Here is a 110,997-nt window from a genome sequence, read left to right on the forward strand (position 1 = left end):
GAGACGATCATGCCACCAACGATCGGTGCCTCCGCGCCGTGGCCGGTCGCCTGGACGCGCACCGGGACTCCGGCTTCCCGGGCGAAGCGCACAGCCTCCGCGACGTCGTCCTCGGAATCGACAGCGACCACGATGTCCGGATCGTGGCGGATCGCCGGGTTGAAACAGGCGACCTCCGCCGCGAGGCCCTCGTCGCCTCGGACGTAGACGGTGCCGGTGATGGCGTCGCGCAGGCGCGCGACAGCGTTCGTGTCGAGTTCGATTCCCATGGGGGAAATGTAGGGGAGGCCACCGACATGAGGGAACCCCATCTTTGTGACGGGTCGGTGTCAGGTGCGTGACGTAGCATTCGAGCATGTCCGCCGTCCTGCCCTCCGCTCCCGCGTCAGCGGCGGGTGCGACGGCGCGCGCCGCGGCTTCGGCGCCGGACGCCGAGACGGTGTACCGACCGACCGGGACGCTCGACCTCTCGGGGACGCTCGCGCCGCTGGGCCGTGGTCCGTACGACCCCACCACGACGTGGGACCTGCGGGGGATGTGGCGCACCTGGCGTACGCCGATGGGCGCGGCGACTCTGCGCATCCATCGGGCGTCCGGCGGCGGCGTCTCGGCCTCCGCGTGGGGGCCGGGAGCGGAATGGGCGATCGATGCCGTCCCGAGCCTGCTCGGCCGCGACGACGACTGGTCGGGGCTCGACGTCGCGCGTCATCCCCTGCTCCGCGACAGCCTGCACCGCAATCCAGGCCTGCGACTGGCGCGGACCGGCCGGATGCTGGAGGCGCTCATCCCCGCCATCATCGAGCAGCGCGTGACGAGCATCGAGGCCTACCGTTCGTGGTCGCGCCTGCTCCGCTGGTACGGCGAGCCTGCGCCCGGCCCTGCTCCGGAGGGGATGCGCGTAACGCCGACACTCGAGCAGTGGCGCGGCATCCCGTCGTGGGAGTGGCACCGCGCAGGTGTCGATCCTCGCCGGGCACGAGCGGTGCAGGCGGTGCTCGCAGTGGCGCCGTCCCTCGAACGTGCGACCGACAGGGCGTCGACCCTCGCCGAGGCGGAGACGGTACTGCAGACCATCCCCGGCGTCGGCCTGTGGACGGCGGCGGAGACGCTTCAGCGCTCTCACGGCCACCCCGATCTGGTCAGCGTCGGCGATTACCATCTCGCGCACCAGGTCGGTGAAGCGCTCATCGGCCGCCGGGTCGACGACGACGGGATGCTCGAACTGCTGGAGCCCTGGGCGGGTCATCGGCAGCGCGTCGTGCGCCTGATCTTCGCGAGCGGCTTCCGCTTCCAGCGGCGCGGCCCGCGCGTGACGCTGCAGGAGCACCGCTGGCACTGAACAGCTGAGGTCACTGAGCAGCTGAGGTCAGCCGGTCGTTCCCGCGCGCGCGGCGGTGTGCTCCGACCGCAGGTCGCGGTCGAGTTCGCGGCACAGCGTCCGGTAGTGATCGGTCATCGCGGGGCTGTAGCTGCTCCACTCGGGAAGCGGCTTGTGATCGTGCGCGGCCACCAGACGGTCGAGGTAGTAGTCCCAGCGGGGTCCGGAGTCCGCCTCCTCCACGAGCGACCGCAACCGTCGGCCGAGGGTGACCGTGGTGTGACCGCTCGCCTCGCGAAGATGCACGAACATCCGGTGGGATGCGCCCGCTCCTCCGACGTCCGCGTGGAGCCGGTGCGGCGCCGAGCACTCCATCACGGAGACGTCCTGCCACTCGGCGTCGTCGCCGTCGGCGGTCAGACGGAACTTGACCGCCCCGGTCGACCCGGTGCCTTTGTATTCGCCCAGCCATTCCGCGAGCCGCGGGGAGCGGCTGAAGAAGGTCCACACCTCCTCGATGGGCGCTTTGAACATCCGGTCGAGGACGAGGTAGACCCCGTCGTCCTTGCGGACCAGTCTTCCTGTCGGCTGCGGCATCATGATGACCTCCGTCGGCTCAGCCTCTGGTGATCCACACACTAGTCACGCTCGCCCGGAATCGGCAGAGGGCGGCTTGCGAGTGCTCTCAGCCTTCGAGCACCGCCATCGCCGCGTTGTGTCCGCCGAGTCCGCTCACCGCGCCACCACGCCGCGCGCCGGACCCGCACATCAGGATGCGCGCATGCCGCGTCGCGACGCCCCAGCGCTCGGCCGGGGTGTCGAGGGCGTCGTCGTCCTCGGCGAACGGCCAGGAGAGGGGGCCGTGGAAGATGTTGCCGCCCGGCATGTTGAGCGCCTGCTCGAGGTCGCGCGTGGTCTTCGTCTCGATGCACAGGTTGCCGTCCGCGTCGGTCAGCAGGAGGTCTTCGACCGGCTCGGCCAGGACCGAGTTGAGGGAGGCGAGCACCGCATCCTGAAGCCGCTGACGGGTGGCGTCGTTGTTCTCGTCCGTGAGCCAGCGGTCGGGCGTGTGCAGCCCGAACACGGTGATGGTCTGGGCGCCGGTCTCGGCGAGCACCGGGTCGAGGATGCTCGGGTCGGCCAGGGTGTGGCAGTAGATCTCGCAGGGGAGGAGGTCGGGCATCACTCCGCGGGTCATGCCCGAGTAGGCCTCCTCGAGCTGTGTGTAGGTCTCGTTGATGTGGAAGGTCCCGCCGAACGCCGCCTTCGGGTCGATCGCCTCATCGCGCAGTCGCGGGAGGCGCTTCAGGAGCAGGTTGACCTTCACCTGGGCGCCCTCGGCCTTCGGAGCGGCCGGCTCTGCGGTCTCGCCCAGCAGCCGGTCGAGGACGCCGGGGGCGACGTTGGCGAGCACGTGGCGCCCGACCACCCGTCGCTCGTGGCCGTTGCGCTGGTACTCGACGGTCCCGTCCGGGTCGATCCTCGTCACCTCCGCGCCGGTCACGATGCGGGCGCCGGCCTCACGCGCGACACGGGCGAGCTCGCCGGTGACGGCGCCCATCCCGCCGACCGGGACATCCCACTCGCCCGTCCCCTGGCCTATGACGTGATAGAGGAAGCACCGGTTCTGCGCGAGTTCCGGATCGCCGAGGCTGGCGAAGGTGCCGATGAGGGCGTCCGTCGCGACGACCCCGCGGACCAGATCGCTCTGGAGGCGCGACTCGATGAACTCGCCGATCGGACGCTCGATCATGGCCTGCCACAGCTCGTCGTCGCCGACCAGCGCCCGCGCCTCCGTTCGCGTCAGGAGGGGCTCTGTCACGGTCGGCCAGAGTGCGCGGGCCAGCTCGCCGGTGCTCTTGTAGACGCCGTCGAAGGCGTCCGCGTCGTCGGCCGCGCCGATCCGGGCGAAGGATGCCGCGGTCGCCGTCGCGTCGGTGTTGTCGATCAGCAGTCCCGCGCCGTCGGGGTCGCCGGGAACCGGCGTGTACGACGAGTAGCGGCGGCGGGCCAGGCGGATGTCGAGGCCGAGGTCGTCGATGATGCGCTGCGGCAGCAGGCTGACCAGATAGGAGTAGCGCGAGAGGCGCGCTTCGACGCCCGCGAACGCCTGCGCGCTGACCGCGGCGCCGCCCACCTCGTCCAGTCGTTCGAGCAGGATGACGGACTTGCCGGCGCGCGCGAGGTACGCCGCCGCGGTGAGGCCGTTGTGCCCGCCTCCGACGATCACGATGTCGTGCGTCGCGGCGGTGGACGAGGGGGAGCGGTCGGTCATGGAATCGACTCTAGCCGCGGTGGATAACCGTCAGTTCTCCACATCTTCAGGTCGCTTCCGGGGCCGCCCAGCGCCGGGTAATAGTGTCGTCATCATGGTCGACACAACGGATGGCGCCGAGGCGCGCCCGGCGACGATCGCTCACGAGGCGGTCGAGCTGGTGCAGCGCTGGCTCGCCGAGAGCGCGCGCGGGGACGACGGCTCCGCGCCCCGCCAGGATCCCGCCGCCGAGAGACTCGCGGGGGTGCTCAGCGACCCGCACGGTCTCGACTTCGCCGTGGGCTTCGTCGACGGCGTGGCTCGACCGCAAGACCTGTTCGTCGCCGGGTACAACCTGCAGCGGGTGGCCAAGCGCATCCCTGCCTTCCTGCCGTGGTACATGCGGTTCGCGATCTGGCTGGGCGGCGTGTTCGGTCCGGTCCTTCCCTGGGTGGTGATCCCGATCGCCCGCCGCGTGCTGCGGCGGATGGTGGGGCACCTCGTGGTCGATGCGACACCTGAGAAGCTGGGGCCGGCGATCGCGCGGCTCCGGTCGCCCGACGACCCCGACGGTCATGGAGCACGGCTCAACCTGAACCTGCTCGGGGAGGCGGTGCTCGGCGAGAAGGAGGCGCTTCGGCGGCTTGAGGGGACCCGGACCCTCCTGGCCCGGGACGACGTGGACTACGTCTCCATCAAGGTGTCCTCGATCGCGTCTCAGCTGTCGATGTGGGCGTTCGACGAGACGGTCGAGCGCGTGGTGGAACGGCTCAGCCCTCTGTACGAGTTCGCCGCGGCGTCGCCGACCCCGAAGTTCATCAACCTCGATATGGAGGAGTACCGCGACCTCGATCTGACGATGGCGGTCTTCACCAGCATCCTCAGCAAGCCGCAGCTGCTCGGGCTCGAGGCGGGCATCGTGCTGCAGGCATACCTGCCGGACGCTCTGGACGCGCTGCAGACGCTGACCGAGTGGTCGACCCAGCGGCGCGCGCAGGGTGGAGCGCCGATCAAGATCCGGGTCGTCAAGGGAGCGAACCTCGCGATGGAGCGCGTGGATGCAACGATCCACGGCTGGCCGCTCGCCACGTACGGCACGAAGCAGTCGACCGACGCGAACTACAAGCGGGTGCTCGACTGGGCTCTGACTCCGGAACACACGGATGCCGTCAAGATCGGCATCGCGGGGCACAACCTCTTCGACATCGCGTACGCCTGGCTGCTCGCACAGAAGCGGGGAGTCACTGCCCGGATCGACTTCGAGATGCTGCTCGGAATGGCGACCGCCCAGGCGGAGGCGGTCAAGCGCACGGTGGGTGAGCTCCTGCTCTACACCCCGGTCGTCGACCCCCGAGAGTTCGACGTGGCGATCTCGTACCTGATCCGCCGTCTGGAAGAGAACGCCAGTCCCGAGAACTTCATGTCGGCCGTGTTCCAGCTCGGCTCCGACCCGGAGCTGTTCGAGCGTGAGAAGCAGCGCTTCCTCGCGTCCGTCGCCGAGTTCGAGAGCGACTCCGGGCCGCGCGGTACTGCGCCGGTCCCGAACCGGCAGCAGGATCGCGCGCGCGAGTGGGAAGAAGCCTCGGCGCCGTCCTTCACGCGTCCTCCGGCACCGCCCGCGCCCACCGCGCCCGCGACGCCCGAAGAGCAGGGGCTCACGAGCGTGGTGCTGGGACTGACCCGAGGGTCGGGCGGCATCGAGCTGACTCCGCCGGACGAGGCTGCGGCGCCCGGCAGTGCCGCCGCAGTGGTCCCGTCGGCCGAGGCCGACGACTTCCGGAATGCTCCGGACACCGACCCGTCCCGTGCGGCGAACCGCGTGTGGGGCAAGCGCATCCTCGCCCGCTCCGCTACCTCGTCCCTCGGCGCGGAGACCATCGCCGGTGCGGCCGTCCAGGACGCGGGACGTCTCGACGCCATCCTCGGAATGGTCGCCGAGGCCGGTCGGGAGTGGGGTGCGCGTTCCGGCCACGACCGCGCAGCGATCCTCGATCGCGCCGGTCATGCTCTCGAGGCCAACCGAGATCGCCTGATCGAGGTGATGGCCGCCGAGACCGGCAAGACCATCGCGGAAGCGGACCCGGAGGTGAGCGAAGCGGTCGACTTCGCCCACTACTACGCCACCCGCGCCCGAGAACTGGACGCGGTACAGGGCGCGCAGTTCGTCCCGAGTGCCCTGACCGTTGTGGCTCCGCCGTGGAACTTCCCCGTCGCCATCCCCGCCGGGTCGGTGCTGGCCGCGCTCGCCGCTGGGAGCGGTGTGATCATCAAGCCGGCTCCCCAGGCCCGACGCTCCGCGGCGGTGATGGTGGAGGCGCTCTGGGAGTCCGGTATCCCTCGGCACCTGCTCGCCTTGGTCGACGTCGCCGAGAACGAGCTCGGCCAGCAGCTGATCGCCGACCGGCGGGTCGACCGGGTCATCCTCACCGGTTCGTACGAGACGGCGAAGCTGTTCCGGTCCTGGCGTCCGGATCTGCCGCTCCTCGCTGAGACCAGCGGCAAGAACGCCGTCATCGTGACCCCGAGCGCCGACTACGACCTCGCTGTCTCCGACATCGTCAAGAGTGCCTTCGGTCATGCCGGTCAGAAGTGCTCCGCCGCGAGCCTCGTCATCCTGGTCGGCTCGGTCGCCAAGTCCGAACGCTTCCGCAACCAGCTCGTGGATGCGGTGACCAGCATGCGGGTCGGTTACCCGCAGGATCCGGCCAGCCAGATGGGCCCGCTCATCGAGCCGGCGTCGGGCAAGCTGCTCCACGCGCTCACGACTCTGGGCGCCGAAGAGGAGTGGCTCGTCGAACCGCGCCGCCTCGACGACACCGGTCGGCTGTGGACCCCCGGAGTGCGCACCGGCGTCCAGCCCGGCTCGTACTTCCACCTGACGGAGTTCTTCGGGCCGGTACTGGGCATCATGACCGCGCGTGACCTGGACGAGGCGATCCGTTATCAGAACGCCGTCGAGTACGGGCTCACCGCCGGGCTGCACTCCCTCGACCGGGACGAGCTCGTGCACTGGCTCGACACTGTCGAGGCGGGCAACCTGTACGTGAACCGCGGAATCACCGGTGCCATCGTGCGTCGGCAGCCGTTCGGCGGATGGAAGCGGTCCTCCGTCGGAGCCGGAACCAAGGCCGGAGGACCCAACTATCTGCTCGGGCTCGGGAGCTGGATCCCCGAGGCCGGGCACTCGAGCTCGAGCCTGCACCTCCGGGGTTTGGAGACCCGGGTCTCCGACCTCATCGAGTCCGGGCAGTCGTCGATGGACTATCCGTCGTTCGACCTCGTCCGGCGTTCCGCCCTGAGTGACGCCATCGCCGTCGCGACCGAATACCACCGGGTGAAGGACGTCTCGGGGCTCGGCGTCGAACGCAACCTCTTCCGGTACCGGCCGGTGCCCGTGGCCATCCGGCTCTCCGAGGGCAGCTCGCTGCCCGAACTGCTCCGCGTGATGGCGGCCGGGACCGTGGCACGCTCGCGGTTCTCGGTCAGCACTCCGGTGAAGCTGCCGCGGGGAATGCACGCGCTTCTGCGCGAGCGGGAGATCGAGGTCGTGGTCGAGTCCGACGCGCACTGGCTGTCCCGAATCCGGGCGCACCGCGTCCCGGCCCATCGCATCCGGCTCATCGGAGGGGATCCGGTCGCGCTCGCGACGGCTCTGGGCGGCAGCCCCGACGTCGCGGTCTACAGCGGACCGGTCACGCCGTCCGGGAGGGTCGAGGTGCTCACGTTCCTCCACGAGCAGGCCATCTCGATCACGAACCACCGCTTCGGCAACCCGACGCACCTGTCGGACGACATCCTCTGACCGATCCCCGACCGCACCCCGAGTGGAAGGCAGCGCGTACTGTGACCGACATGACCCCTTCGATTCCCGCTCTGCCTCTCGCCGGTGGCGGCAGCATCCCGCAACTCGGTCTGGGCACGTGGCCGCTGGACGACGCCGAGGTCGAGAAAGCGATCGTCGCCGCCGCCGAGATCGGCTATCGGCACGTCGACACGGCGGTCAAGTACGCAAATGAGGTCGGCGTCGGGCGGGGGCTCGCACGGAGCGGCCTCGCTCGCGAGGACTGGTTCGTCACGACCAAGCTGGACGGCACCTATCAGGGCGATGACCGGGCCGTGGCCGGCCTCGACGACAGCCTGGCACGTCTCGGGCTCGACTACGTCGACCTGCTGCTCATCCACTGGCCGCTGCCGCAACGTGACCAGTACGTGTCCACGTGGGAGACCTTCATCCGCCTGCGAGACGCCGGCAAGGCGCGCGCCATCGGCGTCTCGAACTTCAAGCCGGCGCACATCGACCGCCTGATCGCCGAGACGGGCGTCACGCCGGCGGTCAACCAGATCCAGCTCAGCCCCGCCATCCCGCGCCGCGAACAGCGCGCCTACGACAGCGAGCACGGCATCGTCACCGAATCGTGGAGCCCTATCGGCGGAACGGGCGACCTTCTCGCCGAGCCGGTGCTCGCCCGGCTCGCCGAGAAGCACGGCCGGACTCCCGGCCAGATCGTGCTCCGCTGGCATGTGCAGAACGGGCTCGTCGCCATCCCGAAGTCGCGCAACCCAGAGCGCATGGCCGAGAACCTGTCGGTGTTCGACTTCGAGCTCGATGCGGACGACCTGGACTCGCTCGACGCCCTCGACGAAGGCCCCGACGCGGGCGTGGACTCGGACCGGTCCGGCCACTGACGTCGGGACGCTGACGGTCGGGACGGTGACGGTCGGGCCGCCGACCGTCAGTCGCGGCGCAGGGGCAGGATCACCGTCACCGTGAGCCCGTTGGGCTCGGCGTTCGCGAGCCGGACGCGTCCGCCGGCTGCATCCGCCAACGCGCCGACGATCGCGAGCCCCAGCCCGCCACCCGACTGACCCGTACGGGACCCGTCGGCGCGTGTGAAGCGGTCCAGGGCGACGGGGATGAACTCCTCCGGCATCCCCGGGCCGGAATCCCGGACCGTCAGCACCACCGACTCGCTGCCGTCCGTGCCGTCCGCGAGCGACAGCGCGGCAACGACGGTCGCCTCAGGGCGGTCTTCGCCACAGGATCGGATGGCGATGATCGCGTTCGCCAGCAGGTTGTCGAGGATGCGCCCGAAATCGGTGGGGGACAGGGCGACGCGTGCTTCCGGGTCGGGTCGCTGTCGGGGGTCGTACTCGAAGTCGACCGAGATGCCGGCGGCTTCGTCGTCGCTGCTCACCAGCAGGCGCGCCCGGTCGATCGCGTCCGTCAGCTCGTCCACCAAGGTCCGCCAGTCGATCCGACCGCTCGACGGGCCGGCCTCGATCCGCGACAGCTCCAGCAGGTTGTTCGCGAGGGCCGCCAGGCGGATCGCCGTCGCGTGGGAGGCCCGGATGTCGGTCAGCAGGGCGTTCGGATCCCCCGCATCCAGCTCGGCCAGCTCCAGCTGCCCGCGCAGCACGGCCAGCGGCGTGCGCAGCTCATGGCTGGCGTCGGACACCATCTGACGCTCTCGTTCCGCCGACGCACGGAGGCGCAGGATCAGATCGTTGAGCGTCGTCGCGAGCTCCGACAACTCGTCCTGGGCCGGCCCGACCGTCAACAGGGCCGCCTCCTGCGGGGTCGAGCCGGCGATGCGATCCGCCTGCTCCCGCATCCGGCTCACCGGCCGCAGCGCCGCCCGCGCGAGCAGCCACGACGCCGCGCCGAACGCGAGGATCAGCACACCGGCGCCCGCGAGCAGGGCTGCCGTCAGCCGGTCGAGGATGAGCGCGGTCGTCTCGTCGTTCCGCGCGGCGACGACGTGCATCACGCCGTCCGACGTGGTGACGCTGCGCGAGAGGACGAGATAGTGGTCGTCGCCCACCTGCACCTCGCGCGGCTCACGGCCCTGATCGATGAGACGCCCGATGCGGTCCTCGAGCCCCTGCGGCATGGTCGACGCGAGGATGGTGCCGTCCTCGGCGACGATCGCGAGCTCCTGGCCGCCGCCCGGCAGGTCGAACGGGCCCGTCGGCTTCGACGGCAGCGACTCCACTGGCGCTGCGACGTCATTGCTCAGGAGAGTGACTGTCGCGTTGTGGAGGATGGACGACACCCCGACACGGATGATGAAGACGGCGACCAGACCGAACAGCGCCGCGACGATCAGACTGCCGATCGTGATGCGCGCCGTGATCGAGAGGCGCCGCAGCCGATTCACGAGGTGGATGCGGTGTCGTGGCTACTCGGGACGTGGTCGCCGCCCGGCGTCGTGCGCTTGGTGTCGACAGCATTGCGAGCATCGAGACGGTAGCCGCGGCCCCGCTCGGTGACGATGTTCAGTCCGGCGCCCGCCGCGTCCAGCTTCTTCCGGAGGTACGAGACGTACTGGTCGATGACGTTGGTACCGATGTTCTCCGTGGTGCCCCACACTGACTCGAGGATGTCGGAGCGCGACAGCGTCTTGTCCGGGTTGGTGGCGAAGAGGCGCAAGAGGGTGAACTCCCGGCGGCTCAACGGCATCTCGTGCCCGGCGACCAGTGCCTGGTGCTCGTGCGAGTCGATCGTCAGGCGCCCGACGCTCACCTGAGGCCGCATCCCCGTGGGCTCGCGGCGCAGCAGGGCGCGGACCCGGGCCGCGAGCTCGGCGAACGCGAACGGCTTCGTCAGGTAGTCGTCCGCTCCCGAGTCGAGGCCGTGGACGCGGTCCTCGATCGCGTCGCGCGCCGTCAACAGCAGGATGGGCATCGGGTTCGACGCCTCACGGATGTGACGGCACAGCTCGAAGCCGCTCATGCCGGGCAGCATCACGTCGATCGCCGCAGCGGAGAACGTATCGCTGCGCAGGGCGATGAGCGCGTCGACGCCATTGGTGACCAGGGTGACGTCGTAGCCCTCGGCCGCCAGACCGCGCTGGACGAGGCCTCCCATGTCGGGATCGTCTTCGACAACGAGCAGTTTCATGCGCCCATCGTGCCACTGTTCCCCGTGCCGGTGCTCGGATCGTGCCCTCGCGCCGGGTCGGCGCGCTGAACGTTCTCGCAGGAGACGGTCAGCCGCGCTCGACGACCGACTTCATACTGTCGAGCACCATGCGCCAGTTGCCGCTCGATCGCTCGGCCTCCGCGTCGTCGGCGCAGCCGTCCTGCGTGATCGTCACGACAGTGCCGTCGCCGTCGTCGGCGAGGAGGTACGAGACGGTCTGATAGCTCTCGGGGATGTCCGGCTTCCCGCTCAGCGGGCTGTAATAGCTGGTGACGAGGCGCTCGCCGGGGACGATCTCCAGGATGGTGCCCTTGTCCTCGTAGGGCTTGCCTTCCCACTCGCCCCGATAGACGATCGGACTGCCCGTCTTCCAATCGGTCGAGACGCGGCTGCCGAAGAGGTAGCGGGCGATTGTGTCCGGGTCGGTCAGGGCCGTCCAGAGGCGGTCACGGGACGCGTCGATGCGGATGTCTGCGCGTGCTGTCGTACTCATGCCGCCAGTCTCATCCCATCGGGCGGCGGGGTCTTGAAGTTTCGCGACGCTCAGGCGTTGCCGCGGTTGATCAGGCGCGACAGCACGATGGCGCTGCGCGTGTGATCGACGTTCGGGGCGAGCCGTACCTTCTCGAGCGCGGCCTCGAGGCTCGGGATGTCGCGCGAGCGGATGTGGACGATGGCGTCGGCGCTTCCGGTCACCGTGCCCGCGTCGACCACTTCGGGCACGGCGGAGAGGATCCGCAGCAACTCCTCCGGCGACACGGTGCCCCGGCAGAACAGTTCGACGTAGGCCTCCGTGCTCATCCCGTCGATCGCGGGATCGACCTGGATGGTGAACCCGCGGATCACGCCATCGGCCACCAGGCGGTCCACTCGGCGCTTCACGGCTGAGGCCGAGAGCCCGACGACGGAACCGATGTCGCCGTATCCCGCCCGGGCGTTCTGACGGAGCAGGTCGAGGATGCTGCGATCGAGATTGTCCACGGGCCGAGCATATGGTGAATCGTTGCGTGAAAGCCAGGGAAGTGACCGTTTTGTGCGTCCGTTTGCACAATGGTGGCGCCGCGGAAGTTATCCACCGGTCCTCGAACGGGCGTTCACCCGGGCGATCGGCGGTGGGAGCATGGTCGCCATGAGCAGAACGGACACCGCACCAGCGCGACGCGACGACGACAGCAGCCACGGCTTCTTCGGTCAGCCGCGCGCGCTCGCCAACATCTTCGGCGTCGAGATGTGGGAGCGGTTCTCCTTCTACGGCATGCAGGGCATCCTGCTCATCTACCTGTACTACTCGGCCGAACGCGGCGGCCTCGGCATCGACGAGGCGACGGCCACCGGTGTGGTCGGCGCCTATGGCGGCGCCGTCTACCTCTCCACGATTCTCGGCGCCTGGCTCGCCGACCGGCTGTTCGGGTCGGAACGGGTGCTGTTCTGGAGCGCCGTCGTCATCATGGCCGGCCACATCTCGCTCGCCGTCATTCCCGGTGTTGCCGGCGTCCTGGTGGGCCTGTTGTTCGTCGCCCTGGGAAGCGGCGGCCTGAAGGCGAACGCCACCCGGATCGTCGGGACGCTGTACTCGGAGAAAGACCCGCGGCGCGATGCCGGATTCTCGCTCTTCTATCTCGGCATCAACCTGGGCGCCTTCTTCGGACCCCTCCTCACCGGACTGCTGCAGTCGACGCTCGGCTTCCACTGGGGCTTCGCGCTCGCCGCGGTCGGCATGGCGATCGGGCTCATCCAGTACTCGCTCGGCCGGAAGCGGCTCCCCGACCAGGCGCGGCAGGTGCCGCATCCTCTCGAGCGCTCGCGGTACCCACTGATGATCGGCATCGGGCTTGCGGGTCTCGTCGTGATCGTCGTTCTGGTGCTCACCGGGCTCATCAACGCATCCAATCTCGCGCTGTGGGTGATCGCCGTGACCATCGTGGCTGCGATCGCCTACTTCGCCGTCATCCTGACGTCGAAGCTCCTGAACGCCGACGAGCGCAGCCGGCTCTTCGCCTTCATCCCGCTGTTCATCACCAATGCGGCGTTCTGGACGCTCTACCAGCAGCAGTTCACGGTGGTCACCATCTACTCCGACAAGCGCCTGGACCGGAATCTCTTCGGCTGGGAGTTCCCGGTCTCGTGGGTGCAGTCCATCAACCCGATCTTCATCATCGTGCTCTCGGGCGTCTTCGCGGCGATCTGGACGAAGGGGGGGGAGAAGCAGCCGTCGACACCGATCAAGTTCGCCGCGGGGACGGTTCTCATGGGCCTCGCCTTCTTCCTGTTCCTGTTCTGGGCTGGTGGAGGGGAGCACAGCACGCCGCTGCTGGCCATGATCGGCATCCTCTTCGTCTTCACGGTCGCGGAGCTGCTGATCTCGCCTCCCGGGCTGTCTGTGACGACCAAGCTGGCGCCACGCTCGTTCCAGGCGCAGATGGTGGCGCTGTACTTCCTGTCCGTGGCCCTCGGGACGGCGATGGCCGGCCAGCTCGGCAAGCTCTTCACGACGGTGCCGGAAGGGATCTACTTCAGCATCATCGGCGGGATCGCGATCGGGATCGGGGTGCTCCTTGCCCTGCTCAGTCCGTGGGTGCTCCGGCTGATGCGCGGGGTGCGATGAGTCGGCGCACGGCTGCTGGAATACTGGGTCGATGGCAGAGATTCTCGCGGTGTGCCGCGTCGAACAGCTCCTTCACGACAGCGGGACGATCGGTGTCACGGCCATCGACAAGCGACCGGTTGACAAGCGGCTGCGGGTGAGACCGCTCGGGCTGCACGGCGACGTCCAGGCCGACCGGAAGCACCACGGTGGAGCGTCGAAGGCGCTGTACGCCTACGCCGACGAGGATGCACAAGAGTGGGCGGGCGAGCTCGGCCGCGACATCCCGCCCGGCCTGTTCGGCGAGAACCTCCGCACGGCGGGGATCGACGTGAACGCCGCCGAGATCGGGGAGCGCTGGCGGATCGGCGACGAACTGGTGGTCGAAGTCACCTGCCCGCGGGAGCCGTGCGCTGTGTTCCAGCGGCGGATGCGGGAGCCGCAATGGGTCAAGCGCTTCACGGAGAGAGGGCGCCCCGGCGCGTACCTCTCCGTCGTGAAGTCGGGCAGCGTCGGGGCGGGCGACCGCGTCGAGGTGCTGTCCCGCCCCGGCCACGGGGTGACGATCGCCTCATGGTTCACGGCAGCCGACGGCGCCCAGGCCGACGCTCTAGAGGCAGCGGAGGCGGACGGATCGATCACCCTGGTCCAGGAGATCCGGGAGGGCATCGACAAGCTGCGCTCGAGACGTTTACTTGTTCTTGACAAGTGAACTTGCAAAGAGCAAGCTAGTGCCACACCGACGACCGGAGGACACCATGACCACGAACATCTTCGTCAACTTCCCGACGAACGACCTCGAGCGCGCGAAGACCTTCTACGAGGCTCTCGGGTACACGATCAACCCCATGTTCACCGACGACAACGCAGCCTGCGTCGTCCTCAGCGACACCATCTACTTCATGGTGCAGACGCGCGAGTTCCTCGCCACCTTCACCGACAAGCAGATCATCGACCCGGCCACGCAGACCGGTGCGACCATCGCCCTCAGCCAGGACTCCCGCGAGGACGTCGACGCGATCGTCGCGCGCGGCCTCGAGGCCGGCGGCACGGAACCGCGGCCGGCACAGGACTACGGGTTCATGTACTCGCGCGACCTGGAGGACCCGGACGGCAACAACCTGTCCTACCTCTACATGGCACCCGAGGCCGTCGAGAAGGGCCCGGAGGCGTACATGGCCGAGCACGGCGCCGAAGCTCCGGCGCAGGCCTGACACGGCATCCCGGATGGCGGCACGGGCGCCTCGCGGCTTCGGCCAGGCCGGAGGAGTGGCGCGCGCGGTGGAGCGGGTCGGCGAACGGTGGGCGCTGCTCATCGTCCGCGACCTGCTCGCCGGCGCGCGCCGCTACAGCGACCTCAAGGCCGGCCTGCCGCGGATCCCGACCAACATCCTCAGCGATCGGCTCAAAGAACTGCAGCAGGCGGGCATCATCCGCCGCGTCCCGACCGTTCGCGGCGGGTACGAGCTGACACCGCTCGGCCGCCAGCTCGAGCCGGTCGTACTCGCGCTCGAGCGCTGGGGCTGGGCCGCACCCGGCGAACCGGCGGAGGGTGAGGTGCTGACCGCCGATGCGCTGGCCGTGACGTTGCGGGCGGCGTTCCGCGGCGAGGTCGCGGCCGGGTTCCCGCCGACCGAGTACGTCATCCACACGGGGGAGACGTCCGTGAGCGCCGTCGTCGACGCAGGCACCCTCGACGTGATGGACGTCGGCCCCGACGCGCTCCCGCAGCCGCAGCGCCGGGTCGCGATACCGCCGCCGGCGGACGTGCTCGAGTTCCGCGTCGAGCGCGAGCGCTTGAGCGAACTCCTCAGCGGGGACACTCCACCGCTCGATGTCGAGACCGGCGACCGCGGCCTCGTGGACCGTTTCCGCCGAACCTTCCGCTTCGACGCCGCGCCCGGCGAAGACGTGACCGCGGAGGCCTCGGTCGCCTGACACATCCCGGATCGGTATCGACGTCGCGTATCAGCGGCCCAGGATTCAGCAGTACGATCGCACAATGGAATTGCGGCAGCTGGAGCACTTCGTCACCGTGGCCGAAGAACGGCACTTCACTCGCGCGGCGGAACTGCTGCGCATATCGCAGTCGGGGTTGTCCGCGTCCATCCGCTCTCTCGAGCAGGAACTGGGCACCTCGCTCTTCATCCGCAGCACCCGGCGAGTGGAACTGACTGCTGCCGGTCAGGCGCTCCTGGCCGATTCGGTGCGCACCCTCGCGAGCGCCGCCGCGGCCCGCGATGCGGTCGCCGCCGTGCGGGGGCTCCTGCGCGGACGCCTGACCATCGGCGCGGAGCCGTGCCTCGGCTCGGTCGACCTTCCCGCCGAGCTCGCGGCGTTCCGGACCGCGAATCCCGGCGTGGAGGTGCGCCTGCGCTACTCGGGATCCGAGGAGCTGGTGGATGACGTGGCCGGAGGCCGCGCCGACGTCGCGCTGGTCGTCGACACCGGCCACACGCCGGCCGGCGTGCACCTGCGGCCGCTGAGCACGCAGCAGATGCTGGTGCTCTGCCACCCGGACCACCCCTTCGCCGCGGAGCAGAGCATCCCGCTCGACGCCCTGCGCGGGGAACCTCTGGTCGGCTTCCAGGAGGGCTGGGGCGCGCAGGCGCTGAGCCGGCGGGCGTTCGCCGCCTCCGGGTTCGACTACCGGGCGGCGATGGAGGTCAACGACGTGCATCCGCTGCTCGACCTCGTGGGGTACAACCTCGGCGTCGCGGTGGTTCCGGAGAGCTTCGCCCGCAAGCGTCCTGACGCCCTGCGGGCGGTCCGCCTTCAGGACGCTCCCGTCTGGACTGTCGCCGTGGCGGTCGCCGAGCAGCCGAGCCCTGCGGCCTCCGCGTTCCTCACGCAGCTCGACCCGGTCGCCCTGACCCCGACTGCCGCCACCGCAGCCGCCGGCTCCTGAGTTTTTCCGCCAGAAACGGCGTTCGGGGTCGAAAAACTCAGGAGCCGATGGTGTGGGAGCCGATGGCGGGGGAGCCGAGGGCGTGGATGCCGCGGGTCAGGCGGCGTTGAGGCGGGAGAGCTCCTCGGGCGTCAGCTCGACGTCGACGGCCGTGACGGAGTCGCGGATCGTCTCCGGACGCGACGAGCCCGGGATGGGGATGACGTGCGGGCTCTGCGCCAGGTGCCACGCGAGCGCCACCACCTGCGGGCTGATGCCGCGGGCATCCGCCACGTCCTTGAACGGCTCGAACCGGCTGCCGAGGTCGCCGGCCGAGGTGATGCCGCCGAGCGGGCTCCACGGGAAGAAGGCGATGCCGAGCTCGTCGGCGAGGCGGAGCTCCGGCTCGCTCGACCGGAACGCAGGCGAGAACTGGTTCTGCACCGACACCAGACGGCCGCCCAGGATCTCCTGCGCCTGCCGGATCTGGTCGGGGTTCGCGTTCGAGATGCCCGCCATCCGGATCACACCGTCGTCCAGCAGGTCGCGGATCGCGCCCACCGAGTCCGCGTACGGGACCTCGGGGTCGGGCCGGTGGAACTGGTAGAGCCCGATGGCGTCGCCGCCGAGTCGGCGGAGGGACTCCTTCGCGGCCTGCTTGATGTAGTCCGGGTGCCCGTTCTGCGTCCAGGATCCGTCGCCCGGGCGCAGGTGACCGCCCTTGGTGGCGACCAGCACGGCCGACGCGTCGCCGCCGGTCCACGTGCGCAGCGCCTCGGCGATGAGCTCCTCGTTGTGGCCGACCTCGTCCGCGTGCAGGTGGTACGCGTCGGCCGTGTCGATGAACGTGATGCCCTCGTCGAGCGCAGCGTGGATGGTCTTGATCGAACGCTCGCGGTCGGGGCGTCCTTCGATCGACATGGGCATGCCGCCCAGCCCGATGGCCGAGACCTGGACGTCGCCGATGGTACGTGTCTTCACTCGTTCTCCTTCGTGTCGGTGTGGCCCGGGGTCACCAGGCGTAGTCCTCGGGGGCCGTCTTGTGGCCCGGGAAGATCTCGTCGAGCCGCGCGAGCGCCGCGTCGTCGAGGTGGATGTCGAGGGCGCGCAGGCCGCCGTCGAGCTGTTCGCGCGTGCGCGGGCCGATGATCGGGCCGGTCACGCCGGGGCGCGTCAGCAGCCAGGCCAGGGCGAGGTCGCCCGGCTCATGGCCCAGTTCGGCAGCGAAGTCCTCATAGGCCTCGATCGCGTCGCGGTGCTTCTCGAGCGTCTCGGCGGCGCGGCCCTCGAGGCGGCGCTTGCCCTCGTTCTGCTTGCGGATCACACCCCCCAGAAGGCCGCCGTGAAGCGGCGACCACGCGATGACGCCGACGCCGTTCGCCTGCGCGGCGGGCAGCACCTCCAGTTCGACCTGGCGGGTGAGGAGGTTGTAGATCGACTGCTCGCTCACGAGCCCGAGCAGGTTGCGCTTGCGCGCCTCGGCCTGTGCCGTGGCGATGTGCCAGCCGGCGAAGTTGCTCGATCCGGCGTACAGGATCTTGCCCTGCGCGATCGCGGTCTCGATGCCCTGCCAGATCTCGTCCCACGGGGTGTCCCGGTCGACGTGGTGGAACTGGTAGATGTCGATGTAGTCGGTCTGCAGGCGCTTCAGGCTGGCATCGAGGGCGCGGCGGATGTTCAGCGCCGACAGCCGGTTCTCGTTCGGCCAGTCGCCCATGTCGCCGTACAGCTTGGTCGCGATGACGGTGCGCTCGCGGCGGCCGCCGCCCTGCGCGAACCAGTTGCCGACGATCGTCTCAGTGGCGCCGCGTCCCTTGTGCTGGCCGTAGACGTTGGCGGTGTCGAAGTAGTTGATGCCGGCATCGTGGGCGGCATCCATGATCTGATGGGAATCCTCTTCGCTGGTCTGCGGACCGAAGTTCATCGTGCCGAGAACGAGGCGCGAGACCTTCAGGCCGGACCGGCCCAGGTGTGTGTACTCCATATCCGCCACTCAACGCCCCGCCGAGTCAGATGTCCAACAGGAGGTGTGGATGGGATTGCGCGGTCCTGATGATGAATCGCGTCAGGCACAGCGGGCGTCACGGAGACATTGATGTCTGGTGCTAACGTTCGAATATGGAGTTCGGGACTTTAGCGGATTGGATGGCTGCCCTGGCCGCGGTCGGAGCGCTCGCCGTGGGGGCATTGGGCTGGTCGACGGCGAATCGCCTCGGCAGGGCGGAAGACGAGCGGCTTCGGAGGCGCCAGGCGGAGCAGGTGTCCTCGTGGTTCGCCGCAGAAATTCGCGAGCCGGCCCTGGTTTATGGAGTCATGGTTTCGAACTCTTCCTCCAACCTGATTTACGACATCGAGGTCGAAGCCAAATCCAAATACGACGCCGGATACCCTCCACTCCGGTTGACGTGTCTTCCCCCTGGTACTCACTGGGTCCCCTGGAATGGAAAGGAATGGGACTTCCCTGTCGATGCGTCCGTTGTCTCGAATGAGCTGCGGCCGATCGCGCGTTCAGGCAAGCTCGGCATCAAGCGACTTCAATTCCGCGACGCATCCGATTCTCTTTGGACGCGTGAAGAACAAGGGGCCCTTCGGCAACTCGCCGTCTGAGGCATCCCACCGGCGGCAGGATGCGCCCGCATCGCATGGCCGGGTCAGGCGCGGAGGGCGGCCTCGAGCTCGGGGTCGGTCGGCTCCACCAGGTGGCGGCCGTCCGGGAAGACGATGACCGGGATGTTGGTGCGTCCGCTGATCTGCTGCGCGCGGTCGGCCTCCTCGGGGCGCGCGACGAGGTCGATGTACTCGTAGTCGGCGCCGAGTCGGTCGAGGAGGGACTTGGAGCGGATGCAGTCGCGGCACCAGTCGGCGCCGAAGACGGTCACACGGTCGAAGGACGCGGTCGGAGAGGTCATTGCTCCAGGTTAGGCGCCGTCGCCTGAGAGTCCGGTGGTGCCGTCGACCAGCAGTGTGGCGCGGGTCTTGGACGCCTCGATGAGCACGGCGTTCGCGCCGTCGACGTCACGCGCCCACGCCGTCGCCGCATCGACCGACCGGCCGTGGCGGGTGTGCCGGTCGACCAGCCGGCGCATCCGTTCGTCCTCCGGCGTCTCCACGAACCACGACTCGGCGAGGAGTGCGGGGATGCGCGACCACGGGTCGGCGTCGATGAGGAGGTAGTTGCCCTCGACCACGACGATCCGCGTGGCCGGAGGCACGGCGATGGAGCCGGCGACCGGTTCGTCCACCGTTCGCTCGAACGCCGGCGCGTAGACCGGGTTGCCGGTCTCGGTCAGCACGCGCTGCAGCAGGGCCGCGAATCCCCACCCGTCGAAGGTGTCGATCGCGCCCTTGCGGTCGTGGCGTCCCAGCGCGTCGAGGGTCGCGTTGGAGAGATGGAAGCCGTCCATCGGGAGGTGGACCGCCGTGCCGCCCCCGGCCAGGTCGTTCACCCGGTCGGCGACGTGCCGGGCGAGCGTTGTCTTGCCCGACCCGGGGCTGCCCGCGACACCGACGATCGCCCGGCCGCCCGTCGGTGCGAGCGCGAGTGCGCGTCGGGCGAGGGCCGAGACGTCGGAGACGGGCGAAGCGGGGGATTCGGTGGTCACGCGTCCCATTCTGCTGGGGTCAGTGCGCGAATCCACTGATCGCCTCCGCCATCAGCTCCGACGACTGCGGTCCGCCATGCCCCTCTCCTTCGACGACGATCAGCCGGCTCGCGGGCCACTGCTTGTGCAGCAGCCAGGGGGTGATGACCGGACCGCTGACGTCGTGACGGCCGTGGATGAGCACCGCCGGGATGTGGGCCAGCTCGTCGACGCGGTTCAGGATGGCGCGCTCGCCGGGCAGGAACGCGTCGTTGGCCCAGTAGTGGGTCACCAGCGTTGCGAAGACGAGCCGCTGCGTCGGATCGGTGTGCATGGGGCCGGGAACGAAGTTCGGGTCGAGGGAGACGTGGGTCGACTCCCACGCGTCCCAGGCGTCGGCCGCGGCGATCCGCTCCTCACGGGTGCCCGTCGCGAGCACGCGTGCGTACGCCTCGATCACGCGCTCGCCGGGGCGGCGGTGCGATGACCGCTCGAGCGCCTCCCACGCCTCCGGGAAGATACGACCCATCGTCTCCGTGATCCAGTCGACCTCGGCGCGACCGGTGGTCGTCACCGCGCCGAGCACGATGCCGGTCACCCGCTCGGGATGCGCCAGAGCGTAGGCGAGTGAGAGGGTCGACCCCCACGATCCGCCGGTCACGATCCAGCGGTCGATCCCGAGCTCGGCGCGGATCAGCTCGATGTCGGCGATCAGTCCGTCGGTAGTGTTCGCGGGTAGTCGGTCGAGCGCATCCACGACGGACGGGGTGCTGCGACCGCATCCCCGCTGGTCGATGCCGACGAGGCGGAACCTCTCGGGGTCGTAGCGCTTGCGGTAGTTGCCGGGCCCGAGACCGCTGCCGGGCCCGCCGTGCAGCCAGAGGACGGGGATACCGTCCGGGTTGCCGCTGGTCTCCCAGTAGATGCTGTCTCCGTCGGGGTTCTCCACCCATCCGTGCGCGTACGGCTCGACCACAGGGAACATGCCCGCACGGTACCGCATCCGGATCAGGAGGTGCGGGTGGCCGTCGCCTCGGTCTCCTCGAGCTCCTCGCGGACCACTTCCCGCGGCGCGAGCACGACCCGCGGGCGGAGACCGGCGAACCGGACGCGCAGCCCGCGGTACTTCACGAGGTAGATCACGCCGACCAGCGCCGCCGCGAAGCCGCTGGCGGCGCCGACGCCCATCGCCCAGCGCGGGCCGAAGGTGTCGGCCACCCAACCGACGATCGGCGCGCCGACCGGGGTGCCTCCCATGAAGATGGCCATGTAGATCGCCATGACGCGACCGCGGAGCACCGGATCCGTCGTCATCTGCACCGTGCCGTTCGCCGTCGTCATGAGCGTCTGAGACGAGACGCCGATCACGATGAGGGCTGCGGCGAACAGCCAGTACGTCGGCATCACGGCGGCCAGCGCGCAGCCGAGGCCGAACAACGCTGCGCCGGCGAACAACAGGGAGACGCGCGGCCGGTCGCGCCGGGCGGAGAGCAGGGCGCCGACCACCGATCCCACGGCCATGATCGACGAGAGGATGCCGTACTCCCCGGCGCCCTGGTGGAAGACGCTCACCGACATGGTCGAGATGAAGATCGGGAAGTTCAGACCGAACGTGCCGATCAGGAACACCATGATCAGGATGACGAGGATGTCCGGGCGGCGCCGCACATACCGGAACCCGTCGACCAGGCTGCCCCGCGAGCGCTTCGCGCGCTCCGTGCGGTAGAGCTGCTCGCGCCGGAGCATTGCGAGCGAGAACAGCACCGCTCCGAAGGTTGCGGCGTTGATCAGGAAGACCCAGCCGGCGCCGACGGCCGCCGTGAGGAGGCCCGCGACCGCGGGGCCGAGGAGGCGCGCGGCGTTGAACGAGGCGGAGTTCAGCGCCACCGCATTCGACAGGTTCGGGCCGGCGACCAGGTCGGAGACGAACGTCTGGCGGGCAGGCGCGTCGAAGGCGGCGACGACTCCGAGCAGGAGCGCGAAGAGATAGACGTGCCACAGCTGGACGACACCGGCCACGGTGAGAATTCCGAGGCCGAGTCCGAGCAGTCCCATGGCTCCCTGCGTCGCCATCAGGAGCTTGCGGCGGTCGAGGTGGTCGGCCGCCCATCCCGTCACCGGCAGCAGAAGCAGCTGCGGGCCGAACTGCAGCGCCATCACGAAGCCGACGGCCGCTGCGTTGTTGTGGGTGAGCTGGGTCAGGACGATCCAGTCCTGGGCCGTCCGCTGCATCCAGGTACCGACGTTCGACACGATCGCGCCGGCTGCCCAGATGCGGTAGTTGACGCCGGCGAGCGAGCGGAACATGGAACTCACGAGTCGGCGAGCTCCCGCATGATCTCGGCGGCCTCGGCGAGGGTGGTGCGCTGCTCGGCGGTGAGCGTACGGAGCCGCTGATGCAGCCAGGCGTCCCGGCGCTTGCGCGTCTCGGCGACGAGCTCGACGCCGCGTTCGGTCGGGACGACGACGACCCTGCGTCCGTCGGCCTCGTCGGCGGTGCGGGCGACGTAGCCGGCCTGCTCCAGCCGGTTGACTGTGCGGTTCATCGAGGGCGGCTTGACGCGCTCGAAATCGCTCAGCGCACCGATCGTCGCCGAGCCCTCGCGCACCAGGTAGCCGAGAGCGGCCGTCTGGGAGTCGGAGAGCTCGTGGTCCTCCTTCTCGGAACGCAGACGCCTGGACAGCCGCGCCACCGCGATGCGGAGTGCGCCGCTCAGATCGTGGGTCGACAGTCGTGCGCTCATACATAGTTAGCCTAACAAATTAGGCTGGCTAACTAAACCCCCTTCGCTGCCGGCGTACGCCAGACTGGGGCCGTGCACAGTGAGCAGGGCCGGAGTTTCGACGACGAGGACGGCGTCCGCGTCTATTTCGATGTGTACGCGCCGACGCCAGAGGGTACACCGTCCGCGGCCGCCATCCAGCTGGCCCATGGTGTCGGAGAACACGCCGGCCGGTACCGCGAGCTGGCCACCCATCTGGCCGCCGCAGGGTACGCCGTCTACGCCGACGACCACCTCGGCCACGGGCGCACCGGGATGGAGCAGTGGGAGGGCGACGCCACGCGCCTCGGAAGGCTGGGGCCGGGCGGGCTGCGCGCGGCGATCCGCGACGTCCACGCCTTCAGCGATCTCATCCGGGCCGAGAACCCCGACCTGCCGCTGGTCTACGTCGGTCACAGCTGGGGATCGCTGATCGGTCAGATCGTCCTCAACCGTCACAGCGACGAGTACGACGGGATGGTGCTGTCCGGCACCGCGTACCGCGCGCTCGGGTCGATGAACGGCGGCGACCTCAACAAGCGGCACGCCCACCTCGGCACGACGGGCGCCGAGTGGCTCAGTCGCGATCCCGCGGTGGCACAGGCGTTCGTCGACGACCCGCTCACGACGCTCACGCCGTTGCAGAAGCTCTTCGGGATGGTGGATGCCGCCCGCCTGCTCGGCCGCCCCGCCCGCAACCTGGCCCACGACCTCCCCGTCCTCATCCAGGTGGGCTCGGACGATCCGCTCGGCGGGCCGGTCAGCGCCCGACGGCTGGAGCAGGCCTACCGCACCCGCTCGCACCTGTCCGACGTCACCACGATCGTCTACGAGGGCGCCCGGCACGAGATCTTCAACGAGACCAATCGCGCCGAGGTGTTCGCCGACCTCACCGCCTGGCTCACCCAGCGCGTCCCCGCCCGCGACTAGCCCCAGGCTCCGCCCACCGTCGAGTCCGCAAAAACTGCACGCCGATCGCTCGATCAGCGTGCAGTTTTTGCGGACTCGACGGCGGGAGTGGAGGGGGTACGGGAGTGTCTAGCGCGACGGAGGGGAGTGCGCGGACACTGTAGGCGGGAGGGCGTCATGGGAGAACACATCCTGAGCGGACTGTCTCGGTTCACGCCGATCGACAACCCCGCGAACTTCAGCGGGCACGACACCGACCTCGCGTGGATCCTCGTGATCCTCGGTGTGCTGCTCGTCATCCTGCTCATCGGCCTGGGCGTGACGTTCCTGCGCAGCCCGGAGCGGGAGCTCGACGAGTGGGGCAACCCGAGGAACCCGCCGGGAGGCACACCGCCACCGGCGTGACCGCCGGCTGGTCCGCCCGCCTGACCGCCTCCGGGCGGACGTAGGGTAAGGGTATGCATGGTGAGTACAAGGTCCCCGGGGGCAAGCTCGTCGTCGTCGACCTGGAGGTGGTGGACGGCAGGATCGCGGATTTCCAGCTCGCCGGCGACTTCTTCCTCGAGCCGGACTCTGCGCTGGAGGCCATCGACGCGGCCGTGAACGGCCTGCCCGCGGAGTCGGACGCGAAGACGATCGCGGCGGCCGTCAAGGACGCCCTGCCCGAGGGCGCCAGCCTGCTCGGGTTCTCGCCGGAGGCCGTCGCTGTGACGGTCCGGCGCGCTCTGGCGAAGGCGACCAGCTGGCGCGACTACGACTGGGAGATCGTGCACGCGAAGGCCGTCTCCCCGCAGATGCACCTCGCCCTGGATGAGGTGCTCGCCAACGAGGTGGGCGAGGGTCGCCGCGGGCCGACCCTGCGCATCTGGGAGTGGGACGAGCCGGCGGTCGTGATCGGCAGCTTCCAGTCGGTGAAGAACGAGGTCGACCCTGACAACGCGAAGAAGTACGGCATCCAGGTCGTGCGCCGCATCTCCGGCGGCGGCGCCATGTTCATGGAGGCGGGATCGGTCGTCACGTACTCGATCTACGCCCCGGCCGACTTGGTGCAGGGCATGAGCTTCGCCGACAGCTACGCCTTCCTGGATGAGTGGGCGATCATCGCCCTCAAGTCCCTCGGGATCGACGCCGTCTACCGGCCGCTGAACGACATCACGAGCCCGTCCGGCAAGATCGGCGGCGCCGCGCAGAAGCGGCTGGGCTCGGGCGCGGTGCTGCACCACGTCACCATGAGCTACGACATGGACGGCCAGAAGATGACCGAGGTGCTCCGCATCGGCCGCGAGAAGATCAGCGACAAGGGCATCACCAGCGCGGCGAAGCGCGTCGACCCGCTCCGCAGCCAGACCGGCCTCAGCCGCGCCGAGATCATCGAGCAGATGAAGCTGACTTTCAAGAGCCTCTACGGGGCGACGGACGGCGACCTCACCGACGCCGAGTACGCCGCCGCCGAGAAGCTGGTCGCCGAGAAGTTCGAGACCGAGGAGTGGCTCTACCGCGTCCCGTAGCGCTTCAGGGCCAGGCGATCCTCAGGCAGCGCACAGGTCCTCCGGTACCCTGGAGGGCGTGAATTGGTGGGTCGTGGGGATCATTGCGGCGTTCGTCGCCCTGATCGTCGTCGCCGTGAAGCTGGGCTGGATCGACCTCTCGAACAAGGCGCAGCGCGGCTCGGGCACCATGAGCGGCGCCATCGGCGGCTCGTTCGACGAGATCTTCGCGCCCGCCCGTCACGAGGCACAGCAGGAGATGGACCGTCAGTCCCTGCTGCCCGCTCCCGCACCGCTCCCCAGCGACAAGGGCGACGGCGCCTGGGAGGGCGGCAAGATCACGCTCGACCTGGGCCCTGCCGGTCACGGCCAGCGCGCCGAGGGCCGTGCCCCCAGCGAGGACGGCCGCGCTACCGCTTCTGCAGCTCCGCGTAGTCGGGGTGCTCGCTGAGCCAGCTCCGCACGTAGGGGCAGGAGGCGATGACGCGCAGGTCGGTGTTGTCGCGCACGTCGTCGAGCGCCGTCTGCACGAGCGTGGACGCCATCCCCTTCTCGCGCTTCTCCTCGTCGACCTCGGTGTGCGTGAAGACGATCGCGTCGTGCCGCAGTTCGTACTCGGCGACGCCGATCACCTCGCCGTCCTGAAGCAGGGCGTAACGGGACTGCTCCGGCTGTTTCTCGACGCTCAGGCTCATGAATCTCACGCTACCCCGTCAGGTCGTGCCTCTTTTCCGCGTCTCTATGGGTGAGGGCGGATCCGTCGCCCTCGTCGAGAGGAGGCCGCCGTGCCGATCGTCCTTCCCGTCGCCCTATCCCTCTTCGGCAGCCGGGACTCCGAGATCCGGATGCGCCCGGTCGTCGACGCGCTCAGTCGGGCCGGGTTCCTGGTGCCCGTCGCCGATCCGTCCTCTCCTTCGGTGGATGCTGCGGCGGATCCCGCGGACCTCATCGAGCAGCACCGGCCAGGCGTCGTGCTCGTCCACGGCGGCTCGGCAGCGGCCTTGGTAGCCGCGACGGCTGCGTCCGAGCGCGGCATCCCGGTTGCGCACCTGGATGCCGGACGCTGCGACGGCGATGTCACCGACACCCTCCCGAGCGAGCCCGTTCGACGGATGCTCGGGCGGATCGCCGCCCTCCAGCTGGCGCCGACGGAGCACGCGCGGCGCGTCCTGCTGGCGTCCGCTGTCCCAGAGGGACGGATCGTCGTCACCGGAGATCCCCTCGTCGACGCGGTGCTGTCGGCCGACACTGCCACCGTGGCATCGGAAGACCGGCGCGTCGTGCTCGTCGTCGCCCACCGGCCGGAGAACCGTGGGGCTCCGATGCAGCGGATCGGCTACGCTGTGCGCGTGCTGGCGGCGCGATTTCCCGGCCACGTGTTCGTGCTGTGCTCGGGCCCGGAGCTCGCGGTGCATGCGGGGTTGACCACCGCAGCAGGCCGGGCGCCGAACATCCTGTCGACACCGCTGCCGCCGTTCGCCGGTCTCGTCCGGCTTCTCGCCGACGCGACGCTCGTGCTCACCGATTGCGGTGAGCTGGAGGAGGTGGCGCCGAGCCTCGACGTGCCGGTTCTCGTCCTCGCGGCGACGACCGACCGACCGGAGGGCGTCCTCGCGGGGACGTCTCGCACCGTCGGGACGCGCGTGGAGACGATCGTCGACGAGGCGTCCGCGCTTCTTGCCGACCCGCTCCGTCATGTCGCCATGGCGCGCCGGCCCACCCCCTTCGGAGATGGACGCGCAGCGGATCGGATCGTCGCGGCCTTGTCGGCTCTGCTCGGCCGCGGCGAGCGGTGGCCGGACTTCGTGCCGCGCGTCGATATGGGATTGGCATCTCGGTAGTTCCTCGGTAGTTCTGCGGTGCCGCGCACGTCAGTCCGCAACGGACCCTGGAGTCACTCGACCGGCGCGCCGCCGGTCCGCCGAGAACGACCGAGGAGACAGGATGCCCGCGAGCGCCGTCCGTCCGACAGACCTGGAGCTGTTGCACCGGGTCCGTCGCGGCGAGCACGCGGTCTTCGCCGACCTGTGGACCCGGTACGAGGGGTGGGCACACCACGTCGCCCGCCGCACGACGTCGCGCTATGAGGCGGAGGACATCGTCCAGGAGGCCTTCACCAAGGTGCTCACCGCCCTGCGCAACGGCAACGGGCCGACGGAGGGTTTCGCCCACTATCTTCGTACGGCGATCCGCAACGTCGCGGCCACCTGGGGTGCGCGCGACGCTCGGATGACCGTCGTGCCCCTCGGCGACGAGGTCGGCCATCCGGTCTACGAGTTCGAGGTGGTCGACCTGGGCGAGCTGGAGCACCCGTTCCGCAGCCTTCCCGAGCGCTGGCAGCGCATCCTGCTGTTGACCTGCGTGCACGGCCTGCCGCTGTCCGCCGCCGCAGAGATCCTCGGGATGACGCCCGGCGCCGCCGCCGCGCTCGCCGCCCGAGCCCGCACCGGTCTGCGTGCGGCCGTCACCGGTGTCGCCGGCGAGGACCTCACCCTCGCCGCCTGAATGTCCGCCCCGGAGGGCGCGCGCTGCCGCCGTGTCCTCCGGGTGAGCGGTCGCCCGGAGCTCATCGATGCGCTCATCCCTGAGGCGTCTGCTCCCGATGCCACAGCGCCAGCTCGGTGCGGGAGCGCAACCCCAGCTTCACCAGGGCGTTCTGCACGTGCGTCTCGACCGTGCGGATCGACACGAAGAGGTGCCGGGCGATCTCCTTGTTGGAGGCGCCGTCCGCCACCAGAGCCGCCACCTGCGCCTCGCGCGGTGTCAGCTCCGATGTCCGCGCCGAGGCCGGGATGCCGGTGCGTGTCCGGGCCTCGACCATCCCGTGCAGGGCGAAGTCGATGCTCTCGTCCTCGCTCAGTGCCGCTCCGTAGGCGAACGCGCGGTCGAATGCTTCGGAGCCGAGGCGGTGACGGAGCGTCCGCTCGGTCGCCGCACGATCGTAGAAGTACGGCGGGTAGTTGGCCCGAATCGACCCGGCGTCACGCCATCGGGCCGCGGCCGCCCCCAGCAGGGTCGCGCCCCGCGCAGGATCCGCGTGCTCGCGCGCGACGTCGGCGAGCAGTTCGAGCGCCTGGGCGACCCCCAGACCGTTGCCGAGTCCGCGTTTCACCACCAGCGCCTCCCGTGCGTCCGCCTCGGTCGTCTCGTACTCACCGGCGGCGGCGCACGCCGAGGCCCGCGTCGTGAGCGCGAAGGACCGCTCGAAGCGGTCGCCGACCAGGAGGGCGCGTTCGGTGATGTCGTCGTCGACGCGGGAGCCCTCCGCGCGCTCGCCGAGGGCGTGCAGCCGTGCGGCGAGACGTTGCGGCGTGTTCGTGCGGCCGAACCGGTAGGCGTCCTCGCCGAGTTCGTCCATCAGGATGCGGAGCAGCTCCAGCGCACGCCTGTCGTCCGTGTCGACGACCTCCGCAGCGCTCCGAACACTGACCGCGCAGTCCTGAGCCGCCTCGGCGTCGTCGCCGTTCGCGACCTCCTCGAGAGCAGCGCGGGCGATGGCCAGCTCGCTGCGGGCAAGGCCCGGCTTCCCCGTCTGGCCGAAGACGGCCGCACGGAGGGCGTGCCCCTGCGCCGCCCAGAACGGCGACGGCCGACCCGAAGCGAACGCGATGCCGAGCCAGGTCGCGACCTCGTCACCGCTGCCGTGCAGCATCCATGCCTGCCGCCAGGCCGTCACCGCGACTTCGACGGCGCGATCGGCGTCGCCGAGCGCCGCTGCCGTCGACACCGCCCGGCGGATATTGGCGATGTCGCCGCGCAGCCGCTGCAGGATCTCGCGTTGGCGGCCACTGAACCAGTTGTCCTCCGCGTCGTGCAACCGCAGCAGCATGCACGACACGAAATGCCCCTGGGCGTCCTGTGGATGCGTCGCCCGCTCGGCCCCGAACTCCCGCAGTGCGGGCAGCAGCTCGTAGCGCACATCCCCCTCGACGCGTCGGCGATGGATCACCGAACGCCGGATGAGCTGCTTGAGCGCGGCGCTCGCATCTCTCGGGGTCGCGGCGCTGAGGGCGGCCATGGCCTCTCCGAGATCGAGATCCCAGCCCGGGGCCAGGACCGCGAGATCCGACCAGACGCGCCGCTCCGTCTCGGTGCAGCGATCCCAGCTGTCCTCGACGGCGGCGCGGAGGGACCGGGACTCCGCCGCGGCCGGCTCCAGGGTGTCCAGCTGGTGGGAGATGCGGCTCGCGAGCGTCCGCACATCCATGAACTGCAGCTGCGCGGCGGCCAGCTCGATCGCCAGCGGGACGCCGTAGGTCGCCTCGCAGATCGCGACGACCTCCGGCAACGTGCTTCCGTCGACGGAGAACAGGGCGTCACCCGATGCGGCGCGATCCGCGAACAGCCGGACGGCGTCGCTGCTGGCGGTCAAGTCGTGGTGGGCGAAGGGGCCGATCGCCACGAGCGCCTGCGCGGTGGAGGAGGGCGGCTCGCGGGAGGTCACGATGGCTCGCACGCCCGGGCACGTCAGGAGGAGGGCGTCGATCACCGCCGAGGTCTCGGCCACGGCCTCGTCCGCGTCGTCGATCAGGAGCAGTGCGTCCTCGTCGCCGATCGCGGCGATCACGGCGCCGAGGGCGTCGTCGCCCGGATCGACCTTCAGCTCCTGCGCGACCGCCAGTGCGACATCCTGCCCGCGACCGCGCACATCCACGTACCAGACGCCCGACACCGAGCGCCGCAGCGACTCCGCGGCCGCGATCGCGACGCGGCTCTTCCCCACGCCGGCGGTTCCTGTGACGGTCACCAGACGGGTGGAGGTCTGCAGCAGGCGGCGGATCAGCGAAACCTCCTCGCGACGCCCGACCATCGGGTCCAGGCGCACGGGGAGCCCGTGCGTGGAGTTCGATGTCTGCATACCGACCCCCGTCAGCCGGGGCGGGGCGCCGGCCCTGACCGTCGTCTGATCCATGAGCCGACGCCCCTGTTGGGTGTTACGTCTCGCATGGTGTCAGGAGCGGGTACGGCTCGAAAGACAGCTGTCACAGGTGTGGCTGATACGGCGCCCACGTCTCCAGGTCGTATTCGAGCTCGACTCCGGAGTAGAGCCGAAGCAGCCAGCGCTGCGAGTCGCCCCCGGCGAACTGGCCGGTGACGGTCTCCGTCACCCACCCGCCCTCGGAGTCGTGGGTCCAGCGGATCAGGCCGACATGCTCACGGAGGCGCGGAGGGTGCGGTGGGTGGATGTAGTCGAATTCGTCAGCCATCTTCTGTGCCTCCTCCCGCCCGGCGGGAGTCGGACCCGTCGATGGCGGCGTGGCCATGATGCACCTTCGAGCGTTCGTTGGGGACTAGCTGTTTTCCATAAAGTCACGCGTGCGAACGGTCGTCCACCGAATCGTCGTCGCGCCGCCATTCCAGCTCGACGCCGGAGACCAGCCGGACGCGTATCGTGCGGCCGACGACCTCCATCCTGGCGACGTCGGGGTGGCCCTGCACGCGCATCCACCCGGGTGATCCCGGCTCCGGAAAGGCGTTCGCGTCCTCGTTCACCGCACCCCACCCCTCCCCGTCGCACATCGACCGGCGTCGAGAAGTAGCTTGACGTGAACCCACGCGATTCCGCTAGTCCATCGAGTGGTCAGGAGGCAGACGACTCGCGGCCGACGTGCCGGTAGATCGCCTCGCGAGGCCAATCGTCCGCGGTCACCAGTTCGTAGACCTCCATCGCCTGGTCCGCCGGGATGCGTACGCGGACAGGGGGATGCGTTTCGAGCACTGGGAGGTCGATCGACCGGTCCAGCCCGGGCTGGTCGGGGTGCACGAGGAATGCGGTGAACACATCGTCGCCGAAATCCATGCGTTCACATTAGTCCTCGCGTCCCTCGTGGCGTAGCTCTCGACCCAACTGTCTATCCAGCTCTCGACCGGTCGAGACACCATGACCCCGAACAGAAGCGAGGGGGCGCGAGAGATGACGTCGACCGACCAGAAGAGGACGGACCGACCCGGGCGGTTCCCGGTGTGGGCGACCGTGCTGCTCGCCGTGCTGGGCGCGGTCATCCTGCTGGGATCGGGCGTGCTCGGCGGTCTCACCCTCCGCTCGGGTGCATCGACACTCGGGATGGCGCCGGCCCGGTCCGCTTCGCTGTCGTCCGCGTCGGTGTGCGACGCCGAACGCATCGCGAGCGACGTGCTCCCCTCGATCGTGACGATCGGGGTGGTCGCCGGCGACGGGTCAGGCGGCACCGGCAGCGGGGAGATCATCTCCGCCGACGGCTACATCCTCACCAACAACCATGTCATCGCCCCCGCGGCGGAGGGCGCGAAGATCACCGTCCTCTACAACGACGGGACCACTCACCCGGCGAAGCTCGTCGGGCGTTCGCCGCGCGCCGACATCGCCGTGGTGAAGGTGGAGGCCAGCGGACTTCCCGTCATCAAGCAGGGGGACTCCACAACGCTCAAGGTCGGCCAGCCGGTGGTCGCGCTCGGCGCTCCGCTGGGCCTCTCCAGCACGGTCACGACCGGAGTGGTCAGCGCCCTCGGTCGCACGGTCCCGGTGCAGAGCGACAGCGACCGCAACGCCGTGCTGGCGGATGCGATCCAGACCGACGCCTCGATCAATCCCGGCAACTCGGGGGGCGCGCTCGTCGACTGCGACGGCCGGCTCATCGGAGTGAACTCGGCCATCGCGACCGTTCCCGGCGCCTCCGGGGAAGCGGGCGGCGGGAGCGTCGGCATCGGCTTCGCGGTCCCGCAGGCGGTGGCGATGCCGATCGCGCAGCAGATCATCTCGACCGGCAAGGTGACCTATCCGATCTTCGGGATCTCGGTCACCCCCATCCAGCCCGGCCAAGGCGACAACGACCAGCCGGGACTGTACGTGCAGTCGGTGACGCCCGGTGGACCGTCGCAGCAGGCAGGCCTGCGGGCCGGAGATGTGATCACCCGCGTCGACGGCAGGCCCGTCGGCAGCGTCGACGACCTCACGGCGATCCAGCTCACGAGCAAACCCGGCGACGGTGTCGACGTGGTCTACGTGCGGGACGGCCGACGCCAGACCACCACCGTGACTCTCGGTAGCGGCTGAGCGGCTGAGCGGCTGAGCGGCTGAGCGGCTGAGCGGCTGAGCGGGCGAGCGGGCTGAGCGGCTCAGGCGGGGCGCTCGACGCCGATCGCGATCTTGAACCGGTCGATGATCCGGTAGCTGTCGCCCGGGCCGGTCTCCTCGACGCGTACCGTGTCGTAGACCCGGAAGTCGAGGATGCGGAGCTCGCCCAGGCGCTCGGCCCGCTCGTTGAGGAGGGCCGAACGGAGCGGCGAGGTGGGGTCGCGGGGGATCAGGGGCGTGACGATCTCGCCGCGCCATCCATCGGTCGTCACGCTGACGAGCCCGGCGGCACGCTCCCGCGGATTCCAGTGCATCAGCCTCATCTCGTCGTCGCGTCCTCTCGTCGGCACGTTGCGGTGTGTTGTGACGGAGCGGCCCGGCCGGTTCGATACCCGACGAGCGGGCCGAGCCACTCCGAAAGGGAGGCCCATAGGGGGCGCTCCGGTGGAGACGCGCGAAGCCCGATGACGCGCTCTCCGCTTATGTAGACGTTGTTGCCGAGCGATCGTGACGCGACGAACTCAGCTGCACAGCTTCCATTGGGCGCGCACCTGCTCGGCAGACAGCGGGACGCCGTAGACGGCCGCGAAAGCGAGGCTCCCCGTGATCTGCCGTGCGGACGGCGTCTCCGGCCCCCAGTTGTCGAGGTTGTCGGCTCCGATGCGCCAATGGCCGGGAAACGCGTGCGCCTGCGTGACGGAGCCGTCGTGGGCGACCCGCTCGCCGTCGACGTACAGCGCCATGCCGTCGTCCGACAACGTCGCGGTGGCCTGGTGCCAGCGGCCATCGGTGTAGCTGGATGTGGAGGTCACGGTTCGGACGGCCTCCGGGAAGACGCCGAACACCAGACGGCCGTCATCCGTCAGGAACAGGTGGCGGTCGTAGTACGCCGAGACACCGTCGCTCGATCCGCTGAACCCCAGCAGCCGGCCGCCGCCCTCGGTCGCCTGGAACCAGATCTGGATGGTGAACCGGTCGACGGGCTGCCGAAGCGTCTCGTCCGTCAAGTTCCACTCGCCCGCGCCGGGGTGTCCCGCATAGCGTGCGGTGCTCCCGTGGACGAGGTCCGTCGCGGTGCGGGCTCCGGACTCGTCGTCCAGTCGGTACGCGAGCAACGTGTCGGCCGCCGGGATCGCCTGGATGGCGGCGACGCAGCCCTGCGGAGCGGGCGCGGGGGCGGGGTCCGGCGGGAGCACCGGCGCCTCGGCGCCTGGCCCGCTCGGAACCACGGGGACGATGGGCTCGGTGATCGGAGAGTCGACCACGGGCGGAGCGCTGCCGTCGCCATCCGGAGCCGGAACGGGCACGACGCCCGTCGCGGGAGCCTCCGGCTTGAGTTGAGCCTTCTGCTCCGGCGTGGGACGTGACGTCTCGGCCACGCGGTCGGGCCGGTCGCCGCCCGCGCTCTGCGAGCCGGACGTGGAGCCGCTCCCGGTCTCGGCCGCGGCGAGCTCCGAGCCGGGTGCGGCGACGACCACCCCGCAGGTCAGGGCTGCCGCCGCCACCACACTGGCCGCGACGGCGGCCATCCCGGCCTTCGAACTACCCGTCGCCGCGCTCGACAGCTGCCGCAGCCGGCCGCCGGTGCGGACGGTGGCCGCCGGATCGGTGGCCGCCGGAGCGGCCGGCGTCGTCTCGGTGAGCGTCGCCGCGACGGCGGTTCCCGATCCGCCGATCGTCGAGAGGTACGCGGTCGCGCCGGCGAGCCCCAGGAACAGGGGCAGGATTCCGAGAGCGATCCGCGAGCCCACGCGGTCGGCCTCGGAGGCGGCGTCCGCGCAGCGCTCGCAGGCGTCGAGGTGCTGCGTCACCTTGCGGCGGTCGGCCTTGGCGAGCCGCCCTCGAACGAAGGGGCCGAGCTTCTTCAGCGTCCACGCGTGGATCGGGTCCTCGGTCGGTGCGCTCGCCAGGTGGGCGTTGATCCAGGACTGCCGGAGCCCTTCGCGTGCGCGGAGCGCGAGCGCGGAGACCGCGTTGGCGTTGAGGCCCATGAGCGGCGCCACCTCGCGTGGCGCCATGTCTTCGATCTCGGTGTACCAGAGCACCTCCTGCCACTTGTCGGGCAGGGCGTAGAACGCCTTCGCCATCGTCTGCCGGTCCATCCGCTCGAGGGCGGTGACCTCGCTGAAGGTCCAGTCTTCGATGACGTCGGCGTCTTCGATGTTCGGCGTCGTCTTCCGGCGCGACCAGTCGATGGCCACGTTGCGGACCGTTGTGGCGAGGTAGGAGCGGAATCCCGAGGTGGGGCCCTTGCCGCGGCCGAGCGAGGTCAGGATGCGCGCGAACGCCTCCGACGCGAGATCGTCGGGGTCGAACCGGCCGGTGATGGAGGCCGCCATGGCGCGGCCGGCCTGCCAATGCCGCTTCCAGAGCACGCCGTAGGCGAGCGTGTCTCCGTCTCGTGCGAGGACGATCAGGTCGGCGTCGGAGAGGTCGTCGAGTTCACCGGTCATAAGGGTCGGGTCCTTGAATAGCGGTACGGGCGTTCACTGACTTGGACGCAGTGAATTGCGGATCATGACGCGATCGAAGAAAGAAAGTTCTTCGTCGTCGATCGGGGATGGTGTGGCACCACCATCCCGCCCGTCCCCGCGGTCACGGGACCGTCGGACTGCGGAGAGACTGCGTAGGTCGGACGACCCGCCCGGTCAGCGCGTGCGGCGGCGGCCGCGCGTCGCCAGGTTCCAGAGACCGGCGAACAGCACGGCGCCGCCGACACCGTTCAGCACGCCGCCCACGACATCCGTGCCGTAGTGGACGCCGACATAGAGTCGCGACCAGGCGACGGCGAGCACGAACACGGCGCCCACGACGACCACGATGGCTCGGGGGAGCCCCGCACGGCACACCATGGCCAGAGCCGTCACGAGCGCCGCGGCGAAGACCACGTGCCCGCTGGGATAGCTGAGCGTCGCCGGCGAGATGTGCAGCACGTGGGTCAGGTCGGCGGTGGACGGCCGCGGCTGTGCGACGACTGTCTTGACGACCAGCGTGGTCAGCCAGCCGGCGCCCGTCACGACGCACGCGCCCAGCGCTCGGCGCCATCCCACCGCGAACAGCAGGATGACGAACACGACGACGAGGATCGCCGCCACCACGACGGGATGGTCGAGCCGGTCGAGCAGCAGGGCGGCGTCGTCGAGCAGAGGGGAGTTGACCCGGTTCACGGCCGCGTCGAGACCGTCGAAGCGCAGTGCGGGCAACGCCTTCGCAGCGAAGCCGAGCCCGATCGTGACCGCGAAGAGGACGACGGTCCAGACGATCCAGTGGGCCGGGGCGCGCAGGGCCCACGAGGTCTGTCGCCGCGAGTGCATCCCCTCAGCGTAGGGGGCGGCCGCGCGCGAAGACTGGACGTCCGCCGCCCGAGGGTGTGAAGACGCTCAGCGGACGAACGGTGCGACCGACCGCGTGATCGCCACGGCGCGGTCGGCGACCTCGGCGGCGGAGCCGTCCCCGCCCGCCTCGGCCCATTCGCGGACGGCGATGCGGATGGCGGCGATGCACGCGACGACGAGCAGCTCGGCGCGGGCGGCGGCATCCTCCTCGCCCACGGTCGCGCGGGGCATATCGTCGTCGTCCCGGCTGACGTCCGTCAGGAACGCGGCGACGGCGGAGACGAGTCCCGATCGCAGGTCGTCGAACCGTCCGAGACGGCGCCGGAGGAGGCCGGAGTGACGCGCGGCAATGAGCATGCGCGCCTCGCGGAGCTCCGCATCCTGCTCGTCCGGGAGCGATGCGGTGAACAGGGTGTCGACGAGGGCGGCGACGACGCTTCCCCGGTACGCGTCGGTCAGGCGGCGGCCGATCCACACCGGGTCGCCCCACGCGCGCCGCACGTCGAAGAGCGCGTCCTCCTTGGTGTCGAAGTAATTGAAGAAGGTGCGGTGGGAGACCGGAACGCGCGCACAGATCTCGTCGACCGTCACCTCGTCGAGGTCGCGCTCCAGCGCGAGTTCCAGGGTGGCGCGTTCGAGGTCGGCTCTGACCTGGGCCTTCTTGCGCTCGCGGAGGCCGTCGGTTGCTGAAGTTTGCATAGAAGGAAATTTTGCAGTCATGTACGTTGTTAGTTGACTTTGGTCACCTAATTATATATGGTTGATCGTCGTCAACCAATCGTGCGAAGGATCCACATGTCAACAACGCTCTCCAGGGATGGGTCACCGGTCGTGATGTCGCACCGGCAGGTGCTCGAATCCCTCTCCGGACTCCTGCTCGGGATGTTCGTCTCGATCCTCGCGGGCACGGTCGTGTCGACCTCGATGCCGCGGATCATCTCCGAACTGCACGGCGACCAGACCGCCTACACCTGGGTCGTCACCAGCACGCTGCTCGCCACCACGGTGTCGACGCCCATCTGGGGCAAGCTCGCCGACCTGCTCAACCGCAAGCTGCTCATCCAGCTCGCCCTCGTGATCTTCGTCGCAGGCTCCGCGATGGCCGGCTTCTCGCAGGACACCAACATGCTCATCGGATTCCGCGTGGTGCAGGGCCTCGGCGCCGGTGGTCTGACCGCACTCAGCCAGATCATCATGGCCGACATCATCAGCCCGCGTGAGCGCGGCCGGTACATGGGCCTGTTCGGCGGTGTCATGGCCGTCGGAACGGTCGGCGGCCCGCTGATCGGCGGCCTGCTGACCGACTCGATCGGCTGGCGCTGGAACTTCTTCGTCGGCGTTCCTGTCGCAGTGGCAGCCATCCTGCTGCTCCAGTTCACGCTTCGCCTGCCGAAGCGTCCGGCGCGGAAGGTGCGCATCGACTACCTCGGCGCGATCTTCCTCGCGGCCGGCGTCTCGCTCCTGCTGATCTGGGTCTCGCTCGCGGGCAAGAACTTCGACTGGTGGAGCGCCGAGACCATGTGGATGGTCGGAGGCTCGATCGCCCTCATCGTCGCGACGATCGTGACCGAGCTCGTCGTGAAGGAGCCGATCATCCCGCTCGGGATGTTCAAGAACCGTACGTTCACGCTCGCCGTCATCGCGTCGATCTCGGTCGGTGTCGCCATGTTCGGCACGTCCGTCTTCCTCGGTCAGTACATGCAGCTCGCCCGCGGCGCGACGCCGACGGAGTCCGGTCTGCTGACGCTGCCGATGATCCTCGGACTGCTGCTCTCCTCGATGATCGTGGGCAACCTGATCAGCCGGTTCGGCAAGTGGAAGGGCTTCATGATCGCCGGGTCCCTGCTGCTCACCGCCGGCCTGTACCTGATGAGCACCATCGAGTACGACACGAACTACGGGCTCGTCTCCCTCTACATGCTCGTGCTCGGCGCCGGCGTCGGCATGGTCATGCAGAACCTGGTGCTCATCGTCCAGAACACGGTCCGCCCGGACCAGCTCGGCGCCGCCAGCTCGAATGTCGCGTTCTTCCGCAGCCTGGGCGGCACCATCGGCGTCTCGGTGATGGGATCCATCCTGGGCACCGCGGTGAAGGACATGATGGCCGACCGCCACCAGGAGCTGCTGACCGCCGTCGGCAAGCTCGGCGCGAAGGGCGTCGCCGCCGCCAAGTCGCTGCAGAGCGGGACGCTCCCCGAGGTCAACACCCTCCCGGTGCCGATCCGGACCATCGTCGAGTCGGTCTACGGCCAGGCCGTCGCCGACATCTTCCTGGTCGCCGTCCCGCTCGCGATCATCTCCGTCATCGCCATCCTCTTCCTCCCGAACATCAAGCTCGGCAGCAAGACCGCCATCGAGCGGATGCGCGAGGAGAACGCCGAGACGCCGCTCGAGGCCGCGGAGGAGAACGCGGTGGAGGTCGCGGAGGCACTGATCGGCGCCCCGGCCACCGGTTCGATCGCCGCGGTCCGGCGAGCCGGCGACGGCGACAGCCCGGCTGGGAACGGTCGCTAGACGGTCACGTTATGATCGCGGCCATGGACAACACGGATCGGGTGGCGGCGGGCTCCGCCGCCACCCTTCCCGCCGCCCCGGAACCGGCGAGCGACGCGGCCATCTCCGAGGTGGAGGAGCAGTTCACCCGGCTGTTCAACCAGGTCGGCACGGCCATGCGCGACCGTGCGGTCCGCATCCACCCGGACCTGCAGCCGGGAAGCTACAAACTGCTGACGACGATCGTGCGCAGCGGCCCCATCCACGCCGGAGCCCTCGCCGCCATGCTCTACACCGACAAGAGCGTGATCAGCCGGCAGGTGAAGCTGCTGGAGGACATGGGCTTCATCGAGCGCAAGACCGACCCGACCGACCGGCGGGCCAGCTTCATCGCGGCGACGCCCGAGGCCATCGAGAAAGTCAACGAGGTGCGCGCCGCCGACCAGGCGACGCTGTACCGGGGCCTCCGGCGCTGGGGCGAAGAGGATGTGCGTCGCCTGGCGGAGCTGCTCGGCCGCCTCAACGAGGTCACCGGCTAGAACTCCCGGTGGCGATTCAGCGGGACGCTGGTACCCTTCGTCGGGTATGCAGTCCGCATCCGCCCCCCGTCGTTCCCGCGGCCGCCGCTCGGCAGGCCGTCGCGCCCCTGTGCCGACGCAGCGCGTGCGGATCCGGCTGCCGAGGTCGCGGAGACGCCCCCTGCTGCCGCTTCAGCACCGCATCGGCGTGAGCCTCGCGGTCATCGGCCTGGTATGCGGATTCTCGATCGTTCCGACGGATGACGCGCTCGCATCCACCCTCCTCGTCGCGCCGTCGACGACGCTCGCGCCGGGTGACGGCGCGTCCGGCTCGACCACGGCCGCTGCGGCTGCACCGGCGCCCGCCCAGGAGCTGCTGGTCGATGCGACGATCGCCGCCCCCGTCGTCAACCGCGAGGACCTGAGCGCGACCGACGGGCTGCAGACGCTCGCCCGCGTCGGCACCAACGAGGCCTGGGCGAAGCTGGTGCTGATGTTCGGCGGCTGGCCGCAGACCGACGCGAACGTGACGGTGATGCTGCGCTGGATGCGCCAGGAGAACGGTCCGCCGGACTGGTGGAACCGTAACAATCCTCTCAACAACGGCTACGGGTCGGGCGGTGGAGCGGGCCTCGGCAGCTACCCGGACCTGATCACCGCCGCCGAGTACTGCGCGAAGAACCTGCAGCGCGGCTACCCGGACATCGTGGCCGGGCTCGAAGCCGGCACCTCCGCCGATGCGACCGCCGCCGCGATCTGGGCCTCGCCCTGGGCGACCAGCCACTACGGCAACGGCACGCACTGGAGCACGCGCCCGGTCGAGATCGTGCAGGCTCCCGCCTCCGCCTGGGGGCTCTGACCACTTCGGCGCGGGATGGGCGGGTGCGGCGTCAGGACTTGGCGAGCCAGGTGCGCAGGCGGTCCAGCGGCCAGGTCGTGATGATGCGGTCGGCGGGAACGCCGTTCGCGGCGGCGCGCGCTGCGCCGTACGCGAGGAAGTCGAGCTGGCCGGGTGCGTGCGCGTCCGTGTCGATCGAGAAGAAGCATCCCGCGTCGAGGGCGCGCTGGATGAGGTCGTCCGGCGGGTCCTGACGTTCCGGCCGCGAGTTGATCTCGACGGCGACCTGGTTCTCGACGCACGCGGCGAACACCGCATCCGCATCGAACTCCGACGGCGGCCGGGTGCCGCGCGAGCCCTGCACCAGGCGGCCGGTGCAGTGGCCGAGGACGTTCGTGTGCGGGTCGCGGATGCCGCCCAGCATGCGCTTCGTCATCGTCCGCTTGTCGGAGCGGAGCTTGGAGTGGACGCTCCCGACCACCACATCCAATCGGTCGAGCAGCTCGGGTGCCTGATCGAGCGTGCCGTCCTCGAGGATGTCGACCTCGATCCCGCGGAGCAGGGTCACGGAGCCGGTGTCCAGGCTTGCGATGATGTCCAGCTGCTCCTCCAGGCGCTCGGCGCTGAGCCCGCTCGCCACCGTGAGTGTGGGGGAGTGGTCGGTGATCGCCTGGTACTCGCGGCCGAGCGTCGCGGCGGCCGCGGCCATGACCTCGATCGGGACGGTGCCGTCGGACCACTCGGTGTGGCTGTGCAGGTCGCCTCGGAGCTGGGCGAGCAGGTCCGCGCCTGCCGTCTCGAGGGGCTGTGCGTTGCGCTCGCGCAGGTCGGCCAGGTAGTCCGGTACGCTGCCCTCCACCGCCTGCGCGATGACCTGGAAGGTACGGTCGCCGATGCCCTTGGTGCGCTTGAGCCTGCCGTCGGCGACCCGCGCGGCGAGCTCCTCCTGGTCGAAGGGCGCGATCGTGGCGGCCGCGCGGCGGAAGGCCTGCACTTTGAAGCTCGGGGCGAGCTCCCGCTCCAGCCAGAAGGCGATCTCGTTCAGCGCGTCGACGGCATCCATGCGCACCATGCTCCCACCGTGTCGGTGGTGGCCGGTACCGTCGGGCGCATGGGGAGAATCGTCTTCGACACGGCCGCGACCATCAACGGGTGGATCGCCGATGAGCACGACTCGCTGTCCTGGCTGTTCGCGGTGCCCGGCGGAGAGGAGCCGGACGAGAGCCTGCTCCCAAGTGGAGCGACCGTGATGGTCGAGGGCCGCACGACGTACGAGTGGGTGCTGCGCGAGAGCGGCATCCTCGAGGCGCCGGAGAAGTGGCAGGAGTTCCACGGCACGCGCCCGACCTTCGTGTTCACCCATCGCGAGCTGCCGGTGCCCGAAGGCGCGGACATCCGCTTCGTCTCCGGCTCGGTGGCGGATGCGCTGCCGGCGATCCGAGAGGCGGCGGGCGACGGCGACATCTGGGTCGTCGGTGGCGGGGATTTGGCGGGGCAGTTCTTCGACGCGGGCGCGCTGGACGAGCTGGCGGTGTCGATCGCGCCGGTCGCGCTCACCGGCGGCGCGCCGCTCTTCCCGCGGCGGCTGGAGTCCGACCGCCTGCACCTCGAATCCGCGGAGGCGGTCGGTCAGTTCGCCCGGCTGCGTTACCGCATCCTGGCCGCAGAATCGACCGCCTGATATACCGTAGGTCGCGTTCGACGGAGGGATTCGACATGACCGCAGCGGCCGACAGCCACGATCTGATCCGCGTCCAGGGGGCGCGCGAGAACAACCTGAAAGACGTCAGCGTCGAACTGCCCAAGCGGCGGCTGACGGTGTTCACAGGCGTCTCGGGGTCTGGCAAGAGCTCGCTGGTGTTCGGCACGATCGCCGCCGAGTCGCAGCGCATGATCAACGAGACCTACAGCGCGTTCGTCCAGGGATTCATGCCGTCGCTGGCCCGACCGGACGTCGACGTGCTCGAAGGGCTGACGACCGCCATCATCGTCGACCAGGAGCGCATGGGCGCCAACGCGCGGTCGACGGTCGGCACGGTGACCGACGCGAACGCGATGCTGCGCATCCTGTTCAGCCGGCTCGGCCAGCCGCACATCGGCTCGCCGCAGGCCTTCTCGTTCAACATCCCCTCGGTCACCGGACGCGGCGCGATCACCGTCGGCGGCAAGACGGAGTCGCGCGAGTTCACGCAGCTCGGCGGTATGTGTCCGCGCTGCGAGGGCATGGGCAGCGTGAGCGACATCGACCTCACTCAGCTCTTCGACGACAGCAAGTCGCTCGCGGAGGGCGCCATCACCATCCCGGGCTATACGGCCGACGGCTGGGCGGTGCGGATCATCGGAAGCTCGGGCTTCGTGCCCGCGGACAAGCCGATCCGTGAGTTCACCGAGCAAGAACGCCAGGACTTCCTCTACAAAGAGCCGGTCAAGGTGAAGATCGAGGGCATCAACATGACCTACGAGGGACTCGTCCCCAAGGTGCAGAAGTCGATGCTGTCGAAGGATGTCGACGCGATGCAGCCGCACATCCGCGCGTTCGTGGAGCGCGCCGTCACCTTCGCGACGTGTCCCGAATGCGGCGGCACCCGGCTGAGCGAGGGCGCGCGGTCGTCGAAGATCGCCGGCATCAGCATCGCCGACGCCTGTGCCATGCAGATCACCGACCTGTCGGACTGGGTGCGCGGGCTCGACGAGCCGTCCGTCCGTCCACTGCTCAAGAATCTGCAGCACCTGCTCGACTCGTTCGTCGACATCGGCCTCGGCTACCTGTCGCTCGACCGGCCCTCCGGCACGCTGTCGGGCGGCGAGGCGCAGCGCACGAAGATGATCCGCCACCTGGGGTCGTCGCTCACCGATGTCACGTATGTCTTCGACGAGCCGACCGTCGGGCTGCATCCGCACGACATCCAGCGGATGAACGAGCTGCTGCTGCAGCTGCGCGACAAGGGGAACACGGTGCTCGTGGTCGAGCACAAACCGGAGGCGATCGCGATCGCGGACCACGTCGTTGACCTCGGTCCGCGAGCCGGCTCGGCCGGAGGCGAGGTCGTCTTCGAGGGCACGGTGGAGGAGCTCCGCTCGAGCGACACCCTCACCGGCCGGCACCTCGACGACCGCGCGCACCTCAAGGAGACGGTGCGGACGCCGAAGGGAGCGCTTGAGGTGCGCGGCGCCTCCGAGCACAACCTGCAGGGCGTGGATGTCGACATCCCGCTCGGCGTGCTGGTGGTCGTCACGGGGGTGGCCGGGTCGGGGAAGAGCTCCCTCATCCACGGGTCCGTGGCACCGCGTGACGGCGTCGTGTCGGTCGATCAGGGTGCGATCCGGGGCTCGCGCCGCAGCAACCCGGCGACCTACACCGGGATGCTGGAGCCGATCCGCAAGGCGTTCGCGAAGGCCAACGGCGTAAAGCCCGCTCTGTTCAGCGCCAACTCCGAGGGCGCGTGCCCGAACTGCAACGGCGCCGGCGTCATCTACACCGACCTCGGCGTGATGGCCGGCGTCTCGACGGTGTGCGAGGTATGCGAGGGAAAGCGTTTCGACGAGTCGGTGCTCGAGTACCACCTGGGTGGCCGCGACATCAGTGAGGTGCTGGCGATGCCGGTCACCGAGGCCGAGGAATTCTTCGCGGGAGGCGAGGCGAAGCTGCCCGCTGCGCACGCCATCCTGCAGCGGCTGTCGGACGTGGGGCTCGGCTATCTGACGATCGGCCAGCCGCTCACGACACTCTCGGGCGGCGAGCGGCAGCGGCTGAAGCTGGCGACGCACATGGCCGAGAAGGGCGGTGTGTACGTGCTCGACGAGCCGACCACCGGCCTGCACCTGGCAGACGTGGAGCAGCTGCTCGGACTTCTCGACCGGCTCGTCGACGCGGGAAAGTCGGTGATCGTGATCGAGCACCACCAGGCCGTGATGGCGCACGCCGACTGGATCATCGACCTGGGGCCCGGAGCCGGCCACGACGGCGGCCGGCTCGTCTTCGAGGGCACCCCCGCCGACCTCGTCGCCGCCCGCTCCACTCTCACCGGCGAGCACCTCGCCCGCTACGTCGGCGCCTGACCCCGCACCCCCACCGTCGAGTCCGCACAAATTGCACACGAATCGCCGTCGCGGCGTGCAAAGTTTGCGGACTCGACGGTGGGGATGATGCGGCGGGTTACGGAAGGTTGCGAGGGCGGAGGGGCGCACGCGGCGGGACGGATAGCGTCGGAGGGTGAGCACCCCGATCGAGAACCTGGGCCGCGAGACGCGGCTGTACCGGCCGTCCGAGGAGTTCGCGGCGCAGGCGAACGTCGACGCCTCCGTGTTCGCGGAGGCCGCCGCCGACCCGGTGGCGTTCTGGGAGCGCCAGGCCGCCCGCCTCGACTGGGCGAAACCGTGGCACACGGCACACACGTGGCAACCGGCCGCGCCCTGTGACGACGGCGAGCTGACGGTCCCGCGGGCCGAGTGGTTCGCGGGCGGCCGCCTCAACGCGGCCGTCAACTGCGTCGACCGACACGTCGCCGCCGGCCGGGGCGACCGCGTCGCCCTGCACTTCGAGGGTGAGCCGGGCGACCGCGAGACGATCACGTACGCGGACCTTCAGCGGCGGGTGGCGCAGGCGGCGAACGCCCTCACGGCGTTGGGCGTCGGGAAGGGGGACCGCGTCGTCGTGTACCTCCCCGTCATCCCCGAGACGGTCGTCATCACCCTGGCCATCGCGCGCGTGGGCGCCATCCACTCGCTCGTGTTCGGTGGCTTCTCGGCAGAGGCGTTGCGCTTCCGCGTGGAGGACACGGGAGCCAAACTGCTGGTGACCTCCGACGGGCAGTTCCGCCGGGGATCCGCCGTGGCCGTCAAGGCGAATGCGGATGCGGCGGTCGCCGGCGACAACGCGATCGAGCATGTGCTGGTGGTGCGGCGGACGGGCGACCTGACGCCGGACGTGCCCTGGACGCCCGGACGCGACGTGTGGTGGCACGAGGTCGTCGAGACGGCGCCCGACGTGCACGAAGCTGAATCCTTCGACGCCGAGACGCCGCTGTTCATCATCTACACGTCCGGGACGACGGGGCGGCCGAAGGGCGTCGTCCACACGACCGGTGGCTACCTGACCCAGGCGTCGTGGAGCCACTGGGCGCTGTTCGACGCCAAGGACGACGACGTGTACTGGTGCACGGCCGACCTCGCCTGGGTCACCGCGCACACTTACGTGCTGTACGGCCCGCTGTCGAACGGTGCGACCTCCGTCATCTACGAGGGGACGCCGAACACCCCGCACGCCGGCCGGCACTTCGAGATCATCGAGCGCTACGGCGTGACGACGTACTACACGGCGCCGACGTTGATCCGCACCTTCATGACCTGGTTCCCGGAGGGGCCGGGGGAGCGTTGGGACCTCTCCAGCATCCGGCTTCTCGGCACGGTCGGCGAGGCGATCAACCCGGAGGCGTGGGTCTGGTTCCGCGAGAACCTCGGTGCGGGACGCGCGCCGGTGGTCGACACGTGGTGGCAGTCCGAGTCGGGCGCGGCGATCGTCGCCCCGCTGCCCGGGGTGACCGCGCTGAAGCCCGGCTCGGCGACGGTCGCTGTGCCGGGAGTCACGGTGCGGGTCGTCGACGAGCGAGGCGAGGATGTGCCCCGCGGCTCGGGCGGCTCGATCGTCATCGACGGCACGTGGCCGGCCATGTCGCGCACGGTATGGGGCGACCCGGAGCGCTACCGCGACTCGTACTGGCGGCCGTACGCCGACCGCGGGTACTTCCTGGCCGGAGACGGCGCCGCGGTCGACGACGATGGATACATCTGGCTGCTCGGCCGTCTCGACGACGTGATCAACGTCTCCGGTCACCGGCTGTCGACCATCGAGATCGAGTCGGCGCTGGTCGCGCATCCCCGTGTCGCCGAGGCCGCCGTCGTCGGCGTGGGCGACGTCACGACCGGACAGGCGGTCGCCGCGTTCGTGGTCCCGTCGGGAGAGACGCCGGGGGAGGCGGACCTCCGCGACCAGGTCACGCGCGAGATCGGGGCGATCGCGAAGCCGCGGCACGTGGTCATCGTCGGTGACCTCCCGAAGACGCGGTCGGGCAAGATCATGCGCCGCCTGCTGGTCGACCTGTTCGACGGCCGGCCGCTCGGCGATACGACATCGCTGCAGGACGAGACGGTTCCGCACGCGATCGCGGAGACGCTGGCCGCACGCGCCCGCTGACCGGTCGGCGTGCGCGAAAGGGAGGTGCCGCGGGCCGACGCGCCGGCGGAATGGGCCGAACGGAGGCGGGTGCGGTGCTGAGGACGCGAATGTCCTCCGTTTCCGGCGGCGGCGGGCGCGGTCAGGGACGCAGGTCGGCGATCGTCAGGGCCGCGTCGATCAGTCCGAGGTGGGAGAGCGCCTGCGGGAAGTTGCCCCAGAAGGCGCCGTCCGCATCCATCATCTCGGCGTAGAGGCCGACGTCGTTCGAGCGGCCGACCAGGTCGTCCATCAGCGTCGTCGCCTCGTCGATCTCGCCGACGCAGGCCAGGGCGGCGGCGAGCCAGAAGGAGCACGCGGTGAACGGACGCTCGCCCTCGGCTGCCGCGCCGGTGAAGCGGTAGAGCAGCGGCCCGTCGCCCAGTTCGCGCCGGAGCGCGACGATGGTGGAGCGCATCCGTTCGCCCCGGTCGAAGCCGCTGGGAGCATGGAGCAGCACCGACGCATCGAGCTCGTCCTCGTCGGCGGCCATCGTGTACGCGCCGAGGCGCTCGGACCAGCACCGCTCGTCCACCCAGGCGTGGATGGCGTCGGCCTCCCGGCGCCATCGCGACGGATTGCCTTCGATCTGGCCCAGCTCGACGAGCTGCAGGGCGGCCTGCAGCGCCTGCCAGCATCCCATCTTCGACGAGGTGTGGTGACGGAGTTCGCTCAGCTCCCACATCCCGGAGTCGGGCAGGCGCCAGATGTCGCAGACGCGGTCGGCCACGTCAGCGACCAGTCGGCGGGTCGGGACGTCGAGCACGTTACCGGCGGCGGCGTAGGCGAGAGCGACGCTGAGGAGATCGCCGTACACGCCGAGTTGCAGCTGGCCGGCCGCGCGGTTGCCGGTGACGACCGGTCCGATGCCGCGCCACCCGGGCACGTCGTGCGTCTGCGGCTCGGCTGTCGACTCCTCCCGCAGCCCGTACAGCACCCGCAGTTCGGAGACATCGCCCTTCACGGCGCGGAGCAGCCACGAGATCGCGGCGTGCGTCTCCTCCCGTAGACCGAAGCGCGCCAGGGCGCGGAGCGTGTACGCGGTGTCGCGGACCCACGCGAAGCGGTAGTCCCAGTTCTTGCCGCCGCGGTCGGTCTCGGGGAGGGAGGTGGTCGCGGCGGCCGCGATGGCGCCGGTCGGCGCGTACAGCAACAGCTTCAGAGCGAGCGCGCTGCGCTGTACGGCGTCATCCCACGGCCCCTGATACGAGAAGGTCCGGGACCACAGCTCCCAGTTGCCGATCGTCCGGTCGATCCCGATGTCGACGTTGGCCGGGTCGGGCAGGTGCAGCGGCTCGTCGTCGGTCGCGACGATGGTGAGCGTCCGGCGGGAGCCCTCGACGACCCGGATGCGGCCGCGGAACCGGGGCGCATCCGCATCGTCCTCGGCGTCGTTGAGGCCGGTGACCCCGATGTTGACCTTCCCGACGCGGAGGATGCGCTTGCCGTTCACGCGCTCCGCCCACGGGCTGCTCCCGCCGAGCATCGTGCCGGGCTCGACCGCCCAGTCCATGACGACCGTTCCGCTGACCCCCTCGATGCGGCGTGCCAGCTCCAGCCACGGCAGGCGTCCGGCGACGCCGGTGACCAGTGCGTCGGTGACCCGCACCGTGCCGTTCTCCGCGATGAAGGTCGTCTCGAGAACGTTGGTGCCGGGAAGGTACCGCCGACGGGTCCGGAACGCGCTGACGGGACGCAGCAGGATGCGGCCTCCGCGCTCCGGATCGAGCAGCGCCGCGAAGGCGGGGGCGGAGTCGAGGTTGGGGACGGGCAGCCAGTCGACCGTGCCGGAGCGGTCGATCAGGGCGACGGTGCGGCCGTCGCCGAGGGCGGCGTGGTCCTCGATCGCGGCCGCAGCCTCCATCCGGTCCGCCGTCACGCCCGCTGCTGGAGACCGGCCGCAGAGATGACCGCCTCGCGGAACAGCGGTGTCAGCTGCTCGGCGGTGGGACGCGGGGCCGGATCCATGGAGGTCATGGCATGGAGGATGCGTGACCAGTCGTCCGGCAGGCCGTCCGGGATGGGCGGCTCGTGCTCCAGCCGGGCCATCGCCGACTCGACGGCGGCGCCGGGGTACGCGACCGAGCGTGTGAAGCACTCCAGCAGGACGAGCCCCAGCGAGTAGATATCGCTCGCCGAGGTGGCCGGCTGACGCATCGCCTGCTCGGGGCTGAGGTAGGCCGCCGTGCCGGTCGTCTTGCCCTCGTCCGGCTGGGAGGGCGTCCCGACGATGCCGCTGGCGATCCCGAAGTCGGTGAGCCGCGCCCTCGCCCGGAAGGTCGTCGTGCCGTACGAGACGAGCATGATGTTCGACGGCTTGATGTCGCGGTGCACCACCCCGTTGGCGTGCACGTACTCGAGCGCCTCGGAGATGTCGTAGGCGACCTCCGCGATCTCCTCCAGCGTCAGCTCCCGCTGCGCCAGCATGCCGGCGAGGTCGGTGCCGGAGACCAGCTCCATGATGAGGAACGGCCGCGGGTCCTTCGGAGAGGAGTAGTCGATCCCGGCGTCGATCAGCGAGACGATGCCGTGGTGGCTCAACCGCGCGAGCGCCGCCTGCTCGGTGCGGTACTGCGCCATCTCCTCCTCGCCGCCCGACCGGTACAGCTTGATGGCGACCTCGCGCCCCAGCAGCTCGTCGGTCGCGCGGAAGATGCTGGCCTCGCCGCCGCGGCCGATGACGTGCTGCGGCCGATAGCGACCGAGCAGCGCGGGGATGGTGGACTCGGGCATCAGCTGCTCCGCGACCTCAGCAGGGCGAAGGACGACTCGCCGAGGATGACGCTCTCGCCGTCGGCCAGGGCAAGCTCGGGATCGCTCGAGAGCTCCAGCTCCCAGTGCGAACCCGGGGCGTCGGGGAGCACGAACTCCACACCGTTGCCGGCCGCGTTCAGCATGAGCAGGAACGAGTCGGCCCCTTCGTGCCGCAGCTCGAACGCGATCGAGCGCGCCTCGGGATCCGCCCAGTCCTCGTCGGCGAACGGCTCGCCGTCCGCCCGGACGATGCAGACGACGTCCGGCCCGCCGACGTCCGGTGCGTGCCGGTACCACTCCGGCCGGAGGGCGGGCTCGGTGCGGCGCAGGCGGATGAGCTTGGAGGTGAACTCGTGCAGCTCCCAGTCGGCGTTCTGCCAGTCGAACCAGGAGATCTCGTTGTCCTGGCAGTAGGCGTTGTTGTTGCCCCGCTGCGTGCGCCCGATCTCGTCGCCGCCGAGGATCATCGGGACGCCGGCCGACAGCAGGACGGTGGCGAGGAAGTTCTTGCGCTGGCGCGTGCGGAAGGCGTTGATGCCGGGGTCGTCCGTAGGACCCTCGACGCCGTAGTTGCTGGAGCGGTTGTCGGATTCGCCGTCGCGGTTGTCCTCGCCGTTCGCCTCGTTGTGCTTCTCGTTGTAGCTGGTGAGGTCGGCGAGCGTGAACCCGTCGTGCGCGGTGACGAAGTTGACGCTCGACAGAGGGGCGCGGCGCGAGTCCTCGTAGATGTCCGGGCTGCCGAGCACACGCTGGGACAGGGTGGACAGCACCCCGGGGGTGCCGCGCCAGTAGTCGCGGACGTCGTCGCGGAACTTGCCGTTCCACTCCGACCATCCCGCAGGGAACCCGCCCAACTGGTAGCCGGCGACATCCCACGGCTCGGCGATCAGCTTCACCTGCGCGAGCGTCGGGTCCTGCTGGATCAGCGTCAGGAAGGCGCTGTGGAGGCTGGCGTCGCCGCCCTGGCGCGTCAGCGTCGTGGCCAGGTCGAAGCGGAACCCGTCGATGTGCATGTCCTCGACCCAGTACCGCAGAGAGTCCATGATGACCTGCAGGGCGGCCGGGTGGCTCACGTTGAAGCTGTTGCCGGTGCCGGTCGTGTCGAAGTAGTGGGCGGCATCCCCCTCGACCAGCCGGTAATACGACGGGTTGTCGATGCCCTTGAAGCTGTACGTCGGCCCGAGGTCGTTGCCCTCCGCGGTGTGGTTGTAGACCACGTCGAGGATGACCTCGATGCCGGCGGCGTGCAGGGCCTTCACCATGCCCTTGAACTCGTCGACCTGGTGCCCGGTGTCACCGGTCGCCGAGTACTCGTTGTGCGGGGCGAAGAAGCCGATGGAGTTGTAGCCCCAGTAGTTGCGGAGGCCCTTCTCCTGCAGGTGCGCATCCTGAACGAACTGGTGGATGGGCAGAAGCTCCACTGCGGTGACGCCGAGGTTCTTGAGGTACTCGACGGCGGCGGGATGCGCCAGCCCGGCGTAGGTGCCGCGGAACTCCTCGGGCACCCACTCCATCAGCTTCGTGAAGCCCTTCACGTGCAGCTCGTAGATGATGGTCTCGCTGAGCGGGGTGTGCGGGCGCTCGTGGTCGCCCCAGTCGAACTCCTGCGGGTCGATGGCGATGCCGAGGGCGACGTGGCGGGCGCCGTTGGTGTCGCTGCGGCGCTTCGGGCGGCCGAGCTGGTGGCCGAAGACGGCCTGTGTGTTGTCCCACGACCCGGTCACGGCACGGGCCTGCGGCGCGAGCAGGACCTTGGCGGGGGAGAACCGGAGCCCGTTGGCCGGATCCCACGGTCCATCGACGCGGAGCCCGTAGCGCGTTCCGGCGGTGAGATCGGGGACGAACCCGTGGAAGACGTGACCCGTGCGCTCGGTGAGCACGGTCTGCTTCTCACGGCCGCGGTGGTCGAAGATCGAGACGATGACCTTATCGGCGCGCTCGCTGTAGACGGCGACATTCGCACCGCCGTCGCGCAGGGTCACCCCGAGCGGGTACGGCGTAGAGGCGGCCGTCACAGGGACGACCCCTGCGAGCGGCGTGCGCTGGGGGCGGTCCGGCGATAGGGCCGGGGGCAGGGTCGGGACACGGTGCCTCCGTTCGGTAGAACGCCACGATACCTGCGCGGTGACACACCCATCCAGGCATTGACACGGGGGTTGTGGACCGTTAGGCGCGGCTACAGCGGCGAGGTCCGAGACTCCAGCCACCGGACGACCTCGTCGTTTTCGACGCCACCGTCGGCCACCTTACGAATGAAAGCGTCCGCCTCCGGCACCGGCTCGCTGGTCAGGTGCAGGCCGTTGAGCGCGAGGAACGTCTTGGCCACGATCCAGGCGAGTCGCTTGTTGCCGTCGGCGAGCGGGTGGTTGCGATTGAGGGCGATGAGGAGCGCAGCCGCCTTCTCGATATCACCCTCGTACATCTCCTCGCCGAAGACGGGCAGGGGCGAGGCGAGTGCCGACAGCAGCAGATTCTTGTCGCGAACGTGAAAACCCAGTTGTCTGATCAACCCCAGCACATCGCGAGGCTCGAGATACTCGGTCACCGGGAGAGGGCGTCGAGCAGGGCCGCGTCCTCGTCGAGGATGCGGTCCATGATCGCCCGCGTGCGGGCGCTCTTGTCGAGCTGAGCGGCTCGCTCTTCGAGGGCGAGCTTCACGACTTCTGTCTTCGTGCGGTGCTCCTGCCGGGCAAGCGCTTCGAGCAGTTCTTCGTGGGCGGCGTCGAGCCGCAGATTCATGGCCATTTTTTGCTCCTAGTACCAATTGGTACCTAAGCGTACCACCTCGCACCTACCGCCGCGTCACGCGCACGGCCTCACCGAACGCCGCGACCGCATCCGACGGCGCCGCGCCGAGGCCCGTGCCCGACAGGCTCACCTCGACGAGCAACTCGCCGCGGCGGAACCGGAAGACGCCGTCCGTGTACGCCACCTCGGTCGCGGGGGCGTCGGCGGGGATCGTCCGGCGCAGGCCGGTGAGGGTGCGGTACCAGTCGAGCATCCGCGCGTTCTGCGGTCGCTCCGGCTCCGACCAGTCGAGCTTGGAGCGCAGGAAGGTCTCCGGATCCTGCGGGTCTGGCACGATGGCCGGGTCCCAGCCCATCTTGGCGAACTCCGCGATGCGGCCCTCGGCGGTCGCCTTCCCCAACTCGGGCTCGGGATGCGAGGTGAAGAACTGCCACGGGGTCGTCGCGGCCCACTCCTCGCCCATGAAGAGCATCGGCGTGAACGGGCCGAGCAGGGTGAGGGCTGCGGCCGCCGCGAGGCGTCCGGGGTCGAGCGTCGCGGTGAGGCGGTCGCCGGCGGCGCGGTTGCCGATCTGGTCGTGGTCCTGGCTGAACACGACCAGGCGGGTGAAGGGGATGTCCGGGTCGATCGGGCGACCGTGGTGGCGTTCTCGGAAGCTCGACCAGGTGCCGTCGTGGAAAAAGCCGCGCTGGAACACCTTCACCAGCGCCTCCGGCCGGGCGAAATCGGTGTAGTAGCCCGTGTCCTCGCCGCTCAGGGTGGCGTGGATCGCGTGGTGCACGTCGTCGTCCCACTGTGCGTGGAGGCCGTAGCCTTGGTGCGAGCGGGTGCGGATCAGCTTCGGGTCGTTGAGGTCGCTCTCGGCGATCAGCGTGCGCGGCCGGCCGGTCTCCCCGGCGAGCTCGTCGGCGAGGAGCGCGAGCTCCTCGAGCAGGTGGGTGGCTCGGTGGTCCTGCAGGGCGTGCACCGCATCCAGCCGCAGGCCGTCGACGTGCATCTCGCGCAACCAGTACTCGGCGTTGTCGAGGATGTAGCGGCGCACCTCGTCGGACTGCGGGCCGTCGAGGTTGATGTTCACACCCCAGGTGCTGGCGCCCTGGCCGAGGTACGGGCCGAACTTGGGCAGGTAGTTGCCGCTCGGGCCGAGGTGGTTGTAGACGACGTCCTGGATGACGGCGAGACCCCGGCGGTGGCACTCCTCCACGAAGCGCTGATACGCCGCCGGTCCGCCGTACTGCTCCTGGACGGCGTACCAGAGCACGCCGTCGTAGCCCCAGTTGTGCGTCCCGTTGAAGGCGTTCACCGGAAGCAGCTCGATCGCGTCGACGCCGAGGGCGATCAGGTGGTCGAGCCGCGCTGCGGCGGCGTCGAGGGTGCCCTCGGGCGTGAAGGTGCCGATGTGCAGCTCGTAGATCACGGCGCCGGTCAGGTCGCGGCCCTCCCACGCGCCGTCGTCCCAGGCGTGGGCACGCGGGTCGAACTCCCGGCTCAGCTCGTGCACGCCGTTCGGCTGGCGGCGCGACCTCGGATCGGGGAAAGGGCCGTCGCCGTCGACGAGGAAGCCGTAGTCGAGGGGTTCGGTCGGGAGCTCCGGCGCCTCCGCCAGCTCCCACCATCCCCCGGTCGGGCTCGCGTCGGACGCGGGCACACGCGTGAGCGGGAAGGTGCCCAGGCCGCCGAGCACCACATCCACCGATCGCGCCTCCGGGGCCCACACGGGGAACCGGCGGTCGGCGGCGGTCATCGGGCCACCGCCAGCAGGGCGACCGGGTAGGTCTCGAACACGGCGGCGAGTGGAACGCGGCCCGAGTAGTCGCGTCCGGTGAGTTCGTCGCGCATGGGCTCCTCTCCCAGGTCGATGGTGGTGTCCGCCCATCCGCCGGTCGCGGAGAGCCCGACGGGCAGGCGGGTGGCGAGCGCGATCGCACCGCCGCGGTCGAACCCGACGAGGTGGCCGGCACGCGAGCCCTCGGCGTAGACGGGACGGTAACCGCTGAACAGCTCCGGCCGGTCGCGGCGCAGGCGGAGCGCCTTCGCGGTGACCAACTCCTTCGCCGCGCCCGACGAGTCGATCTCGGGCTGCCATCCCTCGTCGATGTGGGCGAGGAGTGCTGCCGCCGCATCGAACTCGACCGGGCGGCGGTTGTCGGGGTCGACCAGCGAGCGCTCCCAACGCTCCGACCCCTGGTACACGTCCGGGATGCCGGGCGCCATCAGCTGCAGGAGCTTGGCGCCGAGGCCGTTGCTCGCGCCGGGCGCCTCGATCACCGCCGCCAGCGCCTCGACCTCGGCCCGCACGCGCTCGTCGTCGAAGGCGGCGTCGACAGCGGCGAACATTCGCTCCTCGAACGCCTCGTCGGGATCGGTCCAGCCGGTGGATGCGCCCGCCTCGCGCGCTGCTTTCAGGGCGTAGTCGTGCAGGCGCTCGCGCGACGCGGGCCACGCGCCGACGATCGACTGCCACAGCAGGCTCTCGAGCGAGCCGTCGCCGAAACCGACGCGCTCGCGCACCGTCCGCAGGAACCGCTCCCAGCGGCCCGGCAGCTCGGCCAGCACGTGAATGCGCGCCCGGGTGTCCTCTCCGCGCTTGGTGTCGTGGGTCGACAGCACCGTCATCGACTCGGGGAGCCGGCGCTCACGATCGCTCTGCCGACGGTGGAACTCCTCCGGCGATAGCGCGAACTCGGACGGGTCGGCGCCGACCTCCGTCAGCGAGACGAGCCGGGTGAAGCGGTAGAAGGCGTTGTCCTCCACACCTTTCGCCATGATGGCGCCGGTGGTCTGCTCGAACCGGTCGCCCAGGCGGTCCACGATGCGCGCGATCACGGGCGCGAGGTCCGGCCGCGTCGCCGCGGCGGCCTGACGTGTCTCCTCCAGGTATTCGTCGCCGTACGGCAGGTAGCTGCGGTAGACGGGGAACCACGCCGCCAGCTCCGCGACGGCGTCCGCAGTCTCCTCGTCTGTCCCCTCGCCGAGCTCGCGGACGACCCGGAGCACCTCGGAGCGCAGGATGCCGTCGGCGACGGCGCGCTTCCGGCGGTGGACGAGCTCCACCCAGTCCTGGCTCTCCTCGCGCTCGTCGATCTCACCCGCCAGAGCGGTCAGCGGTCCCTCTCCCGAGGGGTCGACGAAGACGCGGTCGATGATGGCGAGGGCGTCATACCCGGTGGTGCCCTGCACGGGCCAGTCCGGCATCCGCTCGTCGCCCTCGATGATCTTCTCGACCCAGATCGGGGCGTCGCCGGCGAGGTCGCGCAGGCGCTCCAGGTACTGGCCGGGGTCGCGGAGGCCGTCCGGGTGATCGACGCGGAGGCCGTCGACGAGCCCCTCGCTGAGCCAGCGGCCGATCTCGCGGTGCGTGTCGTCGAACACCCGCTGGTCCTCGACGCGGAGCCCCGCGAGGGTGCTGACGGCGAAGAACCGGCGGTAGTTGAGCTCGGCGTCGGCCCGGCGCCAGGACATCAGCTCGTAGTGCTGGCGGGCGTGGACCTCGCGAGGTGTTCCATCGCCGGTGCCGGGCGCGATCGGGAAGCGGTGGTCGTAGTAGCGCAGCTCGCCGTCCTCGATGCGGAGGGCGTCCTCCTCGTCCGGGCCGTCGCCGAGGATGGGGAGACGCAGACGTCCGTGGCCGAACTCCCAGTCGATGTCGAAGTACGAGGCATACGGCGACTCCTGGCCGTTCTTGAGCACATCCCACCACCAGGCGTTGACCGCGGGGGTGGCGACGCCCATGTGGTTGGGGACGATGTCGACGAGCACCTTAAGGCCCCGGCCGTGCGCGGCGTCGGCGAACTCGCGCAGCGCCGCAGGGCCCCCGCGCGACGCATCCACGCGACTGTGGTCGACCACGTCGTAGCCGTGCATCGAACCCGGCTCCGCCTCCAGGAGGGGCGACAGGTAGACCCAGTCGGCGCCGAGGCGCTGGATGTGGTCGAGCACCTGCGTGGCGTCGCGGAGGGTGAAGGCGGGCGAGATCTGGAGGCGGTAGGTGCTCACAGCGTTCATTCTCCGGGAGGGCGGGGCCGACGAGTAGGGCTTGAAATGGATCGCCCGGCATTTTGCTAGACGAGCAAGCAATACGGTTAGACTAACTACATATCCGCTGGATCAGCGAAGGAACCGAGGAGGACGTGGGTTGGGAGTACTGAGCTACGGGGGAGCCGACTACGAGTTCTCGGATCGGCTGCTGGCCCACGTCCAGGTCGTCATCACGACGAAGCTGCGGCGCCGGGAGTCCTTCGCCCTCAGCTGGATCCGCGAGGGCGACGGTGGCCGCGAGGCCATCTGGGTCGACAACGGTCTTCCCATCCGCTTCCGGTACGACGAGGGAGTGATCGCGCCGCTCAACCGCGAGTGGCTCGAGTCGCTGATGGACGGCACGCACCGGCCCAACGGGCTCCTCGTCACACCAGAACCCTCGCCGTCGTCGGGTCCGAAAGGGAAAAGCTAGGCCGTCTAGTTTGTAGTTGCTCTATCGTTAAGGGCATGACGTCCGAGACCCAGGGATCGGCGCACTACTGGTACGAGGAGCGCGCGGGCCAGCGCACTCCCGGCATCGAGGTGCTCGAGGCGATGCGCGCCTACGGCGTCGCCGAGTCGGCCATGCGCCGACGCTCCGAGGGCGTGCTGCGGATGAGCGAGAACGACGTCTCCGCGATGCGCTACCTGCTCCGCGCGCAGGAGGCCGGCCGCACGGTCGGTCCGAAGGAGCTGGCCGAATACCTCGGCATCCAGAGCTCGTCGGTGACCGCCCTGCTCGATCGGCTGGAGCGCGCCGGACACATCCAGCGCCAGTCGAGTCCCTTCGATCGGCGCGCGCTGATCGTCGTCCCGACCGTTCCGGAGGACGAACTGCAGCGGGCGATCCTCGGCGACATGCGCCAGGAGCTGGTCGACGTGGCGGCATCCCTCGACCCGGAAGACGCTGCAGTGGTCATCGACTTCCTGCACAGGATGCGCGAGGCGGTCGACCACATCGACGCGGCGGAAGCGGCGGGTCAACCGAACCGGTCCGGCGACCGCACGCGCAGCAGCACGTAAAATCGGAGCATCGAAGCACAGACCGGCGGGCGGTACTGGTACGACCGGGCGGACCCGCATACCGTTGACGTCCTGAATGCGCTGCGCGACTACCGCGCCGCCGAGCAGGCGATGCGTCGCCGTACCCGCGAGTCCATGCGGATGGGCGAGAACGATCTGCGCGCTCTGCGGTTCCTGCTCAAGCGGCAGAACGAAGGCGTCCCGGCGACGCCCGCCGAGCTCGGTGCTCTCCTCAAGCTGAAGTCGTCGTCGGTCACCGTCATGCTCGACCGCCTGACAGTGGCCGGCTGGGTCACCCGGCAGCCGCATCCTGTCGACCGGCGCAGCCTGGTGATCGTCGCAACGCCCGGAGCCGACGAAGAGGTGCGGCACACCCTGGATGCGATGCACCGCCGGATGCTCGAGGCCGCCTCGGAGCTGGACGAGCGCCAGGCGGAGATCGTGAAGAGCTTCCTCGGCCGGATGTCCTCCGCGCTCGAAGACCTGGACCGCAGCGACAGCACCTCCTGAGCGTCACGTGAGAGGTCGCTCCGCGGGGGTAGACCCGCCTCCGCAACGGTGGGAGCGTCGAAGACGAAACGGACCACGAAAGGGGACGTCATGGGACTGGACGACAAGATCGAGAACGCCGGAGAGAAGCTCGGCGGAAACGCCAAGGAGGCCACGGGTAAGGCCACCGGCGACGAGCGTCTCGAGGCCGAAGGCAAGGGCGACCAGATCAAGGCCGACGTCAAGCAGGCCGGCGAGAAGATCAAGGACGCCTTCAAGCACTGACCCTCAGACGACCACGAGGCCCCCGACCCGGATTCCGGTCGGGGGCTTCGACGTGTTCACCGGCATGTCGAACGGATGTTGCCTATCGTTCACCCGGTCCGCGGAGTAGTTTCCGGTGCATGGGAGACCGGACGGATCGCGCCAGGGCGGCGCGGAGGGCGGGGATCGGCGCACTGCTGGCGCTCCTCACCCTGGTCGCGACGATCGCGCTCGCCGTCGCCATCCCGACGCAGGGGGAGAACCCGCGTGCCTGGGGTGTGATCGTGTGCGGGCTGGTCACCGTCGGCCTGTGCAGCGACTTCGCCCTCCGCAACCGGCGGCTGCTGCGGCACTACCGTGGCGACGATCTTGTGCCGCCGCACCATTCGGTTTCGCGGGATGCGGACCCGCGGCGCCACGTGCCGGCACGTCAGGCGCGCGCGAAAGCCGCCCGGTAGCGCGTCGGGGGCACGCCGACCTCGGCGTCGAAGTGGTGGCGCAGGAGGGTGGCGCTGCCGAAACCGCACTGGCGCGCCACCTCGTCGATGGGCAGGTCGGTGGTCTCCAGCAGCAGCCGGGCGTGCAGGATGCGCTGGGTGGTGAGCCACTGCATCGGGGGCACGCCGGTCTCCGCGACGAAGCGCCGCGAGAAGCTGCGGGTCGACATGTGCGTCCGCTCGGCGAGACTGCCGACGGTGTGGGTCTCGTCGAGGCGTTCGGTGAGGTAGTCGATGAGCTCGCTGAACGTGTCGTCCTCGCAGTCACTGACCGGCTTGTCGATGTACTGGCGCTGGCCGCCGTCGCGCTGCGGCGGCACGACCATGTTGCGCGCGATCGTGTTCGCGACGGCGCTGCCGAGCTCCCGGCGGACGAGGTGGAGGCTGGCGTCGATGCCGGCCGAAGTGCCCGCGCTGGTGATGATGCGGCCGTCGTCGACGAACAGCACGTCCGGGTCGACGCGGGCCTCCGGGAAGCGGCGCTGCAATTCGTCGGAGTAGCGCCAGTGGGTGGTGCAGTCGTGTCCGTCGAGCAGGCCGGCGGCGCCGAGGGCGAACGCACCGGAGCAGACGCTCAGCAGAATGGCGCCGCGGTCGTACGCCCGGCGGAGCGCATCCAGGAACTCCTGCGGGTACTCGTCGCGGATGGTGGCGGCGGGAACGGCGATGAGGTCGGCGTCGTCCATCGCCTCGAGGCCGTACGGGGCGGTGACGCTGACGCCGACCGGGCTGACGACGGGAGTGCCGGGGGTGATCGAGCAGACGCGGAAGTCGAACGGCTCGAGCCCGGCATAGCTGCGGTCGAGGCCGAAGACCTCGCAGACGACCCCGAACTCGAACATGGCGAACTCGTCGATGAGGGGAACCGCGACCGATCGGATCATGCCGTCAGTGTAATGGCCGTATCTTTGCGAAGATAGACCTAAAGCCACCTCGTGTCCGAATCTTTACGTCCGTAACGTGAGGGTCATGGCGAACACGACATGGACACAGGGGATGGAACACAGCTGGGTCGCGCGCCCGGCCCGGACGAACGGCGGAGAACCGCCGCGCCGGCGCCGCTTCGTGCTCAGCGACTGGCTGCCCGCGGCGATCCTCGCGCGCGGCGGACACGTGAACCGCGAGAGCGAGCGGGCGCTCGGCGACCTGCGGGCGATCCAGGCGGCGCGCGAGACGGGTCTCTGACGTCGGCCCAGCCGCATGCAGGGGGCGCGACACGCCGTTATGGCGCCGCCATTACGGCGTGTCGCGACCCACGGCATCGGTGAGGGCAGCGACGGGCCGGGCAGCGGCGTTGGGCGCCGGTCCGACCGACGAGCGACGCAGCAGGTCGGCATCGAAGACGACCGCGGCGTCGTCCACCCGCTCGCCGTGGATGCGCTCCAGCGCGCGGCGGGCCGCCGCGGCACCCAGCTCGTAGATCGGCTGCTCCACGACCGTCAGCGGCGGGGTGGTGATGCTGGTCCACTCGGGGTTGTCGAACGAGATCAGGGACACGTCGTCGGGGATGCGCAGCCCGAGCGTCCGGATGGTCTGGAAGACCGTCATGGCGATGAGGCTGTCGGACGCGATGATCGCAGTCACGGGGTCGTCGTCGTCGAGCAGCTCGCGCGCCACCACATCCACTCCGCGGCGGCGGGCGTCGAGGCGGATGTTGCGCTCGGGTGACGGGATGCCGGCCGCCGTGAGCGTCTCGAGCACGCCGGCGACGCGGTCGGCGACGCTGGACATGGTGATGCGATCGCCGGGCGTGTAGTGCGACGCCGGGTGGTCGTGCGTCGAGATGAAGGCGATGCGGCGATGCCCCTCGGCGAGGAGTTCGGCGGTGGCTCGTGCGGCGGCTGACCGGTTGTCGACCGTGACCGAGTCGTAGGGTTCGCCGTCGGCTCGGCGGTCGAGCAGGACAAGGGGCCGGCCGGCGGCGCCGACGGCGGCCAGGTGGGCCACCCGCGCCGAAGAGGCCGGCGCCACGATGAGGGCGTCGACCTGCTTGTCCAGCAGGACGTCGACGGCCGCCTCCTCCGCATCCACATCCTCGTCGGAGTTGGTGAGGATGACGTCGTAACCGGCTTTGCTGGCGACATCGGAGATTCCGCGCATGGCGTGCGCGAAGAACGGGTTCTCGATGTCGCCGACGACGACGCCGATCGTGTTCGAGCGGCCGGTGTTCATGGAGCGGGCCAGTGCGTTCGGGCGGTAGTTGAGCTCCTCCGCCGCGGCCAGCACGCGCGAGCGGACGGCGTCGCTGACCTGCCCGTAATCGCCCAGGGCGCGGGCGGCCGTCGCCTTGGACACCTTGGCCGCGCGGGCGATGTCGGCGACCGTGACGGCGCGCCGGGATGCGGGGCGTGGGGACATCGGTGCCGCCTTCCTCCTGCGAACTCCGAGTGTTGACGAACGCGGGAAACGTGATGTAGCGTCCCAGAAAACCAACTGAGACCGGTCTCAGCGTAATCGCCAGAGACCGGTCTCAGCAACCTGCACCGATCGACGAGGATCACACGTCCCGTTTCTCGCCGACCATCCCCCAGACGATTGGACCCCCGCAGTGAAACGACGCACCATCCTCCGGCCGGCCGGGCTGTTGGCCGCCGCGGCAACCGCCGCCCTGGTCCTGGCTGCCTGCAGCGCCGGCGGCGCCTCCGGCTCCGCGACGAAGGACAACCCCTACGGCCTCATCGAGGCGGGCACGGTTCGGGTCGCCAGCCTCGGTGACGCCAAGCCGTACACCTTCACCGATGCCAAGGGCGACTTCACCGGCTTCGACGTCGAACTGTTCACCGACGTCGCCAAGCGCGCCGGCCTCGGCAAGGCCGTGTTCACGGGCCAGGACTTCTCCGGCCTGCTCGCCGCCGTCGCGAACCACCAGTTCGATGTCGGCGTCGCCGCCATCGGCATCACGGACGAGCGCAAGAAGACGGTCGACTTCTCCGACGGCTACCTGGCGGGCTACCTCACCGTGCTCACCACGAAGGCCAGCGGCATCGACTCCGCGAAGGACCTCGCCGGAAAGCGCCTCGGCGTCGTCCAGGGCACCCTGCAGGAGGCGTACGCCGTCAAGAACTTCCCCAAGGCGAGCCTCGTGCGCTTCCCCGACAACAACGCGGCCGTCTCCGCGGTCAACAGCGGATCGGTGGATGCGCACTTCCTCGACTACGAGGCGGCCAAGAGCTACGTCGCCCAGTACCCGACGTTGAAGGACGCGGAGGACATCCCCTCGTTCGACGCCCCCGCCGGCTTCGCCATCGCGAAGGGCAACCCCGCCCTGAAGAACGCGCTGAACAAGGCGCTCCACGAGGCGATGGAGGACGGCACCTGGAAGAAGCTCTACCAGAAGTGGTTCCCCGGGTCGCCGATGCCGACCCAGTACCTGCCGAAGGCGGAGCAGACCTCGACGCCCACCCCGTCGAAGTAGGAGCTCAGGGAGATCCCCATGGACTGGCTGACCACCATCACGCACACCTTCTTCGACATCCCGTCGATGCTGCAGGTCTTCCCGCAGCTCCTCGGTGTCGGACTCGTCAACACGCTGATCATCTCGATCGCGGCGACCGTCATCGGCGTCGTGCTCGGCATGGTGGTCGCCGTCATGGGGATCTCCACCTCGCGCTGGCTCCGCATCCCCGCCCGCATCTACACGGATGTGTTCCGCGGACTCCCGGCGATCCTCACCATCCTGCTCATCGGCCAGGGCTTCGCCCGGTTCTCGCAGTCGATCTTCGGGCCGTCCCCGTACCCGCTGGGCATCTTGGCGCTGTCGCTGATCGCCGCCGCGTACATCGGCGAGATCTTCCGCGCCGGCATCCAGAGCGTCGACCGCGGGCAGCTCGAGGCCTGCCGGGCGCTCGGCCTCAGCTACGCCAAGGCGATGGCCCTGGTGGTCGTGCCGCAGGGCATCCGCCGGGTGCTCCCCGCGCTCGTGAACCAGTTCATCGCCATCGTGAAGGACTCCAGCCTCGTGTACTTCCTCGGGCTGCTGGTGGGCGAGCGGGAGCTGTTCCGCGTCGGCCAGGACGCCGCGGTGCTGACCGGCAACCTGTCACCGCTGGTGCTCGCCGGACTGTTCTACCTGGTGACCACCGTTCCGCTGACGCACCTCGTCAACTACTTCGACAACCGGTTCCGCACCGGACGACGCAAGCCGGCCCCGCCGAAGAGCGGACTGGACGAGCTGGACGAGGTCCAGCCGCCGGCGCCGATCACCCTCGGGAGCAACACATGACGTACACCTCTCCGCTTCCCGCGCAGCAGACGCCGGATTTCCGCGGCTCCGCGCTCGACCTCGTCGACCTGACGATGGCCTACGGCGACATCGACGTGCTCCGCGGCGTCAGCATCTCCGTCGCACCCGGCACGACTACCTGCGTCATCGGCCCCTCGGGGTCGGGCAAGTCGACGATGCTCCGCGGCATCAACCGGCTGCACGAGCCGAAGAGCGGGGATGTGCGCCTCGACGGAGCGAGCATCCTCGGGACGAAGCCGGATGTGCTCCGCCGCCGCATCGGCCTGGTGTTCCAGCACTTCAACCTGTTCCCCGACCACACCGCGCTGCAGAACGTCATGCTGGCTCTGCGGTCGGTGAAGCGGATGCCCAAGGCGGAGGCGCAGCGGATCGCCGAGGAGCGCCTCGTCGAGGTCGGCCTCGGCGAACGGATGGACCACCGCCCGCGCGACCTCTCCGGCGGCCAGCAGCAGCGCGTCGCCATCGCCCGGGCTCTCGCCATGGAGCCCGAGGTCATGCTGTTCGACGAGGTCACCAGCGCGCTCGACCCGGAGCTCGTGAAGGGCGTGCTGAACCTGATGGCCGACCTGGGTCGCCGGGGCATGACCATGGTCGTCGTCACCCACGAGATGAACTTCGCCCGCAAGGTCGCCGACCAGGTCGTGTTCATGGACGAGGGTCGGGTGGTGGAGGCGGGACGACCGGACGATCTGTTCGACCGGCCGCAGAGCCCGCGCCTGCAGCGTTTCCTCTCGGAGGTGCTGTGATCCGCGTCGGCCTGATCGGCTACGGCGTCGCCGGGCGGGTCTTCCATGCGCCGTTCCTCGCGGCGGACCCCGCCTTCGAGCTCGCTGCGGTCGTCACCTCGCAGACGGGCCGGCTGGCCGCCGACCATCCGGACGCGACGGCGGTGCGGGACGTGGATGCGCTGCTCGCGCATCCCGGGCTCGACCTGGTGGTCGTCGCCTCGCCGACCCCGCTGCACGTCGCCCACGCGACGGCCGCCATCGATGCAGGTCTGGCGACGGTCGTCGACAAGCCGTTCGCGCCGGACACGGCGGCCGGCCGCGCCCTGATCGAGCGTGCTGAAGCGGCGGGCGTGCCGTTCACCGTCTTCCAGAACCGCCGGTGGGACGGCGACTTCCTCACCCTGCGGCGACTCGTCGACGACGGAGCGCTCGGCGAGGTCCGCCGCTTCGAGTCCCGGTTCGAGTGGTGGAAGCCCGCGGCCGACGAGTCGTGGAAGTCGACGACGTCCGTGCAGGAGGGCGGCGGCATCCTCTTCGATCTCGGCGCGCACCTCATCGACCAGGCCCTGCTGCTGTTCGGCCCCGCCCGGGTGACGCACGCCGAGCTGCGCAACCGGCGAGACGCGGGGGCCGACGACGACGTCTTCGTCGCCCTCGAGCACGACGCCGGCACCACCAGCCACCTCTGGATGAGCGCCGTCGCGCCGATCGCCGGGCCGCGGTTCCGGGTGCTCGGCTCGCGCTCCGGCTTCGTCTCCTGGGGCCTCGACCCGCAGGAGTCGCAGCTCGCAGGCGGCACCCTCCCCGGGGATCCGCGGCTCGGGCAGGCGTCCGCGCCGGGGCGTCTCGGCACGGACGCGCATCCCGACGAGATCCCTCTCGTGCCCGGCGACTACGCCGCCTTCTACCGCGGGCTCGCCTCGGCGCTCCAGGACGGAACACCGCTTCCGGTGGACCCGCGGGAGAGCCTGGCGGCCCTCGAACTGATCGACACCATCCACACGCTGAACCGAAAGTGAGCACCATGACCGCACCATCCACCCGCACCCGCGTCGTCGTCATCGGCGGCGGCATCCTCGGCGTCTCGACCGCGACCCAGCTGGTCCGCTCCGGCGCCCAGGTGACGCTGCTCACCGAGGCGGAGCTCGCCAGCGGCGCAAGCGGACGCTCGCTCTCCTGGCTCAACACGGCCGGCCTGCGCTCGCCGGAGTACCACGCGCTGCGCCAGCTCGGGATCGACCGCTACCGCACCCTCGCGGCCCGCGCCGACGTCGCGGAGTTCCTGCGCTTCGACGGCGGGCTGACCTGGGCGCCGGAGGGCGAGTCGTTCGCGCACATCCTGGAGCACGAGCGTGCCATCGGCTACGACGCCCAGTGGCTCAGCGCCGACGACATCGCCGAGTGGGCCCCCGGGGTCGACCCGGCGGCCATCGCCACCGAGGGCGCCATCTTCAACCCGGGCGAGGGCTGGGTCGACCTGCCGTCGCTCATCGCGTACCTCGCGGCCGAGTTCACGTCGCGCGGCGGAACACTGATCACCAACGCCGGACACGTCGAGGTCGTGGTGGAGGACGGCCGCGCCGTCGGCGCGGTCACCCCCGACGGCCGTCGCTTCGACGCCGACGCCGTGCTGCTCGCGACCGGCCCCGGCGTCCCCGCCCAGGTGGCCGAGCACGGCGTGACGATCGAGGACGGCAGCCCCGAGGCGCTCCTCGTCTGGACCAAGCCGGTGCAGACCGGGCTCACGGCCGTGCTGAATACGCCCGACGTCGCCGTCCGTCCGACCCCGACCGGCGCCCTCGCCCTCGACTCGGCCTGGTCGGAGGAGGCGCTGATCGTCGGAGACGACGGCTCCGTGACCGTGCCGGACGGCATCGTCGACCGGCTGCTGGAGGAGGCGTCGCGCGTGCTCGCCGGCCACCCGACGCTGGAGCTCGACGGCTTCGGCATCGGCGGCAAGCCCATCCCCGGCGACGGCGAGCCCGTGCTCGGCGAACTGGAGCAGATCGACGGCTACTTCGTGGCCTTCACCCACAGCGGCGCGACGCTCGGGCTGATCGCGGGCGAACTCCTCGCCCGCGAGATCCTGACCGGCGAGAAGTCGCCGCTGCTCGACACGTTCCGCCCCGCGCGCTTCTCAGCCGCCCTGGTGTGAACGTCGCGGAGGGGGTCCGCCGCTCCGGCGGCACCGTGGGATGGGCCCCCTCCGCCCCTTTCTCGTCGCGCCTCTCGTCGCCCTTCTCGTCTGGCCCGGGGGCCGCATCCGCTGCCGTCTCCTAAGCTCGGAGAGTGGATGAGATCTCGGCGGCCGGTTTCCTGTTCGACATGGATGGGACTCTCGTCGACTCGACGGCGGTGGTCGAATCCGTCTGGACGGCGTTCGCCGACCGCCACGGGCTGGATGCGTCGGCACTGCTCGCGTACGCTCACGGCCGGCAGGCGGTCGACACCGTCGCGCACTTCCTCCCCGCACTGACCGACGACGAGCGGGCCGGCCTGGTCGGCGGGCTCGTCGCAGAGGAGGTCACCCGCACCGACGGCATCGTCGAGATCCCGGGCGCGGTCGCTCTGCTCCGCCGTCTCGTGGCCGACGGAGTGCCGGTCGCCGTGGTGACCAGTGCGCCGCGCGAGCTGGCCGTCGGCCGACTCCGCGCCGCCGGAGTCCCCGTGCCCGACGTTCTCGTCGCTGCGGAGGACGTCACCCACGGCAAGCCGGATCCCGAGGGCTACCTCCGCGCCGCCGAGCAGCTCGGCGTACCGATCGGCGACTGCGTCGTGTTCGAGGACGCGGAGGCCGGCATCGCTGCCGCCGTGGCGTCCGGCGCTCGCGTCGTCGTGGTGGGGTCGCACGAATCCGCGGCCACCGCGGGTCTCGACCGGCTCAACGACTACGCCGGATTCCGGGCCGCGCTGCGCTGACAGGTACTGCATTGCGCGAGGCCGCCTGAGGCGAGCAGGATCGCGCCATGAGCACCAAGAGCGTGCCGCGGCGCCTCCCGCGCCGACCGGCGTCGAGCCTCTCCGAGCGATGGACCGTCGTCGACGGGGTCGACGTGTTCTACCGCGAATCGCCGAACCCGCCGGACGCCCCGGCGATGATGCACGTGCACGGCTTCGGCCTGTCCGGCCGGTACCTGCTGCCCACCGCCGAGCGGCTCGCGAACGAGTTCCACACCCTCGTCCCCGACCTGCCCGGCTTCGGCCGGAGCGGCAAGGTGCCGCAGGGTCTCGACATCCCGGACCTCGCGCGCGACGCAGCGCGGTTCCTCGACGACCGGGGCATCGAGACGGTCACCCTCGTCGGCAACTCCATGGGTTGCCCGGTCATCCTCGAGTTCGCGCACCACTATCCCGAGCGCATCGAGCGCGCCATCCTGGTCTCGCCGGCGGGAGGCGTCTACAACCGGCCGCTGCGTCGGGCCATCGGCCAGCTGACCAAGGACGGTGGCCGTGAGCCGCCCCGGATGATGCGGGTGGCGACGCCCGACTACCTCCGCTTCGGCGTTCCGAGCACGTTCAAGATGTTCAGCGCCCTCACGTCGTACCCGTCGCTGGAGCGGCTGCTGGAGCTGCGCATCCCGACCCTCGTCGTGATCGGCGACCGCGACCCGCTGCTGCCCGGCCCGGACCGGGTGCGGGAGATCGCGTCGGCGACGGACAACCACGTGCTGGTGGTGCGGATCGAGGGGGCGGCGCACGCGATCAACTTCAGCCATCCCGGCGAGCTGGCCCACATCATCCGGCTGTTCATGGCCGACCAGCCGATCGTCGACGACCCCGATTCGCCCGGGCACGCGAGCCTGTACGAGATCCACCGCGGGCGTCACCTGCCGTCGACGGAGTAGCAGCGGCGGCTCAGGAGCGCTGGAAGGATGCGGCGCCCGCGCAGAGCCGCGCCCGCACCCAGCCGCCGGTGTCGCTCAGCGGCAGTTCGCCCGAGCGGACGGACCGCACGAAGTCGAGCGCGAGATCGGTGAGGCGGCCGTCGGCGGTGTCGGGCGCATCGCGTCCGACGTGGATGGACAGCCAGCGGGCCGGACCCGGCCCCACGCGGGCGGCGACCGAGACGATCCCGGCGAAGTGGCGCGCCTGGCCCTCCGTCCCGTCGTCGACGTGCCGGCGGAAGCCGCGGCCTCGGATGCGGTTGGAGCCGCCCCGCCCGGCGTCGAGGAACCACAAGGGGCCGCGCCGGACCCCCGCGACCTCGTGGCCGAGGTCGCGCAGGAACCGCCCCGGCGACAGGGGCGGAGTCCGCGCGGCGAGGCGGTCGCAGGCAGCGGCTAGCTGCTCGCAGGCGCTCACGGTCACTTGTCGCGGCCGTTCACGAGCGCCTCCGCTCCGGCCTGCCACCAGACGCCCGCGGCCGGACCGCCGTTGCAACTGCCGTCGCTGACGCCGGGATGCTTCACCCAGAGCAGCGCATCCAGCTTGCCGTCGCTGCCTTCGGTCACCTTCGGGTCCTGGCCGAGAGCGGCACCCGGCGGATTGCACCACGTGCCCGTCCAGCCGTTGCCGTTGCGGGAGACGTCGATCACGTAGTGCTTCCAGCCGACCTTCGACGAGAGGCGGCCCGCGTAGTCGCGTTCGCGCTGCGTGGTGTCGAAGTTCGAGACATTGGTGAAGAAGCCGTGCGCCTCCTCGATGTTCGCGCGCTTCAGCCACGCGGCCTGGTCGTCCGGCGACAGCCAGCGGGCGTTCCCGCCGTCGAGGTAGGTGGCGACGCCCGCCCCCTCGAGGATGCTCACCGACGAACGCAGCAGCGGAAGACGGACCTCCGCCGAGCCCGCGCACTTCTCGGACGACAGCATGGCCAGCGAGTCGGGCTCCAGCAGCACGACCGCGCCACTGCCCTGGAGGGTGGATGCCATGGTGCGGATCCACGGCAGGTACTGGTCGGCGGCGAGGCCGCCCTTCGAGTATCCGCCGCAGTCGCGGTTCGGGATGCCGTAGGCGACGAAGACCGGGGTGGCCTTCTGCGCTCGGGCGTCCGTGATGTCGTTGCGGAGCTCGGTCACCAGCCGGTCACCTTGGAACCACTCACCCAGCCAGACCGCCGTCGGCACCGTGGCGATCTGATCGGCGACGTCCGCACCGGCGGTGTCCCCGAGGGCGAGCAGGCGCTTCTGCGCGGCGGCGGCCTCGGTATTCGGATCGAGATAGAGCCGCGGCGACGCGAACGCCGGCGCCTGCCGGTCTGTGGTCGGGGGAGGACTCGAGGGTGCGCTCGCCGCCGGGGCGGGCGTGGCGGCTTTGAGGCCCACGCCGACGGCCGCGGCGACCGCTATGAGGGCGAGCGCCCCCACGACTGCTGCGACGACCGGTTTCCGCATCCGCTCCCCTTCCGCGCACTCCCGGAAGTCCACACCCTAACAGCGCCGGGTGGACCGCATCCGTGTCGCCCGGATTGGGGTACAGAACCGTGTCCTCCAAACGACCCACAGACCGGTCTTTCTGGCTATGCTCGCGGATGTCACACCCGAGTTACTGTCTTGAGCCCCGCGGGAGCCGACCCGAAACCGGTCCGCGGGAGAACCCGAACGCGCAAAGGACGTATCGTGCACACCACCCTGCCCTACAACCATGCCCACGACCGGGCCCAACTGCTCGCCCGCCGCCACGAGCGCGACCTGCACTGGGCGAAGGAACGCCGTCGTCAGCACGAGCGCGAGAACGCGGAGGCCCGGGCGCTGCTCGCGACGCATCCGCTGCGCCTCGCCCGCGTCACGCTGTGGACCGCCGGCACGGCGCTCATCGTGATCGGTGCCGCCTGGGCGGTCGCCCTCGCCGTGACCTCCCCCGGGTGGCAGGCGGCGGTCGACGGCGCGGGTGCCGCGCTGGCTCTGGCGGTGCTGCTCGCCTCCGCGATCTCGCTCGGGCGTCTGCGCGCGCGTCGGGCGGCCGCACGCGCGCTGCTGCGGAGCAGGGACGCGCGCCTCTCGCACACGCAGTACCACATCCACGAGAGCGTGCACTCGTTCATCGACGCCCGGGTGGATGTGGTCAACACCCGGCAGCCCGTCTCCGCCTGACCGCTCCGCGGTTGGAGGGCGGCTACGGCTTGAGCGCCGTCGTCGAGCCGACCACCTCATCCACGAAGCCGTAGTCGCGGGCCTCGTCGGCGGTGAACCAGCGGTCGCGGTCGCCGTCCTCGATGATCTGCGCCACCGGGCGTCCGGTCTGCTCGCTGGTGAGCTCGGCCATCCGCCGCTTGAAGTGCAGGATCTGCTTCGCCTGCGTCTGGAGGTCGAGGTCCCGCCGAAGCCGCCGTGCGGCTGGTGCATGACCACGGAGGAGTTCGGCAGGGCGTAGCGCTTGCCGCGCTTCCCCGACGACAGCAGGAACTGGCCCATGGAGGCGGCGAAGCCCAGCGCGAGCGTGGCCACGTCGGCTTTCACGAAGTTCATGGTGTCGAGGATCGCGACCGGGACAAATCGTGAAAGCCACCCGGTTTTTGGCCAATGCATAATGGGCCATGCACATTTCGTCTATTCATCTCACGGGATTCAAGCGCTTTACGGAGACGACTATCTCGGGCATCCCAGCCACCGCTAAATTGGTAGTTCTTGCTGGGCCGAATGGGTCGGGGAAATCGTCGCTTTTTGACGGCCTGAAGACGTGGCACGGACTCAGTGGCGGCCCCGGAGTGGGATGGGATGAGGCATACGGGGCCAAAGTGGGTACGCCACCTATCTCGTGGCCCCAACACGTGCGAGTCGACTTCCATGAGCCGCTTCCTAGTGGCCCGGAAGATCTGAAGCGGTTGATCTACGTCAGGACCGCATTCCGGAATGAAGCAGACTTCAATGTTTCGTCTTTCACCCGGCTCGGCTCGCCTTTGGACCAGCCGCGCACGAACCGAATGATCGACAACGACATGGCGGTATCCGAAAACTACCAGCGCCTGTTGATGCAGACGATCGACGGTGTGTACGACGAGTCGCTTCCCGCCGACATGCCCAGGGCTGCGATCCGGGATCGCGTCATCGGGCAGGTGCGAGACGCAATGCGAGTTGTTTTCCCGGACCTCGAACTCACGGGTGTTGGCGGGGTAGCTGGCACCAGCGCTTCGGAAGGCACCTTCTACTTCGCGAAAGGTAATTCCAACGGCTTCCTTTACAAGAACCTGTCCGCGGGAGAGAAGGCGGCGTTCGATCTCTTGCTTGACGGTGTGATCAAACGTGAATATTTCAACAACTCGATCTGGTGCATTGACGAACCGGAGACGCATCTGAATTCGCGGATTCAGGCGAGCCTCCTGGTAGCGCTAGTTGACCTGCTCCCGCCTGGCTGTCAGCTTTGGTTAGCGAGTCACAGCATTGGTTTCATGCGAAAGGCATGGGAAATCGCGAAGGCCGATCCTGGTTCAGTCGCGTTTATCGACATGGAAGGCGTTGATTACGACTTTCCAGTAAACCTGACACCTATTGAGCCGTCCCGGGAATTCTGGGCTCGCACTCTTAATGTGGCGCTGGGCGATGTTGCCGCGCTGGTTGCTCCTGAGCACGTTGTGCTATGTGAGGGCCGCCCGAGTACGGGACCCGCTGACGTCAATGCCGCCTACGATGCCGAGTGTTATCGAAGAATCTTCAAGTCGACTCACCCTGAAGCGGATTTCATTTCCGTTGGAAATTCCAGCGATACTACCCGCGACCGGTTGGGCGTAGGACATGCGATTCAGACGATCTCGGCAGGGACGCTGGTCACGCGTGTGGTCGACCGGGATTACAAAAGCGAGGAGGAAATCGCTGCGCTTGAAGCGATCGGTACTCGTGTCCTAAGTCGACGCCATATCGAGGCCTATCTCTTCGATGAAGAGGTAATTGCCGAATTGTGTGTGAGCGAGGGTGCATTGGACAAGATCGGCGAGGCTCAAACGATTCGCGCAGAGGCGATAGCTGCAAGCGTCCGCCGTGGCAATGACCACGACGATATAAAGCGAGCTGCGGGAACGATCGCAGAAGGCCTACGGCGGCTGCTCTCATTGTCGGGTGCGGGTAGTACTGCGGAGGCATTTGCACGCGATACATTGGCCAAGCATCTGCTGCCCCGTATGGCCGTCTATCAAGAATTAGAACAGGTCATCTTTGGGGAGCGCGGCGCAGCCGCGCCTTCACTTGAATAAGCAACACAACTCGGACCATTAAACGGCGCTGGTGGCAAGGGAAGGGACGTCGAGCAGCCGTTGCACGGGAGAGGTCTTGTCGGTGTCCATGAGCCCAGTGTGGGAGCCGCGGACCGCGGTGTCTGCGGCTTCTGCCCGTCGCGAATCTGCGCAGGGCAGACTCGCGCGGCCGGGCATGCTGCATGCCACCATGGTCGGGTGCGGAAGCGGGCGAGAAGGGCGTATGCCGGAACAGGCGGCGCACTCGTCGCCGTGCTGACGGCCGCACTCCTCGGCGGATGCTCGCAAGAGGTGCGCGGCGAGGAGGACCTCGCGGCGCGGCCGTACACCGGGACCTTCTACGACGATCCGCCCGCCGCTGCGGGGAAGCCGGGCGAGATCGTGCGTTCCGAGTTGGCGGCCGGCGGCCCGTTCGGAGCGACCGCATGGCGCATCCTGTTCCGCTCCACCGACCTGACAGGCCGACCGGTCCTGAACAGCGGGATGCTGCTGGAGCCGGACGGACCAGCGCCCGACGGCGGCCGGACCATCGTGTCGTGGGCGCATCCGACGACCGGGAGCGCGGAGAAGTGCGCGCCGTCCCGCTCGGTCGACCCGTACGTGTGGATCGAAGGCTTGCGGGTGCTGCTCGACCAGGGCTACGCGGTGGTCTCGAGCGACTACACGGGGATGGGAGTCGGCGGACCGAACTCGTACCTCGTCGGCGGGACCGAAGGGCGGAACGTGCTCGACGCGGCGCGTGCCGCCCGCGATTTCCTCGGGTCGGCCGCGAGCGACCGGGTCCTGCTGTGGGGGCATTCCCAGGGCGGCCAGGCGGCCCTCTTCGCAGCTCAGCTGTGGAAGGCGTACGCGCCGGAACTCGATGTGCGAGCGGTCGCCGTCGCCGCCCCTGCGACCGACCTGGCGTCCCTGATGCGCGCCGACATCGGCGACGTCTCGGGGGTCAGCATCGCGTCATACGCGTTCGATGCGTATTCGGAGGTGTACGGGGCGCCGCTCGACTCGATCCTCACTCCCTCCGCCGTCGCAGCCGTTCCGACGATGGCGGGATTCTGTCTGCTCACCCAGAACAGCGCCCTGCACGATGTGGCACAGCCCCTGGTCGGCCGGTTCCTGTCGGGCGATCCGGAGACGACGGAGCCGTGGGCGGGACTGCTCGCGGCCAACACGCCGGGCGGAATGCCGATCCCGGCGCCGGTGCTGGTGGCCCAAGGGCTCAACGACACGCTGGTGCGACCGTCGGCGACGGCGGCTTTCGTGGCAGAAGAGAAGAGGCGCGGGACGGACGTGGTGTACGACCAGATCGCGGGAGCGACACACGGCACGGTGGCGAATAAGGCGATGCCGGCGGTGCTGCGGTTCTTCGAGCGCTCGGACAGGTCGAACGGCTGATCGTTTCTATAATCGAACACGTGCCTACCGATGATGCCGCGCAACCCTCTGGCCAGACGAGTACGCAGACGCCGCCGCTGCAGACCCTGTCGCGCGGCATCCGGATGCTCGAACTGCTCGCCGACGCGGGGGAGCCGCTCAGCATCCCGGTGATCGCGTCGCGGCTGGGCCTGCACCGCTCGATCACGTACCGCATCCTCCGCACGCTGGAAGATCACGGGCTCGTCGTGCGCGACGCGGCCGGTGCGGTGGAGCTCGGGCCGCGGATGGCGACACTCGCACGGTCGGTGTCGCGCGATTTGCAGTCGGCGGCCCTTCCGCAGCTGACGGCCGTCGCGAACGAGCTCACGATGACGGCCTTCCTCGCGGTGCTCGACCGCCACGACGTGGTCACGCTGGTGACCGTGGAGCCGTCGCACGCGCACGCCACGGTCGCCCAGCGGCCGGGCACGCGGCACCCGCTCGCCTCGGGTGCGCCGGGGATCGCCATCCAGTCCGCCCTGACCGAGGCGCAGTGGCGGGCGCTGCCGGGGGAGCATCCCCGCGACGACGCCGCACTCGCGCAGCGCCGGGGGTACGCGACCAGCCACGACGAGGTGATCGCGGGTCTCGCGTCGATCGCCGTGCCGGTCGTGGCGCCCGGGCAGCCCGTGGCGGCGCTCGCCGTCGTCTACGTCGGGAACGACGTGGACGCCGCCGCGATCGGAGCACGCCTGCGCACCGCCGCCGCCGCCATCGAGTCCGACCTCCGCTGACCCCCTCCCACCCACCGTCGAGTCCGCAAACTTTGCACGCTCGCGCGGCGTTTCGTGTGCAATTTGTGCGGACTCGACGGTGGGGGGAACGGGCAAGGAGGCGTCAGGGGGCGACGAAGTCGCGGTGCTGGGCGGTTTGGGCGAGGGCGGAGAGCAGGGTGAAGCCGGAGAGGGAGTCCCAGCCGCCGGTCCAGGTCAGGTCGCGCGCGATCTCCCACACGGTGCCGGAGGGATGCGCAGCGACCTCCCGCGACCGGCGGAGGTGGTGCTCGCGCAGGGTGGCCGTGCGCTCCGCCAGGCCGGTGAAGGGATGCTCGTGCCCGGGCAGGGCGAGCGCGTCCAGATCCCCGATGCGGCTGAGGCCGGCGAGGTAGTCGGCGATCGGGTTCGTGGCGGTCGGGCCGCCGAGGCCGAGACCGGAGTTGACGGTCGGCAGCACATGGTCCCCGGTGAAGACGAGCCCGGCATCCTCGTCGTTGAGGCACAGATGGCCGGGAGTGTGCCCGGGCGTCCACAACGCGCGGAGGCGACGGCCCGGGATGTCGAGAAGGTCCCCGTCCGCGAGCACGGCGTCCGGTGCGGGCAGGCTGGCCGCGACGGGTGAGGCGACGGCCGCAAGCAGCTCCGGGCGGCGGTCGGCGGGAACGCCCCACGCGTCCAGGTCCGGCGCGGGGATCCCTCGGGCGAGCGCCGCGGCGGCCTCGGCCTCGCGCGCGTGCATCAGCAGGGCGGCGCCGCTCGCTGCACGCACGGCCGCGGCGCCTCCCGCGTGGTCGGCATGCAGGTGCGTGATGACGATCGAAGCGATGTCGCGCGGCGCGCGGCCCAGCGCATCCACCGCGCCCAGGAGCGCGCCGGTCGCCTCGACCGTGGGGGAGCCCGGGTCGATGACGTGGAGGCGACCACGATCGTCTTCGACGAGGTAGGCCAGGCTGTACGGCAGCCCGCCGCTCGGCATGGGGATGCGTACTGCGTGCACGCCCTCGGCGATGGTCTCGAAGCGGTCCACGCCCGCCAGGCTAGACGATCGCCGGACCCTCGAGCGTCAGCCGGCCAGCTCCCTGCTCCGCAGGATCGGACGGAAGAACGCCGCCAGCTCGTCCGTGGCCGCCAGGGGCAGAACCGCCGACACGTACTGGTCGGGCCGCACGGCGACGACCGCACCGGCGCGGTCGATCCCGCGGACCGCGAAGATGTCGTCGTCCGGGTCGGCGGCGTACACCTTCTCGTAGTCGATCAGGCCGAACGGCCCCACGCGCGGGAGGAAGAGCTCGGGGACCGCGCCCAGGTCGACCGCCGTGTGGTCCTGCTGATAGATCACCTTGACGTCGAACCAGGCGTCCGGGTCTGCGCCGGCAGGCGTCGCGGCGAGCGGCGACTCGGGCGACGACGACAGCCAGGAGGCGAGGTCGGCCACCGCCGAGGGCTCACCGGCCCGGGCGGCGTCGGCGAAGACGTAGATGCGCCACCGGCCGTCGGCGCGCGCATGGTGGCCCAGGTGCACCGGGTTGCCGTCGCACACCCGTTCCACGGGAGCGGACTTGAAGCGCTTGCCGATCGGAAAACCGGTCGCGAGCTCCTGGTGGACCTGCTCCCCGACGATCAGCGACGGCGCGTACTGGGTCATGAACCCGGCCGGGAACTCGGCCGTGCGCACGTAGAAGTCCTCCAGCTCCGACGGGCTCTCGAACTCCTCCGGCTTCTTCGCCATCAGGGTCGACCACTGTTTGTCGAAGTCGATGAGGTCCTTCGCGACGACCTGCCGCTCGGCGGAGTAGGTGGCGAGCAGGCTCTCCGGGCTGCGGCCGTCGAGCACGTGCCCGAGCTTCCAGCCGATGTTGAAGCCGTCCTGCATCGAGACGTTCATGCCCTGGCCGGCCTTCGCGCTGTGCGTATGGCAGGCGTCGCCGGTGATGAAGACGCGCGGGGTTCGCATCCCGAGCTCCTCCGGCAGCACGTCGTCGAAGCGGTCGGTGAGCCGGTGACCGACCTCGTACACGCTGTGCCAGGCGACGTTGCGCACATCCAGCGTGTACGGGTGCAGGATGCGGTTGGCCTGCTCGATGATCTGCTCGATGGAGGTGGCCCGGATGGCGCCCTTGTCTTCGGCCGAGACCTCGCCGAGGTCGACGTACATCCGGAACAGGTAGCCGCCTTCGCGGGGGATGAGCAGGATGTTGCCCGCCTCCGACTGGATCGAGCACTTGGTGCGGATGTCCGGGAAGTCGGTGACGGCCAGCGCATCCATCACACCCCAGGCGTGGTTCGCCTGGTCGCCGGCGAGGTGGCAGCCGATGGCTTCGCGGACCTTGCTGCGCGCACCGTCCGCGCCGACGACGTACTTCGTGTGCACCACGCGCTCGGCGCCCTCGTCCGGTCCGGCCGTCCGGCGCAGGGTGACGGCGACGGGATGCTCGCCCTCGCCGACCTCGAGCCGCACGAACTCGTAGCCGTAGTCGGGCGTCATCCTGGCCGGCGAGTTCGCCATCACCTCGGCGAAGTAGTCGAGCACGCGGGCCTGGTTGACGATCAGGTGGGGGAACTCGCTGACACCGGTGGGGTCGTCGACCGGGCGCGCGGTGCGGACGATCCGAGAGGGGTCTGCGGGGTCCGGCTTCCAGAACGCCATCTCGGTGATGCGGTAGGCCTCGGCGATGATCCGCTCGGCGAAGCCGAACGCCTGGAACGTCTCGACGCTGCGGGCCTGGATGCCGTCGGCCTGCCCGATGGCGAGCCGGCCCGGGCGGCGTTCCACGATCCGTGTCGTGACGTTCGGGAACTGGGAGAGCTGGGCTGCGGCGATCATCCCGGCGGGGCCGGTGCCCACGATGAGCACATCCATCTCGTCCGGCAGCTCGGCGGGGCGGTCGATCCCGGTGCCGGCCGGCTCGTGGACGCGCGGGTCGCCGGACACGTAGCCGTGGTGGTGGAACTGCACGGGAACCTCACTTCGTCGTAAGTCGTTCATTATGCGAACGCACCGTTCGCATATCGCGCGACCAGAGTACCCCATCCCGTAATGCCTGCACCGCGTAGCTTTGTGCAACAGAAGGCGCCGCAGCGGGGGTGGTGCCGCACCATAGGGGGATGTCGGAGTTCAGCACAGCCCAGGTGCACGCGGGAGAGGCCCGCGATGCCGCCCACGGCGCCCGGGTCACACCCATCTACCTCACCGCGGGTTTCGAGTTCGACAGCTTCGCGCAGGCGGAAGGCCGCTTCGGCGGCGACGAGCCCGGGTACACCTACAGCCGCTCCGGCAACCCGACGACCGCCGCCCTCGAGCGCCGCGTCGCCGCCCTGGAGCACGGCCGCGAGGCGATCGCGGTCGGCAGCGGCCAGGCCGCGCTGACGGTCGCCGTGCTCGGCCTCGTGCAGGCCGGCGACCACATCCTGTCAGCCCAGAGCGTCTACTCGGGCACCCGCGGGCTGTTCGAGAACGGCCTGCGCAGGCTCGGCGTCGAGATCGAGTTCGTCGACGACCCGACCGACCTCGCGGAATGGCGGCGGCGCATCCGGCCCACCACGCGGGTGCTCTTCGGGGAGTCGATCGCGAACCCCGGCACCGAGATCCTCGACATCGCCGGCGTCGCGGCCGTCGCGCACGCGAACGGCATCCCCTTCATCGTCGACAACACGCTCGCCACCCCATACCTGCTGCGGCCGGGCGACCACGGCGCGGACATCGTCGTGCACTCCGCCAGCAAGTACCTCGGCGGCCACGGCTCCACGCTGGGCGGCCTGGTCGTCGATCAGGGCAGTTACGACTGGGCGACGTCGCCGTTCGCGCACCTGACCGGGCCGGACGACTGGCTGGACGGCGAGAGCTACGTGGCCACGCACGGCGCGGCCGCCTACACGGCGTTCACCCGATCCGTCGTCGCGTCGCTCTTCGGGCCGGTGCTGTCCCCGCTGAACGCGTTCCTCATCCAGCAGGGCATCGAGACGCTCTCGCTCCGCGTGCAGCGGCAGTCGGACACCGCGCTCGCCGTCGCCCGCTGGCTCGAAGCGCAGCCCGAGGTCACCGGGGTCGAATACGCGGGCCTGCCGTCGCACCCGTCGCATCCCCTCGCCCAGCGGTACCTGCCGCGCGGTCAGGGCGCGGTCCTCGGGTTCACGCTCGCGGGCGGTGCCGCAGCGGCCGAACGGTTCTACGACGCCGTCGAGCTGTTCAGTCGCATGACGCACATCGGAGACGTGCGGTCGCTCATCCTCCACCCGGCCTCGACCACGCACGCGCACCTGCCCCGGCACGTCCGCGACGGGATCGGGATCGGCCCAGGGCTGCTGCGCCTGTCGATCGGCCTGGAGGACGCGGACGACCTGATCGCGGATCTGGCGCGAGGCATCGCGGCGGTCGCTGCGGCGGATGTGGTGGTCGCGGATGCGGCCGTCGCGGGGGACGCAGAGCTGGCGTCGGCGCCGCTGAGCGCCGTGGCGGGGAGGTAGGCGAGCATGGCACGACTGCAGCACTTCGGCTGGTTCTTCAGCCGCGGCTTCGGGCCTCAGGGCTGGGGCCGGCCGTATTGGGAGTGGGACTACCGCTGGACGCGACCCGACCTGTACCAGCAGTCGGCGCGCGAACTCGAGCAGGCCGGACTCGATCTGGTCATCATCGAGGACGCCCTGTCGATCGGCTTCCCGGAGACCGTCGACCTGCGGGTGCGCGAGGCGTACGGCGGCCCGAAGCACGACCCGCTCATCCTCTCGCCCTATCTGCTGGATGCGACGCAGCACCTGGGCGTCGCTCCGACGATCAACGCCGGCGCCTACCCTCCCTACGTCGCCGCCCGCCAGTTCGCGAGTCTGCACCACCTAAGCGGTCACCGGCTCGGGGTCAACGTGGTCACCGACGTCGGCAGCGCGCGGCACCTCGGACTCCCGGCGCTCTCGCACGATGCGGCCTATGACCGCGCGGAGGAGTGGCTCACCGTGATCCGGCGGCTGTGGCACAGCTGGGATGACGACGCGCTCATCGAGGACGCCGCGACGCGCCACTTCGCCGACGGCTCGAAGATCCGGCCGTTCGAACACGAGGGCGAGTACTTCCGGGTGGCTGGGCCGCTCAACGCCGTGCCGTTCACCGAGGGCGACCCGGCGATCGTCTCGCCGGGCGGCTCGCCGCGCGGCATCGCGTTCGCTGGGACGCACTCCGACGTGCAGCTCGCCCTCGCCCCGCTGGACGCGCAGAGCATCCGCGACTATCGGGCCAAGGTGCGTGAGGCGGCGGTGGCGGCCGGGCGCGACCCCGACTCCATCAAGGTGCTGTTCGTCTTCAAGCCGGAGGTCGTGCCGAGCGACGAGGAGGCGCGGCGGGTCGTCGAGGCGTCGAAGCATCCCACCGACGCGGAACTGTACCGGGAGCTCGCCGGCCAGTCGAGCGATCTGGAGACCGATCTGACGCAGCTGTCGCTCGACGAGCCGTTCGACGTCTCGGTGTTCGGCGACCACGTGTCGCAGGGCAGCATCAAGGGGCTGTTCGGCAAGCAGGGCATCCGCGACGGTGTCACGTTGCGCGACCTGGTCGCACCGAAGGTCGTCAAGGGACGCATCGCCGACCGCGAAGGATTTGTCGGAACAGCCGAGCAGATCGCCGACTTCATCGAAGAACTAGGGGAGGAGGCGTCGAACGACGGCTTCATCTTCTCCGGCGACCTGCATCCGGTGACGCTGCATCGCAACCTGGACGAGCTCGTCCCGGTGCTGCGGCGGCGCGGGATCCTGCGGCGCGAGTTCGGCGACGGCGGCATCCGCGGCAACCTGTCCGACTTCTGAGCCGGTCGGCTACGCGTCCTGCTCTTTGCGGGCGCGAAAGGCGACCATGTTCATCCGGTTGCCGCAGCGCACGCTGCAGAAGCGCTTGGAACCGTTGCGGGAGAGGTCGAGCAGGAGGCCGGTGCAGTCGTCGGCCGCGCACACGCGCAGGCGGCCCGTCTCGTCCGAGCGGATCACATCCACCAGGGCCAGCGCGATCTCGACGCGGATGCGCTCGGCGAGCGGCGCATCCTGGGCCGTGGCGTGCAGGTGCCAGTCGAACCCGTCGTGGCGCATCAGGTACGGCAGGGCGTGCGCCTCTGCCAGCATGGCGTTGACCTCGACGGCCGCCTCGTCGCGGTTGAGCGTCCAGGTGCGGCGGATGCGGTCGCGCGTCTCGTGGACGGCCTGCAGTTCGGCTTCGTCGCCGTCGACCCGGCCCGAGTAGCGGTTCTCGGTGAGCAGCGCGACCAACTGCTCCGGGGTCGCGAGCTCGTCCTCGCCGCTGCGCGAGGCGTCGGGCACCGTGTTGCCGAGCAGGGCGGCGAACTCCAGAGCATCCTCTGTGTCAGGGGCAAAATGCAAGTTGACTCCTTACTCATGACGAGCGTACCGTCAGGACCATCATCGCTGACGACCCTGACAGGTGACCCCATGACGCATCGGCATCCGACTTCTCTCGGCCTGCTCATCGCCGTGCTCTCTGCGGCGACGTTCGGGCTGTCGGGCGCCTTCATCAAACCGCTGCTCGAGAGCGGGTGGTCGCCCGTCGCCGCCGTGACCGCGCGCGCTCTGATCGGCGGGGTCGTGCTGCTGCCGTTCGCGCTGATCGCGGTGCGCGGCCGTTGGGCTGCCGTCTGGCGAGGCCGCTGGCGACTGCTCGGGATGGCGCTCGTCGGCGTCGCCGGCACCCAGGTGTTGTACTTCGCGGCCATCCAGCGCATCCCCGTGAGCACGGGCATCCTCGTCGAGTACCTCGCGCCCGTCCTGCTTGTCCTCGCCGTATGGATGCGTACCCGTCGCGCTCCGCACGTCGTGGTCCTGGCCGGCTCTGTGCTGGCGATCGGCGGACTCGTGCTGGTCGTCTCGCCCGGCGGGTCCGGCGCGCTCGACCCGCTCGGGCTCGTGCTGGCGGTGCTCGCCATGGGCGGATGCGCGGCCTTCTACGTCATCGCCGCGAGACCGAGCGACGGACTCCCGCCCGTCGCCCTGGCCTCCGGCGGACTCCTGATCGGGGCGATCGCCCTCGGCGCCGTCGGCGCGACGGGCGTGCTGCCGGTCACGGTGAGCTTCGCCGACGTGCCGCTGTTCGGCCAGTCGGTGGCGTGGTGGGTGCCGCTCACCGTTGTCGGGGTGTTCGCCACGGCCGTCGCTTACGCCGCGAGCATCACCGCGACGGAGCTGCTCGGTTCTCGACTCGCGTCGTTCACCGGTCTGCTGGAGGTCGTCGCGGCGACCCTGTACGCGTGGCTGCTGCTGGGCGAGCAGCTCGGGTTGCTCCAGCTGCTGGGCGGCCTGCTCATCCTCGGCGGGATCGCGCTCGTGCGCGCGGATCGCTCCGATCCGGCCGACGGTGTCGCACCCGACGACACAGACTCGCCTGAGGAGTCCGCGCCGCTCGGTTCCGCGATCCCGAGGAGCAAACCGCTCTGACCCCTTGCCGCGGCTCTCGTACGCGCCGATGGTGGGGACATGGATGCGACGAGCCGCGATGAGGACCGACGTGGGCACGACGAGGACAAGTCGACGATCGACGTGCGCCTGACCGGCGTGCGCGACCCGCGGGACCCGGACGGCCTGCTGACGGTCGAGCAGGATGCGGACCGTCCCGACCCGTCGCGGTTCGGCGTTCCCGAGACGGACACGCTCGAGCGGGAGCGGGCGTACGTTGCCCGGCTGCGCGCGGGCGGGTCATCGGACGACCTGCCGCAGGTCCCGCCGAAGCGCGGCGTGACGGGCCGGGGCTGAGCCGCCGCCCGGCAGCGGCGAGAATGGGGTGATGGCCCTCCCCGCGACCGAGCGCATCATCCCCGTCCCGGTCACCCGCATCGAGCTGGAGGCCGCCGTCGCCTTCGGAACCCTCCGCCGCGCGTTCGAAGCGGAGGTGCCCCCGCTCGACGTCGCGCAGCTGCGCGACCTCCTCGCGGACGATGCGGACTGGCGCCGGCTCACCCGCGAGACGGCCGGACCCGGCATCCATCGGTTCGTGCGGTTCTGGACCGACCACCCGACGGCGGTGATGCGCGTGGGCGGCGCCGACATCCCGAGCGCGGTGTACCTCATCGGCGACTACGCCACGGCCGCGCGGATGTTCCGGCATGATCCCGGCACACTGCTGTACACCCCGATCCGGGTCGAACTGCACGCTGCGCGTGGCGGCGGCACGGTGCTGAGCGTCGATCAGCCGAGCAGTCGGCTGGCGAGCTTCGGAAACAACAAGATCACCCAAGCAGGCTTCGAACTCGATCGGATGCTCGGCGACCTGCTCGAGGAGCTCGGCCTGCCCCGGCCCAGCGTGCTGCGCCGCTGAGCCGGGGCGGGATCGTCAGCTCCCGGGGATGCTGGCGATCGGCAGCGTCATGACCGTGAGATCCTTCTGGATCTCGGGATCGTTCAGATGCTGCGTGAACAGCCTCTTCAGCTGGTCCTGGTCGACCGTGGGAAGAGGCGTGCCACGCAGGTCCTCCACGATCGATCGATACCGCTCCGCCATCCGGGTGAGGGTCGCGTAGCAGTTCTCATTCAGCCAATCGACGGACTGACCGGCGTAGAACGCGCCGTCCCGACCGCTGACAAAGCAGTACGGTTGCTCGCGCGGGAGGAACGGGAACCGGTTGGATTCAACGGCGGCGGCATCGGCGGCGAACATGTCCCAGCCGCCGGTCGATCCCTCGGCGTTCGCCCAGGGCCAGGTCGCGTCGTCCCCCTCGGGGAACAGGGTCGCCCAGTTGCTGTCGCTGCCCAGACGGCCGTCCTGCGAGGAGGTTCCGTAGACCACGGACCCGATCGTGGCGGAGGACAGAGGGAACACCTGATCCGTGATCTTCGTGACCATCTCGGGATCGGCGATCGCCTTCGTGATGGCGGCGGCGAACCCGTCCGTGCTCTGCGCGATGAACGCCTCGCGGTCCGCTGCGAGCTTGGCCTGGAGTGCCGCGTGGGCGTGCCACTTCTGCGTTGCCGCCTTGGCCACGACTTCCGCTCCGGAGCGGGGATCGGCCACCTCGGCCGCGAGCGCTGCCCGGTCGACCGCGGCATCCACGAGTCCCAGGTTGAACACCTCGGTCGCCTGCCACGCGGCGAACATGTCTCCTGCGGCCGCGGACATGGATGTGGTGAGCTCGTCGATGTGGTCCGGCAGCCACTCCTGGAACCGCTTGTCGCGGATGCCTTTCATGTAGTCGAGCTGAATCGGCGAGGTGTCCCGGAACGCGGCGATGAACGCGCCGATCAGGGCGCCGATCAGCACGATCACGATGGCGACGACCGGGCTTGCGAAGGACACCACGAAGCCGGCCGAGTTGGCCAGAAGAGCAACCACGTTCTGGGCGATGTCGATGTCGTCGCCGCTTGTGATGGCGTTCGCCAGCCCGAGGGCCTCGGCGAGCACGGGAACCTGTCCGGCGAAGATCTCGGCCTTCTGGAGCTTCGAGAGGTCGGAGTCGAAGGCGCCCGTGACGTCGAAGATCCACCGCAGCGCCTCGACGCCGTCGAGAGCTTCGAGACCCTTGAGGTCGCGGAACTTGGCGGTGTGGGCGAACTCGTTCAGTTCGCCCCGTGTGGCGGGAAGGGCGGTGAACACGTTGCCGTCCTTCGCGCCGGCCCCGGCGAGGTCGGAGAAGTCCCCGCCTTTCTCGACCAGTGCGGCGAACTTTTTCCGCCCGAGGTCCAGGAGCTCGGGGGCGCTCAGCGCGGCCAGGGCTTTCCCGCTGGTGTCGACCGTCCCGGTGTCCAGGATCCTGCTCAGTTCGGCTGTGACGCGACTCGTCTCCGGACCGGCCCAGGCCGGTTCGGCGCCCGTCGTGCCGGGGATCAGCGCGATGGCTACCGCGGCCACAGCCAGCTGGGCGGTCAGCCTGCGAATTCTTCTCATGTCGTCTCCCATCAGCCGGGCGTTCTGCTCGGCGGTGCTACTGATGAAGACGAAGCGGTATACCCCCTCCTGACGCGTGGCCCGGCGGGTCGGGTCTATGAGCCTCTCAATGCATGTCGCTCTGCGGCCGGCCCCCTGACGATGTCGGTGCGGCGGCGTACTGTCTGCCGCATGAGCGACACCAGCGGCACCACGAACGGCTCCGGCGACGATGTGCTCGGCGCCCGCGGCGACGACAGCAACCCTGCGAGCAAGGACCCGTCGGAGTGGGTCACCGGCGACGAGCCGATGACCGCATCCCAGCGCAGCTACCTCGACACCCTCGCCCGCGAGGCCGGTGGGGAGCTCCCCGCCGACCTCACGAAGGCGCAGGCATCGGAGCACATCGACCGGCTTCAGCAGAAGACGGGGCGCGGTCAGGGCTGACGGAATGGAGTTGACGCAACACGCCGTCCCCGGCCGACGGCGGACGGCGTGTTGCGTCAACCAGATGTCAGCGGGAGGCGGGCACCGCGTCGCGGAGGAAGTCCGCGACCCAGCGCGCGCTGCGCTTGGGCGTGCGCTTCTGCGTCGTGTAGTCGACGTGCACGATCCCGAAGCGCCGGGAGTAACCCCACGCCCACTCCCAGTTGTCGATCAGCGACCAGATGAAGTAGCCCTGCAGCGGTAGGCCCTCGGCGACCGCATCCCGAGCCGCCTCGAAGTGCGCCTCCAGGTACTCGGCGCGCTGCGGGTCGTCGATCTGGCCGTCCGCGTCCACCTGGTCCGGGTACGCAGCACCGTTCTCGGTGATGTACAGCGGCAGGCCCGGCGCGAGCGCGTTGGCCTGGCGGAGCACATCCACCATCCCGTCGGGGTGGATCTCCCAGCCCATCTGCGTGACCGGAGCCCCGGTCTTGACGAAGCGGACGTGCTCGCTGCCCGGGTAGGCACTAGAGGGTGCGCCCGCCGCGGGCTTCGAGCCCGATGCGACCGTGTGGCGGCTGTAGTAGTTGATCCCGAGGAAGTCGATCGGCGCCGAGATACGCTTCAGGTCGTCGTCGGTCGCGTTCTCGGCGAACCACCGCGTCTCGCCGAGGTCCTCGAGCACATCGACGGGATAAGCGCCCTTCAGCACAGGGTCGAGGAAGAACCGGTTGCTGAGGCCGTCGATCCGGCGCGCCGCGTCCGCATCCGCCTCGGAGTCGCCCGCGGGCTGCACCGAGTACAGGTTGAGCGTGGTGCCGATGCTGGCCGACGGGACGGTCGCACGCAGCGCCTCCAGCGCGTGGCCGTGGCCCAGGAGGAGGTGGTGCGCCGCGTGCGCCGACCGGGAGCCGAGCGTTCGCCCGGGTGCGTGGTGCCCGCTCGCGTAGCCGAGGAAGGCCGAGCACCACGGCTCGTTGAGCGTGATCCAGTCGGTCACGACGTCGCCGAGCTCCTCGGCGACGAGAGCGGCGTAGTCGGCGAACCGCATCGCGGTGTCGCGATCGAGCCAGCCGCCGCGGTCCTCCAGCGCCTGGGGCAGATCCCAGTGGTACAGGGTCGCCCACGGGGTGATGCCGCGCTCGCGCAGCGACTCGGCGAGCCGACGGTAGAAGTCCAGGCCCGCACGGTTCGCGGGGCCGGTGCCGTCGGCCTGGATGCGCGGCCACGCGACCGAGAACCGGTAGGCGTCGAGGCCGAGGTCGGACATCAGCGCGACGTCTTCCGGCCAGCGGTGGTAGTGATCGTCGGCCACGTCGCCCGTGCTGCCGTCGGCGATGGCTCCGGGGACGCGTGCGAAGGCATCCCAAATGCTCTCGCCGCGGCCATCCTCGTGGGTGGCGCCTTCGATCTGGTACGAGGCGGTCGCGCTCCCGACGACGAAGCCGTCGGGAAGGTCGCTTCTCTGCATGGTCACTGCTCCTTGGACGGGGCGAGCCAGTCGCCGTCGCCGTTCTCGTAGAGGGAGATGAGGATGTCGTCGCGCTTGATCCCGAGCGCTGCGAGCCGCTCGACGACCAGCTCCGCACCGCGCTGCTTCACTTCGGGAGAGTACCCGTTGTAGGCCAGGATGCTGATGAAGACGATGTCCGAGCGATCCGCGTCCGGGAAGGTGCGGCTGTAGAACAGGTCGCCCTGCTCGTGCAGCGTGAAGATCTGGAACAGGTCGTCGGCCGGCATGCCCCATCCGTCCGCGAGCGCGGAGTTGATGGCCGCGCTCATCTGCGGTCGGAGGTCGGCCAGCGGGCTGTGCATGTCGATTCGGACGAGTGGCATGGTGTCTCTTTCGTGTGTTCGGTGGTGGGTCGGTGTCGGTCAGTCGGCGTCGAGCCAGTTCGCGGGGGAGGGCAGGAGCGACTCCAGCTCGTCCCAGAACTCCTGCGGCCGGTCGAGCGCGGCGGCGTCGAGGGTCTGCTGGATGCGCTCCGGCCTGCTGATCCCGACGATCGTGCTCGCGAAGCGGTCGTCGCGGGTCGAGAAGCGGAGGGCGGCGGCCGCGAGGGTGGTGTCCCACCGGCGGCAGGCCTCCCGCATGCGCGCGATGGCGTCGAGCGTCTCCGTCGAGGCCGGCCGGTATCCGTAGTCGGTCTTGCGGCCGGTCTCGTCGGCGAGGATGCCGCCACCCAGAACGGCCGCATTCACGACACCGATCCCGAGCTCGGCCGCGCGGTCGAGCAGGGGTCCGGCGCTCCGGTCGACGAGCGTCCAGCGGTTGTGCACGAGCAGCACCTCGAAGACGCCGAGGTCGAGGTAGCGGCGCATCACCCGGACGTCACCGCCGGCGAGCCCGATGTGGCCGACGTCGCCGCGCTTCTTCGCCCGCACGAGCGCATCCACCGCCCCTCCCGGAGCGGTCATGGCGTCGAAGTCGTGAAACTCCGGGTCGTGCAGGTGCACGAGCGGCAGGGGACGGATCCCGAGCCGCCCGGTGCTCTCGGCGATCGACCGTCGTACGCGCTCACCGCTGTAGTCGCCGTCGCGCTGGTCGGTCTTGGTGATCACCACGACGTCGTCCGGTAGGCCGCCGAACTCCGCGATCGCCTTGCCGATGCGCTCCTCGCTGCGGCCGTCGGAGTACCCGTTCGACGTGTCGATGGTCCGGATGCCGCTGCGCAGTACGTCCTGCACCAGCGCGATTGCGTCCGCCTCGGCGACCTCGTGGCCGAAGTTCTCGGGCATGCTGCCGAGTGGGGCGCCGCCGAGGGTCACCGCGCTGACGGAGAGTCCCGTCGCGCCGAGCGGACGCAGCGAGGTGGATGCGGTCATGCGTTCGCGACCGTGTACAGCAGGCCGTCGGGGCCGCTGTAGACCTCGCGGTCGCCGGTGGTGCCGACAACCGTGCCCGGAGCGGTTCGGCCCTCGAAGGCGACCGCGACGAAGCCGGGCGCGTCGAGCTGCGGGCTGCGCTCCGCCTTCTCGGCCTTGTCGTAGGTGAAGATCTCGAGCGAGCTGTCGCCGTGGCGCAGGAAGTTGATCTCGAAGCCGCGGTCGTCGCTCGGCTGGTGGATGCCCGACATCAGCGAGTACCCGAGCTCGCCGTAGTGCTCCTTGGTCGCCTCCAGGTCGGCGACGGTCTCGGCGACGTGGTCGAAGCGGGGGCGGTCGGGGTCGCCGAGGCCCCAGTCCCGCTCGACCGCGCTGCGGTCGTAGACCTCGTGATACTGGAGCGGGCCCTCGACCAGTTCGAGCAGCGTGCCGTCCGGGTCGTAGAAGAACGTGATGCGCACATCCCCCTCGGCGTGGATCGGCTCGAGGTGGAACGGCACGCCGGCGTCGTGCAGGGCGTCCACGCGGGCGTCGAGGTCGGAGACCTTGAAGCCGACATGACGGAAGCCGCGCTGGAGGTCGTCGCCCACCCAGGTCGACTCGGCGGGGGTGTCGATGTGGTTGAGCACGAGCTGCGCGGTGACCAGGTCGAGTACCGCGCTGTCGTCACCCGCCCCGATGACCTCGGCGCCGAGGTGGCGGCGGTAGAACTCGACCGACCGCGGGATGTCGGTGACGTTCAAGAGTACGGATTCGATGGCCAAGGGAGAGTCCTTTCTACGCTGAAAGCTCACTATCTCAACGTACGCAACTAAGTGCATTCGGCCAGAGAAAGCGGCATTAGACGACACAATACATGGCAAGGCGAGGTTTTTGACAAAAAGGTTTTAACTATTGCGCGTCGTTCGGATGCGTGTGTAGGCTCGCCCCGAACGTGCGCCGCCATGCACGAGATCAGCACAAAGAGGTGGAGGAATCACAATGATGCGTACGCGGTTCATTTCCGCGGCAGCGGTGGCTGCGGCCGCCGCACTGGCGATCACAGGCTGCACCGGCTCGTCCGGCGATCAGGCCTCGGATGTCAAGCCGGCCAAATCCGGAAGCGTCACCTGGTGGGGCTGGACCCCCGACACTCCGGTGGCCGAGAAGTACATCGCAGAGTTCAACAAGGAGTACCCGGACATCACGGTCACCTACAAGAACTTCGAGAACGTCGACTACCGCAACACGATCACGCCCGCGCTCGACTCGGGCAAGGGTCCGGACGTCTTCGACCTGTCTCCCGCGGGCGGCTCGCCGGACCTGTGGGGCCCCTACGCGCTCGACCTGACGTCGCTCGCAAAGGACACCCTCGGCGACGACTGGAAGGACCAGATCGGCGGCTCCTACGTGAAGCAGCTGACCGGCTCGGACGGCCGTTTCGTCTCGCTCCCGCTGGGCGGGATGTCGGCCGGATTCCTCTGGTACAACAAGGACATCCTCGACAAGGCCGGCGCGAAGGTTCCGACGGACTACAACTCCTGGGTGGACACCTGCAAGAAGGTGACGGCCATCGGCAAGACCTGCTTCACCATGGGTGCCGGCGGCACCGACACCTTCCCGACCGAGATGTACCACTCGATCGCCAACACCGTCGACCCGGACTTCTTCATCAAGGCCGCCACCGGCAAGGCGAAGTGGAACGACGAGCAGGGCCAGAAGGTGCTCGAGATCATCAAGAAGATGAAGGACGACGGCATCATCCCGCCGAACGCGCTGGACGGCCCGCAGTATCCGCTCGCGAACAACGAGTTCATGAAGGGCGACGCCGCCATGGTCCAGATGGGCTTCTGGTACACGCAGTACGCGGGCGCCGAGTCGTGCAAGGCCTCGATGGAGGCCGCCGGTGTGAGCAACCCGACCTGCTTCGTCCAGCTGCCCGCGCAGTTCCCGGATGTCGCCGGTGAGGGCCACAAGAGCACCTACTTCGGTGAGGCCGACTACGGCCTGGCGATCAACTCCGAGTCGAAGAACATCGGTGCGGCCAAGACGTTCGTCTCGTGGATGACCATGAACAAGACCGGCCAGCAGAACGTCGCCAACGCGCTCGACCTGCTTCCGGCCCTGAAGGGGACCACGCCCGACTGGTCGAACATCACGCTCGTGGACGAGGCTGTGCAGCGTCCGGCGATCGAGACCCTCATCAAGGAGAGCGGCGAGACCACGGAGTCCCGCCAGTGGCAGACCACCCAGAAGTCGCTCGACGCGATCGTGGTCGCCATCCAGCAGGTGCTCGACCCCTCGGTGAACAAGTCGATCAAGAGCATCGCGGACGACCAGCAGGCCTCCTCCGAGGCGAGCAAGGTCGGCACCAAGTAATCGCCATCGAACGAGAACGGATCGATCTACGTCATGACCGTCACGGATCTTGAGATCGGATCCGACCGACAGACACCCGTGGTGAAGGGAGGCGGGCGCCCCAAGCGGCGCGCCCGCCTCCTGCCCGGGGGCCTCCGCTGGATCCTTCCGGCGTTCGCCATCTCCGTCGGGCTGATCTACTACAGCATCATCTACTCGGGCTACCTGTCGTTCTTCTCCTGGCCCGGCGGCCGGGCGCTGATGACGCCGGTCGGCTTCGGCAACTACATCTCGGCGCTGGCGGACCCGGTGCTCTGGACCTCGCTGCGCAACACGATCATCTATTTCGTCGTGGTGTTCATCGTGCAGGTGGCCGGCGGGACGCTGTTCGCGGCGGCCATGCACTCCAAGATCCGCTTCGCGAACCTCTACAAGGTGCTCGTCGTCATCCCCGTCGTCGTGGCACCGGCCACGCTCGCCCCGGCGCATGTCGAGGTCTGGCAGAGCGACGGCACGGTTAACAGCATCCTGGGCTTCTTCGGCCTGTCGGCTCTGCAGCAGCCGTGGATCGGCCAGTCGACGACCTCGCTGCTCGTCGTCACCCTGGTCGGATGCTGGGGTGCGATCGGCTACGGCTTCATCCTCATCTACGCCGGCATGGCGCAGATCGACCCCGAGCTCATCGAGGCCGGGAGGCTGGACGGCGCGGGCAACTTCCGCGTGCTGTTCTCGATCGTCCTTCCGACGCTTCGCCCGATCATCGTCTCGCTCGCCATCCTGAACTTCATCACGGCGCTGAAGCTGTTCGACAGCCCGTGGCTGATCACTCAGGGCGGCCCGGCGCACTCGTCCGAGTTCCTCGGAACCATGATCTACGCCGAGACGGCGAGCAGCGACCGCAACCTCGGTTACGCGTCGGCGCTGTCCATCCTGGTGCTGATCATCGCGATCGCCGTCTCCGTCTTCATGCAGCTGCGTGGACGCGAGCGTCTGACCCGTACGAAACCGCGCCGCAAGGAGGCCGCCGATGTTTGAGACCCGCTCGCTCCGCGCGCGCATCACCCTGCAGCTGGTCCTCACGGTCGCCGTCGTGCCGTTCGTGATCCCGCTGATCGCGATGCTCCAGACCAGCTTCGAGGGGCAGGGGTGGGGCAACTACCTCGCGGTGGTTCAGGTCCCCGGCTTCCCGAAGTTCTTCCTCAACACGATCATCATCGCGGTCGCCTCGATCGTCATCGTCTACGTGGCGACGCTCGCGGCGGCGTTCGGCTTCTCGAAGCTGCGCGTGCGCGGCAAGGAGCTGTACTTCTGGCTCATGATGGCCGCGCTGACGCTGCCTGAGGTGGTGTTGATCGCTCCTCTTTATACGACCGCGGTAAAGCTCGGGCTGCTCGGGACGTACTGGTCGGTGATCCTGCCTATCGCGGCGCTCCAGATCCCGTTCACCGTGCTGATCGCCCGTGGCTACGTCGACGGCATCCCCGACGCGATGTTCGAGGCCGCCCGCATCGACGGCGCGAGCACCTGGCGCGTGTTCTGGTCGATCCTGGTCCCGCTGTCTCGCCCGATGGCCGTGGCGCTCATGGTGCTGGTGCTCATCTACGCGTGGAACTCGTACCTGCTGCCCAAGGTGTTCCTGATCGACGACGGGATGGGCGTGGTCACGCAGCTGCCCGAGTTCTTCCGACGGCAGTACAACGACGACACGCCGAAGATCCTCGCCGCATCGGTGATCACCGCGATCCCGACGATCATCGCCTACATCGCACTGCAGCGGCAGTTCGAGCGCGGCATGGCGGCGGGCGCGATCAAGTGACGGAGGAAGTCGTGGCGGGAGGGCCGCATCCGGCAGACTTCCTATCTGGGGTCTCGTGCGGAGCGAGGGGAAGGCGGTGAGCAGATGACGGATCAGGCGGCATCGATCGGCCTGGTGATCCGGCACGGCCGCGACCGCGACCCGGTCGCCTCCGCGATCGTGCGCGCGATCGCCGGCCCCCTGCTCGCGGCCGGCATGCGGTTCATCACCCGGTCGGTCGACGACGAGGAGTCGGAGCTGCGCACCTACCGGCTGTGGGCCCGCGTCGGGGGAATCGCCGGTGTCATCGTGCTCGGGGCGCGGGAAGAGGATGCCCGCATCCGGCTTCTCCGTCAGATCGACATGCCCTTCGTCGCGCTCGCCCCAGCCGCGGACGATACCGACTACCCGGCGGTGACGGTGGATGCGGCGGCCGCCTCGCGCGCGCTCGCCGCCTACCTCGACGGGCACCCCGCCCGACGCTGGGTGTACGTGACGGCGCAGTCGGAGCCGGATCCGCTGGTGAGCGATGCAGGCAGCGCTGCGGGTGACGGCGGCCGGCGCATCGAGGTCGTCCAGACGGCGGATGTCGTCGCGGATGCGGTGCGCATCGCTGCCGAGAGCTCGCCGGAGGCGCCGACCGTCCTGGTGTTCGACAGCGACCACGACGCCGTCGCGGCGCTCGACGCCCTGGAGGAGCACGGCGTCGCGGTCCCTGACGCGGTATCCCTGATCTGCTGGAGCGACTCTCTGGTGTGCCAGAGCGCGAGCCGTCCGATCACCGCGATCGACCGTCACGGCCGGGAGATCGGCGCGCTGCTGGGCACGGCGGCGCTCGCCGCCATCCACGACGGCGATGTCGGACCGGTGGCGGCGCCCGAACCGGTCGTCGTCGTGCGGGAGACGTCGTGAGTGCGGCCCGACGGCTGGGACCGTCGTCCGCGAACACCCGGAGCGCCGTGCTCGACATGGTCCGATCCGGCGGCACCGTCACACGCACCGAGCTTGCGGAGCGATCGGGGCTGACCGCCACCTCCATCACACGAATCGTCAAGTCGCTGATCGAGGACGGCCTGGTCATCGAGACCGGCTTCAGTGAGTCGACCGGCGGCAAGCGCAGCAGCCTTTTGGAGCTCAACTCGACCGGGCGGTTCGCCGTCGGGCTCTCGCTCGACGCCGGGCGCCTGACCTACGTCGTGACCGATCTCGCGGGCACGGTCATCGGCCGGCTGGTCTCCCCCGGGATCGAGGAGGCGGGACCGAGCGAGGATGTGGTGCGCATCGCCCGCGAGCTCGGCCAATTGCTGGTCCAGCTCGACATCGCGCTGGAGTCCGTCGTGGGCGTCGGGGTCGCCGGCGCCGGCCTCGACCTGGGCGCCGGAGCGGAGCGCCTGTCGATCACCTCCACCGAGTGGGAGTCCTTCGCGCTGAACAAGGCGCTCGAACCGCGCATCGGACTGCCGGTGGTGCGCGACAACGACGCCGCGTGCGCCGCCCTCGGCCAGTACTGGGCCGGCCGGGTGCCCGCGACGCAGGACTTCGCGACGCTGTACCTCTCGAACGGCTTCGGTCTGGGGCTGATGGTCGGCGGCAGCGTGGCCCGCGGCGCCTCCTCGAACGTCGGTGAGATCGGCCACATGGTCATCGACATCGACGGTCCGCAGTGCTGGTGCGGCGCGCGCGGGTGCCTGGAGATGCTGGCGGCGCCCCGCGCGGTGGTGGCGCAGGCACTGGACGACGACGACCTCGTCCTGCAACTGGGCCTCACCCGCGACCCGCAACGCTTCCGCGCGGACTTCGAGGCGATCGCACGGGCGGCCGCCCAAGGCGAGCCGCGCTGCTGCGAGTTGATCAAGCGCTCGGCGCGGTATGTGGCCGCCGCGGTGCTGTCGATCGTGAACGTGCTCGACCTCGACCGTGTCGTGCTGGCCGGACCCGGATTCGCGGACGCCGGAGCCATCTACGTCCGCGAGATCCGTGCGTACGTCTCGCAGTTCGCCCGCACCCGCGCCATCCACCCGGTCGTCATCGAGCTCGCCGACCCCGGATTGGATGCGGCGGCCGGCGGAGCGGCGACGCTCGCGCTCCAGCACGCGCTCACCCCGCATGCGGCGCCGGGTCGCTGACCACGAGGTCCTCGGACCGACGGGCCGGCCGAACGCGTCGCGGCACACCTCTCCACACCGACCGCGCGCTGGGATATGGTTCGGCCACGGCGGTCTTGGGCGGAGGCGAGCAGCATGCGTGGAGCTGTACGGCACGTGGAGTGGGTGGGCGACGAGGACCCGCAACGACTGGAGGCCGCGGTGCTGACCCTCGCACCGGACAGGCTCGACGCCCTCGGCACCTCGCGGACCACCGACTACGTCACCAGCTGGGCGCTGGAGACCGGGCCGGACTGGGTGACCTCGCGGCTCTCGGTGTCGGTCGCCGGCCGCGGGTTCACGCGCTGGCTCGTGCTGACGCGCAGCACCCACGGCACCTGGGCGACCGAGACGTACGCCCACGGCGACGTGCGCTACCACGGCGAACCGATGCCCGATCCGGGCGCGGCACACCCGGAAGCCCTGGAGGACGCACTCGACTGCGACCTCGCGCTCTGCCCGGTCACCAACACGATGCCGATCCTGCGCCTGCGTGCCCGAGAGGGGCTGGCGGAGACCGAGCTCACGATGGCGTGGGTCGACCTGCCGTCGCTCGCGGTCATCCCGAGCCGGCAGGCGTACAGCGCCGCGAAACCGTACGACCCGGCTTCCGGTCACAGCGTGGTGCGGTACCGCAGTGTGGGCGACACGTTCATGGCCGATCTCACCGTGGATGAGGACGGCATCGTGATCGACTACCCGCGGCTGGCCCGGCGCATCCTCTGAGCACCCACGACCGCACACCGAATCGGCGCCGCCAGCAGTCGTGACCGCTGACGGCGCCGAGACCTCGGGCCTGCCGCGCTACGGTGTCGCCGTGATCGACAGTCCGTCGAACTGGTTGATCGCCGACTGCGTCACGTCGTGCGACGTCGAGAAGATCCCGGCGTCCTGCGTCGCCGCCGCAGAGGCGAGGGTGACCGGTGAGCCGATCGGCACGTAGTTGACGCCGTCGTACGAGTACGACGCCGTGTAGGACGTGCCGGTGCGGGCGAGCTGCACCCAGATCGGCCGGAAGACGTCGACCGACGCCTTCGCCTCCGTGTCGAGGTAGCCGTCGCCGTTGGCATCCCACTCGAACACCACGCCGTTGCGTGCCGTCACCGCGACGACCGCGTAGCCGGCCGACGAACCGGCCTTCGTGATGTCGTTGCGGACCATCACGCCCGACTTCGCCGAGGCGTTCGCGTCGTTCACCGATACAACCCGCGCCGACACCGCGGAGTTCGCGGTGAACGACCCGGCCTTGTAGATCGCCCCGAACTGGTCGGAGTGCTGACCGCCCGCGCCCCACACGTCCGCTCCGGCCGCGGCGATCCCGTAGGCGTCACCGGCCTGTCCGAAGTAGGAGCTGACCGCGGAGGAGCCGGCCGTCGACAGGCCCGTGACGGGCGCATCCACCGGGCAGCCGGTGAACCCGAACCGGTTGGCGTTGAGCGACGTCCGGTACTGCGGCGCCACACCGGCCGCGCAGATCACGTCACGGGCGCCGGCGGGCCAGTTGGCACCGGAGACCTTGACGTTGTTGACCAGCGTGTTGTTGTGGGCCGCGGCGTTCGGGGCCGAGATTCCTCCGGAGTTGTACCAGTTGTTCTGGATGGTGTTGTCGCTGGTGTTGTTCCTCAGGCTGTAGGCGTTCGTGAAGACGAAGGAGCCGCCCTGGACCACGTTGTTCTCGTACGTCATGTACCGCGATCCCTCATCGAGGTAGAGGCCGACGCCCGAGATGTTGAACAGGTAGTTCTTGTCGACGACCGATCCGGGGCTGGCGGACAGGTTGTAGACCGAGCCGCCGTCGGCGAAACGCGCCTTCGTGTTGTGCACGAGGTTGCCCTCGACCCGGTTGTCCTTCAGGGTCGTCGGCGTCGTGTACAGCGTGTTCCACTTGTAGTAACCACGGTCGACGTAGTCGTTCGATCCGCCGGCGTCGTTGATGCCCCAGCCGTAGCCGGTGTCGATCCCGTCGTACGGAACGTTGGAGACCTCGTTGTGCAGGATCTGCGCCCGCGTCACGTAGGTGCTCAGGATCCCGCTGTTGTCCTTGTAGTCCACCGACACCCGGTCGATCGTGTTGTCCTGGATGCGGATGTCCTGGTTGACCATGCGGGGATCGCTCGGGTGGTGCGCGTCGGGGAGGACGCCTCCGACCGCGATGCCGTGTCCGCTGTCCTCCATGAACCGGTTGCCGACCACGTCGATGCTGCTTGCGCCGTATCCGATCCCGTTCGCCATGGCGTTGGTGTCGTTGCCGATGCCGAGGGCCGACGACCCGAGGTTCGTGAACGTGTTGCCGGTGAACGAGACGCGGCTCGCCGCCGACACCTGCACCGCCGCGGGCTCCTGGTACCAGCTCGTGCGGGCGCGCTCGAACATCTCGCAGCCGCGGGAGCAGCTGGTGAACGCGTCGGCGGGCCGATAGTCGTAGGAGCCCTTGATGAAGAGCCCGTTCTGCTGGTCGGCGTACCCGTCGGTCGACGGGCCGAGCCACGACGTGCCCGAGAACTGGATGCCCTCGAACGAGAGACCGCTCACCGGCTTGTCGTAGGTGCCGCCGATGCTGATCAGCGACTGCAGCCGCGGCAGCTCGATGTCGAGCTTGTTCGGGTCGACGCCTTCGGCGGGCTTGTAGTACAGCTTTCCGCCGTGCGGGTCGATGTACCACTGGTTGGTCTGCGTCAGGAAGGCGAGCGAGTTGTCGAGGTACCAGCTCGGCCCGGCCAGGAAGGAGTTCTGGACGGTGTCCCAGCCCCAGGTGTTGTTGTCCCAGGCAGGCTGCGCCATCGTGATCTGCGTCGGGCTGATGCTCTGCACCGGCGAGTATCGGTTGGTGAAGTCGCCGAGCGACTCGAACTCGATGCGGCCCTGGTCGGGGAGCCCGGCGAGGTACGCGAGCGCCGGGTTCTTGATCGTCAGCCCGGTGGCGGTGGGTGTCACGTCGGCGTTGGCCAGGCGGATGGATGCGCGCGGAGCGATCACGCCGTCGACGTAGAGCTGGCGGGTGTCGAGCCCCGCCGGGGTGTCGGCGACCCAGATCCCGGCGCCGGCGTCCGACTTCGTCCAGCCGGAGACGTCGGACGCCCCGCTGATGACCGGGTGCGCACCGGGTGCGGCAGCCCAGTGGACCGTGTTCGTGCCGCCGCCGTCGTCGGCGTCGAAGGTGAGCGGCTTGTCGATGCGGTACGTGCCGTCGGCCAGCTGCACGGTGACGTCACCGTGTTTGACCGATGGCCGCAGCACGTGCTGGGCGCGCTCGAGGGAGCACGGCTGCGACTGGGAGCAGTGCCCGGCGTTCTTGCCGTCGGGCGCAGCGTAGAAGATGGTCGCGGGCGCGGCCTGCGCCTTGAGCGGGATCAGCGCGGAGGCGATGACGGCTGCGGCTCCGAGGACCGCAAGCACTGCGGGTCGCCCTCGTCTCCTGGCCATCGATCGTCGCGAGTCTGACGTCAATGTCATGTTCGATCGCTTCCTGTCATGGAGGGCGTCGGTGCCCCCAGAACAGGGTTAGCATACGTATGATGTTTACTGCAAGAGACGTATGATGTTTGCGTGATCCGTCGCGATCACGCCGGGTCGGGGGCCAGGCCCGCCGCATCCAGCTCCTCCCAGAGGGCCTCCGGGATGTCCGCCCGGTAGCGATCGACGGTGCTGCGCACATGGTCTTCCGTGCGCATCCCCGTGACGACGGACACGACGGCGGGATGCCGCAACGGGTACTGGATGGCGGCTGCGGGAAGGCTGACGCCGTGATCGCGGCAGATCTCCGCGATCCTCCGTGCGCGGTCGATCACCTCGGCCGGCGCCGATCCGTAGTCGAAGTGCGCGGCCGGGTCGATCGTCTCGGAGCTCAGCAGCCCCGAGTTGTAGACGGCGGCAGCGACGACGCCGACGCCGCGTTCCGCCGCGACCGGCAGGAGGTCGTCCAGCGCCGACGGGTCGAGCAGGGTGAAGCGGCCGGCCACCATGACGACATCGACGTCGGTGCGGCGGACGAACTCCGCGAGCATCGCGGACTGGTTCATGCCGGCGCCGATGGCTCCCACCACGCCCTGCTCGCGCAGCTCCACCAGCGCGTCGACGCCGGTGGTGGATGCGGCCTCCCAGTCGTCGTCCGGGTCGTGCAGGTAGGCGATGTCGAGCCGATCGGTGCCGAGTCGGGCGAGCGACTGCTCCACCGAGCGGAGGATGCCGTCGCGGCTGAAGTCCCAGACCCTGCGCGTGCTCGCCGGAACGACGAAGCCGTCGTCGTCGAGGCGGTCGGCGCTCTCCGGACTGTCGACGAGCAGTCGGCCGACCTTGGAGGAGAGCGCGAAGCGGTCGCGCGGCGTCTCGCCGAGGGCGCGACCGAGGCGGCGCTCGGAGAGGCCCAGCCCGTAGTGCGGCGCGGTGTCGAAGTACCGGAGGCCCTCCTCCCAGGCGGCGTTCACCGCCCGCTGGGCCTCCTCGTCGGTGGTCTCGCGGAAGAGGTTGCCGAGCTGGGCGGCGCCGAAGCCGAGTTCCGTCAGGTCGGTCCCGGTGCGGAGGGTGCGGGTGGGCAGTGTCGGTGTCATCGCAGGCCTTCTTCGTCGGAGGAGCAGAATCGCTTCCTTTCAGCATACGTATTATGTTTGGATCATTCGAGACGAGGACGTCACGCCAGGTCCGTTCGGGACGGGCGAGAGACGAGGAAGGAGCGGCCGGCGATGTTGGCGGCGAACTACGCAGGCGAGCACACGATCACGATCGAGGAGCGGGAGGCGGCGGAGCTGCGACCCGGCGAGGTGCGGATCGCCGTCGCCTACGCGGGGATCTGCGGCACCGATCTGCACATCTACCACGGCGACATGGATGCGCGGGTCACGCTGCCGGCGACGATCGGCCACGAGATGTCCGGCACGATCTCCGCGATCGGCCCGGACGTCGAGGGATGGGCGGTCGGCGACGCCGTCACGGTCATGCCGCTGGCGTGGGACGGCACGTGTCCCGCCTGCCGTGCGGGCAACGAGCACATCTGCCAGAGCCTCGACTTCATCGGCATCGACAGCCCCGGCGCCCTGCAGCAGAGCTGGAACGTCCCGGCCTCCACGCTCGTCCGCCTGCCGGACGGGGTGTCGCTGCGGGATGCGGCGCTGGTCGAGCCGGTCGCGGTCGCCGTCCACGACGTGCGCCGCTCGGAGCTGACGCCCGGCGATCGGGCCGTCGTGATCGGCGCGGGCCCGATCGGCGTGCTCATCGCCACCGTCGCGACCGCCTTCGGCGCCGAGGTGGTGATCGCCGAGATCGATCCCGGCCGCCGGGCCGCTGCGGAGGAGATGGGCCTGCGGACCCTCGACCCGAGTGCGGTGGACCAGGTCGCGTGGGTCGAGGAGTGGACCGGGGGAGCCGGCGCGGACGTGGTGTTCGAGGTCTCCGGCTCGGCGGCGGCCGTTCTCGGCGCGACGTCGCTGGCGAAGGTCCGCGGCACGCTCGTCGTCGTCGCCATCCACTCCCAGCCGCGGCCGATCGATCTGCACCGGGTGTTCTGGCGCGAGCTCCGCATCCTCGGAGCGCGCGTGTACCAGCGGCAGGACTTCGAGCGGGCTGTGGAGCTCGTCTCGGGCGGCGACATCCCCGCCGACCGGCTGATCACCCGGGTGGTTCCGCTCGCCGAGACGGCGTCGGCGTTCGAGGCACTGGAGGCCGGCGGAGCGATGAAGATCCTCGTGGAGGTCGGCCGATGAGCGGCTTCGACCTCTCCGGCCGGCTGGCGGTCGTCACCGGGGCGAAGCGCGGCATCGGCTTCGCGATCGCGGAGGCGCTCGCCGCGGCCGGCGCCGACATCGTCGGCGTCTCCGCGACGCTCGACCCCGAGGGGTCGGCGATCGGCGACCGGGTGCGGTCGCTCGGACGGAGCTTCGAGGGGCACCGCGTCGACTTCGCCGACCGCGCCCAGGTGAGCGCGTTCGCCGCGGAGCTCGCCGCCCGCGACCGTCACGCCGACATCCTCGTGAACAACGCCGGGACCATCCGGCGGGCCCCGGCGGCCGAGCATCCGCTGGAGTGGTTCGACGAGGTTCTGGAGGTCGACCTGACGAGCGGGTTCGTGCTCAGCCAGGCGCTGGGCGGCCGGATGCTGGAAGCGGGCGGCGGCCGGGTCGTCTTCACCGCATCCCTGCTGTCCTTTCAGGGCGGCATCAACGTTCCGGGGTACGCGGCCGCGAAATCCGGCGTGGCCGGGCTCGTCCGCGCTCTTTCGAACGAGTGGGCCGGGAGGGGCGTGACCGTGAACGGCATCGCTCCCGGGTACATCGCGACGGACAACACCCAGGCGCTGCAGGACGACCCCGATCGCTCGCGGTCGATCCTCGAGCGCATCCCGGCCGGTCGATGGGGGACGCCGGAGGACATCGGGGGAGCGGCCGTGTTCCTCGCCTCCGACGCCGCCCGCTACGTCTCCGGCGCGATCCTGCCCGTCGACGGCGGGTGGCTCGGGCGATGACGGGGTTCGAACCGATCCTCCCGGTCGTCGTGATCGACGATGCGCGAGACGCCGAAGCGCTGGGCCGCGCGCTCCTCGCCGGCGGCATCCACCAGGCCGAGATCACGCTACGGACTCCGGCTGCTCTGAGTGCGCTGCGCGCTCTGGCCGGGATGCCGGGGTTGCGCGTCGGCGTGGGCACCGTCCTGGAGCCCGAGCAGGCGGAGGCCGCGATCGACGCCGGCGCGACGTTCGTGGTGAGCCCGGGCCTCTCCGAGTCCGTCCTCGCGGTGTGCGAGCGGCGCGGAGTGCAGGCCGTTCCCGGCGCGGTGACGGCGACCGAGGTGATGCACGCCCGGTCGCTGGGCCTGCGGACCCTGAAGTTCTTCCCCGCCGAGTCCTCGGGCGGCCCGGCCGTCCTGTCGGCGCTGTCGTCCGTGTTCCCGGACCTGGCGTTCGTCCCGACTGGCGGGATCGACGCGTCGCGAGCCGCGGACTATCTCGCGCTGCCGTCCGTGATCGCGGTCGGAGGCAGTTGGATGGTGCCGCGCGCCGCCATCGCGGCCGGCGATTTCGCACGCGTCGAGGCGCTATCCCGGGCGGCGGTCGAAGCGGCGCGATGACCGGCGACGTCGTGTCACGTCAGCCACTTGGCAAACATCATACGTATGCCCTATAGTCAAGATCACGCCTCCTCGGAGTCGTCAACGAAGTCGACAAGACAAGGACATCTCATGGTCGGAATCCACACTGTGGTGCGTTCACGCCGTAGGCCGGCGCTGACCGTCGCCGCACTTGGCGCCGCGACGGCGCTCCTGGCCCTCACCGGTTGCAGTACCGGCGGGAGCTCGGCGAACGGGTCGTACGGCTTTCCCGAAGCCAAGCAGGACACCTCCTCGACGATCACCGTCTGGGTGGACGCGGACCGTCAGGCCGCGGCAAAGGCATTCGAGAAGGCGAACCCGGACACCAAGATCAAGGTCGTCACCTACGACGGTTCGGCCAACGGCTCCAACTCCTTCAGGACGAAGATGCAGCTCTTCGACCGTGCCGGCAGCGGCTGGCCGGACGTGGTCTTCTCCAGCCAGAACAACGACGCCGCCTGGGCGAGCCAGAAGAGCAACGGCAAGCAGGCCTTCGCCGCCGTGCTCGACAAGGGCCTCGTCCCCAAGGACACCCTCGACAACTTCACCGAGGGCGCCCTCAACCCCTGCACCGTCAACGGCCAGGTGTACTGCCTCCGCAACGACCTCGCCCAAGCCGTGCTCTGGTACGACAAGACCCTGATGGACAAGTTCGGCTACGCCGTCCCCACCACCTGGGAGGAGTACCAGGCGCTCGGCGAGAAGGTCGCGGCTGAGCACCCCGGTTACATCATCGGCACCGCCGGTGACGCCTGGACACCCGAGGTGTTCATGTGGGGCAGCAAGTGCCAGGCCAACGACATCACCGGCCCGAAGTCGGTGACCGTAAAGACCGACAGCACCGAGTGCAAGCGCGCCGCCACTCTGCTCGACACGCTCCGCGAGAACAAGACGGTCCCGGCCGTCAGCGTCTTCACCCCGGAGTTCGTCAAGAGCTACGCGGGCAAGGTGCTGATGATGCCCGGCCCCGCCTGGTACGCCGGCGCCATCTTCAACAACCCGCAGTCGCTCAACGTGCCGGCCGGCGAGCTCGGCGTGGCGGCCCCGCTGCCCTGGAAGGGCGAGGACAAGGCCGTGACCGGCAACGTCGGCGGCGGTACCTGGTTCATCTCCAGCCACTCCAAGAACCTGAAGGCCGCCGAGAAGTTCGCGCAGTTCGTGACGACCTCCGACGACTACCAGGTGGATGTCGCCCCCGGCTACCCGGCGTACGCGCCGGCGGCCAAGAAGTGGATCGAGAAGCAGGAGGCAAGCAAGTACTACGCCACCTCGCTCGAGCCCGTCGCAACCGCCGCCTCCCAGGTGTGGGACGGCTGGGGCTACGGCGTCTTCAGCCAGGAGGCCGTCTGGGCCAAGACGATGACCCCGGCCATCACGGGCGGGAAGTCGATCGAGAGCCTGCTGCCCACCTGGCAGGAGGCCATCGCGAACCAGGCCAAGGTCGACGGATACAAGGTGAACTGACATGACCCTCGCTCCACCGAGCGACCAGCTGGCCGCCGGCGCCCCAGAGCGCCGGCGGTCAGCCCGGCGGTCCAGCCGGGCACCAGGACGCACGCCCATCGGCTACGTCTTCGTCTCGCTCTACGCCCTGCTCGCCATCGCCTTCGGCATCCTGCCGGCCCTGTACGCGGTGCTGCTCGCCTTCACCCGGGCGGACGGCGGGTTCGCCGGAATCGACAACTTCATCACGGTCGTCACCGACTTCCGGTTCTGGCCGGCCGTGCTGCACGTGACGATCTACCTCGTCATCTGGCTGATCGGCCTCGTGATCTTCGTCGTGCTGCTGGCGCTCGTCGTCCACGCCCTGCGCGTGCGGTGGGCGAGCACCGGCCTGCGGTTCATTTACTACCTGCCGGGCGCGCTCGCCGGCGCCTCCAGCGTCCTGCTCTGGCTGTTCGTGCTCGACCCGACGGCAAGCCCGGTCAGCGGACTGCTCCGGCTGATGGGGATGAACAGCTTCGTGCAGGTCATCCAGCCGGGCAACCTGCCGGCCATCTTCGCGATCATCGCGTTCTGGACGGGCGCGGGCGGCTGGATCGTGATCATGTACGGCGCGCTCAACAACATCAGCACCGACGTGATCGAGGCGGCGCGCATCGACGGGGCGAACGCCGTGCAGATCGCCCTCCGCATCCAGCTGCCGATGCTCCGCAAGTGGATCGCGTACATGGGGGTGATGTCGCTGGCGGCGGGCACGCAGCTGTTCGTCGAGCCCCAGTTGCTCAGCCAGGCGAGCAACGCGGTCGTCCCCAACGATTACTCGCTCAACCAGCTCGCCTACCAGTACGCGTTCCAGCAGAACGACTTCAACGGCGCCGCCGCGATCTCGCTCCTGCTGCTGATCGTCGCGCTCCTGCTGTCCTGGGTGTTCGTCACCCGCGGCGGCCTGTTCGAGAAGGAATGACCATGACCGCACTCACCGCAGAGCGCCGCCGCGCCAGTCTGCGCGGCTGGAGCGGACGCTCCATCGCGGGCGTCATCCTCGTCGTCTTCGTGCTGTTCTTCGCCATCCCGATCGTCTGGCTGCTGTTCGCGGTGACCAAGTCGTCCAAGGCGCTGATCGTCGCCAACCCGTTCTCGGTCGGGTCGTGGTCGGACTTCGTCGCCAACTGGAACCAGCTGTTCGGCTTCCAGGACGGCGCGGTGACGCTGTGGATCGGCAACTCGGCGCTGTACTCGATCGGCGCGCTGATCATCACGCTGATCGTGAGCATCCCGGCCGGCTACGCGCTGGCGCTGACCGAGTTCCGGCTCCGCAAGGCACTGCTCGTGCTCACCCTGGTGGTCATGCTCATCCCGAGCACAGCGCTGGTGCTGCCGATCTTCCTGGAGCTCAACAGCGTCGGCCTGATCGGGAGCCCGCTGTCGGTGATCCTGCCGATGTCGTTCTTCCCGTTCGGCGTCTACCTGACGTACATCTACTTCTCGACGAGCATCCCGCGCGACCTGCTCGCGGCCGCACGGATCGACGGTTGCACCGAGATCCAGGTGTTCACCCGGGTCGCGCTGCCGCTGGCCGCTCCGATCGTCGCACTGGTGGCGTTCTTCAGCTTCGTGCAGAACTGGAACAACTTCTTCCTGCCGTTCGTGATGCTGCCCTCCAGCGACGGCTACCCGATCCAGGTCGGGCTGACCTCGCTGCTCTCGGCGACGCCGGCCTTCAACCCCAGCTCGGCGGGCTCCGACTCGGTCCAGCTGCCGACCCTGGCGTTGGCGACCATCGTGTCGATCCTGCCCGTCCTCATCGTCTTCCTGTTCTCGCAGCGGTTCCTCGTCTCGGGGATGACCGCGGGAGGGACCAAGGAATGAGCACGTCAGCACCGAAGGAGAACCACCGATGAAGATCACGGGCTATCGCAGTCTGAGCACCGTCCACGACTGGGGCCGGGTCACCGGCGACGTCAACGGCGTGCAGACCGGCAACACGACGCCCGTCCCCGTCCTGATCATCGAGACCGACAGCGGTATCGAAGGGGTCGGGGTCGGCGCACATGCCGACATCGCCCGGGTGTTCCCGGCGGTCGAGGGGGAGGACCCGCGCTCGGTCGTCGCCCTCTACGACCGGATGCTCGACTGGGTGTTCAAGGCCGGTCACTCCGGAACCACGTTCGGCACGATCGGCGCCGTCGACATGGCGCTCTGGGATCTCAAGGCGAAGGCGGCGGAGGAGCCGCTCTGGCGCATGCTCGGTGCGCGCGAGCGGTTCGTGCCCGGGTACGCATCCGGCCTCGAGTACGGCCTGACCGACGACGAGCTGTCCGACCTCTACGGGCGGTTCGCCGACCGCGGGTTCAAGGCGGGCAAGCTCAAGGGCGGGCGCGACCTCGACCGCGACCTCCCGCGTCTGGAGCTGCTGCGCGACATCCTCAGCCGCAATTCGCGGCATCCCGCGCTCATGTTCGACGTCAACGAGTCGTGGAACCACGCGCAGGCCGCGCGGTACATCGGCGCCATCGAGGAACGCCTCGACCTCACCTGGATCGAGGAGCCCCTGCGCCGATGGGATGCGGCGGGCATGGCCTCGCTACGCGGCAAGATCCGCGCGGCCGTGGCGAGCGGCGAGAACCTGACCGGACTGGAGCAATACCGGCCGCTGCTCGACAGCGGAGCGGTGGACATCGTGCAGGTCGGCAATGTCTGGGGCATCACGCACCTGCTCCGTGTCGCGACCCTCGCCCACGGGCACGACCTGCCGGTGAGCCCGGTCACCTACAACACCAATCCGGCCGCCCATGCAGCCGCCGCCATACCCAACCTGCTGACGCACGAGGTGCAGGACCTCTCCTTCCCGATCGGACTGGATGTCGACCAGGAGTTCGACGACGGCGGCATCGTCCTCGGCGACAGGCCGGGGATCGGCATCATCGTGGACGAGGCCAAGCTGACCGGTGAGGGCGGGACTCCCGCACCTCCCGCCACCGGTCCGCACATCCGCCCCGAACGCGCGGCGCTGCGACTCGTCGCCGAGCCCGACGTCATCGACGACCCGACCGTGCCGCTGAGGCCGGTCTCGTGAGCGGCGAACCGCAGCGGTTCGCGTTCGTCGTCGGCGTCCGGCCCGAGAAGCGCGAGGAGTACCTCGAACTCCATCGCGCCGTGTGGCCGGGCGTCGAGGCGAAGATGACCGAGTGCAACATCCGCAACTACAGCATCTACGTCTTCGGCGACATCCTGTTCGCCCACTACGAGTACGTCGGCGACGATCACGCGGCCGACCTGCAGCGGATCGCGGACGACCCGCTGTCGCAGGAGTGGTGGACGCACACGGACCCGTGCCAGGTGCGTATCGCCGAGGAACGCGACCCCGGCTCCCTCTGGCAGCCGATCGACGAAGTGTGGCGCCAGCGGTGACCGCCCGGATCGACGCTCACGTGCACCTGTGGGACCGCTCCACCGATCCGCAGGACTGGATCGATCCCGTCTCGATGGCGGCGATCGACCGCGACTTCGCCACCGATGATCTGCGCGGGATGCTCGCGGCGACGGGGATGGACCGCGCGGTGCTGGTGCAGGCGAGCAACAGCCTTGAGGAGAGCGTCCGGCTGTCGCGCAGCGACCCGCGGGTGGTGGCGGGACTGGTCGCCTGGGTCGACCTCGCCGGCGATGTCCGCGCGCAGCTCGACGAGGTGCGCGCCGGATCCGTTCCGGTCGTCGGCGTCCGGCATCTCGCCCACATCGATCCCGACCCCGAGTGGATGCTGCGGGCCGACACCGCCGACGGTCTCGCCGCCCTCGGTCGCGAGGGGCTGGTCTTCGACCTCGTGATCCGCGACTGGCAGCTGGAGCAGGCGGCTCGCGTGGCTGCGCGCAACGACGGCGTCTCCTTCGTGCTCGACCACCTCGGGGGTCCGCTCGCCGACGACGCGGACGCGTCGCGATGGGAGGCGGGGCTGCGCGCTCTCGCGGCCCTCCCGAACGTCTCGGCCAAGGTCTCCGGGCTCACGTCGGGGCTGGTGCCGGGGACCTGGACGGCCGGCGACCTCCGCGGGATCGTCTCGACGGCGCTGGAGGCGTTCGGTCCCGATCGCCTGCTCTACGGCTCGGACTGGCCGCTCGCCGAGCTCGGCGGCGGCGCTCCCGCGTGGCGCGAGGCCTTCGACACACTCGTCTCGGGGCTCTCCCCGGCCGAGCAGGACGCCCTGCTCGGCGGCAATGCGGAGCGGGTCTACTCCCTCGCCTGAGCTGTCCGCCCGAACGCGTCAGTCGTCCAGGCGCGTCACGGAGGCGCCCGGAATGAGGTGCGCGTCGAGGTATTCGATCGTCGGGGCGGGACGCTCGTCCGGCGACTCGATGTGGTCGGCGATCAGGCGCGCCGCGTGCTTGGCGATCTTGCGGGTCGGCTGCACGATGACCGTCAGCTTCGGCACGAGCGCCTGGGCGAGCTCCCGACTGTCGAACCCGACGACCGAGATGTCCCGTCCGATGCGCAGCCCGGAATCGTTCACGGCCGTGACCGCGCCCAGGGTGAGCTCGTAGTTCGTGGCGAAGAGCGCGGTGGGCCGCGGCCACAGGGCCAGGAGCTCCTGGGCGGCGCGGTAGCCCGCTTCGATCGTCAGCGGCACGAGACGCTCCAGCGACGGGTCCACCTGAACCCCCTCGGAAGCCAGTGCCCGCTCGAACCCCTCGGTGCGCAGGCGCATCGAGGAGATCACCGGTTCGCCGCCGACGAGCCCGATACGGCGATGGCCGTGGTCGAGGAGGTGCCGGCCGCCGAGCGCTCCGGCCGCCGCGTTGTCGATGAAGACACCGTCCGCGGCGACGTCGTCGATGTACCAGTCGACCATCACGACCGGAACGCGCGCCGCCGCGGCGCGCAGTGCGGGCACATCGTGCGGCGGGGTGACCGCGACGATGCCATCCACCATCCGGTCCATCAGAAGGTTGACGGGATCTTCGCTCGGGTCGGGGCTGGCGGCCACGATGATGCTGATCCCACGCGGGCGGAGAGCTTCCTCGACGCCGGCGATGATCGTCAGGTGGAAGTCGTTGTCGAGCGCCGGCAGCAGCACCCCGACCGTCCGGGACCGGCGGGAGCGCAGCGTCCGGGCGAACTGATTGGGCCGGAAGTCGAGCTCGCGTGCCGCCGCCTCGATGGCTTCTCGATTGGCCTCGAGAACGTTTCGCCCGTTGTAGTACTTGGAGATCGTTGCGAGCGAGAGTCCCGTTGCCCGCTGGATGTCCTTGTATGTCGTCACATCCCCGTCTTTCCTGGTGTTGCCGCCCACACGCTCCACGGTCGCCGATGTCTGAGCGTAGCGTCCGCTCAGCATAATCCAGCGTCAGCGCGGCGTGAATCGTTTCGGCCGACAGAGCCGATGTCCACCCGGCGGCGTCTCAGCCGAATCGGACGGGCGGGATGCCGTCTCCCAGACGGCCGGCTTGTCGGAGCCACTCCACCGACTCCGCCACGGCAGCGAGCGAGGAGTACGCCGGTGCATAGCCCAGCAGTCGCCTCCCCTTCTCGATGCTCATCGCGTGGCTGCGGGCGACATGCTGGAAGGCGGAGTCGCGGTGCTCCTCGGGAAGGGAGGCGCTGAACTCGTCGAACGGTACGAAGCGCAGCCTCGCTTCCACTCCGAACCACCGAGCCGCCTCCTGCGCGAAGCCGCGCAGCGTCAGAGCGCGCTCGGAGACGGCGTGGAACGCCTCCCCGTTCGCCTCGTCCGGTTGTTCGAGGCAGAGTCGGATCAGCTGTGCGACGTCGTCGGCGTGCACGTGGTGCACGGTCTCGAGCCCGAATCCCGGCAGCAGGAGCTCACGCCCGTTCGCCAGGGTCCGCCACACCTCGAGGTCGGTGGTGCCCTGCGGGGTGATGATGGGCCAGCCGGGACCGGAGATGTGACCGGGGTGCACGATCGCCACGGGAAGGCCGTCCTGGCGTCGGGACTCGGCCAGCAGCAGACGTTCGATCGCCTCCTTCTGGGTGCCGTACTCACCCCAGGGCTGTTTGACGGCGTCCTCGGGAGCCGGAACCTCGGTGAGGGTTCCGTGCGTCCAGATCGTGCCGACGTGCACCAGCTGACGCGCCCGTCCGCGGAGGGAATCGGCGAGCTGCCGGGCGGACTCCGGGGTGAAGCAGATCATGTCCACCACCACGTCCGGTTCGAGCTCGGCGACGCGCGAGCCGAAGATGCCGGCGGCATCCTCCGCCTCGCGGTCGGCGATCACGCGTTCGACCCTCTGCCAGGCCGGGTCCTCGCGATACGGCGCCGAGCTGCCGCGCGTGATCGCGACCACGTCGTGCCCGTCCTCGATGAGGCGCGGCACGAGGTAGCCGCCGATGTGGCCTGTTGCTCCGATGACGACGATGCGCATGTCTGCTCTCTTTCCGGTAGGCGCCGCGGAGGCGCGGAGGTCGCTTCGCTCAGTGGAAGGCGGCAGCGCCGTTGACCGCGACCACTGTTCCCGACGCGAAGCCGCCCGCCTCCGACGCGAGGTACAAGGTCGCCGCGGCGACATCGGCGGGTGTGCCGGCTCGGCGAAGCGGCGTGGCGGCTATGGTCGCACGCTGGTCGGCTTCCGGGGTGAAGCGCTCATGGAACGGTGTCTCGAGGATGAGGCCAGGGGCTACAGCGGAGACGGCGATCCCGCGTGGCCCGAGTTCCTTCGCCAGAGCGCGGGTGAGGCCCTCGACGCCGGCCTTGGCCGCAGCGTAGGCCGAAGCTCCCTGGCCGCCTCCGTTGTGCGCCGCCAGAGACGAGATGTTCACGATGCGGCCGCCCTCGGCCATCGCGGGCAGGGCCGCGCGGATGACGTAGAAGACGCTGGAGAGATTGAGTTCGATCACGTGGTGCCAGTGCTCGTCGTCGGCCTCGTCCAGCGGGCGGCGTGCGACGAGTCCGCCGGCGTTGTTGACGAGCACGTCGATCCTGCCCCCGAGCGCCTCGCCGATCCGCGCCACGGCCGCTTTCACCTGAGCGCTGTCGGTGACGTCCATCCGTTCGGCGACGATCCGCCCGGCCACGTGGTCGGGCACGGGCGAGGCGTTCGTCGTGATCGCAACGCGGTCGCCCGCGTCCAGGAACGCCTCGGCGATGCCCAGGCCGATTCCGGTCGCGCCTCCGGTGATCAGGACGTTTCGTGCGGTGGAGGGTGCGGTCATGGAGATCTCCGTCTCGGTCGGTCGGTACAGGGGAGGTCGACGCCGTTCAGCGCGCGGAGTGGCGCACGACGATGTCGCTGACGGTCGCCCGGGCGGGCAACCGGATGACGGCGAGGCACAGGTCGGCGACGTCCTCCGGGCGGAGCGCCCCCGCCAGTTCGTCGGGCGTCGGCGCGGTGGGGCGGTGGCGGACGAAGTCGGTGTCGATGAGCCCGGGTGAGATCGTCGTGACCCGGACGCCGTCGGCACCGGCCTCCAGCGCGGTGGCGCGCGCAAGCGCCGCGAGACCGGCCTTGCTGGCCTGGTAGGCGGCTCCCGACATGTCGGGGACGAGAGCGGCGACGGAGGAGATGTGGATGAGCAGGCCGCCGCCGTCCGCGCGGAACCCGGGAAGCACCGCCTGCGTGAGGAGGAAGGCGGAGTCGAGGTTGCTCTCCAGCACCGACCGCCAGCCGGCGATGTCGAGCTGGTCCAGGCGGCGGCCCTTGAGGTTGACGCCGACGGCGTTGACGACGACGTCGATGCCGCCCGCTTCGTGCCGCAGAGATGACACGGCGTCGTCGAGCTGGGGCGCCGAGGTCGTGTCGGCGACCGCGACGTGCGCGGTCCCGCCGACAGCGGCAACGTCCGCTCGCACCTCCTCGAGACGGCTCCGGTCACGCCCGAGCAGCAGGACGGTCGCGCCGTCCACCGCCGCAGCACGGGCGACGGCGCGGCCGACACCGCCGGCTGCTCCCGCGACGAGCACTCGGGCTCCGGATGCGGTCATGCGATTCTCCGTTCGCTGGAGGCCCGCACCACGAGGGTCGGCGGGAAGACGAGTGACGGACCTGTCTCGCGGTCGCCGCCTCCGCCGGCCGTCAGCCGGACGACGGCCTCGGCCATCTCGCGCAGCGGCTGCTGGATCGTCGTCAGGGCGGGCGATACGAGCCTGCCGATCGGGATGTCGTCGAAGCCCACCACGGCGAATTCGGCGATATCGCGGCCGGCATCCCGGATGGCGGCGGAGGCACTGAGGGCGAACATGTCGTTGACGGCGACCAGGGCCGTCGGCGGCTGGTCGAGCGCCAGCAGGGCGTGCACCGCGTCCCGTGCGAGCGGGCTGCTGTCCGCGTCCCCGAAGTCGGGGGAGCGGGGGACGAGGGCGTCGTCGAAGGGGATGCCGCTCTCGTCGAGCGCCCGGCGGTAGCCGGCGAAGCGCCGCTGGCGGCTGATCGTGCGCATCGCACCGGAGACGAAGGCGATGCGGGTGTGACCTCGCTCGAGGAGGTGCTGTGTCGCTATCCATGCGCCGGCTTCGTTGTCGATGCTGACGTTCAGAAGCTCGGGCGGGTCCGTCTCCTGATGTTCGCGGTCGAACGCGATGATCTGCACGCCCGCGTCCATGGCGGGGCGCAGGTGTTCGAGCGACGGAAGCGAGGTGGAGAGCACGATGTGCTCGATGCCGTCGGCCCAGAGCTGCTCGACGTAGGCGCGCTCGCGCTCGGGATCGCGCTCGCTGTTGCAGAGGTAGATCTGCCGTCCGTGCGCGTGGAACGCCGCTTCGAGATGGGCGGCCCACGATCCCCAGAACGGGTTGGCCACGGAGGGGACGATGAGACCCAGGGTGGGGTTGGGGGCGCCGCGGAGTTGCTGCGCCACGCGGCTCGGCCGGTAGGAGAGCGCCTCCATCGCCTCGAGCACGCGTCGGCGCGTCTCCGGCTGCATGAGGTGCTCGCGTGCATTGAGCAGGTTCGAGACCGTGGAGGGTGAGACTCCGGCGGCCTGGGCGACATCCCTGATCGTTGCGATCGCTCTCACCTGACTTCCTGTTGACGTGATTTGGAATCACTGTATCGTTGCACAAACCACTGTATCGTTGCACAAAATTCCCCCGACGTCCCGACAAAGGAGTTCGCCATGCCACATGATGATCCGAAGACGACGTGGAGTGTCTTCACCAAACCGTGGCGAGAGCCGCAGGTCGGAGCTCTCGGTGAGCTGGTCGCGGGGATGGGATTCGACGCCGTCGAGCTTCCGGTGCGCCCCGGCTACCAGGTCACCCCGGACGAGGTGTCGACGGCTCTGCCCGCCGCGGCGCGCGAGCTTGCGCGTTCGGGCGTGGGGATCGCGAGCATCGCCTCCGGAACGGATGAGGCGACCTTCGCGGCCTGCGCGGATGCGGGCGTGCCGTTCATCCGGATCATGGTGCCGATCGGGGTGAACGGCTACGCCGCGACCGGTACGGAGATCCGCCGTGTGCTCGCCGGTCTGTCCGACCGCGCCGAACGCTACGGGGTCCGCGTTGCCGTCCAGCCGCACTACGACGACTACATCGCCGACTCCTCGGAGCTCTTCGCTCTGCTCCAGGATGCCGACCCCCGCCACGTCGCGGCGATCTGGGACTCGGCTCACGACGCCCTCGCGCGCAAGCGGCCCGAGCACGGGTTGGAACTGCTCTGGCCCTGGCTCGGCATCGTCAACCTCAAGAGCGCCTACTACGAGCGGGTCGACGAACCGGCGTCCGCGTTCGGGGATCCGGTCTGGGAGCCGGTGTTCACCGACGCCCGCAGTGGCATGGCGGAGTGGGGTCGCGCGCTCGCCTACCTCGCGGAGCGCGGGTTCGACGGGCCGATCTGCCTCACCGCCGAGTACACCGACGAGAGCGACCTCGTGGCGAAGGTGACGCGCGATCTCGAATACGCGCAGAGTCTGCGGGCCGCGGCCGGCGCCGGAGTGGCCCGATGACCGCCGGCGGGACCCGGCCGGTGCGCGTTGCCGTCATCGGCGCCGGCCAGATGGCGAACCTCGTCCACTACCCGTCGTTGTCGTCGCTGCCCGACGTGGAGATCGTGGGTATCTGCGACCTCTCACCGGAGCGCCTCCGGGCGACCGGCGAGCGCTGGGGCATCACCGCTCTGTTCGACGACTGGTCGGCGATGCTCGACGAGACGCGCCCGGATGCCGTCTATGTCATCGGTCCCCCCGAACTCATGTTCGGCATCTGGTGCGGCTGTCTGACTCGTGGACTCGACCTCTTCGTCGAGAAGCCGCTGGGTCTCACCCTCCACCAGGCGAGAACGCTCGCCCGTCTCGCCGACGAGAACAACTGCATCACCCAGGTCGGCTTCCAGCGGCGCTCGTCCCCGCTCCTGGAGCGCATGGTCGGGCGGGTTCGCGAGCGGGGCGAGGTCGTCCATGCCGTGTGCCGGTTCTACAAGAACGATCCGACCCCGATGGTGTCGGCACGCGACAGGATGATGGACGACGGCGTCCATGTGATCGACACCCTCCGGCACCTCTGCGGCGGCGAGGTCGTCGCCGTCTCGGATGTGACGCGCAGGGTCATCGTCGACGAGATCAACTTCGTCGCGGCGACGCTCGAGTTCGACACGGGCGCCGTCGGGGTCATGATCACGAACTGGACGAGCGGCCGCAGGACGTTCGGCGTGGAGGTCCACGGGCCGGGGATCATGGCGGAAGGCGACCTCGAGGTCGGGGCCACCATCTGGGACGCGGAGGGGCGGGAGGAGCTCGATGCCGGCGAGGTGGCGGGCTCGTCGGACCTCTATGTCCGCGGAGGCTTCCTCGCCAAGAGCGCCGAATTCATCGAGGCGGTGCGTTCGCGCCGTCTTCCCTCGTCGCACTTCGGCGATGCGCTGAAGACGATGACCGTCGCCGAGACCATCCTGGCGCACGATCTGCTGAAAGAATCCGAGCGAACGAAACGTTTAGTGACCGGTGTTATCTCTTGACTTCGCATTCCTGGTGCTCTTACCATCACTGAAGTCGTAACGTTT

At 69.7% G+C, this 110,997-nt stretch carries 112 protein-coding genes and 2 pseudogenes (1 of these 114 only partly in view); 62 read left to right on the forward strand and 52 right to left on the reverse strand.

Annotated features, from left to right (window positions below):
• Window positions 1–269, reverse strand: partial view of an FAD-binding oxidoreductase gene (locus AXZ95_RS01445; protein ID WP_018189211.1) — the beginning only. The gene continues 1,102 nt to the left of window position 1, outside the view; 269 of the gene's 1,371 nt are visible here — the first part of the coding sequence; its start codon is at window positions 267–269; the stop codon falls past the left edge of the window.
• A gap of 86 nt (window positions 270–355) precedes the next feature.
• On the opposite strand from AXZ95_RS01445, the gene AXZ95_RS01450 reads away from it, so the two are divergent.
• On the forward strand, window positions 356–1,339 hold the full coding sequence (locus AXZ95_RS01450) for a DNA-3-methyladenine glycosylase (protein ID WP_018189212.1): 984 nt from the start codon (window positions 356–358) through the stop codon (window positions 1,337–1,339).
• Between the two features lie 27 nt (window positions 1,340–1,366).
• Here the strand turns inward: AXZ95_RS01450 and AXZ95_RS01455 are convergent, their stop codons facing one another.
• Both AXZ95_RS01455 and AXZ95_RS01460 read right to left on the reverse strand, forming a co-directional pair.
• The gene (locus tag AXZ95_RS01455; RefSeq protein WP_018189213.1) at window positions 1,367–1,918 is read right to left on the reverse strand and encodes an SRPBCC domain-containing protein; all 552 of its coding nucleotides are present in this window, start codon (window positions 1,916–1,918) and stop codon (window positions 1,367–1,369) included.
• A gap of 85 nt (window positions 1,919–2,003) precedes the next feature.
• Window positions 2,004–3,593: an NAD(P)/FAD-dependent oxidoreductase gene (locus tag AXZ95_RS01460; RefSeq protein WP_018189214.1), complete on the reverse strand. Its 1,590-nt coding sequence runs from the start codon at window positions 3,591–3,593 to the stop codon at window positions 2,004–2,006.
• Window positions 3,594–3,687: 94 nt separating this feature from the next.
• Between AXZ95_RS01460 and AXZ95_RS01465 the strand changes: the two genes are divergently transcribed.
• Complete coding sequence (locus AXZ95_RS01465) at window positions 3,688–7,374, forward strand: bifunctional proline dehydrogenase/L-glutamate gamma-semialdehyde dehydrogenase (RefSeq protein ID WP_018189215.1); 3,687 nt, start codon at window positions 3,688–3,690, stop codon at window positions 7,372–7,374.
• Between the two features lie 50 nt (window positions 7,375–7,424).
• Entirely contained in the window at window positions 7,425–8,258 is an 834-nt protein-coding gene (locus tag AXZ95_RS01470) for an aldo/keto reductase (protein ID WP_026307001.1), read from the forward strand.
• Window positions 8,259–8,305: 47 nt separating this feature from the next.
• Here the strand turns inward: AXZ95_RS01470 and AXZ95_RS01475 are convergent, their stop codons facing one another.
• The 4 genes from AXZ95_RS01475 to AXZ95_RS01490 form a co-directional block, all read right to left on the reverse strand.
• Window positions 8,306–9,730, reverse strand: coding sequence for a HAMP domain-containing sensor histidine kinase (locus tag AXZ95_RS01475; RefSeq protein WP_018189217.1), 1,425 nt, complete (start codon window positions 9,728–9,730; stop codon window positions 8,306–8,308).
• On the reverse strand, window positions 9,727–10,473 hold the full coding sequence (locus tag AXZ95_RS01480; RefSeq protein WP_018189218.1) for a response regulator transcription factor: 747 nt from the start codon (window positions 10,471–10,473) through the stop codon (window positions 9,727–9,729). Before AXZ95_RS01480 ends, AXZ95_RS01475 begins: the two co-directional genes overlap by 4 nt.
• 88 nt (window positions 10,474–10,561) lie before the next feature.
• Complete coding sequence (locus tag AXZ95_RS01485; RefSeq protein WP_018189219.1) at window positions 10,562–10,987, reverse strand: SRPBCC family protein; 426 nt, start codon at window positions 10,985–10,987, stop codon at window positions 10,562–10,564.
• Window positions 10,988–11,037: 50 nt separating this feature from the next.
• Window positions 11,038–11,475 (reverse strand): Lrp/AsnC family transcriptional regulator, encoded by a 438-nt coding sequence (locus AXZ95_RS01490; protein WP_018189220.1) that lies wholly within the window; start codon window positions 11,473–11,475, stop codon window positions 11,038–11,040.
• A gap of 148 nt (window positions 11,476–11,623) precedes the next feature.
• Between AXZ95_RS01490 and AXZ95_RS01495 the strand changes: the two genes are divergently transcribed.
• The 5 genes from AXZ95_RS01495 (at window position 11,624) to AXZ95_RS01515 (ending at window position 15,986) form a co-directional block, all read left to right on the forward strand.
• Window positions 11,624–13,099: a peptide MFS transporter gene (locus tag AXZ95_RS01495; protein ID WP_231374294.1), complete on the forward strand. Its 1,476-nt coding sequence runs from the start codon at window positions 11,624–11,626 to the stop codon at window positions 13,097–13,099.
• 31 nt (window positions 13,100–13,130) lie between these two features.
• On the forward strand, window positions 13,131–13,790 hold the full coding sequence (locus AXZ95_RS01500; protein ID WP_018189222.1) for an MOSC domain-containing protein: 660 nt from the start codon (window positions 13,131–13,133) through the stop codon (window positions 13,788–13,790).
• Window positions 13,791–13,836: 46 nt separating this feature from the next.
• The gene (locus AXZ95_RS01505; protein WP_018189223.1) at window positions 13,837–14,292 is read left to right on the forward strand and encodes a VOC family protein; all 456 of its coding nucleotides are present in this window, start codon (window positions 13,837–13,839) and stop codon (window positions 14,290–14,292) included.
• A 13-nt stretch (window positions 14,293–14,305) separates the two neighbouring features.
• Window positions 14,306–15,016 carry a helix-turn-helix domain-containing protein gene (locus AXZ95_RS01510; RefSeq protein WP_026307002.1) on the forward strand — a complete coding sequence of 237 codons (711 nt, stop codon included), beginning with the start codon at window positions 14,306–14,308 and terminating at the stop codon, window positions 15,014–15,016.
• A gap of 64 nt (window positions 15,017–15,080) precedes the next feature.
• Window positions 15,081–15,986: a LysR family transcriptional regulator gene (locus tag AXZ95_RS01515; RefSeq protein WP_018189225.1), complete on the forward strand. Its 906-nt coding sequence runs from the start codon at window positions 15,081–15,083 to the stop codon at window positions 15,984–15,986.
• Between the two features lie 96 nt (window positions 15,987–16,082).
• Here AXZ95_RS01515 and AXZ95_RS01520 read toward each other — a convergent pair whose 3' ends face one another.
• Together AXZ95_RS01520 and AXZ95_RS01525 are read right to left on the reverse strand one after the other, a co-directional pair.
• Window positions 16,083–16,946: an aldo/keto reductase gene (locus tag AXZ95_RS01520; RefSeq protein WP_018189226.1), complete on the reverse strand. Its 864-nt coding sequence runs from the start codon at window positions 16,944–16,946 to the stop codon at window positions 16,083–16,085.
• Between the two features lie 31 nt (window positions 16,947–16,977).
• Window positions 16,978–17,949: an aldo/keto reductase gene (locus tag AXZ95_RS01525; protein WP_018189227.1), complete on the reverse strand. Its 972-nt coding sequence runs from the start codon at window positions 17,947–17,949 to the stop codon at window positions 16,978–16,980.
• 134 nt (window positions 17,950–18,083) lie between these two features.
• Between AXZ95_RS01525 and AXZ95_RS01530 the strand changes: the two genes are divergently transcribed.
• Window positions 18,084–18,572: a hypothetical protein gene (locus tag AXZ95_RS01530; RefSeq protein WP_133638737.1), complete on the forward strand. Its 489-nt coding sequence runs from the start codon at window positions 18,084–18,086 to the stop codon at window positions 18,570–18,572.
• Between the two features lie 44 nt (window positions 18,573–18,616).
• On the opposite strand, the gene AXZ95_RS01535 is transcribed toward AXZ95_RS01530, so the two are convergent.
• From AXZ95_RS01535 to AXZ95_RS01555, 5 genes are read right to left on the reverse strand one after another with little or no spacing between them, the layout of a single operon-like run.
• Window positions 18,617–18,874: a glutaredoxin family protein gene (locus tag AXZ95_RS01535; protein WP_018189228.1), complete on the reverse strand. Its 258-nt coding sequence runs from the start codon at window positions 18,872–18,874 to the stop codon at window positions 18,617–18,619.
• Between the two features lie 9 nt (window positions 18,875–18,883).
• Entirely contained in the window at window positions 18,884–19,576 is a 693-nt protein-coding gene (locus tag AXZ95_RS01540) for a nucleoside/nucleotide kinase family protein (RefSeq protein ID WP_018189229.1), read from the reverse strand.
• A gap of 10 nt (window positions 19,577–19,586) precedes the next feature.
• Window positions 19,587–20,531, reverse strand: a complete 945-nt coding sequence (pip, locus tag AXZ95_RS01545) for a prolyl aminopeptidase (protein ID WP_231374295.1) — start codon at window positions 20,529–20,531, stop codon at window positions 19,587–19,589.
• Between the two features lie 23 nt (window positions 20,532–20,554).
• Complete coding sequence (locus AXZ95_RS01550) at window positions 20,555–21,853, reverse strand: MFS transporter (protein WP_018189231.1); 1,299 nt, start codon at window positions 21,851–21,853, stop codon at window positions 20,555–20,557.
• 5 nt (window positions 21,854–21,858) lie between these two features.
• Window positions 21,859–22,290, reverse strand: a complete 432-nt coding sequence (locus tag AXZ95_RS01555; RefSeq protein ID WP_018189232.1) for a MarR family transcriptional regulator — start codon at window positions 22,288–22,290, stop codon at window positions 21,859–21,861.
• Window positions 22,291–22,362: 72 nt separating this feature from the next.
• Here AXZ95_RS01555 and AXZ95_RS01560 point away from each other — a divergent pair, with 72 nt between their 5' ends.
• The 4 genes from AXZ95_RS01560 to AXZ95_RS01575 all read left to right on the forward strand — a co-directional run bounded on the left by AXZ95_RS01560 (window position 22,363) and on the right by AXZ95_RS01575 (window position 25,155).
• The gene (locus tag AXZ95_RS01560) at window positions 22,363–23,238 is read left to right on the forward strand and encodes an alpha/beta fold hydrolase (RefSeq protein WP_018189233.1); all 876 of its coding nucleotides are present in this window, start codon (window positions 22,363–22,365) and stop codon (window positions 23,236–23,238) included.
• A 156-nt stretch (window positions 23,239–23,394) separates the two neighbouring features.
• The gene (locus tag AXZ95_RS01565) at window positions 23,395–23,622 is read left to right on the forward strand and encodes a hypothetical protein (RefSeq protein WP_018189234.1); all 228 of its coding nucleotides are present in this window, start codon (window positions 23,395–23,397) and stop codon (window positions 23,620–23,622) included.
• Between the two features lie 53 nt (window positions 23,623–23,675).
• On the forward strand, window positions 23,676–24,725 hold the full coding sequence (locus AXZ95_RS01570) for a biotin/lipoate A/B protein ligase family protein (protein ID WP_018189235.1): 1,050 nt from the start codon (window positions 23,676–23,678) through the stop codon (window positions 24,723–24,725).
• 58 nt (window positions 24,726–24,783) lie between these two features.
• Entirely contained in the window at window positions 24,784–25,155 is a 372-nt protein-coding gene (locus tag AXZ95_RS01575; RefSeq protein WP_231374297.1) for a hypothetical protein, read from the forward strand.
• On the opposite strand, the gene AXZ95_RS01580 is transcribed toward AXZ95_RS01575, so the two are convergent.
• Window positions 25,115–25,399: a GNAT family N-acetyltransferase gene (locus AXZ95_RS01580; protein WP_018189237.1), complete on the reverse strand. Its 285-nt coding sequence runs from the start codon at window positions 25,397–25,399 to the stop codon at window positions 25,115–25,117. The genes AXZ95_RS01575 and AXZ95_RS01580 overlap by 41 nt on opposite strands.
• 90 nt (window positions 25,400–25,489) lie before the next feature.
• Here AXZ95_RS01580 and AXZ95_RS01585 point away from each other — a divergent pair, with 90 nt between their 5' ends.
• Both AXZ95_RS01585 and AXZ95_RS01590 read left to right on the forward strand, forming a co-directional pair.
• On the forward strand, window positions 25,490–26,545 hold the full coding sequence (locus AXZ95_RS01585; RefSeq protein WP_018189238.1) for a UDP-N-acetylglucosamine 2-epimerase: 1,056 nt from the start codon (window positions 25,490–25,492) through the stop codon (window positions 26,543–26,545).
• 103 nt (window positions 26,546–26,648) lie between these two features.
• Window positions 26,649–27,209, forward strand: coding sequence for a sigma-70 family RNA polymerase sigma factor (locus tag AXZ95_RS01590; protein WP_018189239.1), 561 nt, complete (start codon window positions 26,649–26,651; stop codon window positions 27,207–27,209).
• 73 nt (window positions 27,210–27,282) lie between these two features.
• Here AXZ95_RS01590 and AXZ95_RS01595 read toward each other — a convergent pair whose 3' ends face one another.
• The 4 genes from AXZ95_RS01595 to AXZ95_RS01610 all read right to left on the reverse strand — a co-directional run bounded on the left by AXZ95_RS01595 (window position 27,283) and on the right by AXZ95_RS01610 (window position 30,504).
• Complete coding sequence (locus tag AXZ95_RS01595; RefSeq protein WP_018189240.1) at window positions 27,283–29,562, reverse strand: LuxR C-terminal-related transcriptional regulator; 2,280 nt, start codon at window positions 29,560–29,562, stop codon at window positions 27,283–27,285.
• Window positions 29,563–29,686: 124 nt separating this feature from the next.
• Window positions 29,687–29,911, reverse strand: a complete 225-nt coding sequence (locus tag AXZ95_RS01600) for a hypothetical protein (RefSeq protein ID WP_018189241.1) — start codon at window positions 29,909–29,911, stop codon at window positions 29,687–29,689.
• Between the two features lie 103 nt (window positions 29,912–30,014).
• Complete coding sequence (locus AXZ95_RS01605; protein ID WP_018189242.1) at window positions 30,015–30,197, reverse strand: hypothetical protein; 183 nt, start codon at window positions 30,195–30,197, stop codon at window positions 30,015–30,017.
• A gap of 88 nt (window positions 30,198–30,285) precedes the next feature.
• A complete protein-coding gene (locus AXZ95_RS01610) occupies window positions 30,286–30,504 on the reverse strand; it encodes a hypothetical protein (RefSeq protein WP_018189243.1) in 219 nt (72 codons plus the stop codon).
• 114 nt (window positions 30,505–30,618) lie between these two features.
• Between AXZ95_RS01610 and AXZ95_RS01615 the strand changes: the two genes are divergently transcribed.
• Complete coding sequence (locus AXZ95_RS01615; RefSeq protein WP_018189244.1) at window positions 30,619–31,737, forward strand: trypsin-like peptidase domain-containing protein; 1,119 nt, start codon at window positions 30,619–30,621, stop codon at window positions 31,735–31,737.
• Between the two features lie 62 nt (window positions 31,738–31,799).
• On the opposite strand, the gene AXZ95_RS01620 is transcribed toward AXZ95_RS01615, so the two are convergent.
• The 4 genes from AXZ95_RS01620 to AXZ95_RS01635 form a co-directional block, all read right to left on the reverse strand.
• On the reverse strand, window positions 31,800–32,072 hold the full coding sequence (locus AXZ95_RS01620) for a hypothetical protein (protein ID WP_018189245.1): 273 nt from the start codon (window positions 32,070–32,072) through the stop codon (window positions 31,800–31,802).
• A gap of 207 nt (window positions 32,073–32,279) precedes the next feature.
• The gene (locus AXZ95_RS01625) at window positions 32,280–34,211 is read right to left on the reverse strand and encodes a sigma-70 family RNA polymerase sigma factor (RefSeq protein ID WP_018189246.1); all 1,932 of its coding nucleotides are present in this window, start codon (window positions 34,209–34,211) and stop codon (window positions 32,280–32,282) included.
• Window positions 34,212–34,406: 195 nt separating this feature from the next.
• Window positions 34,407–35,072, reverse strand: a complete 666-nt coding sequence (locus tag AXZ95_RS01630) for a phosphatase PAP2 family protein (RefSeq protein WP_018189247.1) — start codon at window positions 35,070–35,072, stop codon at window positions 34,407–34,409.
• Between the two features lie 66 nt (window positions 35,073–35,138).
• Window positions 35,139–35,792 carry a TetR/AcrR family transcriptional regulator gene (locus AXZ95_RS01635; RefSeq protein WP_018189248.1) on the reverse strand — a complete coding sequence of 218 codons (654 nt, stop codon included), beginning with the start codon at window positions 35,790–35,792 and terminating at the stop codon, window positions 35,139–35,141.
• Between the two features lie 135 nt (window positions 35,793–35,927).
• On the opposite strand from AXZ95_RS01635, the gene AXZ95_RS01640 reads away from it, so the two are divergent.
• From AXZ95_RS01640 to AXZ95_RS01650, 3 genes are all read left to right on the forward strand, one after another.
• The gene (locus AXZ95_RS01640; RefSeq protein WP_018189249.1) at window positions 35,928–37,607 is read left to right on the forward strand and encodes an MDR family MFS transporter; all 1,680 of its coding nucleotides are present in this window, start codon (window positions 35,928–35,930) and stop codon (window positions 37,605–37,607) included.
• A 23-nt stretch (window positions 37,608–37,630) separates the two neighbouring features.
• On the forward strand, window positions 37,631–38,125 hold the full coding sequence (locus AXZ95_RS01645) for a MarR family winged helix-turn-helix transcriptional regulator (RefSeq protein WP_231374299.1): 495 nt from the start codon (window positions 37,631–37,633) through the stop codon (window positions 38,123–38,125).
• Window positions 38,126–38,312: 187 nt separating this feature from the next.
• A complete protein-coding gene (locus AXZ95_RS01650; RefSeq protein ID WP_133638739.1) occupies window positions 38,313–38,963 on the forward strand; it encodes a hypothetical protein in 651 nt (216 codons plus the stop codon).
• A 31-nt stretch (window positions 38,964–38,994) separates the two neighbouring features.
• Here AXZ95_RS01650 and AXZ95_RS01655 read toward each other — a convergent pair whose 3' ends face one another.
• The gene (locus AXZ95_RS01655) at window positions 38,995–40,005 is read right to left on the reverse strand and encodes a PHP domain-containing protein (RefSeq protein ID WP_026307004.1); all 1,011 of its coding nucleotides are present in this window, start codon (window positions 40,003–40,005) and stop codon (window positions 38,995–38,997) included.
• A 48-nt stretch (window positions 40,006–40,053) separates the two neighbouring features.
• Between AXZ95_RS01655 and AXZ95_RS01660 the strand changes: the two genes are divergently transcribed.
• The 3 genes from AXZ95_RS01660 to acs all read left to right on the forward strand — a co-directional run bounded on the left by AXZ95_RS01660 (window position 40,054) and on the right by acs (window position 45,135).
• Window positions 40,054–40,623: a dihydrofolate reductase family protein gene (locus AXZ95_RS01660; protein ID WP_018189253.1), complete on the forward strand. Its 570-nt coding sequence runs from the start codon at window positions 40,054–40,056 to the stop codon at window positions 40,621–40,623.
• A gap of 35 nt (window positions 40,624–40,658) precedes the next feature.
• Window positions 40,659–43,001, forward strand: a complete 2,343-nt coding sequence (locus AXZ95_RS01665; RefSeq protein ID WP_018189254.1) for an excinuclease ABC subunit UvrA — start codon at window positions 40,659–40,661, stop codon at window positions 42,999–43,001.
• Window positions 43,002–43,155: 154 nt separating this feature from the next.
• Window positions 43,156–45,135, forward strand: a complete 1,980-nt coding sequence (acs, locus tag AXZ95_RS01670) for an acetate--CoA ligase (protein ID WP_018189255.1) — start codon at window positions 43,156–43,158, stop codon at window positions 45,133–45,135.
• Between the two features lie 121 nt (window positions 45,136–45,256).
• Here acs and AXZ95_RS01675 read toward each other — a convergent pair whose 3' ends face one another.
• From AXZ95_RS01675 to treY, 7 genes are all read right to left on the reverse strand, one after another.
• Complete coding sequence (locus tag AXZ95_RS01675) at window positions 45,257–47,032, reverse strand: glycoside hydrolase family 15 protein (protein WP_018189256.1); 1,776 nt, start codon at window positions 47,030–47,032, stop codon at window positions 45,257–45,259.
• Window positions 47,029–47,886, reverse strand: coding sequence for a serine/threonine-protein kinase (locus AXZ95_RS01680; protein ID WP_018189257.1), 858 nt, complete (start codon window positions 47,884–47,886; stop codon window positions 47,029–47,031). The genes AXZ95_RS01675 and AXZ95_RS01680 overlap by 4 nt, the downstream gene beginning before the upstream one ends.
• Window positions 47,886–49,922 (reverse strand): glycogen debranching protein GlgX, encoded by a 2,037-nt coding sequence (gene glgX, locus AXZ95_RS01685; protein WP_018189258.1) that lies wholly within the window; start codon window positions 49,920–49,922, stop codon window positions 47,886–47,888. The genes AXZ95_RS01680 and glgX overlap by 1 nt, the downstream gene beginning before the upstream one ends.
• A gap of 161 nt (window positions 49,923–50,083) precedes the next feature.
• Entirely contained in the window at window positions 50,084–50,452 is a 369-nt protein-coding gene (locus AXZ95_RS01690) for a type II toxin-antitoxin system death-on-curing family toxin (protein ID WP_018189259.1), read from the reverse strand.
• Window positions 50,449–50,652: a hypothetical protein gene (locus tag AXZ95_RS01695; protein WP_018189260.1), complete on the reverse strand. Its 204-nt coding sequence runs from the start codon at window positions 50,650–50,652 to the stop codon at window positions 50,449–50,451. The genes AXZ95_RS01690 and AXZ95_RS01695 overlap by 4 nt, the downstream gene beginning before the upstream one ends.
• A 46-nt stretch (window positions 50,653–50,698) precedes the next feature.
• Window positions 50,699–52,399 carry a malto-oligosyltrehalose trehalohydrolase gene (gene treZ, locus AXZ95_RS01700; protein WP_018189261.1) on the reverse strand — a complete coding sequence of 567 codons (1,701 nt, stop codon included), beginning with the start codon at window positions 52,397–52,399 and terminating at the stop codon, window positions 50,699–50,701.
• Complete coding sequence (gene treY / locus AXZ95_RS01705) at window positions 52,396–54,660, reverse strand: malto-oligosyltrehalose synthase (protein WP_018189262.1); 2,265 nt, start codon at window positions 54,658–54,660, stop codon at window positions 52,396–52,398. The genes treZ and treY overlap by 4 nt, the downstream gene beginning before the upstream one ends.
• A 130-nt stretch (window positions 54,661–54,790) precedes the next feature.
• On the opposite strand from treY, the gene AXZ95_RS01710 reads away from it, so the two are divergent.
• The 5 genes from AXZ95_RS01710 to AXZ95_RS01730 all read left to right on the forward strand — a co-directional run bounded on the left by AXZ95_RS01710 (window position 54,791) and on the right by AXZ95_RS01730 (window position 56,906).
• Entirely contained in the window at window positions 54,791–55,105 is a 315-nt protein-coding gene (locus AXZ95_RS01710; RefSeq protein WP_018189263.1) for a hypothetical protein, read from the forward strand.
• Between the two features lie 35 nt (window positions 55,106–55,140).
• The gene (locus AXZ95_RS01715) at window positions 55,141–55,695 is read left to right on the forward strand and encodes a MarR family transcriptional regulator (RefSeq protein ID WP_018189264.1); all 555 of its coding nucleotides are present in this window, start codon (window positions 55,141–55,143) and stop codon (window positions 55,693–55,695) included.
• A gap of 111 nt (window positions 55,696–55,806) precedes the next feature.
• Window positions 55,807–56,205: a MarR family transcriptional regulator gene (locus tag AXZ95_RS01720; protein ID WP_231374301.1), complete on the forward strand. Its 399-nt coding sequence runs from the start codon at window positions 55,807–55,809 to the stop codon at window positions 56,203–56,205.
• 90 nt (window positions 56,206–56,295) lie between these two features.
• A complete protein-coding gene (locus AXZ95_RS01725; RefSeq protein ID WP_018189266.1) occupies window positions 56,296–56,469 on the forward strand; it encodes a CsbD family protein in 174 nt (57 codons plus the stop codon).
• 119 nt (window positions 56,470–56,588) lie between these two features.
• A complete protein-coding gene (locus AXZ95_RS01730; protein ID WP_018189267.1) occupies window positions 56,589–56,906 on the forward strand; it encodes a hypothetical protein in 318 nt (105 codons plus the stop codon).
• On the opposite strand, the gene AXZ95_RS01735 is transcribed toward AXZ95_RS01730, so the two are convergent.
• Entirely contained in the window at window positions 56,879–57,829 is a 951-nt protein-coding gene (locus tag AXZ95_RS01735) for a helix-turn-helix domain-containing protein (protein ID WP_018189268.1), read from the reverse strand. The two genes, AXZ95_RS01730 and AXZ95_RS01735, sit on opposite strands and share 28 nt — an antisense overlap.
• An 85-nt stretch (window positions 57,830–57,914) precedes the next feature.
• On the opposite strand from AXZ95_RS01735, the gene AXZ95_RS01740 reads away from it, so the two are divergent.
• Window positions 57,915–58,130, forward strand: a complete 216-nt coding sequence (locus AXZ95_RS01740) for a hypothetical protein (RefSeq protein ID WP_231374302.1) — start codon at window positions 57,915–57,917, stop codon at window positions 58,128–58,130.
• Between the two features lie 51 nt (window positions 58,131–58,181).
• Here the strand turns inward: AXZ95_RS01740 and AXZ95_RS01745 are convergent, their stop codons facing one another.
• Window positions 58,182–59,303: a LacI family DNA-binding transcriptional regulator gene (locus AXZ95_RS01745; RefSeq protein ID WP_018189270.1), complete on the reverse strand. Its 1,122-nt coding sequence runs from the start codon at window positions 59,301–59,303 to the stop codon at window positions 58,182–58,184.
• A 190-nt stretch (window positions 59,304–59,493) separates the two neighbouring features.
• Here AXZ95_RS01745 and AXZ95_RS01750 point away from each other — a divergent pair, with 190 nt between their 5' ends.
• The 7 genes from AXZ95_RS01750 to AXZ95_RS01780 all read left to right on the forward strand — a co-directional run bounded on the left by AXZ95_RS01750 (window position 59,494) and on the right by AXZ95_RS01780 (window position 65,761).
• The gene (locus AXZ95_RS01750; RefSeq protein ID WP_018189271.1) at window positions 59,494–60,360 is read left to right on the forward strand and encodes an ABC transporter substrate-binding protein; all 867 of its coding nucleotides are present in this window, start codon (window positions 59,494–59,496) and stop codon (window positions 60,358–60,360) included.
• Window positions 60,361–60,378: 18 nt separating this feature from the next.
• The gene (locus AXZ95_RS01755) at window positions 60,379–61,167 is read left to right on the forward strand and encodes an amino acid ABC transporter permease (protein WP_018189272.1); all 789 of its coding nucleotides are present in this window, start codon (window positions 60,379–60,381) and stop codon (window positions 61,165–61,167) included.
• Window positions 61,164–61,934: an amino acid ABC transporter ATP-binding protein gene (locus tag AXZ95_RS01760; RefSeq protein WP_018189273.1), complete on the forward strand. Its 771-nt coding sequence runs from the start codon at window positions 61,164–61,166 to the stop codon at window positions 61,932–61,934. The genes AXZ95_RS01755 and AXZ95_RS01760 overlap by 4 nt, the downstream gene beginning before the upstream one ends.
• Entirely contained in the window at window positions 61,931–62,935 is a 1,005-nt protein-coding gene (locus AXZ95_RS01765) for a Gfo/Idh/MocA family oxidoreductase (protein WP_018189274.1), read from the forward strand. Before AXZ95_RS01760 ends, AXZ95_RS01765 begins: the two co-directional genes overlap by 4 nt.
• A 5-nt stretch (window positions 62,936–62,940) precedes the next feature.
• The gene (locus AXZ95_RS01770) at window positions 62,941–64,071 is read left to right on the forward strand and encodes an FAD-binding oxidoreductase (protein WP_026307005.1); all 1,131 of its coding nucleotides are present in this window, start codon (window positions 62,941–62,943) and stop codon (window positions 64,069–64,071) included.
• A gap of 134 nt (window positions 64,072–64,205) precedes the next feature.
• Window positions 64,206–64,835 (forward strand): HAD-IA family hydrolase, encoded by a 630-nt coding sequence (locus tag AXZ95_RS01775; protein ID WP_018189276.1) that lies wholly within the window; start codon window positions 64,206–64,208, stop codon window positions 64,833–64,835.
• A gap of 47 nt (window positions 64,836–64,882) precedes the next feature.
• Window positions 64,883–65,761, forward strand: a complete 879-nt coding sequence (locus tag AXZ95_RS01780) for an alpha/beta hydrolase (protein WP_018189277.1) — start codon at window positions 64,883–64,885, stop codon at window positions 65,759–65,761.
• Between the two features lie 10 nt (window positions 65,762–65,771).
• Here the strand turns inward: AXZ95_RS01780 and AXZ95_RS01785 are convergent, their stop codons facing one another.
• Together AXZ95_RS01785 and AXZ95_RS01790 are read right to left on the reverse strand one after the other, a co-directional pair.
• Window positions 65,772–66,218, reverse strand: coding sequence for a hypothetical protein (locus tag AXZ95_RS01785; RefSeq protein ID WP_231374303.1), 447 nt, complete (start codon window positions 66,216–66,218; stop codon window positions 65,772–65,774).
• 2 nt (window positions 66,219–66,220) lie between these two features.
• Entirely contained in the window at window positions 66,221–67,246 is a 1,026-nt protein-coding gene (locus tag AXZ95_RS01790; RefSeq protein ID WP_018189279.1) for a glycoside hydrolase family 6 protein, read from the reverse strand.
• Window positions 67,247–67,471: 225 nt separating this feature from the next.
• Between AXZ95_RS01790 and AXZ95_RS01795 the strand changes: the two genes are divergently transcribed.
• Window positions 67,472–67,945 (forward strand): hypothetical protein, encoded by a 474-nt coding sequence (locus AXZ95_RS01795; RefSeq protein ID WP_018189280.1) that lies wholly within the window; start codon window positions 67,472–67,474, stop codon window positions 67,943–67,945.
• Window positions 67,946–67,967: 22 nt separating this feature from the next.
• Here the strand turns inward: AXZ95_RS01795 and AXZ95_RS19740 are convergent.
• Window positions 67,968–68,177 (reverse strand): annotated as a pseudogene (locus tag AXZ95_RS19740) (ATP-dependent Clp protease proteolytic subunit); the annotation flags it as partial.
• 41 nt (window positions 68,178–68,218) lie between these two features.
• Window positions 68,219–68,380, reverse strand: a pseudogene (locus AXZ95_RS19910) (ATP-dependent Clp protease proteolytic subunit); the annotation flags it as partial.
• 395 nt (window positions 68,381–68,775) lie between these two features.
• Between AXZ95_RS19910 and AXZ95_RS01805 the strand changes: the two are divergent.
• From AXZ95_RS01805 to AXZ95_RS01815, 3 genes are all read left to right on the forward strand, one after another.
• Window positions 68,776–70,038 carry an AAA family ATPase gene (locus AXZ95_RS01805; RefSeq protein ID WP_166645309.1) on the forward strand — a complete coding sequence of 421 codons (1,263 nt, stop codon included), beginning with the start codon at window positions 68,776–68,778 and terminating at the stop codon, window positions 70,036–70,038.
• 198 nt (window positions 70,039–70,236) lie between these two features.
• Window positions 70,237–71,430 carry a lipase family protein gene (locus AXZ95_RS01810; protein ID WP_026307006.1) on the forward strand — a complete coding sequence of 398 codons (1,194 nt, stop codon included), beginning with the start codon at window positions 70,237–70,239 and terminating at the stop codon, window positions 71,428–71,430.
• A 77-nt stretch (window positions 71,431–71,507) separates the two neighbouring features.
• Complete coding sequence (locus AXZ95_RS01815) at window positions 71,508–72,185, forward strand: IclR family transcriptional regulator (protein WP_269209385.1); 678 nt, start codon at window positions 71,508–71,510, stop codon at window positions 72,183–72,185.
• A gap of 103 nt (window positions 72,186–72,288) precedes the next feature.
• On the opposite strand, the gene AXZ95_RS01820 is transcribed toward AXZ95_RS01815, so the two are convergent.
• Both AXZ95_RS01820 and AXZ95_RS01825 read right to left on the reverse strand, forming a co-directional pair.
• Window positions 72,289–73,194, reverse strand: a complete 906-nt coding sequence (locus AXZ95_RS01820) for an MBL fold metallo-hydrolase (RefSeq protein WP_018189284.1) — start codon at window positions 73,192–73,194, stop codon at window positions 72,289–72,291.
• A gap of 36 nt (window positions 73,195–73,230) precedes the next feature.
• A complete protein-coding gene (locus tag AXZ95_RS01825) occupies window positions 73,231–75,123 on the reverse strand; it encodes an FAD-binding monooxygenase (protein ID WP_018189285.1) in 1,893 nt (630 codons plus the stop codon).
• Window positions 75,124–75,272: 149 nt separating this feature from the next.
• Here AXZ95_RS01825 and AXZ95_RS01830 point away from each other — a divergent pair, with 149 nt between their 5' ends.
• Together AXZ95_RS01830 and AXZ95_RS01835 are read left to right on the forward strand one after the other, a co-directional pair.
• The gene (locus AXZ95_RS01830; protein WP_018189286.1) at window positions 75,273–76,631 is read left to right on the forward strand and encodes an O-acetylhomoserine aminocarboxypropyltransferase/cysteine synthase family protein; all 1,359 of its coding nucleotides are present in this window, start codon (window positions 75,273–75,275) and stop codon (window positions 76,629–76,631) included.
• Between the two features lie 6 nt (window positions 76,632–76,637).
• Window positions 76,638–77,957 (forward strand): NtaA/DmoA family FMN-dependent monooxygenase, encoded by a 1,320-nt coding sequence (locus AXZ95_RS01835; RefSeq protein WP_018189287.1) that lies wholly within the window; start codon window positions 76,638–76,640, stop codon window positions 77,955–77,957.
• Window positions 77,958–77,966: 9 nt separating this feature from the next.
• On the opposite strand, the gene AXZ95_RS01840 is transcribed toward AXZ95_RS01835, so the two are convergent.
• Window positions 77,967–78,521: a CGNR zinc finger domain-containing protein gene (locus AXZ95_RS01840; protein WP_026307007.1), complete on the reverse strand. Its 555-nt coding sequence runs from the start codon at window positions 78,519–78,521 to the stop codon at window positions 77,967–77,969.
• 69 nt (window positions 78,522–78,590) lie between these two features.
• Between AXZ95_RS01840 and AXZ95_RS01845 the strand changes: the two genes are divergently transcribed.
• Genes AXZ95_RS01845 through AXZ95_RS01855 form a run of 3 tightly spaced genes read left to right on the forward strand, consistent with a single transcriptional unit; the run spans window position 78,591 to window position 80,466 of the window.
• Window positions 78,591–79,589, forward strand: a complete 999-nt coding sequence (locus tag AXZ95_RS01845; protein ID WP_018189289.1) for an EamA family transporter — start codon at window positions 78,591–78,593, stop codon at window positions 79,587–79,589.
• A gap of 39 nt (window positions 79,590–79,628) precedes the next feature.
• Window positions 79,629–79,904 carry a hypothetical protein gene (locus AXZ95_RS01850; RefSeq protein ID WP_018189290.1) on the forward strand — a complete coding sequence of 92 codons (276 nt, stop codon included), beginning with the start codon at window positions 79,629–79,631 and terminating at the stop codon, window positions 79,902–79,904.
• A gap of 31 nt (window positions 79,905–79,935) precedes the next feature.
• Window positions 79,936–80,466 (forward strand): hypothetical protein, encoded by a 531-nt coding sequence (locus tag AXZ95_RS01855; RefSeq protein ID WP_018189291.1) that lies wholly within the window; start codon window positions 79,936–79,938, stop codon window positions 80,464–80,466.
• Window positions 80,467–80,481: 15 nt separating this feature from the next.
• Here the strand turns inward: AXZ95_RS01855 and AXZ95_RS01860 are convergent, their stop codons facing one another.
• Window positions 80,482–82,029, reverse strand: coding sequence for a hypothetical protein (locus AXZ95_RS01860; protein WP_231374304.1), 1,548 nt, complete (start codon window positions 82,027–82,029; stop codon window positions 80,482–80,484).
• Between the two features lie 171 nt (window positions 82,030–82,200).
• Here AXZ95_RS01860 and AXZ95_RS01865 point away from each other — a divergent pair, with 171 nt between their 5' ends.
• Window positions 82,201–82,455 (forward strand): DUF3072 domain-containing protein, encoded by a 255-nt coding sequence (locus AXZ95_RS01865; protein ID WP_018189293.1) that lies wholly within the window; start codon window positions 82,201–82,203, stop codon window positions 82,453–82,455.
• A gap of 67 nt (window positions 82,456–82,522) precedes the next feature.
• Here AXZ95_RS01865 and AXZ95_RS01870 read toward each other — a convergent pair whose 3' ends face one another.
• From AXZ95_RS01870 to AXZ95_RS01885, 4 genes are read right to left on the reverse strand one after another with little or no spacing between them, the layout of a single operon-like run.
• Window positions 82,523–83,905: a GH1 family beta-glucosidase gene (locus AXZ95_RS01870; protein WP_051087267.1), complete on the reverse strand. Its 1,383-nt coding sequence runs from the start codon at window positions 83,903–83,905 to the stop codon at window positions 82,523–82,525.
• 2 nt (window positions 83,906–83,907) lie between these two features.
• Window positions 83,908–84,270, reverse strand: coding sequence for a tautomerase family protein (locus tag AXZ95_RS01875; protein WP_018189295.1), 363 nt, complete (start codon window positions 84,268–84,270; stop codon window positions 83,908–83,910).
• A gap of 39 nt (window positions 84,271–84,309) precedes the next feature.
• A complete protein-coding gene (locus AXZ95_RS01880) occupies window positions 84,310–85,260 on the reverse strand; it encodes an aldo/keto reductase (protein ID WP_018189296.1) in 951 nt (316 codons plus the stop codon).
• Window positions 85,257–86,024, reverse strand: coding sequence for a VOC family protein (locus AXZ95_RS01885; RefSeq protein ID WP_018189297.1), 768 nt, complete (start codon window positions 86,022–86,024; stop codon window positions 85,257–85,259). The genes AXZ95_RS01880 and AXZ95_RS01885 overlap by 4 nt, the downstream gene beginning before the upstream one ends.
• Window positions 86,025–86,241: 217 nt before the next feature.
• Between AXZ95_RS01885 and AXZ95_RS01890 the strand changes: the two genes are divergently transcribed.
• From AXZ95_RS01890 to AXZ95_RS01915, 6 genes are all read left to right on the forward strand, one after another.
• Window positions 86,242–87,618 carry an ABC transporter substrate-binding protein gene (locus AXZ95_RS01890; protein WP_018189298.1) on the forward strand — a complete coding sequence of 459 codons (1,377 nt, stop codon included), beginning with the start codon at window positions 86,242–86,244 and terminating at the stop codon, window positions 87,616–87,618.
• A 33-nt stretch (window positions 87,619–87,651) separates the two neighbouring features.
• On the forward strand, window positions 87,652–88,632 hold the full coding sequence (locus tag AXZ95_RS01895) for a sugar ABC transporter permease (protein WP_018189299.1): 981 nt from the start codon (window positions 87,652–87,654) through the stop codon (window positions 88,630–88,632).
• Window positions 88,625–89,413, forward strand: coding sequence for a carbohydrate ABC transporter permease (locus tag AXZ95_RS01900; protein ID WP_018189300.1), 789 nt, complete (start codon window positions 88,625–88,627; stop codon window positions 89,411–89,413). The genes AXZ95_RS01895 and AXZ95_RS01900 overlap by 8 nt, the downstream gene beginning before the upstream one ends.
• 84 nt (window positions 89,414–89,497) lie before the next feature.
• Window positions 89,498–90,304 carry a substrate-binding domain-containing protein gene (locus AXZ95_RS01905; RefSeq protein WP_018189301.1) on the forward strand — a complete coding sequence of 269 codons (807 nt, stop codon included), beginning with the start codon at window positions 89,498–89,500 and terminating at the stop codon, window positions 90,302–90,304.
• Entirely contained in the window at window positions 90,301–91,518 is a 1,218-nt protein-coding gene (locus tag AXZ95_RS01910) for an ROK family transcriptional regulator (protein ID WP_018189302.1), read from the forward strand. The genes AXZ95_RS01905 and AXZ95_RS01910 overlap by 4 nt, the downstream gene beginning before the upstream one ends.
• Window positions 91,519–91,632: 114 nt before the next feature.
• The gene (locus AXZ95_RS01915; RefSeq protein ID WP_231371133.1) at window positions 91,633–92,262 is read left to right on the forward strand and encodes a putative glycolipid-binding domain-containing protein; all 630 of its coding nucleotides are present in this window, start codon (window positions 91,633–91,635) and stop codon (window positions 92,260–92,262) included.
• A 78-nt stretch (window positions 92,263–92,340) separates the two neighbouring features.
• On the opposite strand, the gene AXZ95_RS01920 is transcribed toward AXZ95_RS01915, so the two are convergent.
• Window positions 92,341–94,932 (reverse strand): right-handed parallel beta-helix repeat-containing protein, encoded by a 2,592-nt coding sequence (locus AXZ95_RS01920; protein ID WP_018189304.1) that lies wholly within the window; start codon window positions 94,930–94,932, stop codon window positions 92,341–92,343.
• Window positions 94,933–95,096: 164 nt separating this feature from the next.
• A complete protein-coding gene (locus AXZ95_RS01925) occupies window positions 95,097–96,083 on the reverse strand; it encodes an aldo/keto reductase (protein WP_018189305.1) in 987 nt (328 codons plus the stop codon).
• Between the two features lie 132 nt (window positions 96,084–96,215).
• Here AXZ95_RS01925 and AXZ95_RS01930 point away from each other — a divergent pair, with 132 nt between their 5' ends.
• The 9 genes from AXZ95_RS01930 to AXZ95_RS01970 all read left to right on the forward strand — a co-directional run bounded on the left by AXZ95_RS01930 (window position 96,216) and on the right by AXZ95_RS01970 (window position 104,297).
• On the forward strand, window positions 96,216–97,232 hold the full coding sequence (locus AXZ95_RS01930) for an alcohol dehydrogenase catalytic domain-containing protein (RefSeq protein ID WP_018189306.1): 1,017 nt from the start codon (window positions 96,216–96,218) through the stop codon (window positions 97,230–97,232).
• The gene (locus tag AXZ95_RS01935; protein WP_018189307.1) at window positions 97,229–97,990 is read left to right on the forward strand and encodes an SDR family oxidoreductase; all 762 of its coding nucleotides are present in this window, start codon (window positions 97,229–97,231) and stop codon (window positions 97,988–97,990) included. The genes AXZ95_RS01930 and AXZ95_RS01935 overlap by 4 nt, the downstream gene beginning before the upstream one ends.
• The gene (gene eda, locus AXZ95_RS01940) at window positions 97,987–98,592 is read left to right on the forward strand and encodes a bifunctional 4-hydroxy-2-oxoglutarate aldolase/2-dehydro-3-deoxy-phosphogluconate aldolase (RefSeq protein WP_018189308.1); all 606 of its coding nucleotides are present in this window, start codon (window positions 97,987–97,989) and stop codon (window positions 98,590–98,592) included. The genes AXZ95_RS01935 and eda overlap by 4 nt, the downstream gene beginning before the upstream one ends.
• Window positions 98,593–98,703: 111 nt before the next feature.
• A complete protein-coding gene (locus tag AXZ95_RS01945; RefSeq protein ID WP_018189309.1) occupies window positions 98,704–100,077 on the forward strand; it encodes an extracellular solute-binding protein in 1,374 nt (457 codons plus the stop codon).
• A gap of 1 nt (window position 100,078) precedes the next feature.
• The gene (locus AXZ95_RS01950) at window positions 100,079–101,020 is read left to right on the forward strand and encodes a sugar ABC transporter permease (RefSeq protein WP_018189310.1); all 942 of its coding nucleotides are present in this window, start codon (window positions 100,079–100,081) and stop codon (window positions 101,018–101,020) included.
• A 2-nt stretch (window positions 101,021–101,022) separates the two neighbouring features.
• Entirely contained in the window at window positions 101,023–101,925 is a 903-nt protein-coding gene (locus tag AXZ95_RS01955; protein ID WP_026307010.1) for a carbohydrate ABC transporter permease, read from the forward strand.
• Window positions 101,926–101,953: 28 nt separating this feature from the next.
• The gene (locus AXZ95_RS01960) at window positions 101,954–103,132 is read left to right on the forward strand and encodes a mandelate racemase/muconate lactonizing enzyme family protein (protein ID WP_018189312.1); all 1,179 of its coding nucleotides are present in this window, start codon (window positions 101,954–101,956) and stop codon (window positions 103,130–103,132) included.
• Window positions 103,129–103,467 carry an L-rhamnose mutarotase gene (locus tag AXZ95_RS01965; RefSeq protein WP_018189313.1) on the forward strand — a complete coding sequence of 113 codons (339 nt, stop codon included), beginning with the start codon at window positions 103,129–103,131 and terminating at the stop codon, window positions 103,465–103,467. Before AXZ95_RS01960 ends, AXZ95_RS01965 begins: the two co-directional genes overlap by 4 nt.
• Complete coding sequence (locus AXZ95_RS01970; RefSeq protein WP_231374305.1) at window positions 103,464–104,297, forward strand: amidohydrolase family protein; 834 nt, start codon at window positions 103,464–103,466, stop codon at window positions 104,295–104,297. Before AXZ95_RS01965 ends, AXZ95_RS01970 begins: the two co-directional genes overlap by 4 nt.
• Window positions 104,298–104,315: 18 nt before the next feature.
• Here the strand turns inward: AXZ95_RS01970 and AXZ95_RS01975 are convergent, their stop codons facing one another.
• The 5 genes from AXZ95_RS01975 to AXZ95_RS01995 form a co-directional block, all read right to left on the reverse strand.
• Entirely contained in the window at window positions 104,316–105,311 is a 996-nt protein-coding gene (locus AXZ95_RS01975; RefSeq protein WP_043742124.1) for a LacI family DNA-binding transcriptional regulator, read from the reverse strand.
• A gap of 139 nt (window positions 105,312–105,450) precedes the next feature.
• Window positions 105,451–106,431, reverse strand: coding sequence for an NAD-dependent epimerase/dehydratase family protein (locus AXZ95_RS01980; protein WP_018189316.1), 981 nt, complete (start codon window positions 106,429–106,431; stop codon window positions 105,451–105,453).
• A gap of 49 nt (window positions 106,432–106,480) precedes the next feature.
• Entirely contained in the window at window positions 106,481–107,218 is a 738-nt protein-coding gene (locus AXZ95_RS01985; RefSeq protein WP_018189317.1) for an SDR family NAD(P)-dependent oxidoreductase, read from the reverse strand.
• A 46-nt stretch (window positions 107,219–107,264) separates the two neighbouring features.
• Window positions 107,265–107,987: an SDR family oxidoreductase gene (locus AXZ95_RS01990; protein WP_018189318.1), complete on the reverse strand. Its 723-nt coding sequence runs from the start codon at window positions 107,985–107,987 to the stop codon at window positions 107,265–107,267.
• Window positions 107,984–109,018: a LacI family DNA-binding transcriptional regulator gene (locus tag AXZ95_RS01995; protein WP_018189319.1), complete on the reverse strand. Its 1,035-nt coding sequence runs from the start codon at window positions 109,016–109,018 to the stop codon at window positions 107,984–107,986. The genes AXZ95_RS01990 and AXZ95_RS01995 overlap by 4 nt, the downstream gene beginning before the upstream one ends.
• 99 nt (window positions 109,019–109,117) lie before the next feature.
• On the opposite strand from AXZ95_RS01995, the gene AXZ95_RS02000 reads away from it, so the two are divergent.
• Window positions 109,118–109,945: a TIM barrel protein gene (locus AXZ95_RS02000; protein ID WP_018189320.1), complete on the forward strand. Its 828-nt coding sequence runs from the start codon at window positions 109,118–109,120 to the stop codon at window positions 109,943–109,945.
• Entirely contained in the window at window positions 109,942–110,952 is a 1,011-nt protein-coding gene (locus AXZ95_RS02005) for a Gfo/Idh/MocA family oxidoreductase (RefSeq protein WP_018189321.1), read from the forward strand. Before AXZ95_RS02000 ends, AXZ95_RS02005 begins: the two co-directional genes overlap by 4 nt.
• Window positions 110,953–110,997: the final 45 nt, after the last annotated feature.

This window comes from Leifsonia sp. 115AMFTsu3.1 (assembly GCF_004362795.1).
Classification (GTDB): Bacteria; Actinomycetota; Actinomycetes; order Actinomycetales; family Microbacteriaceae; genus Leifsonia.

Coding starts and splice junctions, on each gene's coding strand:
- AXZ95_RS01450 (WP_018189212.1), top strand. CDS start 356: ATGTCCGCCGTCCTGCCCTCCGCTCCCGCGTCAGCGGCGGGTGCGACG.
- AXZ95_RS01455 (WP_018189213.1), bottom strand. CDS start 1,918: ATGATGCCGCAGCCGACAGGAAGACTGGTCCGCAAGGACGACGGGGTC.
- AXZ95_RS01460 (WP_018189214.1), bottom strand. CDS start 3,593: ATGACCGACCGCTCCCCCTCGTCCACCGCCGCGACGCACGACATCGTG.
- AXZ95_RS01465 (WP_018189215.1), top strand. CDS start 3,688: ATGGTCGACACAACGGATGGCGCCGAGGCGCGCCCGGCGACGATCGCT.
- AXZ95_RS01470 (WP_026307001.1), top strand. CDS start 7,425: ATGACCCCTTCGATTCCCGCTCTGCCTCTCGCCGGTGGCGGCAGCATC.
- AXZ95_RS01480 (WP_018189218.1), bottom strand. CDS start 10,473: ATGAAACTGCTCGTTGTCGAAGACGATCCCGACATGGGAGGCCTCGTC.
- AXZ95_RS01485 (WP_018189219.1), bottom strand. CDS start 10,987: ATGAGTACGACAGCACGCGCAGACATCCGCATCGACGCGTCCCGTGAC.
- AXZ95_RS01495 (WP_231374294.1), top strand. CDS start 11,624: ATGAGCAGAACGGACACCGCACCAGCGCGACGCGACGACGACAGCAGC.
- AXZ95_RS01500 (WP_018189222.1), top strand. CDS start 13,131: ATGGCAGAGATTCTCGCGGTGTGCCGCGTCGAACAGCTCCTTCACGAC.
- AXZ95_RS01505 (WP_018189223.1), top strand. CDS start 13,837: ATGACCACGAACATCTTCGTCAACTTCCCGACGAACGACCTCGAGCGC.
- AXZ95_RS01510 (WP_026307002.1), top strand. CDS start 14,306: ATGGCGGCACGGGCGCCTCGCGGCTTCGGCCAGGCCGGAGGAGTGGCG.
- AXZ95_RS01515 (WP_018189225.1), top strand. CDS start 15,081: ATGGAATTGCGGCAGCTGGAGCACTTCGTCACCGTGGCCGAAGAACGG.
- AXZ95_RS01525 (WP_018189227.1), bottom strand. CDS start 17,949: ATGGAGTACACACACCTGGGCCGGTCCGGCCTGAAGGTCTCGCGCCTC.
- AXZ95_RS01530 (WP_133638737.1), top strand. CDS start 18,084: ATGGAGTTCGGGACTTTAGCGGATTGGATGGCTGCCCTGGCCGCGGTC.
- AXZ95_RS01535 (WP_018189228.1), bottom strand. CDS start 18,874: ATGACCTCTCCGACCGCGTCCTTCGACCGTGTGACCGTCTTCGGCGCC.
- AXZ95_RS01540 (WP_018189229.1), bottom strand. CDS start 19,576: ATGGGACGCGTGACCACCGAATCCCCCGCTTCGCCCGTCTCCGACGTC.
- pip (WP_231374295.1), bottom strand. CDS start 20,531: ATGTTCCCTGTGGTCGAGCCGTACGCGCACGGATGGGTGGAGAACCCC.
- AXZ95_RS01550 (WP_018189231.1), bottom strand. CDS start 21,853: ATGTTCCGCTCGCTCGCCGGCGTCAACTACCGCATCTGGGCAGCCGGC.
- AXZ95_RS01555 (WP_018189232.1), bottom strand. CDS start 22,290: ATGAGCGCACGACTGTCGACCCACGATCTGAGCGGCGCACTCCGCATC.
- AXZ95_RS01565 (WP_018189234.1), top strand. CDS start 23,395: ATGGGAGAACACATCCTGAGCGGACTGTCTCGGTTCACGCCGATCGAC.
- AXZ95_RS01570 (WP_018189235.1), top strand. CDS start 23,676: ATGCATGGTGAGTACAAGGTCCCCGGGGGCAAGCTCGTCGTCGTCGAC.
- AXZ95_RS01580 (WP_018189237.1), bottom strand. CDS start 25,399: ATGAGCCTGAGCGTCGAGAAACAGCCGGAGCAGTCCCGTTACGCCCTG.
- AXZ95_RS01590 (WP_018189239.1), top strand. CDS start 26,649: ATGCCCGCGAGCGCCGTCCGTCCGACAGACCTGGAGCTGTTGCACCGG.
- AXZ95_RS01595 (WP_018189240.1), bottom strand. CDS start 29,562: ATGCAGACATCGAACTCCACGCACGGGCTCCCCGTGCGCCTGGACCCG.
- AXZ95_RS01600 (WP_018189241.1), bottom strand. CDS start 29,911: ATGGCTGACGAATTCGACTACATCCACCCACCGCACCCTCCGCGCCTC.
- AXZ95_RS01610 (WP_018189243.1), bottom strand. CDS start 30,504: ATGGATTTCGGCGACGATGTGTTCACCGCATTCCTCGTGCACCCCGAC.
- AXZ95_RS01615 (WP_018189244.1), top strand. CDS start 30,619: ATGACGTCGACCGACCAGAAGAGGACGGACCGACCCGGGCGGTTCCCG.
- AXZ95_RS01620 (WP_018189245.1), bottom strand. CDS start 32,072: ATGCACTGGAATCCGCGGGAGCGTGCCGCCGGGCTCGTCAGCGTGACG.
- AXZ95_RS01625 (WP_018189246.1), bottom strand. CDS start 34,211: ATGACCGGTGAACTCGACGACCTCTCCGACGCCGACCTGATCGTCCTC.
- AXZ95_RS01630 (WP_018189247.1), bottom strand. CDS start 35,072: ATGCACTCGCGGCGACAGACCTCGTGGGCCCTGCGCGCCCCGGCCCAC.
- AXZ95_RS01635 (WP_018189248.1), bottom strand. CDS start 35,792: ATGCAAACTTCAGCAACCGACGGCCTCCGCGAGCGCAAGAAGGCCCAG.
- AXZ95_RS01640 (WP_018189249.1), top strand. CDS start 35,928: ATGTCGCACCGGCAGGTGCTCGAATCCCTCTCCGGACTCCTGCTCGGG.
- AXZ95_RS01645 (WP_231374299.1), top strand. CDS start 37,631: ATGGACAACACGGATCGGGTGGCGGCGGGCTCCGCCGCCACCCTTCCC.
- AXZ95_RS01655 (WP_026307004.1), bottom strand. CDS start 40,005: ATGGATGCCGTCGACGCGCTGAACGAGATCGCCTTCTGGCTGGAGCGG.
- AXZ95_RS01660 (WP_018189253.1), top strand. CDS start 40,054: ATGGGGAGAATCGTCTTCGACACGGCCGCGACCATCAACGGGTGGATC.
- AXZ95_RS01665 (WP_018189254.1), top strand. CDS start 40,659: ATGACCGCAGCGGCCGACAGCCACGATCTGATCCGCGTCCAGGGGGCG.
- AXZ95_RS01680 (WP_018189257.1), bottom strand. CDS start 47,886: ATGCCCGAGTCCACCATCCCCGCGCTGCTCGGTCGCTATCGGCCGCAG.
- AXZ95_RS01695 (WP_018189260.1), bottom strand. CDS start 50,652: ATGGCCATGAATCTGCGGCTCGACGCCGCCCACGAAGAACTGCTCGAA.
- treZ (WP_018189261.1), bottom strand. CDS start 52,399: ATGACCGCCGCCGACCGCCGGTTCCCCGTGTGGGCCCCGGAGGCGCGA.
- treY (WP_018189262.1), bottom strand. CDS start 54,660: ATGAACGCTGTGAGCACCTACCGCCTCCAGATCTCGCCCGCCTTCACC.
- AXZ95_RS01715 (WP_018189264.1), top strand. CDS start 55,141: ATGACGTCCGAGACCCAGGGATCGGCGCACTACTGGTACGAGGAGCGC.
- AXZ95_RS01720 (WP_231374301.1), top strand. CDS start 55,807: ATGCGTCGCCGTACCCGCGAGTCCATGCGGATGGGCGAGAACGATCTG.
- AXZ95_RS01725 (WP_018189266.1), top strand. CDS start 56,296: ATGGGACTGGACGACAAGATCGAGAACGCCGGAGAGAAGCTCGGCGGA.
- AXZ95_RS01730 (WP_018189267.1), top strand. CDS start 56,589: ATGGGAGACCGGACGGATCGCGCCAGGGCGGCGCGGAGGGCGGGGATC.
- AXZ95_RS01735 (WP_018189268.1), bottom strand. CDS start 57,829: ATGATCCGATCGGTCGCGGTTCCCCTCATCGACGAGTTCGCCATGTTC.
- AXZ95_RS01740 (WP_231374302.1), top strand. CDS start 57,915: ATGGCGAACACGACATGGACACAGGGGATGGAACACAGCTGGGTCGCG.
- AXZ95_RS01745 (WP_018189270.1), bottom strand. CDS start 59,303: ATGTCCCCACGCCCCGCATCCCGGCGCGCCGTCACGGTCGCCGACATC.
- AXZ95_RS01755 (WP_018189272.1), top strand. CDS start 60,379: ATGGACTGGCTGACCACCATCACGCACACCTTCTTCGACATCCCGTCG.
- AXZ95_RS01760 (WP_018189273.1), top strand. CDS start 61,164: ATGACGTACACCTCTCCGCTTCCCGCGCAGCAGACGCCGGATTTCCGC.
- AXZ95_RS01770 (WP_026307005.1), top strand. CDS start 62,941: ATGACCGCACCATCCACCCGCACCCGCGTCGTCGTCATCGGCGGCGGC.
- AXZ95_RS01780 (WP_018189277.1), top strand. CDS start 64,883: ATGAGCACCAAGAGCGTGCCGCGGCGCCTCCCGCGCCGACCGGCGTCG.
- AXZ95_RS01790 (WP_018189279.1), bottom strand. CDS start 67,246: ATGCGGAAACCGGTCGTCGCAGCAGTCGTGGGGGCGCTCGCCCTCATA.
- AXZ95_RS01805 (WP_166645309.1), top strand. CDS start 68,776: ATGATCGACAACGACATGGCGGTATCCGAAAACTACCAGCGCCTGTTG.
- AXZ95_RS01830 (WP_018189286.1), top strand. CDS start 75,273: ATGTCGGAGTTCAGCACAGCCCAGGTGCACGCGGGAGAGGCCCGCGAT.
- AXZ95_RS01835 (WP_018189287.1), top strand. CDS start 76,638: ATGGCACGACTGCAGCACTTCGGCTGGTTCTTCAGCCGCGGCTTCGGG.
- AXZ95_RS01845 (WP_018189289.1), top strand. CDS start 78,591: ATGACGCATCGGCATCCGACTTCTCTCGGCCTGCTCATCGCCGTGCTC.
- AXZ95_RS01850 (WP_018189290.1), top strand. CDS start 79,629: ATGGATGCGACGAGCCGCGATGAGGACCGACGTGGGCACGACGAGGAC.
- AXZ95_RS01855 (WP_018189291.1), top strand. CDS start 79,936: ATGGCCCTCCCCGCGACCGAGCGCATCATCCCCGTCCCGGTCACCCGC.
- AXZ95_RS01860 (WP_231374304.1), bottom strand. CDS start 82,029: ATGAGAAGAATTCGCAGGCTGACCGCCCAGCTGGCTGTGGCCGCGGTA.
- AXZ95_RS01865 (WP_018189293.1), top strand. CDS start 82,201: ATGAGCGACACCAGCGGCACCACGAACGGCTCCGGCGACGATGTGCTC.
- AXZ95_RS01870 (WP_051087267.1), bottom strand. CDS start 83,905: ATGCAGAGAAGCGACCTTCCCGACGGCTTCGTCGTCGGGAGCGCGACC.
- AXZ95_RS01875 (WP_018189295.1), bottom strand. CDS start 84,270: ATGCCACTCGTCCGAATCGACATGCACAGCCCGCTGGCCGACCTCCGA.
- AXZ95_RS01880 (WP_018189296.1), bottom strand. CDS start 85,260: ATGACCGCATCCACCTCGCTGCGTCCGCTCGGCGCGACGGGACTCTCC.
- AXZ95_RS01890 (WP_018189298.1), top strand. CDS start 86,242: ATGATGCGTACGCGGTTCATTTCCGCGGCAGCGGTGGCTGCGGCCGCC.
- AXZ95_RS01895 (WP_018189299.1), top strand. CDS start 87,652: ATGACCGTCACGGATCTTGAGATCGGATCCGACCGACAGACACCCGTG.
- AXZ95_RS01900 (WP_018189300.1), top strand. CDS start 88,625: ATGTTTGAGACCCGCTCGCTCCGCGCGCGCATCACCCTGCAGCTGGTC.
- AXZ95_RS01905 (WP_018189301.1), top strand. CDS start 89,498: ATGACGGATCAGGCGGCATCGATCGGCCTGGTGATCCGGCACGGCCGC.
- AXZ95_RS01915 (WP_231371133.1), top strand. CDS start 91,633: ATGCGTGGAGCTGTACGGCACGTGGAGTGGGTGGGCGACGAGGACCCG.
- AXZ95_RS01925 (WP_018189305.1), bottom strand. CDS start 96,083: ATGACACCGACACTGCCCACCCGCACCCTCCGCACCGGGACCGACCTG.
- AXZ95_RS01930 (WP_018189306.1), top strand. CDS start 96,216: ATGTTGGCGGCGAACTACGCAGGCGAGCACACGATCACGATCGAGGAG.
- AXZ95_RS01935 (WP_018189307.1), top strand. CDS start 97,229: ATGAGCGGCTTCGACCTCTCCGGCCGGCTGGCGGTCGTCACCGGGGCG.
- eda (WP_018189308.1), top strand. CDS start 97,987: ATGACGGGGTTCGAACCGATCCTCCCGGTCGTCGTGATCGACGATGCG.
- AXZ95_RS01945 (WP_018189309.1), top strand. CDS start 98,704: ATGGTCGGAATCCACACTGTGGTGCGTTCACGCCGTAGGCCGGCGCTG.
- AXZ95_RS01950 (WP_018189310.1), top strand. CDS start 100,079: ATGACCCTCGCTCCACCGAGCGACCAGCTGGCCGCCGGCGCCCCAGAG.
- AXZ95_RS01955 (WP_026307010.1), top strand. CDS start 101,023: ATGACCGCACTCACCGCAGAGCGCCGCCGCGCCAGTCTGCGCGGCTGG.
- AXZ95_RS01960 (WP_018189312.1), top strand. CDS start 101,954: ATGAAGATCACGGGCTATCGCAGTCTGAGCACCGTCCACGACTGGGGC.
- AXZ95_RS01980 (WP_018189316.1), bottom strand. CDS start 106,431: ATGCGCATCGTCGTCATCGGAGCAACAGGCCACATCGGCGGCTACCTC.
- AXZ95_RS01985 (WP_018189317.1), bottom strand. CDS start 107,218: ATGACCGCACCCTCCACCGCACGAAACGTCCTGATCACCGGAGGCGCG.
- AXZ95_RS01990 (WP_018189318.1), bottom strand. CDS start 107,987: ATGACCGCATCCGGAGCCCGAGTGCTCGTCGCGGGAGCAGCCGGCGGT.
- AXZ95_RS02000 (WP_018189320.1), top strand. CDS start 109,118: ATGCCACATGATGATCCGAAGACGACGTGGAGTGTCTTCACCAAACCG.
- AXZ95_RS02005 (WP_018189321.1), top strand. CDS start 109,942: ATGACCGCCGGCGGGACCCGGCCGGTGCGCGTTGCCGTCATCGGCGCC.